Genomic DNA, 88978 nt, shown 5'->3' with positions numbered 1-88978 from the left:
GATCAGGCCAGCGCGGCCACCAACGTGCTCGCCGAGATGTTGCCGCCACACGACACGATCGCCACCCGCCGGCCTTCCAGCTCGGTACGCCGGGCGCGCGCGGCCGCGAACGCCATCGCGGCCGATCCCTCGATCAGCTGGTGCTCGGTGTCGATCACCATCCGCAGTGCGGCGCTGATCGCGTCCTCGCTGACCAGGATCCAGTCGTCGACCAGCTCCCGGCACAGCTCGAAGGTGATGCTGCCGGGCTCGACGCTGCCGGCCGTCCCGTCGGACAGGGTCTCCTGCGCGTCGACCTGGACGATCTTGCCGGCCTCGATCGACGCCACCATCGGGGCGTCGCGCACCGGCGAGGCGCCGTACACGCGGATTCCCGGACGGTGCTGCTTGAGCACCGAGGCGACCCCGCTGACCAGGCCGCCACCACCCACGGCCACGAAGACCGCGTCCAGGTCCTGCCCGGCCAGCTGTTCGAGGATCTCCACCCCGACCGTGCCCTGACCCGCGACGATGTCCGGGTCGTTGTACGGCGGTACGTAGGTGAGGTCGTTCTCGGCGGCGTACTCGCGGGCGACCAGCTCGAGCGCACCGGAATCGGTGCCCTGGGCCCGTACCTCCACCCCGAGGCGCTTGATCGCCGCGACCTTGGTGACGGAGGCGTTCTCCGGGACGTAGACGATGCCGCGCCCGCCGAGCGTGGCCAGCGCGTTGCTGACCCCGAGCCCGTGGTTGCCGGTCGAGGCCGTCACCACCCCGCGCCGGCGCTGCTCGTCGGTCAGGGTCAGGATCTTCGACATCGAGCCGCGCGCCTTGAAGGAACCGGTGCGCTGCAGGTGCTCGGACTTGACCAGCACCTCCGCATTGAGCTCCTCGCTGAACGCGCCGTACGGCACCAGCGGCGTGACCGGCAGGTGTTCGCGCAGCCGCGGCGCGACCCGCTTCGATCGAGCCGCGATCGCCGCGGGTGTGAACTGTTCCGTCATGCCTTACCGCCCCTTCGCCGGGTTCATCCGGTCGCCACTGCCAGATTGGCACGGTCCCGCAGTCCGGCCCGGATCGGGATGCACATCGGCTTGCCGCTGACCGGATGCGGAACCACCTTCGACTCCACTCCGAAGACGTCGCGGATGATGTCGCAGGTGAACACCTCCTCCGGCGGCCCCTCCGTGACCAGGGCGCCGGACTTCATCACGAACACGTGGTCGGCGTACTCCGCCGCCATGTTGAAGTCGTGCAGCACCATCGCGACCGTCTTACCCTGCTCCTGGTTGAGCTGGTGCAGCAGGTCCAGCACCTCCAACTGGTACGCGACGTCGAGGTACGTCGTGGGCTCGTCCAGCAGGATCAGGTCGGTCCCCTGCGCCAGGCAGAGCGCGATCCATACCCGCTGCCGCTGACCACCGGAGAGTTGGTCGACGTGCTGGTGCCGCAACTCCGCGGTACTGGTCACCTTCAAGGCCCACTCGACGGCTTCCTTGTCGGCCTCGCTCGGCACCTTCAGAGAGGTCCGGTGCGGGTGGCGGCCGAACCAGACCAGGTCCTCGACCGAGATGGACTCCGGCGCGACCAGAACCTGCGGCAGGATCGCCAGCAGCCGGGCCACCTCCTTCGTCGGGGTGTCGTGGATCGACTTGCCGTCCAGGACCACGCTGCCCTTGGCCGGTGGCAGCAGCCGGGCCAGAGCCCGCAGCGCGGTGCTCTTGCCGCAGCCGTTGGGACCGATCAGCACGCTGACCTTGCCGTCCGGGATGGTCAGCGTCAGGTCGTTGGCGATGACGGTCTTGTCATAGGCCAGTTGAACGCCTTGTGCCTGCAGACGCATGGCGGATCTCCTACTTTCCGGTCTTCACGAGCAGGTACAGGAAGTACGGGCCACCGACGACGGCTGTCACCAGGCCGGCGGGGATTTCGAGCGGCGGGGCCAGACCACGGCCGAGCATGTCGGCGATCAGCATCAGCAGGACACCGAACAGCGCGGCGGCCGGGATCGACGCCAGGTGCTTGCCGCCGAAGACCCGGCGGGCCATGTGCGGCGCGATCAGGCCGACGAAGCCGATCGTGCCGGACACCGCCACAGCGGCGCCCGCGAGCGCGACGGCGAAGAACAGCAGCATCCGGCGGGTCTTCTCGACCGGCTCGCCGAGGCCGGCGGCCAGGTCGTCGCCGAGCCCGAGGACGTCGAGCTTGCGGTTCCAGATCATGATCAACGGGACCAGGACCAGCACCCACGGCAGGATCTCGAGCACCGATCGCATCGACCGGCCGAACAGGCTGCCGGTCAGCCAGATCAGTGCCGCACTGACGTCCAGCGGGTTGCGGACCAGCAGGAACCGGATGCCCGCCTCGAACGCGGCACTGACCGCGATACCGACCAGCGCGATCCGGACCGGTGTGGCTCCCCGCTTGTAGGCGAAGAGGTACACCATGCCCGCGGCCAGCAGACCACCGATGAAGGCGGCCGGCACGACCGCGAACACCGGCAGGCCGGGAATCGCGAGCAGCAGCACCATGCCGGCGAAGCCCGAGCCCTTGGTGACACCGATGATGTCCGGTGCCGCCAGCGGGTTGCGGATCACGCCTTGCATGACCGCACCCGAGATCGCGAGCGCGGTACCGACCAGCCAGCAGAGCAGGACGCGCGGCAACTGGAAGTCGAGCACGATCTGCGAGGCCTGCGTCGACGTGTCGCCGACCAGCGCCCGGAACACGTCACCCATCGAGACCTCGGTGGCGCCGACGCTGAGACCGTAGAAGCTCAGCACCAGCGCGAGCACGCCGAGCGACGCCATCAGGATCCTGGGATACCGCTGCGCCACCGACGTACGGCGGACATGCTGCGCGACGATGGTTGTCGTGCTCATCGACGTCCTCGCTTCGCTCCGGGCGCCGACGAGACACGAGTCGGACGGTGTTTGATGATGAACTCGCTTCGCTCGTTCATGAGGTCACCTTCTGTCGACGCGCGAGGTAGACGAAGATCGGTGCGCCGATCAACGCCGTGACAACACCGGCCGGTACCTCGAACGGCGGCTTCACGTAGCGGGACACGACGTCCGCGTAGAGCACCAGCACACCGCCGCCGAGAGCGCACAACGGCAGCAGGACCGCGTAGTTGGAGCCCACCAGTTTGCGGATGATGTGCGGCACGATCAGCCCGATGAACGCGACCGGACCGGCCACGGACACGGCCGCGCCGCAGAGCACGATCACCAGCGTCGACCCGAGCAGCCGGGTCCGCTCGACGTTCTGGCCCAGCCCGCGGGCCATGTCGTCACCGAGCGCCAGCAGGTTCAGCGGCCGGGCCATCGCGAACGAGCCGATCAGCCCGAGTACGAGCCAGGGCAGCAGGTTGCGGATGTCGTGCCAGCCGGCGTAGTTCACGCCGCCGACCAGCCAGAACAGCACGCTGTCGGTGGAGTTCTCGTCGAAGATGATCAGCACCTGCGTCAGCGAGATCAGCAGACTGCTGGCCGTCACGCCGGCCAGCGCGAGGCGGACCGGACTGACCCGGCCCCGCCCCGATCCGGCGAGAAGCATCACCGAGACACCGGCCGCGGCCGCGCCTCCGAAGGCCAGCAGGATGGTCGGCGCACCGGACAGCGACGGGACGATCGTGACCGCCAGGACGACGACCAGGACCGCACCCGCGTTGACGCCCATGATCTCGGGCGCCGCCAGCGGGTTCGCCGCGACGGCCTGCATCAGCGCGCCGGCCACCGCCAGGGCGGCGCCGACGCAGAGCGCCAGCACCACCCGGGGCAGCCGGATCGACTGGATGATCATCTCGTCGGGTTCGTCGGCCTTGAAGATGGCGCCGGGCAACCGGGTCAGCGAGATCTGCTGACTGCCGATCGAGAGGGCCCAGACCAGACCGACGACGACGATCACCAGCAGCGCCAGCGTCACCCAGGTGACCCGCTGCTTGTTCGTGGTGACCTTCGGCCGCCGATGGGAGGTCTCCTCGGCGGGTCTGGGCGCAGTGTCTACAGGGACGGACATGTCACTTCCCGTAGAGCAGTTCGACGGCTTCCTTGGCGACCACTTCGGCGGAGATCAGACCACGCGACCGGGACCAGGTGTCCGGGTTGACCGTGTACGTCCGGTTCTCCTTCACCGCGTCCAACTGCTTCCACAGCGGGCTCTTCTCCCACTGGTCGGTCAGCGTCGGGCCGGTGTTCGGGGCGATGAACATCACCTCGGGGTTCGTGGTGGTCAGCGTCTCCAGCGTGAGCGAGACCGACGCGTCGCCGTTCTCGTCCGGCAACGCGGTGCCGATGCCGACGGCCGCCAGTACGCCCGGGGTGTAGGCCTTCGGCGGGAAGCCGGTGAAGCCCTTCTCCGAGGCCCGGACGAACAACGCCTTGCGCTGCTCACCGGCCGGCACCTTGGCCTTCAGCTCGGTCAGGACCTTGTCGTGCTCGGCCAGCCGGGCCTTCATCTCGTCGCACTTGTTCAGCCCGATCGCCGCCGACATCTCACTGTCCAGCACCTGCTGGTAGTTGCCGTTCAGGCTGGGGTAGGCGATCGTCGGCGCGATCTTGGCCAGTTGGGCGTAGATCGCCTTGTGCCGGCCGCTGTCGGCGATGATCAGGTCCGGCTTCAGCGAGGTGATCACCTGGATGTTCGGGGTGGCCCGCAGCCCGACCGAGGTGTACTTGCCGGTCTTGGCCCGGATCGGCTCGATGATCCGTTCCGGGTGGTCGTCGTCGGCGACGCCGATCGCGCCCATCCCGACCGCGGCCAGCGCGTCGACGAAGGAGTACTCCAGCGCGACCACCTTCTGCGGGTTGCCGGTGATGGTGGTGGTGCCGAGGTCGTGCTTGACCTCACGGGTCTGCTTTCCGCACTCACCCAGGTTGACGTCCGAGCTGATGCCCTTGGCGGCAGCGGCGCGGTCGGCGTTCGGTGCGGCACCGGTCGCGGGGGAGGAAGAGCCGCCGCAGCCGGACAGGGCGACCGCGGCGACAGTCAGGGCGAGCGCGGCGACGGGGCGCCGCATTCTCGTGATGGGGTGGGACATGGCATTCGCTCCTCGAGTCGAAGATGCCTGGCAAGGGATGTGGGGATCACCTGGTGGCGGCGAGGGACTGCGCCGGGCCAGGGACGTGCGGACGGTCCTCGGAACCGGGACCGTCGTAAAGGTTCCAGGGGGCCGCCTGGTAGCTGTTGCCGCAGGGCAGGCCCGGAGTGAGCCGATACGTACCAGTGGTCAGATCGACCAGGCTGGACACGATCGTGGAATAGCGGTCGAGCTCGTGCCGGCGCGGGTCGACGTGCTGGCAGACGGCGTTGGGGTGGCCGAAGTGGTCACTCATCGTGGTCTGCACGATGGTCTGGACCGCTTCCTCGGTGGTGCCGTCGACGCGGGCCCGGGACAGGCCCTCCTCGACACGCGGCGTCCGGTAGAGCGAATCCACCGAGAAGGGCTTGTAGGACTGGTCGATCTGCGGCGGGATGAAGGACTGGAAGTGGTTGCCGTGCACCAGCAGACCGTCAGTCGGATACATCCAGCCGTGCCGGCCGGGAGTGGTTTCGACGTCGATGGCGAAACCGTCGGCATGAGTGAGCAACAGGTTGCTGGACAGGCTCTGCCGGACGCCGAAGATGGCGTCCAGCGCGTCGTGCATGTCCCAGCTCTCGAGCACCTTGCGGCGCACGAAGGTTCCGGGGACCCCCAGTCCCGTTCCGAAGCCGGCGCCCAGCCCGTTGGCGTTCAGGGCCAGACCGGCGGAGTTCGCGCCGTGCCGGCCGACCTGGCCCGCCTCGACGTGGCAGATGATGGTCGGCTTGCCGGGCTGCGCGATCCGCAGTACGACGACCGTGTCGGCGATGCCGTCCCACAGGTCCCAGTTCTGGCCGGCCCAGACCCGGCCGAGCGCGTTGGCCTGCTGCAGCATCGCGAACGACGTACAGCCCTCGTCGTCGGTACTGCGGTCCGCGGCCTGCTCGGCGAACGGGTTGCCGCGGGTGAGCTCACCGCGGCTGTTCAGGACCAGGATCTCCTCGAAGCTGCGTCCGGATCCGTCCGCGATGCCACGCAGTTCGTCCAGGATCTCCGGCAGGTAGCCGTCGATCACCGGGATCCAGGCGGGAGCGCGATCGAGGATGTCCTGCCAGGGAAGGCCCGTCGCGCGGGCCACCGACTCGGCGTAGAAGGCCACCGAGCGGGCGATCGGCTCGCGCGCGGCCTCGCCGTACTGGCGGCCGCGGTCACGCGGGTCGGCGCCGGAGACGTCGATGGTGAGCAACTCGGTCACGGAATCTCCTGTGTGGATACGGAAGAAATCAACTATTCGTTGTGTTCACTACGAATATTCATCTGACGGTAGTGATTGCTACAGTGGCTGTCAACGGGCCGGCCGATCGTTTACCTGTCGGTGATCTGGGCCCGGCGGATGACATGATCGCTACGTACCGGTAGCGAAACTGCTAGGCGAAGGAGCCGTCGTGACTGTTGCGGAATCCAAGCCGCCCACCTTGCAGGAGCGGGTCGCAGCCCGGATCGGGACGCTCACCGTGACCGAACGCAGGGTGGCGGAGTATCTGTCCGCCCATCCCCAGGAGGCGGCGTTCTCTTCGGCCGAGGAGCTCGGCCGTGCTACCGGCACCAGCGACGCCAGCGTCGTCCGGACCGCCAAAGCCCTCGGTTTCGACGGACTGCCCGGCCTGAAGCGTTCGCTCCAGGGCCATCTGCAGAGCCTGCTGACGCCGGCCAACCGGCTGAGCGCCAGCCTGGAGTCCGTCGGTGAGGGCCCCGAAGGCGTCCTGAGCGCCACCTTGCGGGATCACATCGAGCGGCTGACCGAAGCCGAGCGGACGATCGACTCCGACGAGTTCCGCAAGGCGGTCGAGCTGATCGAGGCGGCCCGCGAGACGGTGATCTGCGGATTCGCCGGCCTGGGCGGCGTCTCGGAGTACATCGCCACCCACCTGACCCGGATCGGGCACCGGGCCCGGGCCGCGTCCGACACCGGCTACCGGCTGGCCGACCGGTTGCTGCTGGTCGAGCCCGAGGACGTGGTGATCGTGATCGGGCACAACCGGATCAACCGGGAGAGCCGGATCATCCTGGACTACTGCACCGCGACCGGCATCCCGGTGATCCTGCTGACCGACACCCTCGGCGAGGCACTGCGCGACGAGGTCGCCGTCGTGCTGTCCGCACCGATGAGCCGGCCCGGCACGTTCACCAGCCAGGCCACCGTGCTCATCCTGCTGGAGGCGCTGACGATCGCCGTGGCCGCGCACGACCGCGACCGGGCGCTCGGCTACACCGAACGGATGAACCAGCTCCGCGAGGAACTGAACGGCTACTCGCTGGCCGACGAGGGACTGCTGACCCTGCCGAAGGCGAAGCGCAAACCGCCCCGCCACAAGTAGCCCGCGCCGAGGTCAGCGCCTGCCGTCGGACCCTCGCCGTCAGACCTTGCCCTCGGTGCGTTCGTACACGTCCGCCTCGAACTCCTCCAGCAGCCGTTCGCAGTCGGCCACCTTCGCCCTGGCAAGTTCCTTGCCATCGGCATCCATCCAGTCCCGGTCCTCCACCTTGGCCAGCCAGCGCCGCAGCTTCTCCAGATCCTGGCGGATCTCCTCGGCCTCCTCGAACGTGTAGTTCTCCCGGAACCGCTCGAACTCGATCTCCTTGACGAACTTGGTCTCGCACTCCTCGACGATCTCGGCGTACTCCTTCGCGGACTGGGTCCGGAAGCCCTCCACGAACTGGTCCTGAGCGTCGTCGCCGACATCGGTCAGGGTGAGGAAGACGCTCGAGCCGCCAAGCTCGGTCACCTTCTCCCGCACCTTCTCCATGCCGGCCCGCAGCTCCTCCCGGTCCGGGAGAACGCACACCGCCTGCTGGACGTAGAACCCGCCAAGCCGCTTCAGCTCGCGCCACACCGCCACCCGGGCCCGTGAGGATTCACTGGGCACCTTGTAGATCAGCAGCAGCCAGCCGTCCTGAGCGGGACTCTTGGCCTTGGTACGTCGGGTCGCCATGCCGGACAGGTTATCCGGCCGTTGACCCGGCTCTTGGTCCGACGCCGACTCAGTCGGCCGTCGCACCGCGGTCCCGCAGTCCGTCGACGAGACTGAGTCCATCGACCAAGTACGGCATCACCTCCTGCCAGTCCGCGACCAGCCCGACGTCGCAGTGCGCGAAGATCTCGGCCGCGGGGTCGGTGTTGATCGCCAGCACGGTCCCGGCCCGGCTCGCGCCGACCAGGTGGTTCTGGTTGCCGGACAGGCCGACCGCGAAGTACATCCGCGGGGCGACGCTCCGGCCGGTGATACCGAGCTGGCGTCCGTGCGGCAGCCAGCCCTGGTCCGTCACCTTGCGGGTGGCGGCGAGCTCGGCGCCGAGGAGCACGCGCACTGGTTCGAGTTCGGCGTACTGCGTGGGGTCGACGCCGCGGCCGACGCCGATCACGACCTCGGCCCGATCGAGCGCGTCGCCTTCACCCCCGGTACGCCGGTCCGCCCGCTGGATCGCGTCGTCCGGCTTGACCTCCAGTACCGAGTGCGGCGGGCGTCCCGCGGAGCGCGGCCGGCGCAGGGGAAGCAGGCCGGTCCGCAGGGTGGCGATCTGCGGGGATCCGTAGCTGACGATCTCGGCGAGCGTGCCACCACCCGAAGGCTTCAGGCCGATCAGCCGATCGCCGTCCACGGTCAGGCTGACCAGGTCCGACATCAGGCCGGCACCGAACGCGACGGCCAGCCGAGCCAGTACTTCGCGGTCCCACGGCAGGGCGGCACCGAGTACGGCCCAGGGTGAGCGTGCGGCCAGCCACTCGCTGAGGGCCGCGGCCGCGGGGCGAGGCTCGTCGCCGGTCAGGGTGACAACAGCGTCGGCGCCCCAGCGGGACAACTCAGGCGCATCCGTGCCGCCGTCAGTCCGAACGGCGGTCACGGACCCACCAGCACCAGCCGCCAGTACTGCGGCCGCACCGACCAGCGCGCGCGTACCTTCCTCAGGTCCGGCGCCTACCAGCACCACGACCTCGGGTCGCTCGGCGTCGCCGACCCGCTGGAGCGGAACGAACTCTTCGGACTCGGCCTGCAGGTCCAGTTGGTCGAGGCAACCGCGGGCTAGCAGTTCGGCGATCGCCCGGGACGCCTGCACCTGCGGACTGCCACGGAAGATGACCGGTTCGCGAGTCAACGCGACCGGACGCACGCCGGCCACCTTGGTCGGACTACCAGCCAGCCCCCACCGCCCGGCCTCTCGGTCGGCAACCGGCGTAGAGGCGGACAGCGGCGACACCGAAGGAGCCGCGGCGGGCGCCAGGTCGGCGGTGGTCAGGCGACGGATCGCGTCGGCGGTCGGCCAGGTCTCGGCCGGGGCCTTGCAGGGCGGGCAGGAGCGCTCGGCGACGGCGACGACGGCCGGCAGGTCGACGAGGACGGACTCGGTCCAGTCATCGTGCTGCACGGTCGCCCGCAGCCGGACCGCCGGACCGTCCTGCTCGGGTTCGATCTCGAGGACGGGACCGACGTACGGCAGGCCGAGGAGCTCGGCGATCATCGCGCCGACCGCGCCGGTGCTGCCGTCGACCGAGCTCGCGCCGACCAGGATCAGGTCCGCCTGGCTGTCGACGGTGACGGTGGCCGCCAGCGCGCGAGCAGTGACCAGGCAGTCCGATCCAGCCAGCGCCGGATCACTCAGGTGCACGGCGTCGTCGATCCCCCAGGCCAGCGCCTCCAGCAGTACGTCGGTCGCGGTGGGCGGACCCATCGTCACCACAGTGCTGCGACCGCCGGACTCACCGGCCAGGCGGACGGCCTGGGCCACGGCACGGCGGCACCACGGATTCATCTCCGCGACCGCGCCGGCCCGTTCGAGCCGGCCGTCGGCGTCCAGGCGACCACTGTGGTCGCCCTTCGGTACCTGCTTCACCAGCGCGGTGAGGTTCAGCGGTCGCGTGGTCATGACAGCCCGGTTCCGACCAGCAGACCGATCGCGTACGTCACGGCCGCGGACAGGCCGCCCAGCAGCAACTGGCGCCCGCCGCCGTACCAGAACGGCCGGGCGGTGATCTTGGCGACGATGCCGCCGGTGACGACCAGGCCGACCACGCTCAGCAGCAACGCCGGCAGCACGCTCGCCGCACCGAACAGGAACGGCAGCAGCGGGATCACCGCACCGAACGCGAAGGCGGCGAACGAGGACCCGGCAGCCAGCCACGGCGACGGCAGGTCGTTGGGGTCGACGCCGAGCTCCTCGCGCACGTGCACGTCCAGCGCGACCTCGGGGTCGGCTGTCAGTTCCTTCGCCACCTGGGCGGCGAGCTCGGGGCGCAGGCCCTTCGCCTCGTACATCATCGTGAGCTCTTTCAGCTCTTCCTCGGGGTGCTTGGCCAGCTCGCGCCGCTCCACCTCGATCTCGGCCTTCATCAGTTCGGTCTGCGAGGACACCGAGGTGAACTCGCCCGAGGCCATCGAGCAGGCGCCGGCGACCAGTCCGGCCAGGCCGGTGACGATCACCACCTTGCCGCTCGCGCCGCCGCCGACCACACCGGCCACCAGGGCGAAGTTCGACACCAGTCCGTCCATCACGCCGAACGTGGCCGGCCGCAGCCAGCCGCCGGTCACGTCCCGGTGCGAGTGGTGCAGTTCCGCCGGGCTCTCCGCAACTTCCGCGGTCATGTCGCGTTCTTCCTTCCAGCAGGGATAGGTGAGCGTAACCTTAGTTAAATTGCATCACCTGTTACATAAGCTTACTAGTTACTTTCCAAGTCAGGCAACGCTTCGCTCGCCGTCAGCCTGCTGAGCACGTAGGGCAGCACGCCGCCGTGCCGGTAGTAGTCGTGCTCGCGCGGGGTGTCGAGCCGGATCCGCAGCCGGTAGGTCCGGCCCGCCGACGCGACCGTCGCGAAACCGTCGGCGCCGAGGGTGATGTCGATGGGCTCCTCGCCGGTGAGGTCGTCGCCCTCCCCCGGCCTGAACTCCAGCGGCAGGATGCCCATTCCGACCAGGTTCGACCGGTGGATCCGCTCGAACGACTGCGCCAGTACTGCCCTGACCCCCAGCAGGGCAGGACCTTTGGCGGCCCAGTCGCGGGACGAGCCGGTGCCGTAGTTCTTGCCCGCGACAACGACCACCGGTACGTCGTCCTGGCGGTACGACATCGCCGCCTCGAAGATCGACAACTGGACGCCGTCCTTGCGGGTCACGCCGCCTTCGACGCCCTCGGCCAGGGCGTTCCTGAGCCGGAGGTTGGCGAAGGCGCCTCGCATCATCACGAGGTGGTTGCCGCGGCGGGAGGCGTAGGTGTTCAGCTCGGTCCTGGAAACGCCCTGTTCCTGCAGGTACCGTCCGGCGACACTGTCGGGCGGGATGGCGCCGGCCGGTGAGAGGTGGTCCGTGGTGACCGAGTCGCCGAGTCTGACCAGGGCTCGTGCCCCGTGGAGATCGCCGGGCTCGGCGGGCAGTTCGAAGTACGGGGGGCGGCGGAGGTAGGTGGATTCCTCGGCCCAGGCGAAGGTGTCGCCGCTGGCCGGATCGGCGAGCCGCTGCCAGCGCTCATCGCCCGCGAAGATGTCCGCGTAGGCGTCGGCGAACATCTGCGGCCGCAGCGTGGCGTGGACCACCGCGTCGATCTCGCTCGGCTTGGGCCAGAGGTCGTGCAGGTAGACAGGTCGGCCGTCGTGGTCGAGGCCGAGTGGTTCGGTGACGAGGTCGACGTCCATCCGGCCGGTCAGCGCGTAGGCGATCACCAGCGGCGGCGAGGCGAGGTAGTTCGATCGCACGTCGGGCTGGATGCGGCCTTCGAAATTCCGGTTGCCGGACAGCACGGCAGCCACCGACAGGCCTTGCTCGCGGACTTGCTGCCCGACCTCGTCGATCAACGCCCCCGACGCACCGATACAGGTCATGCACCCGAAGCCGGCCAGATGAAACCCGAGCTTCTCCAGGTACGGCGTCAGCCCCGCTTCACCCAGGTAGTCCATCACCACCCGCGACCCTGGCGACAGGGTCGTCTTAACCCACGGCTTGCTCGACAGCCCCCGCTCAACCGCAGCCTTAGCCACCAACCCCGCAGCCACCATCACGGCTGGGTTGGAGGTGTTGGTGCAAGAGGTGATCGCCGCCACGACAACCGCCCCATCCGACAGCCCGTCTGTGTTGGACGCGCCCTCGGGGGAGACTGCTTTTTTCACATCACCAAGAGCAATGCGCTGGTCGGGGCGGCTGGGGCCGGCTATTGATGGTGCGACCTCGGCGAGGTCGAAGTGGACTTCTTCGTCGAAGACGAGTTCGACGGCCGGGTCGTGCCAAAGGCCTTGTTCTTTTGCGTAGTCCTCTACCAGGGTGAGCTGCGCGGCGGGGCGGCCGGTGAACTTCAAGTAGGTGAGGGTCTGCTCGTCGATCGGGAACCACGCGGCGGTGGAGCCGAACTCCGGGCTCATGTTGGCGATCGTCGCGCGGTCCGCCACCGGCAGATCAGCCAGGCCGGGACCGTGGAACTCGACCAGCTTGCCGACCACCCCGTGCGCCCGCAGGCGTTCGGTGATCGTCAGCACCAGATCGGTCGCCGTCGCACCGGCCGGGAGCGACCCGCTCAGCCGTACGCCGACCACCGGCGGCAGCACCATCGACACCGACTGGCCGAGCATCGCCGCCTCGGCCTCGATCCCGCCGATCCCCCAGCCCAGCACGCCGAGCCCGTTCACCATCGTGGTGTGCGAATCCGTGCCCAGGCAGAGATCCGGGAAGACCACGCCGTCGCGTTCCTCGACCACGCGGGCCAGATACTCCAGGTTGACCTGATGCATGATGCCCGCGCCGGGCGGGACCACCTTCAGCTGCTCGAAGGCCTGCTGACCCCAGTGCAGGAAGCGGTACCGCTCGGCGTTGCGGTGATACTCCAGTTCCACGTTCAGCTGCAGCGCGTCCGGTCGGCCGAACACGTCCGCGATCACCGAGTGGTCGATCACCAGCTCCGCCGGAACCAGCGGATCCACCGTCGACACGTTACCACCCGCCGCCGCCACGGCGTCCCGCATCGCCGCGAGATCCGCCAGTACCGGCACCCCGTTGGTGTCGTGCAGGAACACCCGCGACGCAAAGACCTCGATCTCCCCGGTCGCGCCCGGCTTCCAGTTGCTCAGCACCTCGTACTGCGTCCCGTGCCGAAGCGCGTTCTCCAGCAGAATCCGGAGCGTCCGAGGCAGATACGCGGGCGCGATGCCGCGCAGGCGGAACATGCTCATGCGGAACCGATCGTGGCGGCCACGGCGGCGGCGAAGTCCGTAGTACTGGCGGTGCCGCCGAGGTCCGTGGTTCGGGTGCCGGCGCGGACCGTTGTCACCAGACCGTTCTCGATCAGGGCGGCGGCCTTGCGGGCGCCGGCGTCGTCGTGGCGAGTGCCGAGCCAGTCGAGCAGCATCGCGCCGGAGTTGATCATCGCGATCGGGTTGGCCAGGTTCCGCCCGGCGATGTCGGGCGCCGAGCCGTGCGCGGCCTGCGCCATCGCCCGGTCGAGCGAGGCGTTGATCGACGGCGCGATGCCGAGCGACCCGGCCAGCTCGCCGGTCAGGTCGGACAGGATGTCGCCGAACATGTTCTCGGTCACCAGCACGTCGAAGTCGGCGGCCCGGCGGACCAGGTGCACCGTCATCGCGTCGATGTGGAAGTCGTCCAGCTCGACCTCGGGGTACTCCGCGCCGATCTCCCGGCAGATGTCCAGGAAGAACCCGGTCGTCAGGCGCAGCACGTTCGCCTTGTGCACGACGGTGACGTGCTTGCGCCGCCCCCGGGCCAGCTCGAACGCCTGCCGCGCGATCCGCTCGATCGCGGGCCGGGTGAAGATGCCCATCGCGATCGCGACGTCGGGGGTCGGCATGTACTCGCCGGTGCCCTTGTACGTACTGCGGTCCGCGTAGAAGCCCTCGGTGTTCTCCCGCACCACGACCAGGTCGATCCCCGGCAGCAGTGCGGGCGTGCCCTCGAAGGCCTTGGCGGGCCGGATGTTCGCGAACAGGTCGAAGTGCTTGCGGAGCATGCCGCTCGGGTTCAGCTGGGCGCGGTGCTCGGCCGGGTACGACGCGCTGTCGTGCGGGCCGAGCAGCCAGCCGTCGAGCTCGGGCAGCACCGCCATCGTCTCCGTCGGCAGCGCGCTGCCGTGCGTCTCGATCGCGGCGGCTCCGAGCGGCAGCGGCACCCAGTCGATCGGCTTCGCGCCGGCCGCGGCGACGGCCGCGTCCATCACCTCGACGGCCGCGGGCACGATCTCCGGCCCGATGCCGTCGCCGAGCAGGATGCCGAGGCGGTAGGTCTGCTGGTGGTCGGTCGGCACGGGGAGTCCCTTCGTCGGCGTCCGGATCAGAATGCTCGTTATAATCTGTGTCGTCAAGCGGTCAGTGGGCGACGTCTCAGGCCTTGAAACAGACGGATACAGCGTGAATCGGCGTTATAACCACCTCGAACCGGTCGATCCGCGGACCGGATCGAGCACTCCACGCCGGCCCCGGAGCTGCGGTAGGTTATAGCCTCGGCGCCGCTCGGGAGGAGGACCGATGGAGGACCACAACGGGCATCGCCCGACCAAGGCGGAGCTCGCCTACGAGCTCGTCCGGCAGCAGATCCTGCGCGGTGAGCTCGAGCCCGGCGCGGTCATCCAGCAGGGCTCGCTCGCCCGCGAGCTGGGCATCAGTACGACGCCCCTGCGGGAGGCGATGCGGCGGCTGATGAGCGACGGTTTGGTCGAACTCGACGCGCACCGCGACGCACGGGTCAGCGCCCTGAACGCGGAGGAGGCTCGCGACCTCGTCGAACTACGCCGCTCGCTGGATCCGCTCGCCGCCGGGCTCGCGGCCGAGCGCCGGACCAGGGCCGACCTCGAGGTGATCCGCTCGACCGCGGCCGAGTTGGCTCCGCTGCGCAGCGACCCGAAGGCCGAGGAGCTCGGCACGCACCGGCTCTTCCACCACGCGATCTACTCGGCCTCGCACAACGACCTGCTCGTGCAGACGCTCGACGGGCTCTGGGACAAGGCGGACCGGTACCGCCGGCTGGCGCTGAAGGTCGAGCGCAGCCAGGAGGACCTCGACCGCACCCACGCCGAGCACCTCGCGCTGGTCGAAGCAGTCGCGGCCGGGGATGCCCTCGGTGCGGCCGCCGTGATGCGCGACCACGTCGACGCCAGCCTCGGCGCCAAGGCAGCTACCCGCCTGCAGACCGCAGTACCGGAAGGAGTGGTGCGCAGTGGGAAGTGATCCGCTATGGACCGGGTATCGGCATCGGGCGGTCGACGCCGACGGATGGATGACGTTCTGGCGGCTCGACCCGCGGGAGCAGCCGTTCGAGCTGCACGACTGGATCGGACGTCCGGATCGCCCGGGGCACCGGTTGTGGTCGCGCGCCGCGACACCGGCCGGAGTACGGGCTTCGTGGCAGACGTCGGCGTCGTCGGTGAGCCTGGAGATCCGGGGCGCGCTGGACATCTACTCGCTGATCGCGCCGGTCGACTTCCTCGTGAACGGTGAGCTGCACGAGCGGCGCGGGGTCGAGGCGGGTGAGCAGCGGCTGACCGTGGAGCTACCGGGCGGTCCGGTCGACCTCGAGATCTGGCTTCCGCAGGCGGGCGCGATCGGAGTACGGGCGGTGTCGTTCGACGGTGAGGCGACGCCGTCGCCGCCGATCGGGCCGCGGTGGATCACCTACGGCAGCTCGATCACCCAGTGCACCGGCGCGTACGGGCCGTCCGAGACCTGGCCGGCGCTGGTCGCGCGGCAGCACGGCTGGGACCTGGTCGCGCTCGGCTTCGCCGGAGAGTGTCACCTCGATCCGATCGCGGCGCGGACGATCCGGGACACTCCGGCCCGGCTGATCTCGCTGTGCCTCGGCATCAACATCTACGGCGGCGAGACGTTCAGCGGACGGACGCTGCCCGGGCAGGTCGAGGAGTTCATCTCGACCGTGCGCGACGGGCATCCGCACACCCCGATGGTGGTGATCACACCGCTGCCGGCACCGAACGTCGAAGGCAAGCCGAACGCACACGGCCTCACCCTCGACGACGTCCGCGCCTGCGTCGAGCTCGGCGCCCGGACCCTGCGCGACCCCGATCTCCAGCTGATCGACGGACGCACCGTGCTGAGCATCGAAGAGGCCCAGGCGCTGTACGCCGACGACCTCCACCCCGGCCCCGAGGGCTACCGTCTGATCGCCGAACGCCTGGCTCCGCTGCTCACGTTGCCGCTCTGAAGATCGCGTCCAGCCTGGCGGCGAACTCCTGGTGCTCGGTTCCGAAGCCGCCGTGGTCTCCGGGGAACGCTGCCGCCTGCGTGCCCAGCCGCTCGGCCAGGGCCTGAGCTGCCCGCACCCACGGCTCGCCGTTCGAGCCCTCCCCCACAGCCGGTACTACGCTCACCGCGCCCAGCGCCGCCAGATCCGGCAGGTACTCCGCAAACGGCGGCACTTCGTACCCCACGAAGAACGCGAGATTCTGCTGCATCCGCGCCACCGTCTCCGCATCAGCCCCAGCATCCGGCCCCAGCCCATCGGCGGCTGGCGCCGCCTCCGCCTCCGCCTCCGCGTCCGCCTCCGCCGCGGAATGGCCCTCCGCCTCCGCGGGCCCCTCACCTCCCGCCGGCAAACCGGCGGCATCTGCTTCGTCGGCTCCTGCCTCGGCGGCGAAGCCGATGTTCAGGGTTTCCAGAGCGGCCCACGGGCCGGCGGTCTGGAAGGTTTCCTCGACCGACCGGATCAGCGTGCGCCAGCGGTCGCGGTCGTCCAGCAGTTCGAACAGCGGCGGCTCGTGGGCGACCACCGTGCGCACCGACTCGGGGTGCCGAGCGGCGAGATCGAGCGCGATGATCGCACCCGAGCTGTTCCCGAACACCTCAGCAGGCGCATCCGCCGTAACCCCGACAGCCGACAACAACCGAGCCGCGTCGTCGCTGTGCACCTCGATGCTCTGCCGCTCGGCCGGATCCGCCAGCGGACTGCGTGAGTTCCCCCGCCGGTCGTACGTCACCACCGTGTACCGATCGGCGAAATGCTCCGCAAGCTGCGCGTACCCGGCCGCGTCGTAGACCCCACCGCACACCAGCAGCAGAACAGGCCCGGCCCCGCGGACCTCGTAGTACAGATTCGCGCCGGGGACGGCGAGGTTGTCGACTCTCATGGCACCTCCACTCGATGGTGTCCGGCCACCTCGGCCGGACACCCCACAGTCGGAACCGCTACGAGCTTCTTGACGTCAGGACGTGAGGCTGGTCCCCAGCGCCTGCCAGTCGAGCACCGGCGCGGCCAGATCACGGATGGTGGCGAGCAGCCCGAGGCGTGCGGCCCGAACCTCCTCGTCCTCGGCCATCACCAGGATCTCCTCGAAGAAGTTGGTGATCGGCTCGACCAGCACCTCGGCAGCCGGAACGAACTCGGCCAGCGACGTCGGCGCCGTACCGACCTTCTGGACCGCCTCGTGCAGGACCAGCTCGGCCGGCTCGGTCAGCTTCGCCGGGTCGTACTGCGCGGTGACGTCGGCCGGCACGATCCGCCGGGCCCGCTGCAGTACTGCGACCAGCTCGGCGAAGCCGGGCGTCTCGACCTGCCGCTGGAGCTCGGCCAAGGTCTCGTCGGCCCGCGCCGGAGCCGTTGCCAGCGGCAGCACGGCGGCGACCTGGAGGTGGTCGTCACCGCGATCGATCAGCTGCTGCTCGTACCGCCGGACGGTGAACTCGGCGACCTCGTCCAGCGACGTCTCCGGCACCTCGATGCCCTGGGCACCGATCTGCTCGGCGGCGGCGGACAGGCCGACCGGCAGGGTGATCTCGCGCAGTTCCGGGTGCTCCCGCAGGATCGCGACGACCCCCGCGGCGGCCCGGCGCAGCGCGAACGGGTCCGAGCTTCCGGTCGGCTTCGCGCCGATCGCGAACAGGCCGGCGAGCAGGTCGAACCGGTCGGCCAGCGCCAGGATCGCTCCCGGCGTGGTGGCCGGAACCGGGTCGCCCGCGGAGCGCGGCAGCTCCATGTCGAACAGCGCCTGCGCGACGGCCTCGGTCTCGCCCGCGCGCCGGGCGTACTCGCGGGCCATCGTGCCGGCCAGGCTGGTCAGCTCGACGACCATCTGCGAGCCGAGGTCGAACTTGGCCAGCTCCGCGGCCCGCCGCAACGCGGTCAGGTCGTCGCCCTCGAGCTTGACGGTCCGCGCGAGCGACTCGGCGATCTTGCCGATCCGGCCGGCCCGCTCCGCCATCGACCCGAGCCGCTCCTCGAAAGCCAGCTTCTCCAGCCCGGACTTCATCGCCTCCGGCGTGGTCTGCAGGTCCGCGCGCCAGAAGAAGGCGGCGTCCTCGTAGCGGGCGCGCAGTACGCCCTCGTTGCCGTTGCGGACCGTCGCCTCGTCCACCGAGCCGTTGGCGACGGCGACGAAGTGCGGCAGCAGCTTGCCGTCAGCGTCGCGGACCGGCAGGTAGCGCTGGTGCTTGCGCATCACCGTGATGAGGATCTCGGCCGGCAGGTCCAGGTAGTCGGGCGAGAAGTTGCCGAGGATCGCCGTCGGCTCCTCGACCAGGTTGACGATCTGGTCGATCAGGGCGGACTCACCCTCGACGTCGACGGAGCCGTCGACCTCGGCCGTGAGCCGCTGGGCCGCCTCGACGATCGTCGCCCGCCGCTTGGCCGGGTCGGCCTCGATGCCGTGGATCCGGAGCAGGTCGAGGTAGCCCTCGGCCGCCGCGATCTCGACCGTCGGCTGCGCGGCGGTGCGGTGCACCCGGGTGGTCCGGCCGGCCGCGAGGCTCGACACCGAGACCGGCACGACCTGGTCACCGAGCAGCGCCACCAGCCAGCGGACCGGCCGGGTGAAGGACAGCTTCGCGTCGTTCCAGCGCATGTTCTTGTCCGAGCGCAGGCCGCTGACGATCTCGGCCAGGACGCCGCTGAGCACCTCGGCGGCACCGCGGCCCGGGTCGGGCTTGGTGACCGCGACGTACTCGACGCCGTCCACCTCGAGGTCGTGCAGCTCCCCGGCTTCGACCTTCTGGCCGCGAGCGAACCCCGCGGCCGCCTTCGTAAGGTTGCCGTCGGCATCGAATGCCGCGGACTTGCGGGGGCCGCGGACGACCCGCTCGGCGTCCGGCTCGCCGGACTGGACACCCGCCACGAACGCGATCACCCGGCGAGGCGTGGCGTAGGTGGTGACGTCGCCGTGCGCGAGCCTGGTCGCGGCCAGCTTCTCGGTGAGCGCGGCACGAACCGCCGCCGCGGTCTTGGTCACCTCCGAGGGCGGCATCTCCTCGGTGCCGATCTCGAACAGCAACTGCCGGGTGCTGCTCATGGTCGGGTACTCGGTCGGCTCCGGAGCGGCCGCCGGCAACTCGGCGATCCCGAGCGGGTGCTCGAGCTCAGTACGACGCTCGGCCCACAGTGTCGCGACCTCCCGGGCCAGCGTGCGCATCCGGCCGAACGCCTTGGCACGCTCGGTGGTGCTCACCGCACCGCGCGCGTCGAGCACGTTGAAGGTGTGGGAGCAGCGCAGTACGTAGACGTGGGCCGGGACCGGGAGACGTGCGTCGAGCATCCGCCGCGCCTCGGCGGCGTACTCCTCGAAGAGGCGCTTCTGACTCTCCACATCGGCGTCGTCGAGGTAGTACCGGCTCATCTCGTACTCCGCCTGGCCGAACGCCTCGCCGTACGAGATGCCCGGGGCGTAGGCGATGTCCTTGAAGTGCGAGACGCCCTGCAGCGCCATCATGATCCGCTCGATGCCGTAGGTGATCTCCACCGACACCGGGTCCAGCGTCATCCCGCCGGCCTGCTGGAAGTAGGTGAACTGGGTGATCTCCAGGCCGTCCAGACAGACCTCCCAGCCGAGTCCCCAGGAGCCGGTCGCCGGGTTGGCCCAGTTGTCCTCGACGAACCGCACGTCGTGCGCGTCGATGTCGATGCCGAGGGCTTCGAGGCTGGCCAGGAACAGCTCCTGCGGGTTGCCCGGGTCCGGCTTGAGCACCACCTGGAACTGGGTGTGCGTCTGCAGCCGGTTCGGGTTCTCGCCGTAGCGGGCGTCGTCGGGGCGCACGGACGGCTCGACGTACGCGACGCGCCACGGCTCGGGACCGAGCACCCGCAGGATCGTCGCCGGGTTCAGTGTTCCGGCGCCCACCTCGGTGTTGAACGGCTGCACCACCATGCAGCCGCGATCGGTCCAGTACTTCGTCAGCGCGAGCAGCGCGTCCTGCATGGTGAGCACGACAACAACCTCGGGTTCGGTCGGGTGATCGGGGATCGAGGGCCGCAGTCTATTAGCCCGCGGCCGGGGGCTCCGCACGGATTGCCTTGCGAGGACCGCGCGGGTCAGGCGATCTCGTGGAGGTGGGTTTCGACCCAGGTGCGGAGGGCGGCCAGTGGGCTGGAGACGCTGCGGCCGAGGTCGGTGAGGGAGTACTCGACTCTCAGCGGGACCTCGGCGTAGATCTCGCGGTCGATGAAGCCGCTGTCCTCCAGTCGGCGCAGGGTGGTGGTCAGGACCTTCGGACTGATGCCCTGCAGCCGGCGTTGCAGGTCTCCGAAGCGGACCGGACCGTCCTCCAGGGCGCCGATCGCGAGCGCGGCCCACTTGTTCGCGAGCAGGTCCAGTACGTCGCGGCACGGGCACTGCAGGGCGTACACATCGTGCTTGTCGTGCGCGCCGGTCGAGCACAGCTGAGACATCGAAGCCCTCTCTGAGCTGGTCACTTTCCGAAAGATAGTAGCAGCCCTTGCGGGAAAGTACCGCCCCACGGATAGCGTCCGCGGCAGAGTCAGCGCAGCCCGGAAGAGGAGAAAGATGAGCAAGATGCGAGCCATCAGCCAGGACGAGTTGGGCGGGCCCGAGGTTCTGCAGGTGGTCGAGGTCGAGCGGCCCGAGCCGCTGCCGACGGAGGTCCTGGTCCGCGTCCACGCGGCCGGGGTGAACCCGGTCGACTACAAGACCCGGGAGGGCGCCGGCATGTCCGGCACTCTCGGCAAGCCGCCGTTCATCCTGGGCTGGGACGTGTCCGGCGTGGTCGAGGAGGTCGGGTTCGGCGTACACACGCTGGCCGTCGGCGACGAGGTCTACGGGATGCCGTGGTTCCCGCGGGCCGCTTCGGCGTACGCCGAGTATGTGACCGCGCCGTCCAGGCAGTTCGCCCGGAAGCCCGCGAACATCAGCCACGCGGAGGCGGCGGCGATCCCCCTGGCCGGGCTGACGGCCTGGGAGATCCTGACGACGGCGGCGGATCTGCAGCCGGGTCAGCGGGTGCTCATCCACGCGGCCGCCGGTGGCGTCGGGCACCTCGCCGTGCAGTTCGCGAAGCACCTCGGCGGCCACGTCATCGGAACCGCCAGCAAGGCCAAGCACGACTGGTTGCTCAGCCTGGGCGCCGACGAGTTGATCGACTACCACTCGACCGCTGTCGAGGACGCGACCGGCGATCTCGATCTGGTGGTCGACCTGATCGGGAGTGCGACCACCCTGGATCAGTCGATCAAGGTGCTCAAGCCGGGCGGCCTGCTGGTCGCAGTACCGTCCGGGACCTCGCCGGAACTGCTCGCCGAGGCGGAGAAGGCCGGAGTACGGGTGGAGCCGTTCCTGGTGGAGCCGGACGGGCATGCGCTCGGGGAGATCGCGGCGCTGGTCGAGGCTGGCGAAGTACGGATCGAGGTCGAGCAGGTGCTGCCGCTCGCCGAGGCAGGCGAGGCACACCGCAGGATGGCCAGTGGCCGGACCCAGGGCAAGCTCGTCCTCGACGTCACCGCGTAGCTGACGCCTCGGGCACGAGATGCGGGGCGAGCTTTCGCCGGCAGCCGGACCTCGCCGCGCTCCGGGACGGTCCTGTCCACATCGTGGTCGGCATCGGCGAGGACTCGGCCGGCCACCTCAGCGACCGTACCGCGCGCTCCCACCGCCGTGCTGAGCGTGGATCCCGCGCTGTTTCGGGGGCCCACACGGGCTTCGCGGAGGACCCGGCGCCCTTCGAGACGCGACTGCGCGCGGTACTGAACGGCGGTTGAGAGCAATTCGTCGCGAGGCCGCCTTCGGACCGGTGGACGGAAGGGGCAGACTATGTGGTGTCGGGTGGGTTGGCGTGCAGGTGCGCGGGCCCGGTCGGCGGCGACTGGTCGGACCGGCCGGGGCGGACGCTGGCGCGTCCCCTTGACCTCAACACTGGTTGAAGTTCGAAGGTAGAGGCCGGCAGGTGGGTTGACCGGCGCCTGATCGGGCACCAGGTCGGCGTCACCGCGGCCTTGCAGCACAACGGCCTCTCGGGGCCCTGACGAAGGAGCAGAGTTGACCACGTCGTACACGCTTCCCGATCTCCCCTACGACTACAGCGCACTCGCGCCGCACATCGCCGGCGAGATCATGGAGCTGCACCACTCCAAGCACCACCAGACCTACGTGAACGGCCTGAACGACACCCTGGAGAAGCTGGCCGCGGCCCGCGAGAAGGGTGACTTCGGCGCCATCGTCGGGCTGGAGAAGTCGCTGGCGTTCAACCTGGGCGGCCACGTCAACCACTCGATCTTCTGGAAGAACCTGTCGCCGGACGGTGGCGACAAGCCGGACGGTGAGCTGGCGGCCGCGCTCGACGAGTCGTTCGGTTCGTTCGACGCGTTCCAGGCCCACTTCACCGCGAGCGCGACCACGATCCAGGGTTCCGGCTGGGCCATTCTCGGCTGGGACGCGCTGCAGGGTCAGCTGCTGATCCACCAGCTCTACGACCAGCAGGGCAACCTGCCGGCCGGGCAGATCCCGATCGTGATGCTGGACATGTGGGAGCACGCCTTCTACCTGCAGTACAAGAACGTGAAGCCGGACTACGTCAAGGCCTGGTGGAACGTCGTCAACTGGGCCGACGCCCAGGCCCGCTTCGACGCGGCCCGCGCGAACGCCGGCGGCCTCATCACCCTCGGCTGACGCACCTCCTCCGTCCGGAGAACCTCGGGTCACCACCCGGGTTCTTCGGACGAATCGGAGGTCATTCCCCCGCCGGCAACATCTCGTTGACGAAGGTCGGCGAGGCGTGGATGCAGACGATCCGCAACCGCCCGGTTCCCGCGTTGTGGAACTTGTGCGCGGTGTCAGGCCCGACCACGACGATGGTGCCCGGCCCGGCCAGGATCTCCTCGCCGTCCGCCGTGATCAGCGCCTCCCCCTCGAGCACCAGCCACGTCTCGGAGTACGGGTGCTTGTGCAGTTCGGGGCCCTGGCCCGGGTCGCTGTCCACCGAGAAGAAGGACACGCCGGATCCGTGCTCGCTGCCCTGGAAGACCGCCGTCCGGCTGCCTTCCCGCTTGAGGTCGTCCGCCTGTACGACCGTGTACATCAGCGTTGCCCCCGGCCACTCGCCAGCCGTTCGACCGCTTTGACGATCCGGTTCGCGCGGGTCTCCGGCTTTTTGGCTTCTTCGATGCCCAGGACGAACCAGCTGCGCTGGCTGTAGGAGAGGGTGTCGAAGAACGTCCGCGCCTTCGGTTCGGCAGCGAGGGCGGCGGCGAAGTCTTCCGGTACGTCGACCTCGCGGGGCGCGGTGTCCAGTTCCAGGTCGACCTCGACCTCCTGGCCCGCCGCGACGCCGGCGGCTTCGCGGTTCTTGGCGCTGAGCGAGATCAGGTACCTCCCGCCCATCACCGCGACCGTGTTCCGGTAGGTGTAACCGTTCACCGTCACGACCACCGGCGGCTTCTTCCCCCTGCCGAGGGCCTCGATAACCTCCGGCGGCACCTCGATCCCGGTGGTCGTAGTGCCGAGCAGGACCGTGGTGAACCTCATCGCGTACCTCCGAAGAACTCCGTCAGCACCGGCGCCATCGCCGTCGCCTTGATCATGTGGTTCTGCCCCGGGATCTCCCGGTGCACCGCGCCCGGCACCGCCGCCGCGACCGCCTTGACCGACGTACGCATCCAGCCGGGGCTCTTGCCGCCACCCGCGACCAGTACGGGCATCGTCAGCCCCGCCCACTGAGACGCGTCGAGCGGCTTCCCGAAGCAGTTCTCGCCGAGCAGTTCAGCGTCGTACGGGAGCGTGTGGGCGATTGCCTTCATCGGCTTCCAGGCCGGCATCAGCTTCATCAGCGTGACGACGATCGCGGGCAGCCCGATGCCCTTCGTCATGAAGTACTTGATCGCGTCGCCCGGCCGGTCCGACAGCGCCCGCAACTCCGCCACCCAGTCCCCCGGAATCGGCTTGCGGCTGTCGTCCACGACGAACGGTGCCTCGAACACGGCCAGCTTCGTGATCGGCAACCCCGCTGCCGCGGCCCGCAACGCGAGCGCCGCACCGGACGACGTGCCGTACACGTACGCCGACCCGCCCGCCTCCTCGATCAGCGCGGCCAGATCCTCGATCTCCCGCTCCGGCGCGTACTGCGCGGCGTCGCCGCTGTCGCCACGCCCGCGCCGGTCGTAGTTGTAGACCGTGAACCGTGACGCCAACTGCCCGGCCAAGTCCGGCATCGGCCCTTGCGCGCGACTGCAGAGCGCGCCGTCGACGAGGATCACCACTGGACCATCACCGGCCCGGTCGTAGGCGATCTTCGTCCCGTCCGCGGAGACAACAGCGTTCATGACCAGAACTCCTTCAGTGCCGGTGCCAGTACGGCAGGGTCGACGTTGTGCTGCTGATCCGCCAGCACGACGTGGCTGCCGTCCTCGAGCAGTTCCACCACCTTCTCGTTGCCCCGGGTCATCCACGGCCAGGCGGCGCCCCCGGTCAGGACCTGGGTCGGCTGGTGGATCGCCTTGATCGCCTCCTCGGGGACCGAGTAGTCGCCCATCACCGTGGCGTCGTAGGCGAGCGTGTGCGCGATGGCCTCCTGCGCCGGCCACCACGGCGACGCCTTCGCCGAGGCGACGAACTCGGCCGGCAGCCCGACCACCTCGGCCATGAAGTACTCTGCGGCCTTGTCCCGCCGTCCCGCCGCGATGAAGTCGCGGTAGATCGACGCGGTGTCGGCCGGCGGACGCTCCCGGGTGCCTTCGATGATGTACGGCGGCTCCCACAGCGCCAGGCGGTTCACCGGCCGGCCCGCGGCGGTCGCCAGCAGCGCCAGGGCGGCGCCGGACGAGGTCCCGTACAGGTGGGCCGAGCCGCCCGCGACGGCGAAGATCGCGTCCAGGTCCTCGAACTCGCGCTCGATCGCGTAGACCTCGGCGTCGCCGCTGTCGCCGCGTCCCCGCCGGTCGTAGTTGTAGACGGTGTAGTACTGCGCCAGCAGCGCCGCCAGCGGAGCGTTGGACAGCCGGTCCACCGAGCCTCCGCAGACCAGGACTACCGCGGGACCCTCGCCCAGGCGGTCGTAAGCGATCGGGGTGCCGTCGGTCGAGATGACCTTTTCCATGAGGTGCTCCTTCGTAGCTGGTGGTGCCATCGATTGGCCTTCACCGCTACGTCGAGTGACCCGGTGCGGAATCGACACCCCTGGAAAAGGAATTCCTAGCAGGCGGCCGCGCGATCAAGGAGCAGGGCGCGCTCGCGCTCGTTCCGGGTCAGCCCGGCCGCCTTCTCGAACTCGGCCCGCGCCTCGTCGAGCCGGCCCAGCTTGAACAACAGGTCACCCCGCACGCTCGGGAGCAGGTGGTAGTCCTTCAGCGACGGTTCGTCGTACAGGGCGTCCACCGCGACCAGGCCCCGCTCCGGCCCGAACGCCATCGAGATCGCGACCGCCCGGTTGAGCTCCACCACCGGCGACGGAACCACCTCAGCCAGTACTGCGTACAGACCCGCGATGCGCGCCCAGTCCGTGTCGTCAGCCTCTGCTGCTCGGGCGTGACAAGCGGCGATGGCTGCTTGGAGCAGGTAGGGGCCAGGGGTTCCCTCGAGGGACCACGCGCGGTCGATGCTCTCCAGGCCGCGGCGGATCAGCAGCCGGTCCCAGCGGCGGCGGTTCTGGTCGAGCAGCAGAACGGGCTCGCCGGTCGGACCGATCCGGGCGTTGGCGCGGGAGGCCTGCAGTTCCATCAGCGCAAGCAGGCCGTGCACCTCGGACTCGCCCGGCATCAACTCGGCGAGCAACCGGCCCAGGCGCAGCGCCTCGTTGCAGAGGGCCGGGCGCATCCAGTCGTCGCCCGCCGTCGCGGAGTACCCCTCGTTGTAGATCAGGTAGATGACCTCGAGCACCGACGACAGCCGCTCGATCAGGTCGTCGCCGGTCGGGACCTCGAACTCGACCTCGGCCTTGGCCAGGTTGCGCTTGGCCCGGACGATCCGCTGCGCGATCGTCGCCTCGGGCGCCAGGAACGCGCGGGCGATCTCGTCGGTCTTCAGGCCGCCGATCAGGCGCAGCGTGAGCGAGACCCGGGCGTCGGTGGTGAGGACCGGGTGGCAGGCGGTGAAGACGAGCCGGAGCAGGTCGTCCTCGATGGTGTCCTCGAGGATCGTCTCCACCTGCTCCTCGACGCTGTCCTCGGCGCCGCCGTCGATCTCCAGTTCGTGGCCCATCTCGGCGAGCTTGCGCTGGTAGGTCTCCTTGCGCCGGATCAGGTCGATCGCCCGTCGCTTGGCGATCGCCATCAGCCAGGCGCCCGGGTTGTTCGGCACCCCCGACTCGGGCCACTGCTCCAGCGCCGCGACCAGCGCGTCCTGGGCCAACTCCTCCGCCAGCCCGACGTCGCGCACGATCCGCGCGACCCCCGCGATGATCCTGGCCGACTCGATCCGCCAAACCGCGTCGACCGCCCCGTGCGTATCCGTAACCGTCACCCACCCGATAGAACCCCACCCCCGCCCCAACAGCAAGCAACCCAGCGCCTGCCCGCCCACCGTTCGCTCCAGGCAGACCCCTCACCCCAAACTGCGAGCTTGCTCGCGTTCCCAGCCAGGCAGGGCGTGACACCGGGGCGCCACCTCCGGGAAGGCGGCGCCCCGAAAACCTACTGCTGGTTGAGGTAGGTCTCCTCGGAGGCGAAGTCCGCCTCCTCGACGACCTTCCGCAGCTCGACCTCGTCGTTCAGCGCCTCCGCGAGCCGGGCGGCCCACTCCAGCGCCTCCTCCTTGGTCCGGACCTCGACGACCATCACCCCGCCGATCAGCTCCTTGGTCTCCGCGAACGGCCCGTCCGTGACGGTCCGCTTACCCCCGGACACCTTCACCCGAGCCCCGATCGAGCTGCGGTGCACACCCTCGGCGAACAGCAGCACGCCCGCCTTGGTCAGGTCGTCGATCAGCTTGCCGACGCCCTCGACCACCTCGGGACCGGGGAACTCCCCCGCCTCGCTGCTCTCGTCCGCCTTGTTGATGATCATGTATCGCATACCCGTGCACTCCTTCGTCGTGATTCCCGGCTCCTTACTCTCACGTCGACCGGGTCATCACCAGATCGACACTCAATCCGGACGAGGTTTCAGAGTCGCACGAGCATCTTCCCGGTGTTCTCGCCCCGCAGTACGCCGATCAGCGCCGCGGGAGCCTGGTCGAGCCCGTCGACGACGGTCTGCTCGGTGTGCAGCCGACCCGCCGCGATCCAGCCGAGCGCATGCCCGACGTACTCCGGGAAGAGCGGGAAGTAGTTCGCCACCTGCATCCCGCGGAGGCTGAGCGACTTGTAGACCGCCTGGACCAGGTTGTCCGCGGGCGGCATTGGCGTGTTGTACCCGCTCACCGCACCGATCAGCGCGACCCGGCCGCCCGGGTTCAGCCGATCCAGCGCGGCCTGCAGGTGGGATCCGCCGACGTTGTCCAGGTACACGTCGATGCCGTCCGGCGCTGCCGCCTCGAGCTGCCCGGCGAGATCGCCCGCCTTGTAGTCGAGCGCGGCGTCGTATCCGAAGTCCGCGAGCAGCTTCTTCGTCTTCAGCGGACCGCCCGCCGAGCCGATCACCTTCGCCGCGCCGAGCTGCCTGGCGATCTGCCCGGCCACGCTCCCGACGGCTCCGGCCGCGGCCGAGACGAACACGACATCCCCTTCCTTGACCCCGGTGACGTCGGTCAAGGCGGCGTACGCCGTGAGGCCGGTAGTCCCGAGGACGCCGAGATACGCCTCCGCCGGGGCCAGCGTGACGTCCTCGACGATCGCGGCGGCGGCGTCGACCACGGAGTACTCGCGCCAGCCGAGGAAGTGGTTGACGGTCGCGCCGACCGGGATCGCCGGGGCGCGGGACGCGATCACCTCGCCGATCGCGCTGCCGTCCATCACCTTGCCGAGCTCGAACGGCGGCAGCGCGCCCGGCTCGTCGTCCATCCGGCCGCGCATATACGGGTCGACCGAGATCCAGGTGTTCCGGACCAGCACCTGGCCGTCCTTCAGCTCGGGAACCGGCACGGTGGCGAGCTCGAAGTGTTCGGGGCCCGGTTCGCCGGCGGGCCGTGCGGCGAGCCTGATCTCCTGGCCGGTGAGCTGGTCGTTCATGGTCGTTCCTCTCGTCGTTGTCTGGCCCCACCTTCGGCACCCGCGCTGTCGGTCCGCTGTCGGTCCGGAGCTACCCGGCTGTCGGCCTGCGGTCCGGGGCGTCGGTAGCGTGGGCGGCATGCGCTTCGGGGTACTCGGTCCAGTCGCCGCCTGGACCGATGCCGGTGAGCCGGTGCGGATCCCCGAACTGAAGGTCCGGGCCGTCCTCGCCGACCTGCTCGTCCACCTCAACCAACCGGTCTCGGCCGACCGCCTCACCGACCACCTGTACTCCGACGCACCCCCCGCGCGCCCGGGTGGCGCCCTCCAACTGAAGGTGTCGCGCCTCCGCAAGGCACTCGACGAGGCGGAACCGGGCGCCCGCTCCCTCGTCGTCTCCAAGTCGCCCGGCTATCTCTTGTCCGCCGAGTCCGAGTCGGTGGACGCCGAGCTGTTCCAGTCCCTCGTACGCCGTGCGCAGGCGGCGGCTGACCCCCGCGATCGGGCCCGGCTCCTGGCGGACGCGCTCAGGCTGTGGCGCGGTCCGGCGTACGCGGACTTCGCGGACGAGCCGTTTACGCGCTCGGCGATCGTGCGGCTGGAAGAGGAACGTCTGGTCGCGCTGGAGGAACAGGCCGAGGCCCGACTCGACCTGGGCGAGCACCACCTGCTCGTCGGGGAACTGGGCGACCTCGTCACGCAGTACCCGCTGCGGCAGCGGTTGCGGGCGGCGTACCTGACTGCTCTCTACAGGTCCGGACGGCACGGCGATGCCCTCGACAGCTACGAGGAGCTGCGCCGGCAGTTGGCTGACGAACTCGGCCTGGATCCGGCGCCGGAACTGGTCGCCCTGCAAACCGCGATCCTCCGTCAGGACCCCGAACTGACAGCGGTCGAGCGAGAGCCAGTCGCCGCCTCGAACCTGCCGGTGCCGCTCACCGAACTGATCGGCCGCGAGAGCGCCGTGCGGGAAGTCCGCAAACTGCTGACTACCAACCGCCTCCTCACTTTGGTCGGCCACGGCGGCGTCGGCAAGACCCGCCTCGCCCTCGCCGCGGCCGAGGGACTTGCTGACGCCGCGGATGGTGGGCCGGCGGATGGGGTGTGGCTGGTTGAGCTGGCCGCGCTCGATCGCTCGGCCGACTCTGGAGCTGTTGCCGGCGCCGCGCTCGCCGTGCTCGGCATCCGCGAGCAGTCGCACGCCGCAAGCCGGTTCAACGCTCACCCGACCAAGCTGTTGGTAGATGCTCTCCGCAACAAGCAACTGCTGCTTGCCTTTGACAACTGCGAGCATGTTGTCGCCGCGGTCGCCGAGCTCGTCGACCGGTTGTTGCGGGAGGCACCGGAGCTGCAGGTGCTGGCGACGAGTCAGGAGGCGCTCGGCGTTCCTGGCGAGGTGGTCTGGGCGGTACCGCCGCTCGAGCTGCCGTCGGGTGACGCTCAGGCCGAGCTCGCTGGTTCGAGCGCGGTGCGGCTGTTCCTCGCCCGGGCTGGACTGGACCTCGAGCCCGGCAACGCCGCCGCGGTAGTGGCGATCTGCCGAGGACTGGACGGCATCCCCCTCGCCCTCGAACTGGCGGCCGCGCGAGTCCGTGCCCTTGGCGTTCACGAACTGGCCGCGCGACTGGACGATCGCCTTCAGCTGCTGAGCTCCGGTCGCCGTACCGGGCCGGCCCGCCAGCAGACCCTCCGCGCGATGATCGCCTGGAGCTGGGAATTGCTCGCCCCACAAGACCAGGCCGTACTGCGACGGCTGTCGGCGTACGCGGACAGCTTCACCCTGGAGTCGGCACAGGTGGTTGCCAACAGCAATGACCTGACCGTCCTCGCGCTGGTGGATCGCTCGCTGATCGCACCCGTCGAGGTGCGCGCCGGACGACGCTACCGGCTGCTGGAATCGGTTCGCGCGTACGCCGCCGAGCAACTCGCCGACGAGACGCAGGAGGTCCGGCACCGGCATCTCCAGTACTACGCCGACCTCGTGGAGCGTGCCGAGCCTCACCTGCACGGCGCCAACCAGCGCACTTGGCTGGATCGCCTGGACCAGGAGGCCGGCGAGCTACGCCACGCGCTTGAGTACGCAGTACAGGTTGGCGACGCGGAGTACGCGCTGCGTCTGGTCGACGGTTTGGTCTGGTATTGGTTCCTCCGGGGCCGCTTGACCGAGGCCCGCCGGGCGGTCGCCGCCGCGCTCTCCTTGACGACCGCCTCGCCGCTCCGGCAGTCCGCGCTCGCGTGGGCGACCAGCCTGACGCTGCTCCGCGGCGACTCCCCCGGTGACGACGTGCGCGACGTGGCGGCGGCGGTTCGGGACCGGATCGGTACTCCGGAGAAGCGGGCGCGAGTGATCTGGGCCCTGGCCTTCGCGAATCGTGGTTTCGGCGATCCGGCGACCACGGACGACCTGGTCGACCTGGCGCTGAGCGAACTGCGCGCGGTGGACGACCGCTGGGGTGTCGCCGCGGCCCTGAACCTGCGCGCCACACTGCATCGATCCCGCAGCGAACTCGCCGACGCCGAACGCGACGCCCGCGAGGCGGAGGACCTCTTCCGGGAGCTCGGCGATCGCTGGGGATTGCTCAAGGCAACCAGTACGCTCGCCGAGCTGGCGGAGATCGACGGCGACTACGACCGCGCCGGCCAGTTGCACCGCACCGGACTCCGGCTGGCGGAGGAACTAGAACTGTGGTCGGAGGTGTCGTTCAAGCTCTCCGGGCTGGGCCGGATCGCCTTGCTGACAGGCGATCTCAGCACCTCGGCCGAGCTGCACGCCCAAGCCCTGCAGTTGGCGGCAGACCAGTTGGACCAGGTGGCGCAGGAGTTCGCCGAGATCGGGCTGGCGTTGACCGCCCGCCGGCAAGGTCGCCTCGACGCCGCCGAGAACCATCTGAGCCGCTGGCTGTCCTGGCTGGACCGCGTCGACGGCGAACCAGGACTCGCGCTCGTCCTCGCCGAACTCGGCTTCATCGCCGAACTCCGCGGCGACCCCGAGACCGCCCTAGCCCGGCACCTGGAGAGCCAAGCCGCCGCCAAACGCATCGGCGACCCACGCGCCGTCGCTCTCGCTTTGGAAGGTCAGGCCGGCGCCCACTCATTAGCCGGCCGCCTCGACGAAGCTCGTCAACTCCTGGCCGCGGCCGCTGCCTTGCGTACGTCGGTCGGCGCGCCGCTGCCGCCCGCCGAGAGCGCCGACCTCATCCGGATCGGCAACCGCCTCGGCATCAACGAGTAAGAACTGCGGACGTCAGGCCGTACAGGCGAGCCGCGTCGCCGGCGTCGAACATCGGCAGCCCGGGGTCGACTGGTTCGTCGATGGCTCGGAGGATGAGGCGTTCGGCGGGCTGGTCGTCCATCACCTCGTACTACCGGCCGGGCCCGTCGAGGAACTCCCCGCGAAGCTGCTCCAGCAACTCGTCTTCGAGGACTGGGCGGAGTACGCGGGTGAGCATCCGTTGATCGCGATGCTTCGGTCGGCCGGGCATGAGGACATGCGCGACCGGGTCCGCCAGCAGGTCTGCGACGGCTATCTGGGAGTTCTCCAGGAACTTGCTGAGGGCAACGATGATGCCGATCTCCGGACCGAGCTCTTCGCCGCGTGGCTGCTGGGCATCGGCATCCTCCGCACCGCCGTGGGCACCCCGACGCTCGCGAAAGCGACCGCCGAAGACATCGCTCCCCATCTCGCAGCCGTAGGCGAAGCCCTCTTCGGCCGCCCCATCCCCATCCCCGTCCCCGAAACCGACTGACTGGCCTGGCCCGGTTGGCGGGCTGGTCCCTTCCCCCGTCCCCAGCGCCGACCGGCTGGGGTCAGTTCCCGGGCTGGTTGGCCTGGGGGTTGTAGGCGCAGGCGTCTTCGAGGTTCTCCACGGGCGACGGCGGAGTGGTGGCCTTGCCGGTGGTGGCGGGCTTGCCGGAGGGTGCGGGCTGCGCGGGCTTGGTGATGACCGGCGCGGTCGGCTCCACGGGCTCGGCCTCCAGAGCCTGTTCCACGGTTTCGCGCAGGGCCTCGTAGTCCGGGTGCAGATACTTCAGCTTCAACTTCGCAACGTCGAGAGACACGTTCGACACCGTCCCCGACTTCACTTTCAGAGCCAGCTGGACCAGCGCCGGCAGCAACTCCTGCGGGATGTCCGTCCGGAGCAACTGCCGCCCCGCCTTCGCGATCGCCCGGTACTTCGTCACGAGCGTCGCCGGGTCCGCCGCGTCCACCATTCCCTGGATCGCGCAGCGCTGGCGGATCTGCCGCTGGTCGTCGTCGGCGCCGTACCGGCCGCGGGCGAACCAGAGCGCGTGGCGTCCGTCGAGGTGCTGGTTCGGGCCGGGCTCGATCCACTCGTTCGGCGGGATGTGCGCGCTGCTGATCCCGCCCATCGCGACGCGCTCGTTCACGTTGACGGTGATGCCGCCGAGCGCGTCCACCAGTTCGGAGAAGCCCTCGAGGTTGACCTGCAGGTAGTAGTCGAGCCGCAGCCCGATCGCCTCGCCGACGGACTGCTTCAGCACGTCGGCGCCCTCGTTGTCGGACGGGCCGAGGATGCCGGGGTGTGCCGCGGGGATGTTCTGGTACATCGCGGTGAGCATCCACTCCAGCCGGCCCTCGAGGCTGAGCCCTTCCCTGCCGTAGCCGTTCGGGTAGAACTTGTGCAGCGGCGAGTCCTTCGGGAACGGCATGAAGGTGAGCTGCCGCGGCAGCGAGACGAGCTGGGTGTCGCCGGTCCTGGTGTCGATGCTCGCGACGATCACAGTGTCGGTGCGGACGCCGACCCGGGTCTTGGCGTCGTCGCCGCCGAGCAGCAGGAGGTTCAGCCGCGGCCGGTCCTCCCACGGGTCCTTCACGTTGACCGTCTTCGGCCGGGTCGCGCTCTGGCTGTCGCCCTGGGAGACGAACACGTCCTGCACCAGGTCACGATGTGCCAGCACGTCCTGTACGGCGACCGCGGCCGGCGCGGCGACCGCGAAGCTGAGCACGGCGACGAGGAGGGCCCGTGCGGCGCGCACGGAGGGTCTATTCGTTGCCGGGCGCAACAAACGATGGGTTCCGAGGATGACGGCGATCCAGAGCACCGCGATCGCCGCGATCGCGATGCTGGTCGCCAGCAACCGGTTCGGCACCACCGCAGCCGCCAGTACTTCGTCCCGGCGGGTCAGCCCGACGTACACCCCGAGGCCGACCAGGGCCAGCCACAACGTCAACACCAACGCGCCGAGGCGCCGGCGGCCCCCCAGCACCAGCCCCAGCCCAGGCAGCACCGCGCCCAGTACGGTGAAGCCCATCGACCGCACCACACTCCGCGGTCGTCTGGCTCTCGCGCCGCGCCCCTGACCGTCCCGCCCTCCGGGCGGAGTTGTGGCTTCGGGAGCCTCGTTCCGCCGTCTCGCGGGGTCGGCGTCGCCGTCCTGCCCGTCGGCGGAGGTGTTTTCGGGCGTGGTGGACGTCGGTTCGGCGCGGTTTGCGCGGGAACGGCGTCCCATGACTCCCCCTGTCAAAGCCCGAGGTACACGCGGCAAGTACCCAGGCCGCACACCTCTTCAGACGTCGGACGTGCCCAATCGGTTTACCTCACTTACCGGTTTACCTCACCACTGGTAACAACCGTGAGGAAATGTTCACCACTGGTTCACCCAGTGACCAATTGCTCACCGGAAGTCGACCTGGCCCTGCGGCACTCGGGACGGGTCCAGCGGGCGGAGCAGGCCGGCCGCGAACCACGCTTCGACGGACTTGGCTTCCTTGGGGTTCGGCACGTAGACCACCCGCGCCATCCAGTCGTCGGAGTTGGACCGCCGCCACTCCAGGATCAGCCCGGGCCACGGACCCCGCTCGTGCGCCGTACCGAGGACCCAGCAGTGCCGCCGCCGGTGATCCGGCGGCGGCTCCCGCGGGTACCGCCTGTTGCTCCCCATGCACCAAGCATCGCACACCAGTTCGATTACAACGCAAGCCGCAGACTGCTCAGCGGGACGTATTCCGGAACCGGATCGCGGACAGTGGCAGGAAGATCGCGATCAGTACCAGCGGCCACACGATCGCCCCGAGCAGCGCGTGCTCGCCGATCCACGACCCGGCCACCGCGCCCGGATTCCCGAACAGACTCCGGGCCGCCGTCGCCGTCGACGACAGCGGGTTCCACTGCGCGACCGCCCCCAGCCAGTCCGGCATCGTGGCGGTCGCCACGAAGGCGCTGGACAGGAAGCCGACCGGCCAGACCAGCACCTGCACGGCCACGATGCTCTGTGCGTTCTTCACCACCAGCCCGATGTAGATCCCGGCCCACAGCAGCGCGAACCGGAGCAGCAGCAGAAGCCCGAACGCCCCCAGCGCGGCCCCGAAACTGCCGTGCCAGCGCCAGCCGAGCGCGAGCCCGCTCGCCACCAGCACCGCCAGCGTCACCACCGAGTCGAGCATGTCCGCGATGCAGCGCCCGAGCACCACCGCGACCGAACTCATCGGCAGCGACCGGAAGCGGTCGGTGACTCCCTTGGCCGCGTCCGTCGTGACCGCGGTCATCGTGCCTTCGAGCCCGAACAGCATCGCCAGCGCGAAGATCCCCGGCACCAGCAGTTCGTAGTACGAGTCGCCGCCGGGGACGACCATCGCGCCGCCCAGCAACGCCCCGAACATCAGCAGCATCAGCACCGGGAAGAACCAGGCGAAGATCACCGGCCCGGGCTGCATCCGCCAGTGCACCAGATCGCGCCGGGCGATCGTCCAGCCGTCGGCCAGCGCCCAGCCGAGTCGCGCCGTCATGCCGGCACCCCCGTCCCGGTCAGGTGCAGGAAGACCTCGTCCAGGGTCGGTCTGCGCAAGGTGATGTCCTCCGGTTCGATCTTTGCCTCATGCAACGAGGTCGCCACCTCCACCAGCGCCCGGGTCCGGTCCTTGACCGGGATGCTGACCCGCAACTCGTCGACGCGGACCTCGCCGTCGGCGAGCCGCTCCACCAGCGAGAGCACCCGCGGCAGGTCCGCGGGATCGGTCAGCACCAGGTCGAGCCAGTCCGCTCCCAATTGCGCCTTCAACGAGTCCGGCGTGCCCTCCGCCACGACCTTGCCTTCCTTGAGCATCGAAATCCGGTCTGCCAACTGATCAGCCTCCTCCAGGTACTGCGTGGTCAGGAGCACGGTGGTGCCCCCGGCAACCAAGTCCCGTACCGCGCCCCACACCTCCAGCCGTCCCGCCGGATCCAGCCCGGTGGTCGGCTCGTCGACGAAGAGCACCGCGGGGGCGACCACCAGGCTCGCGGCCAGGTCGAGCCGCCGTCGCATCCCGCCGGAGTACTTCGCCGCCGGCTGGTCCGCCGCACTCGCCAGCGAGAACCGCTCGAGCAACTCGTCGGCCCGGCGTACGGCGGCCGGGTGGGACAGGTGGTTCAACCGGGCGAACATCACCAGGTTCTGCCGGCCGGTGAGGATCTCGTCGACGGCCGCGAGCTGCCCGACCAGGCCGATCCTGCTGCGCACCTCCCGCGCCTGCCGGCCGACGTCGTACCCGGCGATGGTCACCTGTCCCGAATCCATCCTGAGCAAGGTCGCCAGGATCCGCACCGCCGTCGTCTTGCCGGCGCCGTTCGGCCCGAGCAGGCCGACCACGGTGCCCGCCGTCACCTCCAGGTCGAAGCCGTTCAAGCCGGCACCCTCGACTCCTCCGGCGTAGTTCTTCCGCACGTCGTTCGCCACGATCACGCGTTCCGCTGTCACGTCCACCCCTTGCATCGGTCACTGCCTCGCCGTTTCCCGTAGAGTGTACCGTACACCGTACGGCTCAGGTACGATCGAGTCACCGACGACCGGCTGGAGTTTGTTCCCGTGACTGCGAAGAAGTCCGCCGCGCCCGATCCGGCGCGGAGTCTCGCGCTGCTGTGGGGCAGCCACACCAAGCCGGGACGGTCCGGGCTGACCGTGCGCGCGATCGTCGACACCGCGATCGAACTGGCCGACGCCAGCGGGCTGGAGGCCGTCTCGATGCGGCTGGTCGCCGAGCAACTCAAGGTCGGCACGATGTCGCTCTACACCCACGTGCCCGGCAAGGGCGAGCTGACTGACCTGATGTTCGACACCGCGTACTCCGCCCTGTACGCCGACGTCGACGAACCGTCCCGGCAATCCGGCGGCTGGCGCGGCGCGCTCGAGTTCATCGCCCGGCGCAACTGGGAGGTGCTGATGAAGCACCCGTGGCTCCATGAGGTGCCGGCCGCCCGGTCGGCGCTGGGCCCGAACATCACCCTCAAGTACGAGGCCGAATTGCGGCCGCTCGACGGGCTGGGCCTGACCGACGTGGAGATGGACTCGAGCCTCGGCTTGGTCGTCACGCATGTCGGGGCAACCGCCCGGGCGGCCGCCGAACACCTGCGCACCCAGCGCGAGTCAGGCCTGAGCGATCAGGAGTGGTGGCTGGAGACCGGCCCGCTGCTCGACCACTACATGGCCGGCCTCACCGAGCGCTTCCCGACCGCCGGACGAGTCGGCACGTCGACGGGTGAGCACTTCCAGGCTGCGATGGACGCCGACCACTCGCTCGCGTTCGGCCTGACCAGGATCCTGGACGGGATCGCCCTGCTGATCGACGAGCGGGAGAACTAGACCTCAGACCGGGATGCGGGCCCGGCTGATGCCGTCGTTCTCGACCAGGAAACGCACCACGGTCGCGATCCGGGACGGTGGCGTCCAGTTGCTGGTGTCGGCCTTCGGCATCGCCTGCCGGGTGGCCGGGGTGTCGATGGTGCCGGGCAGGATCGTGTTCACCCGGATGTGGTCCTTGGCGTACTCGACCGCCAGCGCGTCGGCGAAGGCGAGCACGCCGGCCTTCGCGCTGATGTAGCCGGCCGCGCCGGAGAACGGCTTCAGCGCCGAGCCGCTCGACGTACAGACGATCGATCCGCCGCCGGCGGCCAGCAGGTGCGGGAGGACCGCCTGGGTGATCAGGTACGTCGGGCGCAGGTTGAGCGTGAGCTGCTTCTCGAAGTCCTCGATGGGGGTCTCGTGCACCCGGGCGCCGGAGGCGAATCCACCGACCAGGTTGACCAGTGCTCGTACCGGCGCTGCCTCGTCCGCAGCCGCGAGCTCGGCGACCTGTTGCGCGCCGGCCGGATCGGTGAGGTCGGCCACCACTGTGTGCAGTGCCCGGTGGGATCCGAGTTCATCCAGCGATCGATCGCTGCGTCCGGGCACCACCACGCGCCACCCGGCGGCGAGAAAGTCGGCGGTCACCGCAGACCCGAGCCCACCCGTGCCACCAGCGACAACCACAGTCCCAGTCATCCCCGCAGCCTAATCGGCATCCATCAGCCAGCAGGCACCGTCCGCATCGACGGTCAGTCCGGAAGGGCCAGCGTGCGGCCGGCGTCGCGGGCGGATTCGATGCTGCGGGACAGAGTGTCGCGCAGGCTCGCGGCCTCGTCGGCGAAGCCCTGGACGACTGAGGTGTCGCCGGCCGGCTCGGTGCGGGCGAGGAGTTCGATGTAGCGGTCGCCGTCCTCCAATGCCGCCTCGGCGCGGAGAGCGGCGTCGGCCGAGCGAACCCTCTCGGCGTACCGCTCGAGCAGTTCGACCTTGCGCTCGATCGCGTCGACCGATCGGCTCAGTGCCCGCCGCTGCGGTCCCAGTACGGCGTCGAGCTCGGCGGTCGCCATGCCGCGAGCCACCTCGTGCTGGCGGGCGCGGAGTACGGATTGTTCGTGCAGGACCTGGCCGAGGTCCCAGAGCTGTTCGGGCAGGACCAGGTCGTTCTTGACGTCGTCGAGCAGGCCGCGCCAGGTGACTGTTGCCTCCAGCACCGTTTTCACCGCGCGCTGGGCCCGCGTCAGCATCCGGCCCGCTTCGGCGTCGAAGTCCTCGGCGAGCAGGTACTTGCCGTGGTACCGCCGAGCCGCCTTGTGCCCACGGTCCTCGACCGCGGACCGGACCGCGACCGCTCCGGTGGCGACGACGGCGACCGCCGCCAGCACCAGCGAGGCCCACGCGGCGACGGCCGTCGGCAGCGTCATCGCGAAGATGATCAGCGCCAGGATCCAGCCGCCGACGCAGACCGCCAGCCAGACGAGCAGGGAACCGAAAGTGCCGGCGGGTTCGACCGACCACGAGGTCTGCCGCTTGGGCTTCGGTTGGCCGGCGGGCACGAACAGGTCCGGTCTCCGCTCGAACAGCCGACGCACTTCTTTCGGCACGTCAGGCGCGAACACCGGTTCCGGGCCCATCGACACCTCCTCAACTGTCCGACACTCAGCGTAGCGGCGCGCGTTCCCGGCGTACCAGCGGGAGATGCGGGCGTACGTCGAGCAGCGGATGGAGTTGCCGCCGGGCGGGATCAACATGGCGATGACCTCCGCGGGGATCTGGGCACGGAAGCGTCGACCTGGGTGATGGACGTCCCGGCCGTTCCGCGGCGTACTGGCCAGGCCGCCGCGGTTCAGCCGGACGCGATCGAACTGAAGCCCTACTCGCAGATCACTCCGGCCACTCCGAGTCGAGGATGACGTCGACGAAGTTGGTCCGCTGGAAGCCCGGGACGAAGCGGTCCAGGACGTCGGCCTTGACGTTGCCGAAGGTGGTCGCGGGCCGGTGCTCGATGCCCTCGGTGAACGCGCGCAGGATGCGGTTCTTGAAGTCCGGCCGCGGGTGCGCGGCGACCACCTCGGCGCGGGTGCTCGCCGGGATGGCGTCGAGGCCGAGACCGAGCACGTCTGCCTCGACACCGGCCGTCACCAGCGCGATCTCGGGCGCCAGGTGCTGCGGGATCTCGGGCGTGGTGTGCAGCGCGATCGCCGTCCAGACCAGCCGCGCCTGGTCGTCGGCGATGCCGTGCGTCCGGAGGAAGTCGGCGGCCGCGTCGGCGCCGTCGATCTCGAACCGCTGCACCGAGTCGCGGTAACCGGCGGTCAGGCCGAGGTCGTGGAACAACGCGCCGACGTAGAGCAGTTCGGGCTCGTACTTCAGGTCCTGCCCGCGCAGCGAACCGAACAGGAACACCCGGCGGGAATGGTCGTAGATCAGGTCGTCGGTGACGTCACGGACCAGCTCGGTCGCCTCGGTGGCGAGCTTGCTGTCCGGGATCTCGATGCCTGCGATGCTGGACATTGCTTCCTCCTCTTGGTCGGCTTCCAGCCTCGCCCTCCGGCCCGTACTGCGGTCGGCGTGTTCCGGACGCGTCTCCCTCCGATCCGGACACCGCATACTCGTGGAGTGCCCGATGTGCTCGTGGTCGTCTACGACGGAGTTCGGCTGCTCGACGTGACCGGGCCGCTGGAGGTGTTCGCCGTCGCCAACGAGCAGGGCGGCGAATACCGGTCGCGGCTGGCCTCGCCGGACGGCCGCGACGTGGTGGCGAACACGGGGACCCGGCTCGGGGTGGACCTCAGCCTGTCGTCGGCGGACGCGCGCGGCGCGACCCTCGTCGTACCGGGTGGGCCGAACTGGCTGCACACGATCAGCGATGCCGGCCTGCTCGACGAGATCCGCCGCCTGTCCGGCCAGTCGTCCCGTACTGCGTCCGTCTGCGCGGGCGCCTTCGCGCTGGCCGCGGCCGGGTTGCTCGACGGGCGGCGGGCCACCACCCACTGGGAGCTGGCCGAGCAGCTGGCCCGGCGGTTCCCGCTGGTCGAGGTGGACAGCGACGCGATCTTCGTCCAGGACGGAACGGTGATCACGTCGGCCGGGGTGACGTCGGGGATCGACCTCGCGCTGGCCCTGGTCGAGAAGGACCTCGGCGCGGAGACGGCGCGGCTGGTCGCCAAGCAGATGGTGGTGTTCCTGCAGCGGCCGGGCGGGCAGTCGCAGTTCAGCGTCCGGCTGAGCGCGGGCCAGGCGCGGCACGAGCTGGTCCGGAAGGTGCTGGACGCGATCACGTCCGACCCGGCCGGCGACCACAGCCTGGACGTACTGGCGTCCCGAGCCGGCGTCAGCACTCGGCACCTGACCCGGCTGTTCCACGAGGAGGTCGGCACTACTCCGGCCCGCTTCGTCGAGAAGGTCCGGGTCGAGGCCGCTCAGCTCTTACTGGAGGCAACCGCCGATCCGCTGGACGTGATCGCCCGCCAGGTCGGCCTCGGCTCGCCCGAGACCCTCCGCCGCGCCTTCACCCGAGTCCTCAACACCACCCCCGGCACCTACCGGGCCCGCTTCCACACGACTGGGGTCACCAGCGATCCCAGTGCGGCACCTCGTCGCGGGGAACCCGTTTCGCCGGCTTGAAGCCCGTGCCCAGGGTGAAGGCCAGCGGGATGAAGGCGGCGAGCATGACATCGTCGTACGGACGTCACGATCACCCTGGCGTGGTCCCTAGTCGAGCGGGGAGATCCAGTCGGGGTTGCGGCCGAGCAGGGCGAGCAGGGTGGCGAGGTCGGAGGCGTCGCCGGGGATTTTCACGCTGCGCTCGAAGGCAGCACCGGGGCCGCGGGTCGAGTCGGTGTCGGGGATCCGCCGGGCCAGGCCGAGCGCCATCTCGACCATGTCGCTCGGCGGGTCGTACGGGACGTCGATCGCCCGGGCCACGTCCCAGGCGTGGACGACGCAGTCCAGTTGGCGGAAGGTGAGCGCGACCCGGCGCGGGAAGGTGCCGAACTCGCGGACCTCCATCGGCCGGTCCAGCGCGCCGCCGTCGGCGAAGGCCTCGGCGACCCGCACGTTGGAGCGTCGGTAGGCCCCTGCGGGGTTGTCGCCGAGCCGCCCGCCGGTCCACACCTGAACCGGGGCCGTGCCGTCGATCGCGGCCGCGGCGAACCCCTCGTTCTCGCTGACGATGTGCCGCAGCAGCCCGCGAACCGTCCAGTCCGGACAGGGTGTGGGGAACCACAGGTGCTCCGGCCGCACCTGCATGACCACTTCGCCGAGTAATGCGCCGGCCCGCCGATCCAGATCCCGGATGTCCATCCGCGCTCCTCCACGTCGCCCTGCCCTCGCCGAGCATAGGCCGGTAACTCCCGACCCGCCCGCCTTTCGGCGTAGATCACCTCGGCCGCACGGGATAACCCGCAACCGGACCGTTCAGCCGATATCGCGGTGGCCCAGGACGCCACCTGGTCCGGTGGTGGGAGACAATCGGCAGCATGGGCTTCCAGATCGCGAATGAACCGGCCGCCGACGAGGTTCTCGATCAGTATCCGTTCGCCGTCGTGGTCGGCATGATGCTCGACCAGCAGTACGGCATGGAGCATGCCTTCCGGGGCGGCTGGAAGGTGCTGAGCCGGTTCGGCAACCTCGACCCGGCGGCCATCGCCGCGGCCGACCCGGAGGAGTTCAGGGAACTCTGCAGCACGCCACCGGCGATCCACCGGTTCCCCGGCTCGATGTCGGCCCGGCTGCAGGAACTCGCCGCTCTCGTCGAGACCCGGTACGACGGCGACGTGACCCGGCTGTGGACCGAGCCGGCCACCGGCAAGGAACTGTTCAACCGAGTGCAGGAACTGCCCGGCTTCGGCAAGCAGAAGGCGCAGATCTTCGTCGCCCTGCTGGCCAAGCAACTCGGCGTCCGGCCACCCGGATGGGAGGCCGTGGCCGGGGACTACGCACTCGACGGCTACCGGTCGGTGGCGGACGTGGTGGACGCGGACTCCCTCCTCAAGGTCCGCGAGTTCAAGCAGGCGAAGAAGGCCGCGGCCAAGGCGGCGAAGTCCGCCACCTGACCGCTCTCACAACTTCGTGGTGCGCGTCCGCCAGAGCAGGTAGACGAAGTACGGTGCTCCGATCAGCGCGGTCAGCAGGCCGGCCGGGATCTGTGCGGGCGCCAGCACCGTGCGGCCGATGCTGTCCGCGATGCTGACCAGTACTGCGCCGAGCAGCGCCGCGACCGGCAGCAGGCGCGCGTGCCGACCGCCTACCAACGCGCGGGCGGCGTGCGGAGCGACCAGGCCGACGAAGCCGACCACGCCGATCGCCGACACGGCGGCTGCCGTCATCAGGGCCGCGCAGAGCAGCGCGACCAGCCGAGTGCGCTCCAGCCGTACGCCGAGGATTCGCGGTACGTCGTCGTCCAGCGACAGCAGGTCCATCTCCTGGCGGGCGAGCACGATCACCGGGGTGAGCACCAGCAGCGCGAGGGCCACCGGGACCACCTGCGGCAGGGTCCGTCCGTAGGTGCTGCCGGACAGCCACGTCATCGCCAGGCTGATGTTCCACGGATCGGTGTAGACGATGACGAACGTGATGATCGCGGTCGTCGCCGACGAGACGCCGACCCCGATCAGCACCAACCGGTCCGAACTGAGCCCACCCCTCCAGGAGACCAGATAGACCAGGGCGAAGGTGGCCAGCGCGGCCGCCGCGGCGACGCCCGACAGCAGCCAGATCCCGGCCGTCGGCACCGCCATCAAGACGATCACCGCGCCGACGCCGGCACCGCCGGTGATGCCGAGGATGCCCGGCTCCGCCAGCGGGTTGCGGCAGACCGCCTGCACCGTGGCACCCGCGATCGCGAGCGCCGCGCCGCAGAGCACGGCCGACAGGACGCGGGGGAAGCGCTGGTCGAGGACGAAGGTGATCGCCCGGCCGGAGCGGCCGTTGATCCAGTTCACGATGTCGCCGGTGCGCAGGAAGGCGTCACCCGCGAGCATCGCGAACACCAGTGCCCCGACGAGCAGAACCGCCAGGGAAACCACGACGATCCAGAAGGTGCGGAGGCTCCGCAAACCCGATCCGGTGCCACCTGAAGCCTGCCGGCTCGGTCCGGAGTCGCGGTACCGGCGGGCCAGCCAGACGAGCACGATCGCGCCGACGAGCATGGTCATGATGCCGGTCGGGATCTCCACCCCGGCCTGACCGCCCAGGATCGCCCGCAGTACGACGTCGGCGCAGAGCACGACCAGGATTCCGGACAGGCCCGAGAGCGGCAGGAGCACCCGGTGCCGCATCAGCCCGGGCACCAACGGAGCGATCAGCCGGACCAGTACCGGCGCGACCAGGCCGACGAATCCCACCGGGCCGGCAAGGGTGACCGCCGCGGCCGACAGCAGCACGGTCACCAGCGTGATCCACACTCGGGTCCGGCGAACCCGGACGCCGAGCACCGCCGCGGTGTCATCGCCCAGGGCGAGGATGTCCAGCTTGGCGGCCAGCGCCATCGCGCCGATGATGCCGATGGCAACGATCGGCGCCATCTGCTGGACGGCGTTCAGATCGGTCTGGACCAGCGTCCCGCTCCCCCACGCGAACGTGCCGATGGTCTCCTCGCGGAACAGCAGCAGCAACAACGTCGTCAGCCCGGCCAGCGCCATCGCGACCGCCGACCCGGCCAGGATCAACCGGGTCGGGCCGGACGTTCCACCCGACGACAGAGCCAGCACCAGTACTGCGGCCGCCAGCCCACCGAGGAACGCGACACCGCCCGCCGGGAGCACCGGCAGCGGAATCCCGAACGCCGCGACCACCACGACGGCCAGATAGGCGCCCGCGTTCACGCCGAGCGTGTCCGGCGAGGCCAACGGGTTCCGGGCCAGCGACTGAAGGCCCGCGCCGGCGACTCCCAGTGCCAGGCCGACGAGTACTCCGGCCAGCAGCCGGGGTAGCCGCGACGCGACGAGCACGTTCGCGGAGTTGTCGGTGCCCTGGCCGATCGCCAGCCGGAGCAGGTCCCCGGCGTTCACCGAGGACGTGCCCTGGGTCAGGTGTACCGCGGCCAGCACCACCACCGCGGCCAGCGCGATGACGAACACCCCCGCCACGCGCACCCGGCGTACGGGCTCCAGGGGCGCGGTGGCGACGTCGGGCCGCGGAGCGGTCAGCTGGGTCAAGAGGTGACTGCCTGCACCGTCGCGTCGATGAACTGCTCGGTCGACTTCGGGCCGCCGAACATCCAGATGCCGTCGGCCAGCCGGTGCACGTTGCCGTTCTTCACGAACGGCAGGTTTTTCCAGATCGCGTTCTTGGCCAGGTCGCCGCCGAACACGTCACCGCCGTCGGTGCTGGAGGCGATGTAGAGGAACTCGCCGTCCTTCAGCTTGGCCAGGCCCTCGATGTCGGTCTGGGCCAGGCCGTAGTCCGGGTCGCCGGCGGCGGTCCAGGCGTTCTTCAGGCCCAACTCGTCGGCGACCGCGCCGAGCAGCGAGCCGGAGGTGAACATCCGGATCGAGATCGTGCTGCCCTGCTTGTAGCCGTCGGCCATCGTGTACGACGCCCCGGCCTTGCCCGCGTCGGCGATCTTCTGCTTGCCCTCGGCAAGTTTCTTGTCGAAGTCGGCGAGCAGCGTCTTGGCCTGGTCGGTCTTGCCGACCGCCTGCGCGACGAGTTCCAGGTTCGTCCTCATCTGCGGGATCGCGTTCTTCGCGTCCGCGCCGCGGACGACCAGCACCGGCGCAGCCTTCTCCATCTGCGCGATGGTGCTGGCGGACTCGTCGGTGGTGGTGATGATCAGATCGGGGTTGAGCGCGACGATCGCGTCGACGCTCGACTCACCGCGGGTGCCGACGTCCTTGACCGACGGATCGAGCTTGGCGGCACTCACCCAGGTCGTGTAGCCCTTGGTGTCCGCGACGCCGACCGGCATCACGCCGAGGGTGATGAGGTTCTCGACCACACCCCACTCCAGCCCGACGACCTTGACGGCGGGCGCCTTCAGGTCGATCTGCTTCTTCCGCGCGTCGGTGACCGAGACCGGCTGCGCGGCGGCCGAACTGTCGGCCTCCGGGGTGATGTTCTCGCTGCTCCCGCAGGCGGTGAGCACTAGCGCCAGAGCAGCGGCGGCCAGAGCGGTGACTCGTCTCATCAGAACCTCGAGTTTTTCAGGTGTTTTGAAGGGTGGGTCGTTGCAGGTGCTTGCCGACCGGCTGGGTGCTCAGCAGGCCGGTCGCGGGATCGGTGCTGACCTCGATCCGGATCCCGTAGGTCTCGGACAACGCGTCCGCTTCCAGTACTTCGGCCGGGGTGCCCGCCGCGCGGACCCGGCCCCGGTCCAGCAGCGCGATCCGGTCCGCCACCGCGGCGGCCTGGTTCAGGTCGTGCAGCACCACCCCGACGGCCACGCCGTGGTCGTCGGCAAGGTCGCGCATCAGGTCGAGGATCTCGATCTGGTAGCGCAGGTCGAGGAAGGTGGTCGGCTCGTCGAGCAGCAGGACGCCGGTGTCCTGCGCCAGACAGGTGGCGAGCCAGACCCGCTGGAGCTCACCACCGGACAGTTCGTCGACGGCCCGCTCGGCCATCGCGCTGACGCCGGTGACGTCCATCGCGTGCGTGATCGCGCGGTTGCCGTCCGGGTCGTCGTGGCGCCAGCGCCCGCGGTACGGGTGCCGGCCGTAGCCGACGACATCGCGGACGCTGACACCGTTCGGCGTCGGCCGCGACTGTGAGAGCAGAGTCACCCGCCGGGCGAAGTCCTTCGACGACAGATCGAGCGCGGACTCCCCGTCCGGGAAGCTGATCTCCCCCGCCTCGGGCTTGTGCAACCGCGCGAGCGCACGCAGCAGCGTGGACTTCCCGCTACCGTTCGGCCCAACCAGCGCGGTGACACTGGCCGCCGCGATCTCGAGCGACGCCCCGTCCACCACCTGCTTGCCGTGATAGCCAAGATGAAGCCCCACACCCGCCAGCCCCACAGACTCCCGCATGGCGGAAGGATAGCCTCACCTAACCTGACATGTCAGCTTTCACTGGCAGTAGGTGAGTGGTTACCAAGGCCCAGCTGTGGGCTCAGCCGGCGGCGGCGCCGAACCACTTGGGCAAGTGGCTGAGGAGGTCCTGCTGATCTTCACCGACCCACGCCACATGGCCGTCCGGCCGCAGCAGCACCGCGGGCAGGTCCAGCTCCTCGCTGACGTCGACGACGTGGTCGACCCGGTCCGCCCAGCCCTCCACCGAGAGCCGGCCGGTCTGGTCCAGCAGCAGCCCGCGGCCGCCGTGCATCAGCGCGTACAGGCGCCCCTTCTTCAGCTCGACGTCCCGCATCCGCCGGCCGAGCAGGTCATCCCCCGCACCGAAGTCGTAGCGGATTCCGATCGCGGTGATCTTCTCGATCAGGTACTGGTGCACGTTCTGGAAGTCCATCAGCTCCGACACCAGGTGGCGCACTGCCTGGGGACCCGGCTCGGTGGACATCAACACCATCTGGGCGCGGGTGTTGAGCAGTACGTCGGCGGCCACCGGGTGCCGTTCGCTGTGATAGCTGTCCAGCAGCCCCTCCGGCGCCCAGCCGTTCACCTCGGCAGCCAGTTTCCAGCCGAGGTTGAAGGCGTCCTGGATGCCGAGGTTGAGCCCCTGCCCGCCCGTCGGCGGGTGGATGTGCGCCGCGTCGCCGGCCAGCAGCGCGCGTCCGGCCCGGTAGCGCTCGGCCTGCCGGGTGGCGTCGCCGAAGCGGGACAGCCAGCGCGGTGAGTGCACGCCGAAGTCGGTGCCGGCGGTCGCCTGGAGCTGCTGCTTGAACTCCTCGAAGCTCGGTGCGGTCGCGCGATCCTCGGCCACCCCCGCCGCGGGCACGCCGACGCGGTACCAGCCGTCTTCGAGGGGCATCAGGCCGAACCGCAACTGGGTCTTGCGGACCTCGGTCATCACGGCGGTCACCGTCTCCTGCGGTGCGGCCACCGCCATCTCGCCCAGCAGCGTGTCGACGCTGCTGGGCTCGCCGGGGAAGCCGATTCCGAGCAGCTTGCGCACCGTACTGCGGCCGCCGTCGCAGCCGACGAGATAGCGCGAGCGCAGTTCGGTGCCATCGGCCAGCTCGACGGTCACCCCGTCGTCGTCCTGGCTCAGCCCGACCAGTTCGCAGCCGCGCCGGATCTCAACACCGACCTCGATGGCGTGCTCGGCCAGCAGGCGGTCGGTGATGGTCTGCTGGAGGCCGAGCACGTACGCGTGGGCGCTGTCCAGCCGAACCGGCGTCGGTTTGGCGATGCCGGCGAAGAAGCCGCCCACCGGATATTCCTTGCCGAGTGCAAGGAATCGCTCGAGCAGGCCGCGCTGGTCCATCACCTCGATGCTGCGCACGTGCAGGCCGAGCGAGCGGACCACCTTGGTCGGCTCAGCCAGCTTCTCCAGCACGACCACCTGCACGCCGTGCAGCCGCAACTCGGCGGCCAGCATCAAGCCGGTCGGTCCGCCGCCTGCGACGATCACGTCGATCATGAATCCCCCAAGTCGATGAGCTTGCCTTCAGCCGGCCGGCACCCGCGTACGTCGTGAATCCCTTGTTTTCGCGGGTTTTCGGCTTCGATCGGAGATTCTGCGGCACGACCCGGGGCTTGCCGCAAGCCCCCCGGTGAGCTATAAATTAGGAGTGGCAAGGAGTGAGCATCCTCCTTGCCTTTGTTTTGCCCTCCACTCGAATCCCGTGCTTCAGCCCCGGAGACCGAGGTGGATCCCGCCGCTGGCGTCCAGGACCTGACCGGTGATCCAACGCCCGTCGTCAGAGGCGAGGAAGGCGACAGCGTCGGCGATGTCTTCGGCCGTACCGAGGCGGTTGAGGGCTGTCTGACTGGTGATGAACTCCTCGACCCCCGGCGCCTCGAAGATCGGCACGTTCACCTCGGTCCTGGTGGCGCCGGGAGCAACGGCGTTGACCGTGATCCCTCGGGTGCCCAGCGCGCTGGCCAGCGTCAGAGTCATCGTCTCAAGCGCGCCCTTGCCCATGGCGAAGGAAGTCTGGACGGGATTGGCCATCCGGGTGGCGACCGAGGTCAGAGTGATGATCCGGCCGCCGTCGCGCAGCAATGGGAGCGCCCGCTGGATCACGAAGTACGGCGCTTTGACGTTCACCGCGAAGTGGTGGTCGAACTGCTCCGGGGTATCCGTCTCGATCGGACCACCCGGAGCAGCCGCCGCGTTGTTGACCAGAATGTCGAGCAGCCGCCCCGCCAACCCGCGCTCCAGACCCGCGAACAGAGTGTCGACGTCGCCAACCGTCCCCAGTTCGGCTCGTACGGCGAAGGCACGCCCGCCGGCCTTCTCGATCCTGGCAACCGTCTCCTCTGCCCCGGCTTCGTTGCCGCCGTAGTGCACCGCGACCTCCGCGCCATCAGCCGCCAACCGCTCGGCGATAGCCCGCCCAATACCCCGCGAAGCCCCCGTGACCACCGCAGTCCTGCCAGCCAGTCTGCCCACTCCACCCACCTCAACCTGTTAGCGACTCTCAAACTGTTAGTGACTACCAGGACGGTACTCTATAACGCATGAGTGGTGAAGGCCCGAGCCTGCGCGAACGCCGGCGAGCGGAGACCCAACGCATGATCCAGTCGCACGCCATGCGCCTGTTCACCGATCACGGCTACGACGCCACCACCGTCAACCACGTAGCCAAGTCCGCCGGCGTCTCGACGATGACCGTCTACCGCCACTTCCCCACCAAGGAAGACCTGGTCCTCTACGACCGCTACGACCCCCTGATCGCCGCCCAGGTAGCAGCCCGCCCACCCGACGAGCCCCTGGTACGCCGAATCGGCCAAACCCTCGTAGAAGCAACCCGCCTGGCCCTCGGCCCCACCGACAGCGGGCCCTCTCCATCCCCCGAGAAGGACCTGCTACTAGCCCGCCTCCGCCTGATGATCAACACCCCGGCTTTACGCGCCCACCACCTGGACAGCCAATTCGCCACCCAAAAGGCCATAGTCGACGCCCTACTAGGCGACACCCCCGACCCCGACCTGGAATTCCAAACCTGGGTAGCCGCCAGCACCTGCCTGGCCGCAATGCACGTAGCGCTAATGAAATGGGCCCAAGAAGACGGCCACCCAGACCTCCCCACCTTAATAACCCAAGCCCTAACCGCCGCCTTCAACGAAGACTTCAACTAGTCCCCTGCGGCCGTCTTTGCGAGCCGGATCCGGGGAACATTTCGCCCCATGAACGGCCAGAAATCCTCCCCAATCTCACCGACCGGCAGCTTCGCGGTCCGCGCGAATTGCTCTTTGCTGTTAGAGCTTGGCGGCTAGGCGGGTGCCTTGGTTTATGGCTCGTTTGGCGTCTAGTTCTGTGGCTACGTCGGCGCCGCCGATCAGGTGGGCGGTCGGGAATGCTGTTGCCAGGTCGCGGACGGGTTCTTGGCCGGCGCAGATGACGATGGTGTCTACCGCCAGCACGCGGGAGTTCTCATGTTTTTCGCCGAAGGTGATGTGTAGGCCCTCGTCGTCGATGCGTTCGTAGTTGACGCCTCGGAGTTGTTCCACCTGCTTGGTTTTCAGGGCGGCGCGGTGGACCCAACCGGTGGTCTTGCCGAGGCCGGCGCCGATCTTGCCGGGCTTACGTTGGAGCAGGATGACCTTGCGCGGGGACGCTTCCGGGCGCGGCTCAGTCAGAGCACCCGGAGCCGACCGCGGATCAGCGACGCCCCACTCGGCCTTCCACGCACCCACGTTCAGCGTCGGCGAGTTCACCGTGGTGAGGAATTCGCTCACGTCCACGCCGATACCACCCGCGCCGATGACGGCGACCGTCTTGCCGACCGGGCGGCCGTGGCGGACCACGTCGACGTACGAGAGGACCTTCTCGTGGTCGATGCCGGGGATATCAGGGAGCCGCGGCGTGACGCCGGTCGCGAGGACGATCTCGTCGAAGTCGCGGAGGTCGTCAGCCGTCGCACGGTGCGCAAGATGCACCTTGACGCCGGTCAGTTCGAGGCGGCGTTCGTAGTACCGGATGGTTTCGGCGAACTCCTCCTTGCCGGGGATCCGGCGCGCGATGCCGAACTGTCCGCCGATCTCGTGGTCGGCCTCGAAGAGTTCGACCTCGTGTCCCCGCTCGGCTGCGGTGACTGCTGCCGACAAGCCGGCCGGGCCGGCGCCGACAACCGCGATCCTCCGCGTACGACGGGTCGGCAGCAACACCAACTCCGTCTCCCGAGCGGCGCGCGGATTCACCATGCAACTGGCCTTGCGTTTGGCGAACACATGATCCAAACAGGCCTGGTTGCACGCGATGCACACATTGATCTCGTCAGCCCGCTCGGTGGTTGCCTTGAGCACCCACTCCGGATCCGCCAGGAACGGCCTGGCCATGCTGATCAGATCGGCATCACCGCGAGTCAGCACCTCCTCGGCGACCTGCGGCAGGTTGATCCGGTTCGAGGTGACCACCGGGATGCCGACGTGCGGGCGGAACGACGCGGTGATCGAGGTGAACGCGGCCCGCGGCACCGACGTCACGATCGTCGGCACCCGCGCCTCGTGCCAGCCGATCCCCGTGTTGATGATCGACGCACCGGCCGCCTCGATCTCCTTGCCTAGCGCAACGACCTCGTCCCAGTCCTGACCGCCCTCGACCAGGTCGGCCATCGACAACCGGTAGATGATCAGGAAGTCCGGCCCCACACGCTCGCGAATACCCCGGACGATCTTGACCGCGAGCCGCCGCCGGTTCTCCGCGCTGCCGCCCCAGCGATCCGTCCGCTTGTTGGTGCGCTCGGCCAGGAACTGGTTGATGAAGTACCCCTCGGACCCCATGATCTCGACGCCGTCGTACCCACCCTCGCGGGCCAGGGCCGCGCACCGCACGTACGCGTCGATCTGCCGGCGGACGCCTCGATCCGACAGCGCCCGGGGCTTGAACGGGTTGATCGGCGCCTTTCGGGCGGACGCGGAGACGCTGAACGGGTGGTACGAGTAGCGCCCGGCGTGCAGGATCTGCAGGGCGATCAGGCCGCCCTCGGCATGGACGGCGTCCGTCACGATCCGATGCCCGCGTGCCTCCCGGCGGGAGGTGAGCTTGGAGCCGAAGGGAGTCAGCCAGCCGGTCCGGTTCGGGGCGTAGCCGCCCGTGACGATCAGGCCGACGCCGCCGCGGGCCCGCTCGGCGAAGTACGCGGCGAGCTTCGGCAGGTCCTTCGCCCGGTCCTCGAGCCCGGTGTGCATCGAGCCCATGATCACCCGGTTCTTGAGGGTGACGTGGCCGAGGTCCAGCGGGGCCAGGAGATTCGGGTACCCACTCATCGCGCGTCCTCCGATCGCAGTGCCTGAATGACTTCGTCGCACCAGGCCACGAAGGACTCCTCCGCGCGAACACCACCGCGCAGTACGAGGTATTGATGCAGTTCCCGGCCGCTGAGCTTGCCGGGCTTGGGGAAGTCGCGCTGCTGGATCCCGCGGTAGACCTCCAGCACGGCCGCGTGCTCGGCGCGGTGCCGCTCGACCTCACGCAGTACTGCGGACGTGTCGCCAAGGGAGGCGCCTCGGAGTTTCACCGCCAGCCCGTCCCGCAGTACGGCGGGGTCGATCGGCTCGGCCAGCCAGCGGGTCAACTCGGCGCGACCCAGGTCCGACACCTCGTAGACCTTCTTGTCCGGGCGGCCGTCCTGCGCGACGTCGGTGTGGGTCACCCAGCCGGCCTCGTCCATCCGGCGCAGCACCCGGTAGATCTGCTGGTGGGTGGCCGGCCAGAAGTAGCCGATCGACCGGTCGAACCGCCGGGTCAACTCGTAGCCGGACCCGGCGCGCTCGGTCAGGGAGACGAGGATCGCGTGCTCGAGGGCCATGGACCCGAGAGTAGCTATGCAACTCGTTGCACTGCACCTGATTGCAAGCAGCGTCACACTCACGGGTACTCACAGCGTTGTGCCGATAAGGGAGAATGGTTGCAGACGCCATCTATTGCGGAAGCGGAGAATCATGGACCACCAGGCCCACCCGACCAGGACGACGTTGCCGGGCATCGGCACCCGGTATGACCTCATCACCGAAGGCGGCAAGCATGTCTCGGTGGTGGTCCACACGGACGGGCGGCGGTTCCTCGGTTTCCACGATCCCGAAGACGACGACAGCTGCCTCGGTAGCGTCCCGTTGGCCCCAGGCGAGGCGAGCGCGCTCGGCCTGCTGCTGATCCCGGCACCGGTCGAGCCGCTGCACGGCGACATCGAGATCGACCTGGTCACCGAGCAGATCCCGATCCCGGCCCGCTCCCCGTACTCCGGCCGCACGCTCGGCGACACCCAGGCCCGCAGCCGGACCGGCGCGTCGATCGTGGCGGTACTGCGGCGTACCGGCGCGATCCCCTCCCCCACCCCGGACTTCCGGTTCGCGAACGGGGACACCCTGGTCGTCGTCGGTACTCGCGAGGGCGTCGACGCCGTCGCCGACCTGATCTCGGGGGGCTGAGAATGCATGACATGACCGCCCTGCTGATCGAGCTGGGCGCGGTTCTGCTTGCCCTCGGCATCCTCGGCCGGATCGCGGGGCGGGTCGGATTCTCGCCGATTCCCCTGTATCTGCTGGCCGGCCTGGCCTTCGGGCACGGCGGGCTGCTGCCGTTGGACGCGTCCGAGGAGTTCGTTGCCACCGGCGCCGAGATCGGGGTCATCCTGCTGCTGTTGCTGCTCGGACTCGAGTACACGGCGGCTGATCTGGTCGGGACGCTGAAGACGCAGTACCTGTCCGGCGTGGTCGACTTCGTGCTGAACGCGTTGCCCGGCGCGGCTTTCGCGCTGCTGCTGGGCTGGGGTCCGGTGGCGGCCGTGGCGCTGGCGGGTGTCACCTGGATCTCGTCGTCGGGCGTGATCGCGAAGGTGGTCGGCGATCTCGGCCGGCTGGGTAATCGGGAGACGCCGGTCGTGCTCGGCATCCTGGTGCTCGAGGATCTGTCGATGGCGGTCTACCTTCCGATCCTGACCGCCTTGCTGGCCGGGGTCGGCCTGGCCGGTGGCAGCATCACCTTGCTGATCTCGCTGGGCACGGTGAGCATCGTGCTGTTCGTTGCCCTGCGCTACGGCCGGGTGATCAGCCGCGCAGTCTCCTCGGACAACCCGGAGATGCTGCTGCTCGTGGTACTGGGTTTGACGCTGCTGGTGGCAGGGGTCGCGGCGAAGCTGCAGGTCTCGGCCGCGGTCGGGGCGTTCTTGGTCGGCATCGCGTTGTCAGGTGAGGTCGCCGAGGGCGCGCGGAGCCTGCTCAGCCCGCTGCGCGATCTGTTCGCGGCCGTGTTCTTCGTGTTCTTCGGGCTCAGCACCGACCCGGCGGAGATCCCACCCGTGCTCGGGGTCGCGCTGGCGCTCGCAGTACTGACGGCGCTGACGAAGATCGCGACAGGCTGGTACGCCGCCCGCCGGGCCGGGGTGAAGTCCGCGGGCCGCTGGCGTGCGGGTGGCACGTTGGTCGCACGCGGCGAGTTCTCCATCGTGATCGCCGGGCTGGCGGTCGGGGTCGAGCCCCGCCTCGGCCCGCTGGCGACGGCGTACGTGCTGATCCTGGTCATCCTCGGCCCGATCGCCGCCCGCTACACCGAGCCCGCCGTCCGCAAACTCACCAACCGCCAGAGGCCCACCCCGCAAGGCCCACCCGCCGCGGAACAACTCGACAACATCACCAACTCCGCCAGCTGACCGGAGCCAGCCGATCCGCCGGGGACCAGGGCGCGGTAAGTCCGCCGAACCCGCCACACCCTCGGAAGATCGGCTCAACTCCTGGCCAGCCTGGCAGCCACCGACGACACCGCCAAGCAACACACCAGCTGAAAGCGATCCGTCGGGTCAGCGCGAGTGGTTGGCGCGCTGGTTGACCGTGGCGAGGGTGACGGTCTGGTCGATCCGGCGGAGGCGGGTCTCGGGGCGCTTGGCCAGGGCGATCCACTCGAGGATCCGCCGCTTGGACGAGGGCGGGAAGGCGGCGAAGTGGGTCGCCGCGGCCTCGTTCTGGTCGAGCTCGAGCTGGAGGTCGGCCGGGATGATGCCGTTCTGCGCCTCGGCGAGGCAGTCCCAGGTGCCGATCCGCCGGGCCAGGTCGATCAGTTCCCGGCCCGGTGCCTCCATCAGTCCCTCGGCGAGCAGCTTCTCGACCCGGTCGCGGTTGACCTGGCTCCAGGTGCTGCGCGGGTTGCGCGGGGTGAAGGTCTGGTAGGTGCTCTGCCCGTCGCGCCGGAGCGTCTTGCTGTCGATCCAGCCGAAGCACAACGCGTGCTCGACCGCCGTCGCCAGGTCGATGCCGGTCGCGCTGCCCTTGCGGTGAACGATCAGCCAGACCGACCGCTGGGTTCGCCCGTTCGCCGCCAGCCACTCGCGCCATTCCTCGACCGTGGCCGGCTCGAAGGCCTCGTCGTCGGTGACTACCTGCGGGGTCTTGACCTGTGTGCTCATATCCACAGCATGCGCCCGATAAGTGTTCACCCAATGAGCACTTTGTTTGCCGACCTCAGAAAAGCGCGTCGGCCCGCTCGTGGTCGAGCAACTGCTGCTTGCGGTCGAGCCCGCCGCCGTACCCGGTCAGGCTGCCGGTCGACCCGACCACCCGGTGGCACGGCACGATGATGCTGACCGGGTTCTTCCCGTTCGCCAGGCCGACCGCCCGTGACGACTGCGGGGTTTTACCCAGATGCACGGCCAACTCCCCGTACGTCGTGGTCTCGCCGTACGGGATGTCCTGCAGGGCCTCCCAGACCTCCCGCTGGAACGGTGTCCCGACCAGCTTGAGCCGTACGTCGAATGTGGTGCGCGTGCCCTCGAAGTACTCGCGAAGCTGCTCGACCACGTCCGGGAGGATCGTGTCGTCGCGCTCCCCGAACGTCTCCACCGGCGGCTGGTGCCGATGCTGCTCCAGGTAGATCCCCATCAACTCACCATCGTCGGACCCCACCAGCGTGAGCGGTCCGACCGGGCTGTCCATCACTGCGTAAGTCATCGTCAGCCCTCCCACTGCGCCCGGGTGATCCGGTAGAGGACGTGCCGTTCGAGCCGGTGCCCCTTCTCCAGCCTCGGGTGGTCGAAGTCGTCGGCCTCGTCGTGCGTCATGCCGATCCGCTCCATCACCCGCTGGGACGGCGTGTTCGTCGTCGTGGTGAAGGACACCACCTCGTCCAGCCCGGCCGGCCCGAACGCGTAGGCGAGCGACGCCCGGGCTGCCTCGGTCGCAAACCCGTTGCCCCAGGCATCCTTCGCCAGCCGCCAGCCGACCTCGACCGCCGGCAGGAAATGCGCCTCGAAGTTCGGCACGGACAGTCCGGTGAAGCCGATGAACCGCCCGGTCTCGATCACCTCCAACGCCCAGAACCCGTAGCCCCGCTCGTCGATGGCGACCCGGACCCGGTCGATCATCGCGTCGCTGGCCTCGCGCGTCAGCGGCCCGGCGAAGTGTTCCGTCACGGCCGGGTCGGCGTTCAGCGCGGCGAACGGTTCGTAGTCGGAGTCCTTCCACTGGCGCAGCAGCATGCGGTCGGTCGTCAGCTCGGTCATCTCACTCCGCGGTCGCTGGGATCTTGTTGATGGCATGGTCTCCGGTGGCCCAGAGGTACTGCACGGCATACGCACGCCAAGGACGCCACGCCCGCGCGTGCGCGATCAGAGCCTTGGGGGCCTCCGGCAACCCCAGGTCGCGAGCCGCGTAGCGGATGCCCAGATCGCTGGCCACGAAGGCGTCCGGATCACCGAGCGCCCGCATCGCGATCGACTCCACCGTCCACGGACCGATGCCGGGCAGGGCCGCGAGTTGCGCGCGGGCCTTGTCCCAGTCGCTGCCCGCGCCGAGGTCGATCGCCCCGGCCGCGAGGGTCGCGATCAGCGTGGTCAGCGTCGTCCGCCGGGACTTCGGGAAGGCGAGCGTCTCGGGATCGAGCTCGGCCAGCGCCTCCATCCGCGGGAACAGGTGGGTCAACCCACCCGCCACATCCTCGATCGGCTCGCCGTACGCCTGCACGAGCCGGCTCGCGTGAGTCCGCGCAGCAGCCGTGGACACCTGCTGCCCGAGCACAGCCCGTACTGCGAACTCCTCGCCGTCCACCGTTCGCGGTACCCGGCGGCCCGGCGCCTTCTCGATCAGCGGAGCCAGCAGCGGGTCGAGCCGCAGTTGCTCGTCCACCGCGATCGGGTCGGCGTCCAAGTCGAGCATCCGCCGGCAGCGGCTGATCGCGATCGCCAGGTCGCGCTGGTCCGTGAGCGACAACTGGCAGGCGATGTGGTCCGGCATCGGCTTCAGCGCGACCACGCCGTGCCCGTGCGGCAGCCGCAGCGTCCGCCGGTAGGCGCCGCCGTACCACTCCTCGACGCCCGGCACCCCGGTCGCGAGGAGGTGGCCGAACAGGTTGTCCGGAGTCAGCGGCGCCCGGAACGGCAACCGCAGCGAGATCGTGCCCGGCGCGGTCGAGGTGGCGCCGCCCTTGGCCCGGCTGCGCAACTCGCTCGGCGATAGCGCGAACACTTCCTGAACCGTCTCGTTGAACGTCCGCACGCTGGAGAACCCGGCCGCGAAGGCGACATCGGCCATCTGCAGCGAACTCGTCTCGATCAGCAGCCGCGCCGTCTGCGCCCGCTGAGCCCGCGCCAACGCGAGCGGACCGGCACCGAGCTCAGCCTGCAGTTGCCGCTGCACCTGGCGAACGCTGTACCCGAGTTGGGTCGCGAGGCCCGGTACGCCGTCGCGGTCGACCACGCCGTCACCGATCAACCGCATCGCGCGAGCGACCAGGTCGGCCCGGTCGTTCCACTCCGGCGATCCGGGGCTGGCGTCCGGGCGGCACCGCTTGCAGGCGCGGAACCCGGCCTGCTGGGCGGCCGCGGCGCTCGGGTAGAACCGCATGTTCTTCACCTTCGGCGGCACCACCGGGCAGCTCGGCCGGCAGTAGATCCTGGTGGTCAGGACAGCGGTGAAGAACCACCCGTCGAACCGGGCGTCCTTCGACTGGACGGCCCGCACGCACCGCTCGACGCATTCATACACGTGCTCCAGCATCGCTGCCGCCGCCGACAGTTTCCAGCGGTTTTGCGCCATCGAGGTTCAGCGGAAAAACGACGTCAGGACCCGGCGTCGCGTTTCCGCCAGCCCGGTCGCCGGTCCGGTGCTGGACTGGAACAACGAAAACCCCTGCAGGACAACGAGAAAGTGGTTGCTCGAATCATGACCGAACTGACCGGAAAGCTGGCCCTCGTCACCGGTGGAAGCCGCGGCATCGGCGCCGCCGCCGCGATCGCCCTGGCCGACCGAGGGGCCGATGTCGCCGTCACCTACAACAGCTCCCCCGATGACGCGGCAGCCGTCGTGAAGGAGATCGAGGCAGCTGGGCGGCGGGGGTTCGCGATCCAGGCGGATGCCGCCAACGCGGCCGCCGTGAGCGCGGCGGTCGGCCGGGCGACCGACGTACTGGGTGGGCTGGACATCTTCGTCAACAACGCGGGGGTGGGCGCGATGGGCATGATTACCGATGTCGCCGTCGAGGACCTCGACCGGGTGCTCGCGATCAACGTGCGGGGCGTGTACGTCGCCGCGCAGGCCGCCGCCTCGCTGTTGGCTGACGGCGGCCGGATGATCCACGTCGGCAGTTGCATCGCGGACCGGAACACCGGGCCTGGGATGACGCTGTACGCGATGAGCAAGTCGGCGGTGGTCGGCCTGAGCAAGGGCCTGGCCCGCGAACTCGGCAGTCGCGGGATCACCTCGAACGTCGTCCAGCCCGGGCCGACCGACACCGCGATGAACCCGGCCGACGGGCCGTTCGCGGCGGGTCAGCGGAGCTTCCTCGCTCTCGACCGCTTCGGCACCGTCGACGACGTAGCGGCGGCGGTGCTCTACCTGGCTGGTCCGGGCGGCTCCTACGTCACCGGCACCGAACTGAGCGTCGACGGCGGCCACGCGGCCTGACGTCGGCCAGTCCGCATCACCGACACCCTTCGGCGTCGTCCGGCCCGTCGCCACCCAACGGGCTTCGGCGTTTCTGTCGGTGGCGCTGACTAGCTTGAAGTTCGTGCGTTTCTCGGTGACGTTCGGAGCGGTTGGGCCTGGTCGCGATCCCCGCGGCCTGGCCGAGCTCGCGCGCATGGCCGAGGACTGCGGCTGGGACGCCGTCTTCCTGGAGGACTACCTCGTCTACCAGGGCGACGCGTCCCAGCCGACGTACGATCCGTGGATCTGCCTGGCCGCGATGGCGACCGCGACGTCGGCGATCACCCTCGGTACAACGGTCACGCCGGTACCACGCCGCCACCCCTGGAAGCTCGCCGCCGAAGCCGTCGCCCTGGATCACCTGTCCGGTGGACGCCTCGTCCTCGGAGTTGGAATCGGCGACCCCAACGACCCATGGGGAGAGCCGGCGGCTCCTCGGGTGCTGGCCGAGAAGCTGGATGAGTCCTTGGAGATCATCTCCGCCTTGTGGACCGGTCAGCCGGTGTATTTCCACGGCAAGCACTACCGCCTCGACGGTGCTCAGCTCACCGCGCGACCGCTGCAGCAACCGCGCATCCCAATCTGGGTCGGAGGCAACCTTCTCTTCCCGGCTGTTCGCCGGAGAATCTCTCGGTGGGACGGTTCCTGTGCCTACAAAGGCACCCCGGCCGCGCCGCAGAAGCTCACGCCGGATGACGTCCGCCTGCTCCTTCGAGAACGCGGCGCCGAGCCGGGCGGTTTCGATGTCAAGGTGAGCGGCGGAGACGCCGCCGCCTTCGCCGCGGCCGGAGCCACTTGGTGGGGCCGCTGGATCGCCCCCGGACCTCGCTCCGAAGCCGAAGCCATCCTCAGAGCCGGCCCACCCCACCTCTCCTGACCACCACCAACCACTGAACCGTTGACACGGAAGGGGTTCGGCGGCGAGACTGCGGGGGCGTTTTAACGTTCAAACGGTCTTCTCCAGCGGAGGTGTCTGATGGCTACGCTGAAGCAGGTTGCCGCTCACGCGGAGGTGTCGGTCCAGACGGTTTCGAACGCCCTGAACGCGCCTCATCGGCTCCGCCCGGACACCCTGCAGCGGGTCACCAAATCGATCGAGCTGCTCAACTACCGCCCCAATCGTAACGCGCGCAGCCTGCGCACCAGCGCTGTCGAGTTGATCGGGTACTGCGTACCGAGCTGGCCCGACGGTCAGGCCCACCTGGTGATGGACCAGTTCCTGCATGCGCTCTGCACCGCCGCCGAGACCAGCGGCCGGCACATCCTGCTGTTCACCGCGCCCGTCGGGGTCGAGGGCATGCCGGTCTACGAGGACCTGCACGCCCGGCGGCTGGTGGACGGCTTCGTACTCTCGCAGACCGAGACCCACGACCCCCGGCACGGCTGGCTCAAGGAGCAGCAGATCCCGTTCGTCTCGTTCGGCCGGGTCTGGAAGGAGACCACCCAGCCCGGCCCGTACGTCGATGTCGACGGCGCGGGTGGTTGCGCCGCAGCCGTCCGGCATCTGCACGAGACCGGGCGCCGGCGGATCGCGTTCCTCAGCTGGCCGAAGACCTCGGGCCTGGCCGAGGACCGCCTGAGCGGCTGGCGCGCCGCCTGCCGCGAGCTCGGCCTGCCGACGGACGCCAGCCTGGCCGTCCGCTGCCTGGAGGACACCATTGACCAAGGTGCCCGCGCCACCGCCGAACTGCTCGACGCGGACCCCGGCGTCGACGCGATCGTTGCCATCAGCGACATTCTCGCGCTCGGCGCGCTCCGCGAGCTGACCCGGCGCGGACTGACCGCCGGGGTGGACGTCGCCGTCACCGGGTTCGACGACTCGCCGCTCGCCTCGGTGGTGTCGCCGGCGCTGACCAGCATCCGGCAGCCGATGGACCAGATCGCCACCGAGCTGATCGACATCCTCACCACCCCGGCCACCCCGGGCGTCTCCACCGAACGACTCCTGCAACCCGAACTAGTGATCCGGGGCAGCTCAGCCCCGGGCTGACGCAGGCGGCGCGCCCAACCGCACCGCCAGAAGGAGGTACACCGTCATGACACCCCGCCCTGTCGGACGAAGTCGACCAACCAGAAGACGTACCACGGTTCCTGCCGGGCTGATCGCCGGAGCAACAGCGCTCGCCCTCACCGGAATCCCCTCGACGGCGATCGCCGATCAAGTCGGGTCCGCGACGCCGCAACCCGCAGTACAGAACGCAAGTGAGTTGTCGGAATCGACTCGGCTGGCTGACCGGAGGTCTTTGGTCGTCGGCGATCGGGCCTACGCGATGGGCGACGAGGCCGGCCTCTACCCCGCGACCGGCTGGCACATCCGCGGTGAGATGGGTGGTATCTGGACCCAGCCGCTCAAGCTGCTCGACGGGATCTGGTTCGGCGTCGACGGTGCGTGGCTCGGCAAGGACGTCGCCGCCGCGAAGTACACCAGTGGCCATGGCTACCAGCGGATCAGCTACCCCAGTGACGTCAGCGTCGAGCGGACCGACTTCGTGCCCGACGGCGTCCGCGCCACCGTGGTCGGACTGACGCTGAAGTCGAGCACAGCCAGAACCGTCAAGCTCGACGTCGACGCGCACTCCGAACTGATGCCGTCCTACCCGTGGGGCTGGACGACACCGAACGCCGCGCAGGTGAACCTGCCCGACACCGGCTCGTACGCCGACGGCACGCTCCAGTTCCGCGATCAGGGCACCCCGCCCTTCCCCAACTTCGCGGCGCACGACTACAACGCTCTCGTCGGGTCGTCCCTGCGCCCGGCGAGTCACGCGCTCGGCGCGAACCACCGCGGCCCGCAGGACCCGGCGGTGATCTGCCCGGCCGAGGGTACGACGCCCGCCCGCTGCGACGACAGCCTGTTCGGCAAGGGCACCGGTGGCCGCCTCACCTACGACGTCGGCCTCAAGCCCGGCAAGAGCACGACCGTCTGGTTCGCGGTCGCCGGTTCGGACCTGAGCAAGGCCGAGGCGCAACGCGAGTACAGGAAGGCCATCAGCAACCCCGAGAAGTTGCTGCGGGCAAAGAAGCAGGACCGTGCGGCGATCGACGCGATGACCTCGGTGGACCTGCCTGGTGACCGGCTACTGCAGCAGAGCGTCGAGTGGAGCAAGCAGAACCTGGCCGACTCGGTCCAGGAGGCACGGGACCTGCAGATCCGCGACGTCAACGAAGGCAAGGACTACCCGGCGCCGGCCGGTACGGTCGACAGCGCCCGCTTCTTCGGCGCCGGCTTCCCCGACTACCCGTGGCTGTTCGCCACCGACGGCGAGTACACCTCGTACGCCGCGGTCGCGGCCGGCCAGTTCGACACGGTGAAGCAACACCTCCGGGCGCTGCGCGACGTGAGCGACCTGCTCAACAACCGCAGCGGCAAGGTCGTGCACGAGGTGGTCCACACCGGCGACGTGTACTTCGGCTCGAACCAGAGCGCCGGCAACACCGACGAGACGGTGAAGTTCCCGAGCATCGTCGCGCTGCTGTGGCGGTGGACGGGTGACGACCGGTTCCGCGACGAGATGTACGACTTCAGCGTGCGCAACCTGCAGTACGTCTACCGCGAACTCGACAAGGACAACGACGGCTGGCTCGAGGGCCTGGCGAACGTCGAGCGCAGCGGAATGGGCTCGGAGAAACTCGACAGCACGGTGTACCTCGCGCGCGGGCTGCGCGATCTCGCCGACCTGGCCGCGTCGCGGCGTGACCGGCAGACCCAGCAGTGGGCGACGGCCAAGGCGGAGGACCTGGAGAAGCGGTTCGAGACCCAGTGGTGGGTCGCCGAGGCGTTCGGGTACGCCGACTCGATCGACGACCCCGCCAACCCCGCGAACGACAACACGCCGATCTTCCAGCGGCACTGGACCGGCGTGACGCCGATGGAGGCCGAGCTGGTCCGCCCGGGCAAGCCGACCTCTCCGCTGGCTTCGCCGGAGCACGCCGAGATCGCTCTGGACCAGCGCGAGAAGCCTTGCTACACAGGCGAATTCGGCCTGTTCCACACCGGCACCGGACCGACCGCCGATCCGGCCGGCAACCCCGGTCCGTCCTGCGACACCGTCGTCTCCGCGGTGAAGAGCGAGCGCAGCATCTTCTCGCTGAACACCTCGATCATGGCGGTTGCGGAGGGCAACTTCGGGCGGCTGGGCGAGAACCAGCAGCAGGTCTACACCACCGGCAACGCCCGGATCCAGCTCGACCCGACGGTCTGGGAGACGCCGGGCGCGATGCCGGAGATCGCGCCGTCGCCGGACTCGCCGGCCAACATCGGCCGGCCGTTCTACGACCGCTCGATGAACCTGCAGGCCTGGGGCGCGTACGGCGTACTGTGGCCGGTCGTGCACCAGCAACTGGGCGTCGATCCGGATCTCGGCCACGGCCGGCTGGCGGTGATCCCGCAGCTTCCGGGTGGTCAGCAGAAGGTGGCTGGTAGCAACATCAAGCTCGGCCGCGGATCCGTGGATGTGTCGGCAAGCCTTGTAAACAAGGTGTTGCGGACCGATCTGCGGGTCAAGGGCATCAGGGCGACCGTGACGATCGGAGCTGTTCTGCCGACTGGCGCGACGGTGAAGGCGGTGTCGCTCGACGGCCGGAGTACGCAGTACAAGCTGGTCACGACGACGCGCGGCACCGAAGTACAGGTGGCTGCCCGCGGCGGGTCCTCGTCGCTGCGGATCACACTTCGCTGAACGTTCCACCATCGACTGGCCGGTGCCCGGATTCGGGCACCGGCCAGTTTCGTTGACCACGAAAAAGTGGGCCCCTCCGAGTATGAGTCGGAGGGGCCCACGTATAGCTGAAGGAAAGTGACGTCTCCAGCCTCCCGAACGGTCCGTCGGGTCCGGCAGACCCCGTCACCGGTCTACCTCGGTGGGGATCCCCACCGCTAGGGTCCTCGGTTTCCGTCCGACCCGCCGTTCCCTGAAGAACAGCGTGTCGACATTTCTACCCCTCGGGCCGTGCACGCACAAGCCTTTCTGACAAAGAGGTTCGGGCAATTCGCGACCTTGAGCGTGTCGTCCACAGTGAGTGCGCGACCATCCACAGAAACAGCCGAGGTTATGCACACCCCCTGTGCATAACACTGCTCATCTGGGCGCCGTCCTCACTCCCAGCGGAACAACTTCGCGGCCAGTCCCACGCAGGCGGCGGTCACGGTGAGCATGGCCACGACGTGGATCATCCCCGGCCAGTGACCTGCCCACGCCTCCTGCATGCCGGTCATGCCCGCACCCATCGGCGTGATGTCCCGGAGCCAGCGGATCGACTCCGGCATCAGGTCGCCCGGGGTCCAGACGCCGGCGAAGAACATGCTCGGGAAGAGCAGGATGTTGCCGACGACGCCGGCACCCTTCGCCGTCGACACCAGCCCCGCGATCAGGACGCCGATCGAGAGTTGCGCGACGCAGTACAGCACGGCGGCCAGAGTGAACCGCAGCGATGAGCCGGGTAGTTCGGCGTCGAAGGCGAGCGAGCCGAGACCGATGATCAGGCCGATCACCACCAGCCCCGCCGCCAGGTGCAGCAGCAGTTGCGCGACCAGGAGTTTGACCGGGCGGACCGGCGTGGTCGCCAGCCGGCGCAGGATGCCCTTTTCCCGGTAGCCGGCCAGGATCATCGGCAGCGTGGCCATTCCGAGGATGGCGATCCCGATGCCGATCGCCATCGTCGGCAGGAAGCTGACCGGAACGCCGTCCGACCCGTCGTCACCGGTGTTCATCAGCGAGAACACCGTCAGCAGGCCGATCGGCAGGACGAAGACGAAGAACAGTCCGGCCCATTCGCGCACGAACAGCTTGGTCTCGATCCGGGTCAGGGTCAGGGTCTGGCTCATCGCCGCGCTCCTTCGAAGTCGCGGCCCGCCAACGCGAGGAACGCGTCGTCGAGCGTGGTCCGTTCGGTCTGCAGGTCGACCGGCGCGAGACCGCGGCCGGCCAGTACGGTGACGACGGCGACCAGCAGGTCGTCGTTGCCTGTGACAACGACACGGTCGCCGTCGTGCTGGACGGAGTCGACCGCCGGCAGCGCCTTCAGGATCGCGTCGTCGAGCTCACCGCGGACCCGGAAGGTGATCCGCTGCCCGGACCGAGCCGCCTCGATCAGCCCGGCCGGGGTGTCCAGCGCGACCACCAGGCCGTTGTCGATGATGGCGATCCGGTCGCACAGGTACTCGGCCTCCTCCATGAAGTGGGTGACCAGGATGATCGTCACGCCGGAGTCGCGGATCTGCTTGACCAGTTCCCAGGTGTCCCGCCGCGCCTGCGGATCGAGGCCGGTGGTGAGCTCATCCAGGATGGCGATCCGCGGGTTGCCGATCAGCGCCAGCGCGATCGACAGCCGTTGCTTCTGACCGCCGGACAGCTTGGCGAACGCGGTGTTCCGCACCTTGGTCAGGCCGAGCCGCTCGAGCAGGTCGGCCGGATCCGCGGGGTTCGGGTAGAACGACGCGTACAGCTCGAGCGCCTCCCGCGCCTTGATCTTCTCCGGCAGCTCGCTCGCCTGGAGCTGCACGCCGATCAGCGAGGTGATCTCGGTACGCCGTTTGCGCGGGTCCAGGCCCACCACCCGGACGGTGCCGGCGTCCGGCGTACGGAGTCCGGCGATCGACTCGACGGTGGTGGTCTTGCCGGCGCCGTTCGGGCCGAGGATGCCGAAGATCTCGCCCGGGTGGACGGTCAGCGAGACATCGTCGACGGCGACGGTGGCGCCGTAGGTCTTGCGCAGGTTGGTGACGACGACCAGGTCGGTGTCGTTTTCGGGCATGGTGAAGCCTCCCTATGGACCGCAGGGTGTGGTTTTGAGGTCCGTCAGCCCTTGGCGGGCTTGAGTCCCATCGGACGGATCAGCAGGTAGCCGGCGTACAGGCTGAGCGCGCTGACGGCGAGCACTCCCGGTACGGCGACGGCCAGCGGTGGACGGTCGTAGCCGGTGCTCTCCAGGGCGTCGGCGAGCCACTGCGCGACCAGCAGGAGTTCCGCGGCGGCTGCCGGCACGAGGCCGAGTGGCAGCAGCGCGAGACCCTTCCAGAAACCGAACCGGTAGAAGCCGATGCCGATCAGCCAGCCGGCGGCCTGGTGGGCCAGGATCAGCAGGAAGAACTCGGTGAAGATCAGTCCGACCTGCGTGGTCCTGGTGAACAGGTGCGGGTTGTCCAGCGCCTGGGTCAGGCCGGCCACGTCGTAGATACCGCGCTCGACCTGGTAGGCGAGGACCCAGACCAGCGCTGTGGCGGCCGCCGCGCCGGTCAGGAAGATGCTGCAGGCAACGGCGAACATCCGCCGGGTGACGCCGTGCGCCACCATCAGCGCGAACAGCGCCGGGGTCAGCGTGATGCCGATCGCCGCGGAGAAGTACTTCGGCGACTGGGTGCCGTAGTCCCACATGCTGTGGTCGGTTCCACCGGAGACCAACTGCGCGATCATTCCGCCGCCCAGAAAGGCCAGCAGCATCACCAGCCAGTACCCACCGACCATCGGCCGCAGGCCGATCACCATGGCCCGCAGTACCCGTCGAAGGCGCAGCATCGCGGTGACCTGGCCGGGCAGGGTGGCGGCGCCGGGTCGGCTTATGATTGCGGTCATCGGTCGCTCTCCTTCGCAGCCGTCGAACCGGTCAGATGGACGAACAGTTCCTGCAGGCCGACCGGGCCGATCTCCAGTCCGGCCGAGCGCGCCTTCGCCTGCAACGGGTCGTCCAGGTCGCCGAACACGGTGGTGGACTTGGTGCCACCGAGCCGCTGCTCGGCGAGCACGGTGAGGCCGCTGGTCAACTCGTCGACGGCCGCAACCGGCCCGACGATCGAGGCGCCGCGACCACGCAGCGCGTCGACCGGCGACTGGGTGACCAGCTTGCCGTTGTCGAGGATGACCACCTCTTCGAGCAGCGCGCTGACCTCGCTGACCAGGTGGGTGGACAGCACGATCGTCCGCGGTACTTCGCTGTAGTCGGCGAGCAGCGCGTCGTAGAAGAGGTTCCGGGACGGCACGTCCATGCCCAGATAGCTCTCGTCGAAGATCGTCAGCGGCGCCCGGCTGGCCAGTCCCAGCACCACGCCGAGCGCGGACTTCTTGCCCCGCGACAGCTTCTGCACCTTCTTGCGGACCGGGATCTCGAACCTGTCCAGCAGCTCTCCGGCCAGGTCGGCGCTCCAGTACGGCCGGAGGCTGCTCGCCAGGTCGAGCACGTGCCTGACCGGCTCGGAGGCGACCAGGTCACCGGACTCGCGGATCAGGCAGATCCGGCTCGTCACGACCGCGTCCTCGTACGGCTCGCGCGGCTCGCCCAGGTCACCGCCGTCGAGCAGGACCCGGCCCGCGTCGGCTCGGCGGAACCCGGACAGGGTGGCGGCGAGCGTGCTCTTGCCGGACCCGTTGCGGCCGAGCAGGCCGTGGATCTTGTCCGGCGCCAGCCGCAGGTCCAGGCCGTCCAGGGCGGGCACGCCGCCGAACCTGACGCTCAGGTTCTCGGTAGTCACTCCCAGCCCGCTCACTGTTCACCGTCCTTGTTCTGGATGTGCTTGACGACGTCGGCCAGCGGAACCCCGATCGCGTCGGCCTCGCGGATCATCGGATCCACCACCTCGGCGAAGAACGAGTCCCGCCGGCCGGTCCGGAGCAACTCCCGGGCGTTCGGGCTGACGAACATGCCGATCCCGCGCTTCTTGTAGAGCACGCCCTCGTCGACCAGTTGGGCGAAGCCCTTGGCCGCGGTGGCGGGGTTGATCCGGTAGAACGCCGCGTACTGGTTCGTCGACATGACCTGCTCGTCCTCGGCGAGGGCACCCGTGACGATGTCGTTCTTGATCTGGTCCGCGATCTGGAGATAGATCGGGCTGCGATCGTCGAACACCGTGGGTCCCTCCTGGTTCGTCGGTTCGTAGGTTCATTACTTGACCAATGAACCGTAGCACCCAGAGCGGTCTCCCCGTCAAGCGGGATCTTCGGTGCGCGAGGCTTCAGCCGGCGGCAGCGGCCGCGGCCGCTGCCTGGATGGACTTGCGCAGGGCCGGGACAACCGGGCCGATGCGGACGGCCAACTGAGCCAGCCGGTCCTTGTGACGGTTGCGCTGCTCCTTGCTGATGACCGGGCGAAGATCCGCCGTCGCAGCCAGTACTACGAGCGCCGCGTCGCGCAGGTCGATCCGGGTGACCAGCCGAGCGGGTCGCAGGGTATCGGTCGCCGCCTGCAGCAACTGGCGTCGTACGAGGGGGTGCCTGAGCGTGATCCGGTCGGCCGGGATGATCCCGAGCAGGCGACGCCGCTCGACCTTGATCAGCCGCGCCCTCTCCAGGTCGTCGCGCACCTCCCGAACGATCCCCCGACGCCGCCGGTCCACCCAATGCCGCCACTTGCGGGGCGACGAGGACTCGATGTCTTCGAGAATGCTCGCCAGCAGCGGATCGGCCGGCGCCTTCGTCGTACCGACCTGCGCGCGGCCGCCCTCGTCGACCAGGTGACCGGTGAGCTGCAGGTCGACCAGAGCGGCGGCCCGCAGCAACTGACCGAGGTGCGACCTGCCGGCCAGGCGACCGGTGGTCGGGTCACACGCGAGCAGAAACAGCCTTGCCGGCAAGGAGTCCGGGGTAATTCCCTTGCCAGTGGCAACTTCCTTGGCCACCGGGGCGGGAGCCGCTGGACGGCGGATCAGGCGGGCGTTCACGACTCCTCCTCCTTGGCCGGGCGGCCCGGGCGGCGCATCTTGCCGACGTTGCCCGGCAGGCGGCCGGCGTCGGCCAGCGCCCGCCGGAGCAGGTACTCGATCTGGGCGTTGGTGCTGCGCAGGTCGTCGGCTGCCCAGCGGGCCAGCGCGTCGTGCACCACGGGATCCAGCCGGAGCAGGATCTTCTTGCGTTCAGCGGCCACGAGCCGGGCTCACTGGTAGAGCGAACCGGTGTTGACCACGGGCTGGGCATCCCGGTCACCACACAGCACCACGAGCAGGTTGCTCACCATCGTCGCCTTGCACTCCTCGTCGAGCTCGACCACGTTGTGCTCGGACAGCCGGTCCAGCGCGAGCTCGACCATGCCGACCGCGCCTTCGACGATCCGCTGCCGGGCCGCCACCACGGCACCGGCCTGCTGCCGGCGCAACATCGCCTGGGCGATCTCCGGCGCGTACGCCAGATGGGTGATCCGGGACTCGATCACGTGCACCCCGGCCGCCTGCACCCGGGCCCCGATCTCGGTCGACAGCTTCTCGGTGATCTCGTCGGTGCTGTCCCGCAGCGACATCCCGCCCGCCTCGTCGTGCACGTCGTACGGGTAGCTGTTGGCGATGTGCCGGACCGCGGTCTCGGTCTGGATCGCGACGAACTCGACGAAGTCGTCCACCTCGAAGGTCGCCTGCGCGGTGTCCTCGACCTGCCAGACCACCACCGCGGCGATCTCGATCGGGTTGCCGTCGGCATCGTTGACCTTGGCAACGGCGGTCTCGTGGTTGCGGATCCGGGTCGAGATCTCCCGGCGGGCGGAGATCGGGTTCACCCAGCGCAGCCCGTCGGTGCGGATCGTCCCGGCGTACCGGCCGAGGATCTGCAGCACCCGGGCCCGCCCCGGCGAGACCGGCGTCAGGCCGGCGGCCAGGATCGAGCCGACGACCAAGGCGGCGCCACCGAGCACGGTGAGCACCGCCTGACCCGCGTCGATTCCGACGATGAACACTGCGATCCCGCCCACCACCAGCACGAACGCCAGACCCGCCATCGGCCAGCCGTTCAGGTCCCGCGCCGGGCGCTCGACCACCTTCGGCTTGGGCATCTCCACCATCACATCGACCTCGGCGCTCATCGTCCGACCCCACTTCCGTCGCGTCTCACTGTCTATCGCAACGGTAGCATAGTGATATCACTTTTTGCCAAGCGCCGGTGCCGCGGTACTTCGAGCAGGTCAGCTTCGCCCGTTGCGGCGCTGGACGTACAGGCGGTTGCCCTGCGGCCCGGTCCATTCCAGCCGCACGACACCGGGTACGGCGGCGTCGGCGACGCGAGACGGGTCGGACCAGTAGCCGACGTTCGGGTTGCGGAAGAACGTCGCCCACAGATGGCCGCTGCGATCGGTGAAGAAGTTGTTGTGGCCGGCACCGACACCCGCGGTCCATCGCTCGGAGTACGGGCCCTCGAAGCTGTCCGAGACCGCGACGATCGCGTCGTACTGGTACTGCGTACGGCCGGGGCCGGGTGGATCGTACGCGTGCCGCGTGCTGCCGTCAGGGTTGGTCGATGACCGGTCCCACGCCGCCTGGACGAGGTAGTACTTGCCGCCGTGCTTGAACACGTAGGCGCCTTCGAGATACGGCTCAGGGGTGTAGCGCGTCTGCTGGAACTTGGGGAGGTTCGTCGTCACGACGATGTCCTCCATGTCGTCCCGGAATTTCGCGTACAGATCGTTGTGCAGCACGAGCCACGCATCGTCTCCCTCGCTGTACAGGCCGCCGTCGATGTGGTGGTAGGCGCCGGGCTGGATGAACCTCGGTCCGCCGATGAACGAGTCGCCGAAGGGCTTCTCGAGGTTGCCCTCGACGAGCCGGTACGGGCCCTCGACCCCGCCCTCGCTCACGAGCATGAACGAACCGACCTTGCGCGAGTGGTCGCCCATGCACGCGACGATGTACCACGTGCCGCGGACGTAGTGCAGTTCCGGGGCCCACGCCTGGCCCCGTTTGCCGAACTGATCGTCGTACCAGTACTCCTGCCAGGGAGCGACGACGGTGCGTCCGGGCTTGTTCTCGCCGACGAACTCGGGGGACCACACCTTGCCCTTCTCGGCGCCGGGCCGGAAGCCGGTCGTGTCGGCCAGCCTCCACGGCCCGCGCAGGGACGGGGACAGCCACACGAAGATGCCGTCGTTCCACGGACCGGCGGCCTCGAGCCCGGGCACGCGACTGGTGCCGGTGGCAACGTAGATCGGACGACCGTCGACGACGAAGCAGTTGACGTAGGTGTCCCGCATCCAGACCTGGCCGCGCTCCTCGTCACGGGGACGCAACTCGAGCGGGAGGATGAAGGAGTTGTCCGCACGGGGCCACAGGTCAAGCCGGGTGTCCGCCAGGCCGTACGGCTCGAGGTCGGGCCAGTTCGACGGGTAACCCCGCATCGATGCGACCTCCGCCGGCGCCGCCTGCGCGGCGGCGGCAGGCAGTGCCGCCACCCCCACGGAGCCGATGACTCCAGCCAGCAAGGACCGTCGGTGGAGGTTGAACCCGTGCTCGGAACCGGTCATCAGTCACGTACTCCTTCGTCTTGCAGGACGACTGTGCCCCGCCTGGGAGGAGACGCTAGCGACACTCATTTTGACAGTGAAGAGATGACAAAAAGGTTCTTGGACGCGCCTACGCAGCGGCCTGGGACCGGACCGACGCGTACTGCGCCCCGATGGCGGGCCGCCGGTCAGATGGGTTTGGCAAGGTCGAGAAGGGATCGTTGCCAGCTTGCCGCCACGGACAGCGGGAGCGGGTCGATGGGGTCCGAATGCCAGGCGTGGACCGGGCGGATTCCGTGCAGGGCGTTGACCAGCCAGACCTCGTCGGCGTCGGCCAGTTCGGCGGCGGTGCGGGGGCGTTCGGAGACTTCGGTACCTCGCTCGACCGCCAAGTTGCGGAGGAGATGAGCGGTCACCGACGGGAGGATCGGCAGCGTGGACGGCGGGACGCAGAGGGTGTCTCCCTCCCACCAGACCAGAGCCGAGTAGGCGCCTTCCAGGGCGATGCCGTCCTCGTCGACGAGCAGAACCTCGTCGGCGCGGTCGGTCGAGGCTGCCTCTGCTCGAAGCTCCGCCAGCACCTCCAGGTCGGGGCCCTTCACCCGCGGGTTGGTGCGGGGATCGCGGCGGACCGAGGCCCGGATCCGATCACCCTGCGGCGGGGCCGGCCGGAGCTGGACGGCCAGGTCGCCGGTCGAGGCGAGCTCGAACCGCGGGAACCACCGGCCGAAGCCGGGGAACCGCCCGACCTGGTCGTCGAAGAACGCCCCGGCCTCGACGCCGAGCGCGGTACAGGAGGTGGTGAAGCGTTCGCGGTGCAGCTCGAGGCCACGCACCTTGCCCCCCGCCACCAAGAAGGAATCTGCCACCTGCAAAGAAGTCATTCGGTCCGCCCCTGGATCGTTGCCGTTGCCTTCAGCACCATTTCGTCGTACTCCGCGGCCGGATCGGAGTCGAGCACGATCGCCCCGCCGGCCCCCACCACCGTCTCGTCCGGCGTCATCACCGCGGTCCGGATCACCACACTGAGGTCGGCCCGGCCGTCCACGGTCAGATAGCCGAGCGCCCCCGAGTACACCCCGCGCGCCGACCACTCCAACTCGTCGAGCAGTTCCATCGTGCGGATCTTCGGCGCGCCCGTCATCGACCCCGGCGGGAAACACGCCCGGACCGCGTCCAGCGCGTCCACGTCCGCGCGCAACCGCCCGCGGACGGTGGTGACCAGTTGATGAACGGTCTGGTAGCTCTCGACGGCCATCAACCGCGGCACCTGGACCGTGCCCGGTTCGCTGACCCGGCCGAGATCGTTGCGGATCAGGTCGACGATCATCAGGTTCTCGGCGCGCGTCTTCTCGTCCTCGGCCAGCGCCTTGGCGACCAGCTGGTCCTGGGCCGGATCGGCCGATCGGGGTGCCGTCCCCTTGATCGGGCGGCACTCGGCCCAGCCCTCCGCGTCCACCGTGAGGAACCGCTCGGGCGACGAGCTCGCCACCGCGAGGTCGCCGTACCGGAGGAAGGCGGAGTACGGCGCGGGGTTGCGCGACCGCTGCCACAGGTAGAACTCGAAGGGGTCCTCGACGGCGGGCAGGCGAACCCGGTTGGTGAGGCAGACCTCGTACGTCTCCCCCGCCTCCAACGCGGCCATGCACGCGTCGATCCCGGCGAGGTAGGTCTCGCGATCCTGCTCCAGGTGCGCCTCGAGGTCCAGCGCCGCGACGGCGGGCTCGGCCTGCCCGCTCATCCACCAGCTCGCCGCGCAGGACTCGGCCCGGTCCAGCCACCTGGCCGCGGTGGAATCCTCAGGCGGATGAACCGCGACGAGCAGCGAGCGGTCCTCGTCGTGATCGATGACCACGAAGCGGTCGGCCCACATCCACAACGCATCGGGAGTCGGCGCCTGGTAAACCGCCTCGCCACCAGTGAGGGCCTTCAGCTCATACCCGAAGTAGCCGACGTAGCCGCCGCTGAAGACCTCGTCCAGCTCAGCCGGTACTGCGCCCTGTCGCGCCGCCAGCAACTCCCGCAGCTCGGCGAAAACGTCACCGTCCGCCACATCCCGGACGATGACCTCTTCCGTCGTCGTCCCGAGCACGGAAACACGCCGGACGCCACGGTCGGTCAGGCTGCCGTCGAGCCAGAAAACGGCGGGCTCGTCCGCGAGCAGTTCGCGGTAGATCGTCTCGCCACTCAACGCACCGTCGACCGCACGGACGGACCAGGTGAGAGCAGGCACAGCATGAACGGTACAGAGTGCTCAGGCGAGAGCGACCTTGGTCCGCATGGCGGTGATCCGGCGGATCGGGATGGCGACTTCCAGGCCGTCGCGGGACTCGGCGCGCTCCGCGAGCCAGCCGGCGGCAGCCTCGCGGCGGGCGTCGGAGGTGCCCGGGAGGTAGAGGGCGCCGATCAGCCGCCGGGCGTCGTCGATCGAGCGGACGGTGTACGCGTAGCGCTCGCGCTGGCTCTCCATCACGTCGAACCCGGCCCCGCGGAGTTGGTCCTTCAAATCCTTGATCTCGCCGCCGGCCGGGAACTGCGGCGTCGACCGCAGCCGGGTGGTCAGGCTGGTCAGCGTGCGGAGGTCGCTGCGGCGCAACGGCCGGACGGCCGGCACGGTCGCCGCGAGCACGCCGCCGCGGCGCAGTACGCGGGCTGCCTCGGCGAGGACGTCGGGCAGCGGCTGCAGCACCGCCAGCCCCATCGAGCAGGTGACGACGTCGAAGGCCTCGTTCGCGAACGGCAGGTGGAGGGCGTCCGCCTGCACCTTCGGACCGGGGGCGCCCGCGACCTGCCTGGCGTTGTTGTCCAGGCTGACGACCCAGCGGCCGTAGAGCTCACGGGCCACCGGCCCGTTGCCGCAGGCGAGGTCCAGGACCCTTCGGGCTTCTCCGGATACGGCTCGGACAAGCCAGCGGTAGGGCGTGTGGTCCCCGGCCACAGCTCGTGACAGCAGGGCTTCAGTGCTGCCCGGGGTCGCGGTGTGGAACTCCCGCAGGTACTCCGGCCAGTCGATCTCGTTCTCAGGCATCGCGGACAGACGTTACTGCCTGACCACACTCAGTACAGCATCGAGCGCTCGCTGTGCCGGTTCTTAATGGAGTCTTAGACCAAGCTGACGAAGATGTGGCCCGCGGTCTCGTCGCTGATCACGCCGCCGGCCTCGCGGCTGCCGACCAGGACACCCTCGGCGTCCAGCGTCGAGTCGACCTCGCGGCCGGGCAGCGCGCCCGCGCGGCGCAGTACGGCCATCGCGTCGTCATCGGTCTGCACTGGCTCGGCGATCCGCCGGACCAGCACCCGGACGCTCTCGCCGGTCGCCTGGTCCAGCACCTTGTCCAGCGGCTCGACGCCGATCCGGAAGTCGCCGATCGCGGTCGCCTGGCCGTCCTTCTGCAACTCCTCCAGGCCCGGGATCGGGTTGCCGTACGGCGACTCGGTCGGGTTGTCGAGGATCTTCAGCAGCCGCAACTCGACCGCGTCGCTCATCACGTGCTCCCAGCGGCAGGCCTCCGCGTGCACGTCCTCCCACTCCAGGCCGATCACGTCGACCAGCAGCCGCTCGGCGAGCCGGTGCTTGCGCATCACCCGGGTCGCCTGCATCCGGCCGACCTCGGTGAGCTCGAGGTGCCGGTCGCCCTCGACCGTGACGAGCCCGTCGCGCTCCATCCGGGCCACCGTCTGACTGACCGTGGGGCCGGACTGGTGCAGCCGTTCGGCGATCCGCGCGCGCAGCGGCAGGATGCCTTCCTCTTCCAGTTCGTAGACGGTCCGCAGGTACATCTCGGTGGTATCGATCAGCTCGCTCACGACAACCATTCTCACCTATCAGGCAAGCCTTACCCAATCCTTTCAAGCGGCCGGCAAACTTGTGCATCCAGCAGGATGGGCGGATGGCCGGCGCGGTGATGTGGTTTCGGCGGGATCTGCGGCTCGCGGACAATCCGGCTCTGCTGGATGCTCTGGCGGCGGGCGACGGTCACGTGCTCGGTTTGTTCGTGCTGGATCCGGCACTGTGGGACCCGGCCGGATCACCTCGGCAGAACCACCTGGTCGCTTCCTTGCGGGCGTTGTCGGACTCGATGGGCGGCAAGCTCGTCATCCGTCGGGGCGATCCGGCGCAGGTGGTTCCCGAACTGGCCGAGGAGATCGGCGCGGTCAGCGTGCACATGGCCGCGGACTACGGCCCGTACGGGCAACGCCGCGACGCCGCGGTGGAGAAGGTGCTGGGCTGCCCGCTCGTCCGCACCGGATCCCCGTACGCCGTCGCGCCCGGGCGGATCCTGACGCAGCAGGGTTCGCCGTACCAGGTGTTCACGCCGTACTTCCGCGCGTGGCTCGAGCACGGCTGGCGGGGGGCGGTGGGTACGCCTGCCGACGTCGAGTGGATCGGCAAGAGGAGTGACGCCCTGCCGCAGACCGGGGTCGCCGCCGAAGGAGCCGGCGAGAAGGCGGCGCGCGAGCACTGGCAGGACTACCTCGACCAGATCGCGGCGTACGACGCCGAGCGGAACCGGCCGGATCTGGACTCGACCTCGCGGATGTCGGCGCCGTTGAAGTACGGGGAGATCCATCCGCGGACGATGCTCGCGGATCTCGCTCGGCTGCGAAGTGCGGGCGCCGAGGCGTACCGGCGGGAGTTGGCGTGGCGGGAGTTCTGCGCGGACCTGCTGCTGCGGAACCCGGAGGCGGCGTGGAAGCCGCTGCGTGCCGAGTTCGAGAAGATGGAGTACGACGAACCGGGCGAGGCGTTCGATGCCTGGTGCAAGGGAATGACCGGGTATCCCATCGTGGACGCGGGGATGCGGCAACTGGCGCGGAGCGGGTTCATGCACAACCGGGTCCGGATGGTGGTCGCGTCGTTCCTGGTGAAGGATCTGCACATCCATTGGAAGCACGGCGCCCGGTGGTTCCTGCGGAATCTGATCGACGGTGATCTCGCGTCGAACTCGCTGAACTGGCAGTGGGTGGCAGGGTGCGGCGCCGATGTGGCGCCGTACTTCCGGGTCTTCAATCCCACGACGCAGGGCCTGAAGTTCGACCCCACCGGCGCTTACGTCCGCCGCTGGATCCCCGAACTCGCGGATCTGTCCGGCAAGTCCGCCCACGAACCGTGGAACCACGACACGGACTACCCGGACCCGATCGTCGACCACGCCGAAGCCCGCCTCGAGTCCCTCCGCCGCTACAACGCCATCAAGTAGTCGCAGGCGCTCACCTCGATCAACGTCCGCGAGCTTGCTCGCGTTCTCAGCCATGGGCTGACGTTCAGTCATCCACCGACCCTTGACCCCGTGCTGTCGCATAGGGGTATTGTACTAGTTAACTAGATGAATGGGGTTGGAGATGATCGAGTTCCATCTGGACGGGCGGTCGGGGGTGTCGCCGTACCAGCAGATCGTTCAGCAGGTGAAGAACGCGTTGCGGCTGGGCCTGTTGCGCGAAGGGGATCAGTTGCCGACGGTGAAAGACGTGGTCGGCCAACTGGCGATCAACCCGAACACCGTGCTGAAGGCCTACCGCGAACTGGAGCACGAAGGGCTGGTCGCGGCGCGGCCCGGGCGCGGCACGTTCGTGACGCGGACGCTGACCGATCACAGCCTCGCCGCGCACGGGCCGCTGCGGCAGGACCTGCAGCGGTGGCTGGGCAAGGCCCGCAAGGCCGGGCTGGACGACGAGAGCATCGAGGCGTTGTTCATGACAACCTTTCGGACCGCCGCTCAGGAGGACATAGCATGACCACCGCCCTGAGAGCCCAGGGTCTGGGCAAGAAGTACGGCCGCCGCTGGGCGCTGACCGACTGCACTCTGGATGTCCCGTCCGGCCGCGTCGTCGGCCTGGTCGGCCCGAACGGCGCCGGCAAGAGCACCCTGCTGAACCTGTCGGTCGGCATGCTCACTCCGACGACCGGCGGCATCGAGGTGCTCGGCGCTCCGGCCGGCGGCGAGCAACTGTCCAAGATCGGCTTCGTCGCCCAGGACACCCCCACCTACGCCAGGCTGAGCGTCGCGGACCATCTCAAACTCGGCGCGCGGCTCAACCCACGCTGGGACGATTCCCTTGCAGAGGCGAGGATCCAGCGCCTCGGGCTCGACCCGAAGCAGCGGGCCGGCAAGCTGTCCGGCGGCCAGCGGGCCCAGCTCGCACTGACCCTCGGCGTCGCCAAGCGCCCCGAACTGCTCATCCTCGACGAACCCGTCGCCGCGCTCGATCCGCTCGCCCGTCGCGAGTTCTTGCAGGACCTGATGGAGGCGGTCACCGAGCACGAGTTGAGCGTCATCCTGTCCTCGCACCTGGTCTCCGACGTCGAGCGTTCCTGCGACTACCTGGTCGTGCTGGTCGACTCGCGCGTCCAGGTCAGCGGCGACATCGAGACCCTGCTGGCCACGCACTACCGGCTGACCGGCCCGCGGCGCGACGAGAAGTCGATGCCACCGAACCAGTACGTGATCTCGGCCAGCCACACCGATCGCCAGTCGACCCTCCTGATCCGCACCGACGAGCCGATCCTCGATCCGGCCTGGACGGTCTCGCAACTCACCCTCGAGGACGTGGTGCTGGCCTACATGGGCCGCTCCAGCTCCGCTCCGCAGAACAACCGGCCCGTGCTGGAGGTACAGCGATGATCTGGCTCACCTGGCGGCAGTTCCGCCTGCAGGCGCTGGTGGTCGTCGGTGCGGTGGCCGTGCTCGCCGTCCTGCTGGCGGTGACCGGCCCCGGCCTCGCCGACGACTACCAGCGGTACAGCACCGACTTCCTGAACCAGCTCCGGTTCGACCGGATCAACGAGTACCTGTACATCGCCGGCCAGATCGTGGTGTACGCCGCTCCCCCGGTGATCGGCGCGTTCTGGGGTGCGCCGCTGATCGCGCGCGAGCTCGAGGCGGGCACCCATCGGCTGGTCTGGAACCAGAGCATCAGCCGGACCCGCTGGCTGGTCACCAAGCTCGCGGTCACCGGGCTGGGCGCGATGGCTGTCACCGGGTTGCTCAGTCTCGCGGTGTCGTGGTGGGCCGACCCGATCGACGACGCGATCGGCGCCGGTCAGACGTCCGGGATCTACAACGTGCCGCGGCTGCTCCCGCCGGTCTTCGGCGCCCGCGGCGTCGTGCCGATCGGCTACGCGGCCTTCGCGTTCGCGCTCGGGGTCGCCGTCGGACTGGTGGTCCGCCGCAGCGTGGTCGCGATCGCCATCACCCTCGCGGCCGTGATCGCGGTGGAGATCATCTCGCCGATGTTCCTGCGACCGCACCTGATGACGCCGGTCCAGACCCACGTGGTGGTGACGACCGACAACATGCGCGGGCTGCAGTTGTCGGGCCCGGAGGAGAACCCGGAAGTGATGCGGGTCGAGGCGCAACTGCCGGGCGAAGGCAACTGGAAGCTGTCGGAGGTGACGGTGAACTCGGCCGGCCAGGCGCAGAAGACCTTGCCCAGCTGGGTCGCGGACTGCGGACCCGGCGGCCCGAACGCCACCGCGGAGGAGACCAGGGTCCGGCCGCCGTTCAGCACCTGCTTCCAGCGGCTGGCAGATGAGGGCTATCGGCAAAAGATCAGCTACCACCCGGCCGATCGGTTCTGGGCGCTGCAGTGGAGGGAGACCGGGCTCTTCCTCGCACTGGGCCTGCTGATCACCGGTTTCTGCTTCTGGCGGATCCGTCGCGACCTGTCCTGATCAACCGGGCCAGCATCGCCAGCGCCAGCAGTACCGCGCAGGTGACGGCCGAGGTCAGCGGCAGGCTGACCGCGAGCAGCAGACACCCGGCCAGGCCGAGCACGTTGACGAAACGGGGCCATCGACGATGCTCGGCCGGCTGGGTGAAGGCCGCGGCGTTCGCGATCGCGTAGTACAGCAGGACGCCGAAGGAGGAGAAGCCGATCACGCCGCGCAGGTCGGTGGTCAGCACCAGTACTCCGACGATCGCGGCCAGCGCGATCTCGGCGTGATGCGGCACCTGGAAGCGCGGATGGACCGCGGCGAGCCAGCGCGGCAGGTCGTTGTTGCGGGCCATCGCCAGGGAGGTCCGGCCGATGCCGGCGATCAGCGCCAGCAGGGCACCGAGGCTGGCGAGGGCCGCTCCCACTCGAACGATCGGCTGGGCCCAGGCCGCGCCAACCGCCTCGACGGCCGTGGCGAGTGGGGCCGAGGAGGCCGCGATCCGGTCCGGGCCGAGGGCGAGCAGAAGGCTCACGCCGACCACTAGGTAGATGCCAACAGCAATGAAGAGGGCGATCAGGATCGCTCGCGGGATGGCCCGGGCGGGATCGCGGACCTCCTCGCCCATGGTGGCGATCCGCGCGTAGCCCGCGAAGGCGAAGAAGAGCAGACCCGCAGCCTGCAGTACGCCGTACGGGCTGGTGGTTGCGGTCCACTTGGTGATGGGATCCGTGTCGGGTGAGACCAGGAGGAGAACCACCACAGTCGCCAGCACCAGGAGGGTGCAGGTGACGAGGATCTTCGTGAGGGTGGCGGTTCTGGTGACACCGCGGTAGTTGACCGCGGCCAGGGCGATCACCGCGGCGAGCGCGGCCAGACGCTGGCCGATCTTGTGGTCGGGGATCGCGTACGTGGCGAAGGTGAGCGCCATCGCGGCACACGAAGCGGTCTTCCCGAGCACGAAGGCGCAGCCGGCCGCGTACCCCCACCACGGGCCGAGCCGCTCCCGCCCGTAGGCGTAGGTGCCGCCCGAGACTGGGTAGACGGCCGCGAGCTGGGCCGAGGCGGCCGCGTTGCAGTAGGCAACCACCGCTGCGATGACGAGTGCCACCAACAACAAGGCGCCGGCCGCGCGAGCAGCCGGCCCCCACACCGCGAACACGCCGGCACCAACCATCGACCCCAGCCCGATGACCGCCGCATCCCCCACCCCCAACCGCCGAGCAAGCCCAGCATCCCCGGCGCCGGAGCCGGGCTCGGGGCTGTGCGGCTGTTGTGGATCAGTCACCGGCGGCCATCGCCTCGGCGATCTTTTGTTCGGCATCAGCGACCACATCCTTTGGGTGCTTCCGGCAGCAGGTCGGCCCACAGTCCGCGGAGCGTGGATCCGCGGGAACTGCTCTCTCTAGACGGCCTTGAGCAGGGTCAGCAGGCGAGCCACCTCGGCGGCGACCGCAGTACGGGCCGGGCCTAGGTACTTGCGGGTGTCGACCAGGTTCGGCTGGTCGGCGAGGATCTCGCGGACCTTGCCGGTGAAGACGTTGTTGAGGTGGGTGGCGATGTTGACCTTGGTCATGCCGGCCTCGACGGCGCGGGTCAGGTCCGCGTCGGCGACACCCGACGAGCCGTGCAGCACCAGCGGCACCGGTACCGCGCTCCGCAGCCGGCCGATCAACTCGAAGTCGAGCTCGGCGGTGCGCTCCGTCATCGCGTGCGACGAGCCGACCGCGACGGCGAGCGCGTCCACCCCGGTCGCCTCGGCGAAGGCGAGCGCCTCGTCCGGGCGGGTCCGGGCGCCGGGCGCGTGGACGCCGTCCTTGCCGCCGACCTCGCCGATCTCCGCCTCGACGAAGACGCCGTGGTCGTGGCAGAAGGCCGTCACCTCGGTGGTCGCGGCGACGTTGTCCGCGTAGTCCAGCTTCGACGCGTCGAACATCACCGAGGTGAAGCCGAGGCCGACCGCCTCGGTGACGAGGTCGCGGTCCATCGCGTGGTCGAGGTGCACCACGACCGGTACTTCGGCGGCGGCCGCCGCGGCCAGGGTGGCGACGGCGATCGGCTTCAGCGCGCCGTGGTACTTCACCGCGTTCTCACTGATCTGCAGGATCACCGGCGCGCCGACCTGCTCGGCTCCGGCGATCAGCGCGGTCGCGTGCTCCAACTGGATCACGTTGAACGCACCGACTCCCCGGCCGTCCTTGGCGGCGGCCAGTACGACCTCGGCTCCGGAAACCAGCGGCATGCGAAACTCCCTTGTCCTGGTGGTGACACACCACTAAAAGCTCTGAACGGCGACCTGCGGCTGCCACCGCCGGTACGCCTCGACGTCGATGTCCCCGGCAACAGGTGTCAGCACGGCCGCGGCGGATACGGCCACGGCGGACTTCAGTACTTCGGCCCAGTCGGGCTCGGGGGATTCGGCGACAGCGGCCGCGACGACCGCAGTACAGGCATCTCCTGCGCCGGTGGGATTTCCCGCGACCTGCTCGACCGGTGCGGCCCGCCAGACACCTTTATTGCTGGCAGCAACCATTCCGCGAGCGCCGTCGGTGATCACGGCAGCGGTCGCACCGGCGGTCACCAGCCGCCGGGCGCCTTCCTCCACGCTGAGCTCACCCACGGCCGCGCGCAGTTCGGCGGCGTTGGAACGGACGATCGCACCCGCCGTCGCAGCCGCCATCAGGGCATCACCGCCGACATCGATCACCGACAGTACGTCGTGATGCCGCGCCCGCACGGCGATCTCCGCATAGGCATCGGCGGGCAGGCCGGGCGGCAGACTGCCCGAGCAGGCGAGCACTCCCAGCCGTCCCCACGGCATCCGATCGTGGAACGCCCGCCACTCGTCAGCCGAGATCTCTGGTCCCGCCTCGTTGAAGACGGTGGCGTCGCCGTCAGCTCCGTTGACGATGGTGACAGTCCTGCGCGTCTCGCCCCTGATCGGAGTGAGCAGAGCGGTCAGGCCGGCGTCGAAGAGTTCCTCGGCGACGATCTCGCCGGTCTGTCCGCCGACGAACCCGAGCGCGAGCACCTGATGCCCGAGCGTCGACGCAACCCGAGCGACGTTGACGCCCTTGCCGCCGGCGCGCTGCCGAATGCCGGTGACCCGGTGGCTCCCGCCGACGACTAGGTCGTCGACGCGGTACGTGACGTCCAGCGCCAGGTTGAGGGTGACCGTGCCGATCATCGGATCAGTCCAGCCACGAGCCGGCCCGCATCACCTTCTGGACGGTGTAGTCCTCGTCCAGAAGCACCAGGTCGGCTCGCTTGCCGGTCTCGATGCCGCCGACGTGGTACCAGCCGAACGCCTCGGCGGGCGTCGTCGACGCCATCCGGGAGGCGTCCACCAGCGAGACGCCGGCCTTGACCGCGTTGCGGTAGGCGACGTCCATCGTCAGCGTGCTGCCGGCGATCGAATGGGAGCCGTGGGCCAGCGTCGCCAGCCCGTCCTTGACGTCCACCTCGAGGCTGCCGAGCTGGTACCGCCCGTTGGGCATCCCGGTGGCGACCATCGCGTCGGTGATCAGCGCGATCCGCGACACCCCCGCTGCGGCCAGGGCCACCCGGACGACCTGCGGATCGAGGTGCATCCCGTCGTTGATCACTTCGAGCAGCAGGCGCGGATCGTTCAGCGCGGCACCGACCGGCCCCGGGTCACGGTGGTGGAACGGCCGCATCCCGTTGAACAGGTGGGTCGCCACTGTCGCCCCGGCGTCGGCGCCCGCGATCATCTGCTCGTACGTCGCGTCGGTGTGCCCGAGCGCGGCGACCACGCCCGCGTCGACCACCTGGCGGATCGCGTCCAGCCCGCTGGGCAGCTCGGGGGCGATCGTCACCATCTTCACCGCGTCGCTGAGCACCTTCGCCACGTCACCCTCGATCGGGTCGCGCAGCAAGGTGGGCTCGTGCGCCCCGCAGCGCGCGGCGGACAGGAACGGACCCTCCAGGTGCACGCCGGCGATCACGCCGTCGGTGACCAGGTCCGCAAGACAGGCGGTCTGCGACACGAGTTCGTCGAGCGGTCCGGTGACCAGGCTCGCCAGCGTCGTGGTGGTGCCATGCTTGGCGTGGAACGCCGCGACCTTGCGGGCTTCCTCGGGATCGGTGGTCGAGTACGTCGAACCGCCGCCGCCGTGGGTGTGGATGTCGACGAAGCCGGGCACCACCGTCACGTCGCCGAGGTCCTCCGGCCGCAGCCCGTCCGCGGGCATCCCCTCGGACCGCCGGCCGTAGGAGAGGATGTCGCCGTCGGCCACCTGGAGCCAGGCGTTCTCGAGCACATCGTCCGGGGTGACCAGCCGCGCCACCCGATACGTCGTCATACCTGCTGCTCTCCAGTCTCGTCAGCGGTCACGCGGTCCCAGGCCATCAGCGCAGCGCCGAGGCACCCGGCTTCCTCACCCAGTACGGCGGCGACGATCTCCGGCTCGCGCTGGAACGTCAGCCGCGCGTGGACACCTTCGCGCAAGGGCGCCAGCAGGGTCTCACCGGCCCCGACCAGGCCACCGCCGATCGCGATCCGGGTGGGCGCCACCAGTGTCGTGTAGAGCACCAGGGCATCGATCAACGCCTCCAGCGCTTCCGACCACACGGCTGCGGCATCCGGATCACCCTGGGCGAGCAGTTCGAGCACCTCACGCGCTCCGTCGACCGCCTTGCCCGTGCGTACGCCGTACCGGCGGGCCAGCGCGGCGGCGGATGCCACGGTCTCGAGGCAACCCCATTGACCACAGGCGCACAGCTCGGCGGCGTCCCCGTGGACGAAGCGCGTGTGGCCCAACTCCCCTGCGTATCCGTCGCCGCTGACGAGCGATCCGTCGACGACCATGGCCGCGGCGATACCCGTGCCGAGCGGCAGGAACAGGGAGTTCGTCGTACCGGTGAGTGCGCCCTGGCGGAGCTCGGCGTAGCCGCCGGCTCGGACGTCATGGGCGAGCACGACCTTCTGGTCCGGCCCGACCGCGGCCTGCAACTCGGCGCGGACCGGCGTACCGGCCCAGGCGAGGTTCTCGGCGCCGACCGTGCCGTTCTCGGCGTCGATGATGCCCGGTACGACGACGCCGACCGCGCGCACGCGGTGACCGTCGGCGGCGGCCTTCTGCTCCAGTTCGACGACGGTTTCGAGCAGCGCATCGAGCACGGCGCGGCCCCCGCCGCGTCGAGGAGGAACAGTCCGGGGAGTGGGCCTGGTCTCGCGGTGCAGCACGGCACCGTCGGCGGCGACCAGGCCGCATTTCATCCGGGTTCCACCGAGATCGACGGCAACCACGACATCACAGGGGTCCACGGAGCGCCATTATGCAGCGTTACCTGCCAGTTCGAACATCCGTGAGCATTTACTGGACAGTCCGAGGAGACCACCGGGGCCTCTGGTCAGCTCCGAACAGCCCAGTGTTCACACCGTGCGCGCGCCGGCCTCAGCTGCGCAGCCCCCGGTCGAAAGCGGCGACCAGGAAGGCGATCAGGTTCTCCGCCAGCTTGCCCGCGTCCTCCCCCGCATCGAGGTCCGCGGTCTCTGCCCCCGGAGCCCGGCTCAGGGCTTGGGACTGGTGCAGCGCGAGCAGCCCGAGCATGTTCACGTAGCCGAAGGCGACCGACTCGGGCGCCGCTCTCGGCAACGCGGCCTGCAGCGCCGCCAGGTACCGCGCTTCGACCGGATCGGACTCGGCCGCGTACAACTCGCGGATCCGCCGGCTCGGGTCGAACGCGACCCGCCCGATGAACCGCGCGACCACCGGGCCGCGCTCGCCGCGGCGCAGGACCAGATCGAGGCCCGGCTCGACGAAGGCGCGGATCAGTTGCTCGGCGGTCGGCTGGCCCTTGGCCTCCAACTGGTCCAGCCGGCGCCGGCGTTCGGTGTTGACCGGCGCCATCGCCCGTGCCACCGCCGCGCGCAGCAGGGCTTCCTTCGAGCCGAAGTGGTAGTTCACCGCCGCGATGTTCGCGGCCGCCGCGACCGTGATGGCTCGCAGCGAGGTTCCTTCGTAGCCGCCCTCGCCGAACCGTTGCTCGGCGATGTTGAGCAGCCGTTCCCGGGTCGATTCCACGGGTGTCTCCACAGAGTTCTCCTTCCCCCCGGCCACCGCTCGCTCAGGCACCCCACCTGCTCACGCGCCGTAGCCTGCAGTCAGCATAGTTCAAACGGACGTTTGAATGAGAGTGGTCAGGGCAGTAAATCTGCAAACAAGCTCGGAAATCACGGGAATCCCCCCGGATCGACACACCAGTTAGGGTCTTCAGCCATGACCACGCGAGAGGTACTGCGGATCGCACCGCGCTTCAGGGGGCCCGCCCAGTCGGGCAACGGTGGCTACGTAGCGGGCCTGGTCGGTAACGCAGTATCATTGGCCGAGAATGAATCTCCCCGGGTCCGGCTGCTGCTGCCGCCTCCGATGGAGGTCGATCTGAACCTGCTGGCCGACGGGCAGACCGTACGGCTGACGGGACCCGACGCGGCGGTCGCGGAGGGGAGCACGGTCTCCACGGACACGCTGGCCGACGCCACGATCGACCCGGTCGGGCCGGACCAGGCACGCGCGGCGGAAGCGCAGTACCGGGGGTTGGTCCATCATCCGTTCCCCGGGTGCTTCGTCTGTGGGCCTGAGAACGCCGAGGGACTGCAGTTGCGGCCCGGACCGGTCGGGGACGGCCGGACGGCGTGCACCTGGCATCCGGCGGCCGACCTGGCAGAGCCGGTGTTCCTGTGGGCCGCGCTGGACTGCCCGGGTGGCTGGTCGATCGATCTGGAGGGACGCCCGTCGGTGCTCGGGCAGATGAGCGCCTGCGTCGACGCCCGGCCGCCGGCCGGCGAGCCCTGCGTGGTGATGGGCCGCGTCCTGGCCGAGGACGGCCGCAAGACCCACACCGCCAGCACCCTGTACGACGCCGACGGCCGTGTCCTGGCCCGCGCCCGCCACACCTGGATCCTGGTCGACCCGGCGCTGTTCAACCAACTGGCCTGATCGACCGGCGGCCTAGCCTCCCTCGGCGGTCTTGCCGGTGGATCTGGCGGTGGCGAGGGCCTGGACCATCAGGTCGTTGCGGGCAGCCTGGCCCAGCGGGACCGAGGTGTGCAGGCCGTCGCGCAGGTAGAGGCCGAGGCGGTTCGGTTTCGCGGCCAGGTACTCCGCCCACCGGACGATCCGCAGGTTCGAGTGCCGGCGCTGCGCGTCGGCGAGTTGGACGTTGACCCAGGCGCTGTTGCGCTGGTCGGCCAGTTGCACGCTGACGGTCTTCGCGGCGCGGACCACCTGGACGTTCACCCAGATCATCGTCCGGGTCGAGCCGATCAGGTCCATCGCCCGATCCACCTGCCCGGCGACCGCGGGCGGGCTGAAGATGTCGTTGGAGCCCATCGCCATCAGGATCCGGCGCGGCAAGCCGTAACTCTGCTTCCACCGCGCGAGCGCGTCGACCGCCGCCGAACTCGGCTGACCCGACCAGTTGTGTACGGCCAGCGCGTCCCCGGTCCGCGCCGCCAGTCGCTGCGCCAGCGTCTTCCCGTCCTGTACCGCGAGGCTGTCGCCGAACATGAACACGCCGTCGGTGTCCAGCACCCGCTGGATCTGCGCCTCGGTCGAGATCGCCCGGACCAGGTGCTGCCACGGCCCGAGATCGCCGGACCCGAACGGCCCGGCGGCGGCCGTCTCGGTGGTCGCCACGGCCGACGCGGCCACCACGGCGCCACCCAGCAGGAACTGCCGCCGATTCGGGCCCCGCCAGCGATCCGCCACACCCGAAACTCTGCGTTTTCAGTCGATCGTTTGACAAGCACCCGATCACAAATCGTGACCATTGTGGGGCCGGAGGGAGGTCGGTGTCCGCTCAGCCGGTCCAGGCTTGTCACCCGCCGCTCCACCGGCGATGGTGGACCCACGGGAAGGAGTTGAGTCCGCCGTGAAGTACGAGATCGTCGTCACGCCCGGGGATTCGGTGGAGCTCGTCCTGGCCGACGACCTGCCGTTGCTGAAGGCCGCCCTGAAGGACTGCATCGGCACTCATCCCTGCCGGAGCGAGGCACCCCCGACCTACTGGATCGACCGGGCCATCAGGTATCTGGAACTGCGGCTCGAGGACAGCGGCAAGGAACCGCTTGCCTCCGGCAACGCGACCTACCTGCAGGTGCGGGACGGCATCGTCGAGGCGCGGTACGAGTTCGCGCCCGACGACGATCGCTTCGACGCGGTCCCGGCGGAGGAACTGCTGGGCCTACTGCGCGACTGGCGCCGGCGGGTGGCCAATCGCCCGCATCGGGTGATCCGGCCGAGAAGCCGGCAGATCCCGCTGCTCTGACCGAGCGTCACCTGGTCCGGGCCGCGTGCGCACGCACCTTGGCGCGGTTGCCGCAGGTGGCCATCGAGCACCACCGCCGGCGGCCGCGCGGGTCCAGGAAGAGCCAGGTGCAGCCGGGGCAGCGGCGGATGTGGTCGCGGGACGAGCCGGTGAGCAACTCGGAGGCCAGCAGGGCGAGCTGATCCAGAGGAAGGCCCAGATCCTCCGGCAGGTCCCACGAAGCCCGGAGCCCCAGCCCAGAAGCCGGTACTGCGACCAGCCGCCGGCGCCCGGTGGCTCGTTCGATCGCGCGTGCCACCGCGTCGAACGAGCCGGTCGCGCCCGGGTTCGTCAGTACGTCGTACAGGTCGGCGCGGAACTCCCGGGCCGCGTCCAGTCGCCGGGTGGCGTCCGTGGGTTTGACCGCGGCCTGCTCGATCAGCCGGAACACGCTGGCCGCCGGCAGCAGCCCGACGTACCCGTTCCAGATCACGAAGGCCTCGTACGACGTGAGCCACTCGCTCCGCGCGGGGCCGGATCCGTCGAAGTCCGAGCGGGTGTTGAGGAAGTCCAGGACGGGGTCCGCGCCGATCGGTTTGGGCAGCACGACGCCCTGGACCAACTCGAGGTGGGACGGCAGCGCGGACACCGGTCAGCGCGGCGTCTGCGCCGGGGTCGGGACCGGGATGCTGACGTTGCCGTTCTGCGGGATGACCATGAACTGGATCTTGCCCGACTCGATCGCGGATTTCAGCAGATAGCCCTGGGCGCCGAGCATCGCGACCTGCTGCTTGACCGACTGGAGCTCGACGTTGACCTGCTGGTTCTTCTGTTCCTGCGCCTGCCTGGCCAGCTCGGCGCGCTGCTTGGCCTCGAGGCCGTCGATGATGCCCTTGTCCAGCGGCGTCGGCTTCTGGATGGTGAAGGACAGCTCGCCGCAGGCGTTGTTGCCGGTGTAGGCCGGGCCACAGAAGTAGTCGCCGCCGACCGCGGCGGGCAGCAGCCGGGTGAACTCCTTGGCGGCCGCGGTCTGGAACTGCGCCTTCTTCGACTCGTTGTTGTAGAGCTCGGCCCAGGCGTACTGCGTGCCGACGGCGGCCAGGGCCCGGTCGATCTGCGGCCGGAAGTAGGACTGCAGCATGAGCGCCCAGCCGTCCTCCTCGTAGGCCTCGGTCTTGAGGCCGATCCGCTCGTGGAACGGCTTGATCACCTCTTCGCTGCGGTTCAGGGTGAAGTAGACCTGGACCCGGACGCCGAGCCGGACGTTGTCCTTGCTGACCACGGTGACCTCGTCGGCGTTGTCGGTGTCCGCGCCGGCGCCGCCGATGATGTAGGACCGCTGGTCGATCGGGTAGGCGTAGATCTTGTCGCCCGGGCCGATCAGCTTGTTGGTGGAGCCGGGCGGGATGATCGACTTGAACTTCTTGTCCTCGATCACGCCGCCGCCGTAGTGCAGACCGATCTTGTTCGCGTCGGTACTGGCGAAGTTGAAGAGGCTGAACAAGATGATCAGCGCGATCACGCCGACGATCACCCCGCCGACGATCTTCCCCTTCGTACTGCCGCCCTTCGCGACCGCGGTCGCCCCCAGCTTTGCCATCAGTGGTCCAGCTCCTTGCCCTCGGTGAGCCGCCGGATGTCGGCGAGCGTCAGGTCGGCGGTCAGCGCGACGTCGCGCGGGACCGACGGATGGGAGCTGAGCGTACGCAGGCCCTGCTCCGCAGCCGCGACCGCCTTCTCGAGCGCCCGGACCTCCTGCATCAGCGCCTTGGTCTCGCTGTTCAGCCGGGTCACGATCCGCTCCGCCTCGACGGCCCGGCGGTACGACGACCACGCGAACCAGGCGGTTCCGATCAGCAGCACGATGACGGGTAATCCGAGCCTGAGGACCATCTGCCCATGGGATCACGGATCGCCGTTCATCTGTCGGCGAAAACTGGTTGAACGCGAGAACCGGGCGACGTAGGTTTTGGGTACACGCGAAGGGAGGTGGTCCAACGCATGACTTGCTATCGGACTCGTGAGGTGGCGGCGGGCTAACCGCCAACCACTGTTGTTAGTGGGCAAGTGGCTAGTCAGTACGACGCCGGCCACCGGATCCGCGGGTAGTCAGGAAAGTCCGCCTGACCCTGAGTTCGACCACCCGGTCGTGTCTCCGGAAGCGCCCGCGGGTCTCTTTTTTTGCCCTCTTCGGGCAGCTTGGCCTACTCCGGCAGCGGGCAGTCCAGGCCGAGTGCCTCGCCGATCTCGAAGATCTGCGCCTGGAAGTAGGCGCCGGCGTCCTCCAGCGCCCAGTGCAACTGGCCGAACACCTCCATGCAGATCAGCCCGTAGAGCCTGGTCCAGTAGTTCAGCGCGAGGTAGACCGCGCCGGCCGGCATCCCGTCGAAGTACTCCGACTTCTGCCGCAACTGCTCGACCAGTTCCGGACCGAGCTGCTCGTCGGCCGGAGCCGGGAACGGCTGCTGGTGCCAGACCTGAGCGACCAGGTCCTTGAAGACGGCCCCGAACCTCATCGCTGCCTGGTGGCTCGGGGTCAGGTCGTGCCCCTCGGCCAGCGGGTTCGGCACCGGCGCCCCGAACAGCAGCCCGAACTCGGCGGGGTGGGCCCGGGCCCAGTCGCGGAGTCCGCCGGCGACCAGGAACAGCTTCTCGCCGAGATCCGCGTCGGGGTCGCCGTCGCGCAGGGCCACCAGGGTCGCGGTCAGTTCGTCGTACAGGTCGGCGATGACGGCGGAGATCAGGTCCTCGTGGCTGGCGAAGTACCGGTAGAGCGCGGGGGCGCTGAGGCCGAGCTCGCGGGCGACCGCCCGCAGGCCGAGTGCGGACGCGCCACCCTCGACGAGCAGCTTGCGCGCCGCCGCCTTGATCTCGACGACCGTCGCGGCCCGCTGCCGGTCCCGCCGGGTCGTCCCCGTCGCACTGAGTTCCACGAACACCTTCCCTGATCTGCCTTGACAAGCAGACCCTAGAGCCGTTTAGAGTTTACACCGTTAACTGTTAACGGTGTTCACCAAAGCGACCACTGTTCAGCGCCTTGTCAACGTACGCCCTGGGAGGGCTTTCGTGTTCGAGACACTCGGCCGGTTCACCTACCGGCGCCG

Annotated in this window: 88 protein-coding genes; 23 read left to right on the top strand and 65 right to left on the bottom strand. The window is 69.4% G+C overall.

Annotated elements, in window-relative coordinates:
* Positions 1-2: 2 nt before the first annotated feature.
* The 6 genes from ABD255_RS26440 to ABD255_RS26415 all read right to left on the bottom strand — a co-directional run bounded on the left by ABD255_RS26440 (position 3) and on the right by ABD255_RS26415 (position 6257).
* Entirely contained in the window at positions 3-983 is a 981-nt protein-coding gene (locus ABD255_RS26440; RefSeq protein ID WP_344218566.1) for a threonine/serine dehydratase, read from the bottom strand.
* A 23-nt stretch (positions 984-1006) separates the two neighbouring features.
* Positions 1007-1822 carry an ABC transporter ATP-binding protein gene (locus ABD255_RS26435; protein WP_344218564.1) on the bottom strand — a complete coding sequence of 272 codons (816 nt, stop codon included), beginning with the start codon at positions 1820-1822 and terminating at the stop codon, positions 1007-1009.
* A 10-nt stretch (positions 1823-1832) separates the two neighbouring features.
* Positions 1833-2861 carry a FecCD family ABC transporter permease gene (locus ABD255_RS26430; RefSeq protein WP_344218562.1) on the bottom strand — a complete coding sequence of 343 codons (1029 nt, stop codon included), beginning with the start codon at positions 2859-2861 and terminating at the stop codon, positions 1833-1835.
* 76 nt (positions 2862-2937) lie between these two features.
* Positions 2938-3999 (bottom strand): FecCD family ABC transporter permease, encoded by a 1062-nt coding sequence (locus tag ABD255_RS26425; protein WP_344218560.1) that lies wholly within the window; start codon positions 3997-3999, stop codon positions 2938-2940.
* 1 nt (position 4000) lies between these two features.
* A complete protein-coding gene (locus ABD255_RS26420; RefSeq protein WP_344218558.1) occupies positions 4001-5020 on the bottom strand; it encodes an ABC transporter substrate-binding protein in 1020 nt (339 codons plus the stop codon).
* Between the two features lie 46 nt (positions 5021-5066).
* Complete coding sequence (locus tag ABD255_RS26415) at positions 5067-6257, bottom strand: C45 family autoproteolytic acyltransferase/hydrolase (RefSeq protein WP_344218556.1); 1191 nt, start codon at positions 6255-6257, stop codon at positions 5067-5069.
* 190 nt (positions 6258-6447) lie between these two features.
* Between ABD255_RS26415 and ABD255_RS26410 the strand changes: the two genes are divergently transcribed.
* Positions 6448-7380 (top strand): MurR/RpiR family transcriptional regulator, encoded by a 933-nt coding sequence (locus ABD255_RS26410; protein ID WP_344218554.1) that lies wholly within the window; start codon positions 6448-6450, stop codon positions 7378-7380.
* Between the two features lie 39 nt (positions 7381-7419).
* Here ABD255_RS26410 and ABD255_RS26405 read toward each other — a convergent pair whose 3' ends face one another.
* The 5 genes from ABD255_RS26405 to ABD255_RS26385 form a co-directional block, all read right to left on the bottom strand.
* Positions 7420-7995 carry a Chromate resistance protein ChrB gene (locus ABD255_RS26405; RefSeq protein WP_344218552.1) on the bottom strand — a complete coding sequence of 192 codons (576 nt, stop codon included), beginning with the start codon at positions 7993-7995 and terminating at the stop codon, positions 7420-7422.
* 49 nt (positions 7996-8044) lie between these two features.
* On the bottom strand, positions 8045-9925 hold the full coding sequence (locus ABD255_RS26400; RefSeq protein ID WP_344218550.1) for an FAD-binding protein: 1881 nt from the start codon (positions 9923-9925) through the stop codon (positions 8045-8047).
* Entirely contained in the window at positions 9922-10641 is a 720-nt protein-coding gene (locus ABD255_RS26395) for a VIT1/CCC1 transporter family protein (protein WP_344218548.1), read from the bottom strand. Before ABD255_RS26395 ends, ABD255_RS26400 begins: the two co-directional genes overlap by 4 nt.
* Positions 10642-10715: 74 nt before the next feature.
* A complete protein-coding gene (gene acnA / locus ABD255_RS26390; RefSeq protein ID WP_344218546.1) occupies positions 10716-13208 on the bottom strand; it encodes an aconitate hydratase AcnA in 2493 nt (830 codons plus the stop codon).
* Complete coding sequence (locus ABD255_RS26385; protein WP_344218544.1) at positions 13205-14293, bottom strand: isocitrate/isopropylmalate dehydrogenase family protein; 1089 nt, start codon at positions 14291-14293, stop codon at positions 13205-13207. Before ABD255_RS26385 ends, acnA begins: the two co-directional genes overlap by 4 nt.
* Before the next feature lie 220 nt (positions 14294-14513).
* On the opposite strand from ABD255_RS26385, the gene ABD255_RS26380 reads away from it, so the two are divergent.
* Both ABD255_RS26380 and ABD255_RS26375 read left to right on the top strand, forming a co-directional pair.
* A complete protein-coding gene (locus ABD255_RS26380; RefSeq protein ID WP_344218542.1) occupies positions 14514-15212 on the top strand; it encodes a GntR family transcriptional regulator in 699 nt (232 codons plus the stop codon).
* On the top strand, positions 15202-16203 hold the full coding sequence (locus ABD255_RS26375) for a GDSL-type esterase/lipase family protein (RefSeq protein WP_344218540.1): 1002 nt from the start codon (positions 15202-15204) through the stop codon (positions 16201-16203). The genes ABD255_RS26380 and ABD255_RS26375 overlap by 11 nt, the downstream gene beginning before the upstream one ends.
* On the opposite strand, the gene ABD255_RS26370 is transcribed toward ABD255_RS26375, so the two are convergent.
* The 3 genes from ABD255_RS26370 to ABD255_RS26360 all read right to left on the bottom strand — a co-directional run bounded on the left by ABD255_RS26370 (position 16187) and on the right by ABD255_RS26360 (position 20652).
* Entirely contained in the window at positions 16187-17125 is a 939-nt protein-coding gene (locus ABD255_RS26370; protein ID WP_344218538.1) for an alpha/beta fold hydrolase, read from the bottom strand. The two genes, ABD255_RS26375 and ABD255_RS26370, sit on opposite strands and share 17 nt — an antisense overlap.
* Before the next feature lie 75 nt (positions 17126-17200).
* Positions 17201-20182 (bottom strand): glycine--tRNA ligase, encoded by a 2982-nt coding sequence (locus ABD255_RS26365; protein ID WP_344218708.1) that lies wholly within the window; start codon positions 20180-20182, stop codon positions 17201-17203.
* A 113-nt stretch (positions 20183-20295) separates the two neighbouring features.
* Positions 20296-20652, bottom strand: coding sequence for a winged helix-turn-helix transcriptional regulator (locus tag ABD255_RS26360; protein WP_344218536.1), 357 nt, complete (start codon positions 20650-20652; stop codon positions 20296-20298).
* 115 nt (positions 20653-20767) lie between these two features.
* On the opposite strand from ABD255_RS26360, the gene ABD255_RS26355 reads away from it, so the two are divergent.
* Together ABD255_RS26355 and ABD255_RS26350 are read left to right on the top strand one after the other, a co-directional pair.
* On the top strand, positions 20768-21724 hold the full coding sequence (locus tag ABD255_RS26355; protein ID WP_344218534.1) for an NADP-dependent oxidoreductase: 957 nt from the start codon (positions 20768-20770) through the stop codon (positions 21722-21724).
* Positions 21725-22252: 528 nt separating this feature from the next.
* Positions 22253-22882 (top strand): superoxide dismutase, encoded by a 630-nt coding sequence (locus tag ABD255_RS26350; RefSeq protein ID WP_344218532.1) that lies wholly within the window; start codon positions 22253-22255, stop codon positions 22880-22882.
* A gap of 61 nt (positions 22883-22943) precedes the next feature.
* Here the strand turns inward: ABD255_RS26350 and ABD255_RS26345 are convergent, their stop codons facing one another.
* The 7 genes from ABD255_RS26345 to ABD255_RS26315 all read right to left on the bottom strand — a co-directional run bounded on the left by ABD255_RS26345 (position 22944) and on the right by ABD255_RS26315 (position 28310).
* Positions 22944-23291: a cupin domain-containing protein gene (locus ABD255_RS26345; protein WP_344218530.1), complete on the bottom strand. Its 348-nt coding sequence runs from the start codon at positions 23289-23291 to the stop codon at positions 22944-22946.
* On the bottom strand, positions 23291-23737 hold the full coding sequence (locus ABD255_RS26340; protein WP_344218528.1) for a YdeI/OmpD-associated family protein: 447 nt from the start codon (positions 23735-23737) through the stop codon (positions 23291-23293). Before ABD255_RS26340 ends, ABD255_RS26345 begins: the two co-directional genes overlap by 1 nt.
* Positions 23734-24531: an alpha/beta fold hydrolase gene (locus tag ABD255_RS26335; RefSeq protein WP_344218526.1), complete on the bottom strand. Its 798-nt coding sequence runs from the start codon at positions 24529-24531 to the stop codon at positions 23734-23736. Before ABD255_RS26335 ends, ABD255_RS26340 begins: the two co-directional genes overlap by 4 nt.
* The gene (locus ABD255_RS26330; RefSeq protein ID WP_344218524.1) at positions 24528-25304 is read right to left on the bottom strand and encodes an alpha/beta fold hydrolase; all 777 of its coding nucleotides are present in this window, start codon (positions 25302-25304) and stop codon (positions 24528-24530) included. The genes ABD255_RS26335 and ABD255_RS26330 overlap by 4 nt, the downstream gene beginning before the upstream one ends.
* 95 nt (positions 25305-25399) lie before the next feature.
* Positions 25400-26665, bottom strand: coding sequence for an RNA polymerase sigma factor (locus ABD255_RS26325; RefSeq protein ID WP_344218522.1), 1266 nt, complete (start codon positions 26663-26665; stop codon positions 25400-25402).
* A 170-nt stretch (positions 26666-26835) separates the two neighbouring features.
* A complete protein-coding gene (locus tag ABD255_RS26320; protein WP_344218520.1) occupies positions 26836-27216 on the bottom strand; it encodes a YciI family protein in 381 nt (126 codons plus the stop codon).
* Between the two features lie 89 nt (positions 27217-27305).
* Positions 27306-28310 carry an NADP-dependent oxidoreductase gene (locus ABD255_RS26315; protein WP_344218518.1) on the bottom strand — a complete coding sequence of 335 codons (1005 nt, stop codon included), beginning with the start codon at positions 28308-28310 and terminating at the stop codon, positions 27306-27308.
* A 118-nt stretch (positions 28311-28428) separates the two neighbouring features.
* Between ABD255_RS26315 and ABD255_RS26310 the strand changes: the two genes are divergently transcribed.
* A complete protein-coding gene (locus ABD255_RS26310; RefSeq protein ID WP_344218516.1) occupies positions 28429-31521 on the top strand; it encodes an ATP-binding protein in 3093 nt (1030 codons plus the stop codon).
* On the opposite strand, the gene ABD255_RS26305 is transcribed toward ABD255_RS26310, so the two are convergent.
* Positions 31511-31642, bottom strand: coding sequence for a hypothetical protein (locus tag ABD255_RS26305; protein WP_344218515.1), 132 nt, complete (start codon positions 31640-31642; stop codon positions 31511-31513). The two genes, ABD255_RS26310 and ABD255_RS26305, sit on opposite strands and share 11 nt — an antisense overlap.
* On the opposite strand from ABD255_RS26305, the gene ABD255_RS43865 reads away from it, so the two are divergent.
* The gene (locus ABD255_RS43865; RefSeq protein WP_425554534.1) at positions 31631-32035 is read left to right on the top strand and encodes a TetR/AcrR family transcriptional regulator; all 405 of its coding nucleotides are present in this window, start codon (positions 31631-31633) and stop codon (positions 32033-32035) included. The genes ABD255_RS26305 and ABD255_RS43865 overlap by 12 nt on opposite strands.
* A 61-nt stretch (positions 32036-32096) precedes the next feature.
* On the opposite strand, the gene ABD255_RS26295 is transcribed toward ABD255_RS43865, so the two are convergent.
* From ABD255_RS26295 to ABD255_RS26280, 4 genes are all read right to left on the bottom strand, one after another.
* On the bottom strand, positions 32097-33563 hold the full coding sequence (locus tag ABD255_RS26295; RefSeq protein WP_344218511.1) for an LCP family protein: 1467 nt from the start codon (positions 33561-33563) through the stop codon (positions 32097-32099).
* A gap of 363 nt (positions 33564-33926) precedes the next feature.
* Positions 33927-34193 carry a hypothetical protein gene (locus ABD255_RS26290; RefSeq protein ID WP_344218509.1) on the bottom strand — a complete coding sequence of 89 codons (267 nt, stop codon included), beginning with the start codon at positions 34191-34193 and terminating at the stop codon, positions 33927-33929.
* 49 nt (positions 34194-34242) lie between these two features.
* Positions 34243-35037: an ABC transporter permease gene (locus ABD255_RS26285; protein WP_344218507.1), complete on the bottom strand. Its 795-nt coding sequence runs from the start codon at positions 35035-35037 to the stop codon at positions 34243-34245.
* A complete protein-coding gene (locus ABD255_RS26280) occupies positions 35034-35987 on the bottom strand; it encodes an ATP-binding cassette domain-containing protein (protein ID WP_344218505.1) in 954 nt (317 codons plus the stop codon). Before ABD255_RS26280 ends, ABD255_RS26285 begins: the two co-directional genes overlap by 4 nt.
* A 108-nt stretch (positions 35988-36095) precedes the next feature.
* Between ABD255_RS26280 and ABD255_RS26275 the strand changes: the two genes are divergently transcribed.
* Positions 36096-36869: a TetR/AcrR family transcriptional regulator gene (locus tag ABD255_RS26275; RefSeq protein ID WP_344218503.1), complete on the top strand. Its 774-nt coding sequence runs from the start codon at positions 36096-36098 to the stop codon at positions 36867-36869.
* A gap of 3 nt (positions 36870-36872) precedes the next feature.
* Here the strand turns inward: ABD255_RS26275 and ABD255_RS26270 are convergent, their stop codons facing one another.
* The 3 genes from ABD255_RS26270 to ABD255_RS26260 all read right to left on the bottom strand — a co-directional run bounded on the left by ABD255_RS26270 (position 36873) and on the right by ABD255_RS26260 (position 39362).
* Positions 36873-37547 carry an SDR family NAD(P)-dependent oxidoreductase gene (locus ABD255_RS26270; RefSeq protein ID WP_344218501.1) on the bottom strand — a complete coding sequence of 225 codons (675 nt, stop codon included), beginning with the start codon at positions 37545-37547 and terminating at the stop codon, positions 36873-36875.
* 53 nt (positions 37548-37600) lie between these two features.
* Entirely contained in the window at positions 37601-38482 is an 882-nt protein-coding gene (locus ABD255_RS26265; protein WP_344218499.1) for a magnesium transporter CorA family protein, read from the bottom strand.
* A 250-nt stretch (positions 38483-38732) separates the two neighbouring features.
* Complete coding sequence (locus ABD255_RS26260) at positions 38733-39362, bottom strand: HD domain-containing protein (RefSeq protein ID WP_344218497.1); 630 nt, start codon at positions 39360-39362, stop codon at positions 38733-38735.
* Between the two features lie 105 nt (positions 39363-39467).
* On the opposite strand from ABD255_RS26260, the gene ABD255_RS26255 reads away from it, so the two are divergent.
* Entirely contained in the window at positions 39468-40475 is a 1008-nt protein-coding gene (locus tag ABD255_RS26255; RefSeq protein ID WP_344218495.1) for a GlxA family transcriptional regulator, read from the top strand.
* Between the two features lie 87 nt (positions 40476-40562).
* On the opposite strand, the gene ABD255_RS26250 is transcribed toward ABD255_RS26255, so the two are convergent.
* Positions 40563-41153 (bottom strand): TIGR03086 family metal-binding protein, encoded by a 591-nt coding sequence (locus ABD255_RS26250; RefSeq protein WP_344218493.1) that lies wholly within the window; start codon positions 41151-41153, stop codon positions 40563-40565.
* Positions 41154-41329: 176 nt separating this feature from the next.
* Between ABD255_RS26250 and ABD255_RS26245 the strand changes: the two genes are divergently transcribed.
* Positions 41330-41905 (top strand): HhH-GPD-type base excision DNA repair protein, encoded by a 576-nt coding sequence (locus ABD255_RS26245; RefSeq protein ID WP_344218491.1) that lies wholly within the window; start codon positions 41330-41332, stop codon positions 41903-41905.
* 6 nt (positions 41906-41911) lie between these two features.
* Here ABD255_RS26245 and ABD255_RS26240 read toward each other — a convergent pair whose 3' ends face one another.
* The 5 genes from ABD255_RS26240 to ABD255_RS26220 form a co-directional block, all read right to left on the bottom strand.
* Positions 41912-44008 carry an iron ABC transporter permease gene (locus ABD255_RS26240; RefSeq protein ID WP_344218489.1) on the bottom strand — a complete coding sequence of 699 codons (2097 nt, stop codon included), beginning with the start codon at positions 44006-44008 and terminating at the stop codon, positions 41912-41914.
* On the bottom strand, positions 44005-44979 hold the full coding sequence (locus tag ABD255_RS26235; RefSeq protein ID WP_344218487.1) for an ABC transporter substrate-binding protein: 975 nt from the start codon (positions 44977-44979) through the stop codon (positions 44005-44007). The genes ABD255_RS26240 and ABD255_RS26235 overlap by 4 nt, the downstream gene beginning before the upstream one ends.
* 16 nt (positions 44980-44995) lie before the next feature.
* On the bottom strand, positions 44996-45817 hold the full coding sequence (locus ABD255_RS26230; RefSeq protein WP_344218485.1) for an ABC transporter ATP-binding protein: 822 nt from the start codon (positions 45815-45817) through the stop codon (positions 44996-44998).
* Between the two features lie 82 nt (positions 45818-45899).
* On the bottom strand, positions 45900-47327 hold the full coding sequence (gene rox / locus ABD255_RS26225) for a rifampin monooxygenase (protein ID WP_344218483.1): 1428 nt from the start codon (positions 47325-47327) through the stop codon (positions 45900-45902).
* Positions 47328-47537: 210 nt separating this feature from the next.
* A complete protein-coding gene (locus ABD255_RS26220) occupies positions 47538-48302 on the bottom strand; it encodes an SDR family oxidoreductase (RefSeq protein ID WP_344218481.1) in 765 nt (254 codons plus the stop codon).
* Positions 48303-48370: 68 nt separating this feature from the next.
* Between ABD255_RS26220 and ABD255_RS26215 the strand changes: the two genes are divergently transcribed.
* Entirely contained in the window at positions 48371-48991 is a 621-nt protein-coding gene (locus tag ABD255_RS26215; protein ID WP_344218478.1) for a TetR/AcrR family transcriptional regulator, read from the top strand.
* Positions 48992-49111: 120 nt separating this feature from the next.
* Here the strand turns inward: ABD255_RS26215 and ABD255_RS26210 are convergent, their stop codons facing one another.
* Together ABD255_RS26210 and ABD255_RS26205 are read right to left on the bottom strand one after the other, a co-directional pair.
* A complete protein-coding gene (locus ABD255_RS26210) occupies positions 49112-51121 on the bottom strand; it encodes an oxidoreductase (protein ID WP_344218476.1) in 2010 nt (669 codons plus the stop codon).
* Entirely contained in the window at positions 51118-51663 is a 546-nt protein-coding gene (locus tag ABD255_RS26205; RefSeq protein WP_344218474.1) for a PadR family transcriptional regulator, read from the bottom strand. Before ABD255_RS26205 ends, ABD255_RS26210 begins: the two co-directional genes overlap by 4 nt.
* Before the next feature lie 133 nt (positions 51664-51796).
* On the opposite strand from ABD255_RS26205, the gene ABD255_RS26200 reads away from it, so the two are divergent.
* Positions 51797-52282, top strand: a complete 486-nt coding sequence (locus tag ABD255_RS26200) for a cation:proton antiporter regulatory subunit (RefSeq protein WP_344218472.1) — start codon at positions 51797-51799, stop codon at positions 52280-52282.
* An 11-nt stretch (positions 52283-52293) separates the two neighbouring features.
* Complete coding sequence (locus ABD255_RS26195; RefSeq protein WP_344218470.1) at positions 52294-53502, top strand: cation:proton antiporter; 1209 nt, start codon at positions 52294-52296, stop codon at positions 53500-53502.
* Positions 53503-53649: 147 nt separating this feature from the next.
* Here the strand turns inward: ABD255_RS26195 and ABD255_RS26190 are convergent, their stop codons facing one another.
* Genes ABD255_RS26190 through ABD255_RS26175 form a run of 4 tightly spaced genes read right to left on the bottom strand, consistent with a single transcriptional unit; the run spans position 53650 to position 56875 of the window.
* Positions 53650-54252 (bottom strand): YdeI/OmpD-associated family protein, encoded by a 603-nt coding sequence (locus ABD255_RS26190; protein WP_344218468.1) that lies wholly within the window; start codon positions 54250-54252, stop codon positions 53650-53652.
* A gap of 55 nt (positions 54253-54307) precedes the next feature.
* A complete protein-coding gene (locus ABD255_RS26185; protein ID WP_344218467.1) occupies positions 54308-54793 on the bottom strand; it encodes a methylated-DNA--[protein]-cysteine S-methyltransferase in 486 nt (161 codons plus the stop codon).
* A gap of 2 nt (positions 54794-54795) precedes the next feature.
* Entirely contained in the window at positions 54796-55344 is a 549-nt protein-coding gene (locus tag ABD255_RS26180) for a GNAT family N-acetyltransferase (protein WP_344218465.1), read from the bottom strand.
* Between the two features lies 1 nt (position 55345).
* On the bottom strand, positions 55346-56875 hold the full coding sequence (locus ABD255_RS26175) for an AlkA N-terminal domain-containing protein (protein ID WP_344218463.1): 1530 nt from the start codon (positions 56873-56875) through the stop codon (positions 55346-55348).
* 126 nt (positions 56876-57001) lie between these two features.
* Between ABD255_RS26175 and ABD255_RS26170 the strand changes: the two genes are divergently transcribed.
* From ABD255_RS26170 to ABD255_RS26155, 4 genes are all read left to right on the top strand, one after another.
* A complete protein-coding gene (locus tag ABD255_RS26170; protein ID WP_344218461.1) occupies positions 57002-57742 on the top strand; it encodes an SDR family oxidoreductase in 741 nt (246 codons plus the stop codon).
* A gap of 103 nt (positions 57743-57845) precedes the next feature.
* Positions 57846-58640 carry an LLM class flavin-dependent oxidoreductase gene (locus ABD255_RS26165; protein WP_344218459.1) on the top strand — a complete coding sequence of 265 codons (795 nt, stop codon included), beginning with the start codon at positions 57846-57848 and terminating at the stop codon, positions 58638-58640.
* A 99-nt stretch (positions 58641-58739) separates the two neighbouring features.
* Positions 58740-59753, top strand: a complete 1014-nt coding sequence (locus ABD255_RS26160) for a LacI family DNA-binding transcriptional regulator (RefSeq protein WP_344218457.1) — start codon at positions 58740-58742, stop codon at positions 59751-59753.
* Between the two features lie 46 nt (positions 59754-59799).
* Positions 59800-62442 carry a glucosidase family protein gene (locus ABD255_RS26155; protein ID WP_344218455.1) on the top strand — a complete coding sequence of 881 codons (2643 nt, stop codon included), beginning with the start codon at positions 59800-59802 and terminating at the stop codon, positions 62440-62442.
* A 416-nt stretch (positions 62443-62858) separates the two neighbouring features.
* On the opposite strand, the gene ABD255_RS26150 is transcribed toward ABD255_RS26155, so the two are convergent.
* The 13 genes from ABD255_RS26150 to ABD255_RS26090 all read right to left on the bottom strand — a co-directional run bounded on the left by ABD255_RS26150 (position 62859) and on the right by ABD255_RS26090 (position 73765).
* Positions 62859-63587 (bottom strand): ABC transporter permease, encoded by a 729-nt coding sequence (locus tag ABD255_RS26150; protein ID WP_344218453.1) that lies wholly within the window; start codon positions 63585-63587, stop codon positions 62859-62861.
* The gene (locus ABD255_RS26145; RefSeq protein WP_344218451.1) at positions 63584-64516 is read right to left on the bottom strand and encodes an ABC transporter ATP-binding protein; all 933 of its coding nucleotides are present in this window, start codon (positions 64514-64516) and stop codon (positions 63584-63586) included. Before ABD255_RS26145 ends, ABD255_RS26150 begins: the two co-directional genes overlap by 4 nt.
* Before the next feature lie 44 nt (positions 64517-64560).
* The gene (locus tag ABD255_RS26140) at positions 64561-65334 is read right to left on the bottom strand and encodes a hypothetical protein (RefSeq protein WP_344218449.1); all 774 of its coding nucleotides are present in this window, start codon (positions 65332-65334) and stop codon (positions 64561-64563) included.
* Positions 65331-66242 (bottom strand): ATP-binding cassette domain-containing protein, encoded by a 912-nt coding sequence (locus ABD255_RS26135; protein WP_344218447.1) that lies wholly within the window; start codon positions 66240-66242, stop codon positions 65331-65333. Before ABD255_RS26135 ends, ABD255_RS26140 begins: the two co-directional genes overlap by 4 nt.
* A complete protein-coding gene (locus ABD255_RS26130; RefSeq protein WP_344218445.1) occupies positions 66239-66601 on the bottom strand; it encodes a GntR family transcriptional regulator in 363 nt (120 codons plus the stop codon). Before ABD255_RS26130 ends, ABD255_RS26135 begins: the two co-directional genes overlap by 4 nt.
* A 106-nt stretch (positions 66602-66707) precedes the next feature.
* Positions 66708-67412: a GOLPH3/VPS74 family protein gene (locus tag ABD255_RS26125; RefSeq protein ID WP_344218443.1), complete on the bottom strand. Its 705-nt coding sequence runs from the start codon at positions 67410-67412 to the stop codon at positions 66708-66710.
* The gene (locus ABD255_RS26120; RefSeq protein ID WP_344218441.1) at positions 67409-67615 is read right to left on the bottom strand and encodes a type II toxin-antitoxin system antitoxin; all 207 of its coding nucleotides are present in this window, start codon (positions 67613-67615) and stop codon (positions 67409-67411) included. The genes ABD255_RS26125 and ABD255_RS26120 overlap by 4 nt, the downstream gene beginning before the upstream one ends.
* A gap of 9 nt (positions 67616-67624) precedes the next feature.
* Entirely contained in the window at positions 67625-68539 is a 915-nt protein-coding gene (locus ABD255_RS26115) for an SPFH domain-containing protein (protein WP_344218439.1), read from the bottom strand.
* A gap of 99 nt (positions 68540-68638) precedes the next feature.
* Entirely contained in the window at positions 68639-69970 is a 1332-nt protein-coding gene (locus tag ABD255_RS26110) for a family 43 glycosylhydrolase (RefSeq protein WP_344218437.1), read from the bottom strand.
* Positions 69971-70137: 167 nt separating this feature from the next.
* Positions 70138-70833 (bottom strand): aminotransferase class IV, encoded by a 696-nt coding sequence (locus tag ABD255_RS26105; RefSeq protein ID WP_344218435.1) that lies wholly within the window; start codon positions 70831-70833, stop codon positions 70138-70140.
* The gene (gene pabB / locus ABD255_RS26100; protein ID WP_344218433.1) at positions 70830-72182 is read right to left on the bottom strand and encodes an aminodeoxychorismate synthase component I; all 1353 of its coding nucleotides are present in this window, start codon (positions 72180-72182) and stop codon (positions 70830-70832) included. Before pabB ends, ABD255_RS26105 begins: the two co-directional genes overlap by 4 nt.
* A gap of 21 nt (positions 72183-72203) precedes the next feature.
* Positions 72204-72977 carry a class I SAM-dependent methyltransferase gene (locus ABD255_RS26095; RefSeq protein WP_344218431.1) on the bottom strand — a complete coding sequence of 258 codons (774 nt, stop codon included), beginning with the start codon at positions 72975-72977 and terminating at the stop codon, positions 72204-72206.
* 74 nt (positions 72978-73051) lie between these two features.
* A complete protein-coding gene (locus ABD255_RS26090; RefSeq protein ID WP_425554527.1) occupies positions 73052-73765 on the bottom strand; it encodes an iron-dependent transcriptional repressor DtxR in 714 nt (237 codons plus the stop codon).
* Positions 73766-73839: 74 nt separating this feature from the next.
* Here ABD255_RS26090 and ABD255_RS26085 point away from each other — a divergent pair, with 74 nt between their 5' ends.
* The 4 genes from ABD255_RS26085 (at position 73840) to ABD255_RS26070 (ending at position 77621) form a co-directional block, all read left to right on the top strand.
* Entirely contained in the window at positions 73840-75150 is a 1311-nt protein-coding gene (locus tag ABD255_RS26085) for a cryptochrome/photolyase family protein (RefSeq protein ID WP_344218427.1), read from the top strand.
* A 130-nt stretch (positions 75151-75280) separates the two neighbouring features.
* A complete protein-coding gene (locus ABD255_RS26080) occupies positions 75281-75685 on the top strand; it encodes a GntR family transcriptional regulator (RefSeq protein WP_344218425.1) in 405 nt (134 codons plus the stop codon).
* A complete protein-coding gene (locus tag ABD255_RS26075) occupies positions 75682-76572 on the top strand; it encodes an ABC transporter ATP-binding protein (protein ID WP_344218423.1) in 891 nt (296 codons plus the stop codon). Before ABD255_RS26080 ends, ABD255_RS26075 begins: the two co-directional genes overlap by 4 nt.
* Positions 76569-77621 (top strand): ABC transporter permease, encoded by a 1053-nt coding sequence (locus ABD255_RS26070; RefSeq protein ID WP_344218421.1) that lies wholly within the window; start codon positions 76569-76571, stop codon positions 77619-77621. Before ABD255_RS26075 ends, ABD255_RS26070 begins: the two co-directional genes overlap by 4 nt.
* Here ABD255_RS26070 and ABD255_RS26065 read toward each other — a convergent pair.
* The 6 genes from ABD255_RS26065 to ABD255_RS26040 all read right to left on the bottom strand — a co-directional run bounded on the left by ABD255_RS26065 (position 77578) and on the right by ABD255_RS26040 (position 83662).
* On the bottom strand, positions 77578-78891 hold the full coding sequence (locus tag ABD255_RS26065) for an APC family permease (protein WP_344218419.1): 1314 nt from the start codon (positions 78889-78891) through the stop codon (positions 77578-77580). The two genes, ABD255_RS26070 and ABD255_RS26065, sit on opposite strands and share 44 nt — an antisense overlap.
* Before the next feature lie 117 nt (positions 78892-79008).
* Positions 79009-79845, bottom strand: a complete 837-nt coding sequence (locus ABD255_RS26060; RefSeq protein ID WP_344218417.1) for a class II fructose-bisphosphate aldolase — start codon at positions 79843-79845, stop codon at positions 79009-79011.
* 33 nt (positions 79846-79878) lie between these two features.
* Complete coding sequence (locus tag ABD255_RS26055) at positions 79879-80790, bottom strand: 1-phosphofructokinase family hexose kinase (RefSeq protein WP_344218416.1); 912 nt, start codon at positions 80788-80790, stop codon at positions 79879-79881.
* Positions 80791-80794: 4 nt separating this feature from the next.
* Positions 80795-81925: an N-acetylglucosamine-6-phosphate deacetylase gene (gene nagA / locus ABD255_RS26050; RefSeq protein ID WP_344218414.1), complete on the bottom strand. Its 1131-nt coding sequence runs from the start codon at positions 81923-81925 to the stop codon at positions 80795-80797.
* Positions 81922-82872 carry an ROK family protein gene (locus ABD255_RS26045; protein WP_344218706.1) on the bottom strand — a complete coding sequence of 317 codons (951 nt, stop codon included), beginning with the start codon at positions 82870-82872 and terminating at the stop codon, positions 81922-81924. The genes nagA and ABD255_RS26045 overlap by 4 nt, the downstream gene beginning before the upstream one ends.
* 148 nt (positions 82873-83020) lie before the next feature.
* Positions 83021-83662 (bottom strand): TetR family transcriptional regulator, encoded by a 642-nt coding sequence (locus ABD255_RS26040; protein WP_344218412.1) that lies wholly within the window; start codon positions 83660-83662, stop codon positions 83021-83023.
* Positions 83663-83845: 183 nt separating this feature from the next.
* Between ABD255_RS26040 and ABD255_RS26035 the strand changes: the two genes are divergently transcribed.
* Positions 83846-84565, top strand: a complete 720-nt coding sequence (locus tag ABD255_RS26035; RefSeq protein WP_344218410.1) for a hypothetical protein — start codon at positions 83846-83848, stop codon at positions 84563-84565.
* A 12-nt stretch (positions 84566-84577) separates the two neighbouring features.
* Here the strand turns inward: ABD255_RS26035 and ABD255_RS26030 are convergent, their stop codons facing one another.
* Positions 84578-85336 carry an SGNH/GDSL hydrolase family protein gene (locus ABD255_RS26030; protein WP_344218408.1) on the bottom strand — a complete coding sequence of 253 codons (759 nt, stop codon included), beginning with the start codon at positions 85334-85336 and terminating at the stop codon, positions 84578-84580.
* Between the two features lie 163 nt (positions 85337-85499).
* On the opposite strand from ABD255_RS26030, the gene ABD255_RS26025 reads away from it, so the two are divergent.
* Positions 85500-85895 (top strand): hypothetical protein, encoded by a 396-nt coding sequence (locus tag ABD255_RS26025; protein ID WP_344218406.1) that lies wholly within the window; start codon positions 85500-85502, stop codon positions 85893-85895.
* 7 nt (positions 85896-85902) lie between these two features.
* On the opposite strand, the gene ABD255_RS26020 is transcribed toward ABD255_RS26025, so the two are convergent.
* The 4 genes from ABD255_RS26020 to ABD255_RS26005 all read right to left on the bottom strand — a co-directional run bounded on the left by ABD255_RS26020 (position 85903) and on the right by ABD255_RS26005 (position 88807).
* The gene (locus ABD255_RS26020; RefSeq protein WP_344218404.1) at positions 85903-86523 is read right to left on the bottom strand and encodes a CGNR zinc finger domain-containing protein; all 621 of its coding nucleotides are present in this window, start codon (positions 86521-86523) and stop codon (positions 85903-85905) included.
* 3 nt (positions 86524-86526) lie between these two features.
* Complete coding sequence (locus tag ABD255_RS26015; protein ID WP_344218402.1) at positions 86527-87474, bottom strand: SPFH domain-containing protein; 948 nt, start codon at positions 87472-87474, stop codon at positions 86527-86529.
* Positions 87474-87767, bottom strand: a complete 294-nt coding sequence (locus ABD255_RS26010) for a hypothetical protein (RefSeq protein ID WP_344218400.1) — start codon at positions 87765-87767, stop codon at positions 87474-87476. The genes ABD255_RS26015 and ABD255_RS26010 overlap by 1 nt, the downstream gene beginning before the upstream one ends.
* 311 nt (positions 87768-88078) lie before the next feature.
* On the bottom strand, positions 88079-88807 hold the full coding sequence (locus ABD255_RS26005) for a TetR/AcrR family transcriptional regulator (protein ID WP_344218398.1): 729 nt from the start codon (positions 88805-88807) through the stop codon (positions 88079-88081).
* Positions 88808-88978 lie beyond the last annotated feature (171 nt).

It is taken from the genome of Kribbella sancticallisti, from assembly GCF_039530625.1.
Taxonomy (GTDB): Bacteria; Actinomycetota; Actinomycetes; order Propionibacteriales; family Kribbellaceae; genus Kribbella; species Kribbella sancticallisti.
The sequence above is the reverse complement of the archived record's forward strand: the minus strand, read 5'-3'. Positions and strand labels throughout refer to the sequence as shown.

Bases quoted from the DNA above. Each gene is read 5' to 3' on its own strand.
- ABD255_RS26360 (WP_344218536.1), bottom strand. From the start codon at position 20,652: ATGTCTCAGCTGTGCTCGACCGGCGCGCACGACAAGCACGATGTGTAC.
- ABD255_RS26340 (WP_344218528.1), bottom strand. From the start codon at position 23,737: ATGAGGTTCACCACGGTCCTGCTCGGCACTACGACCACCGGGATCGAG.
- ABD255_RS26070 (WP_344218421.1), top strand. From the start codon at position 76,569: ATGATCTGGCTCACCTGGCGGCAGTTCCGCCTGCAGGCGCTGGTGGTC.
- ABD255_RS26440 (WP_344218566.1), bottom strand. From the start codon at position 983: ATGACGGAACAGTTCACACCCGCGGCGATCGCGGCTCGATCGAAGCGG.
- ABD255_RS26285 (WP_344218507.1), bottom strand. From the start codon at position 35,037: ATGACGGCGCGACTCGGCTGGGCGCTGGCCGACGGCTGGACGATCGCC.
- ABD255_RS26110 (WP_344218437.1), bottom strand. From the start codon at position 69,970: ATGACCGGTTCCGAGCACGGGTTCAACCTCCACCGACGGTCCTTGCTG.
- ABD255_RS26075 (WP_344218423.1), top strand. From the start codon at position 75,682: ATGACCACCGCCCTGAGAGCCCAGGGTCTGGGCAAGAAGTACGGCCGC.
- ABD255_RS26330 (WP_344218524.1), bottom strand. From the start codon at position 25,304: ATGGAAAAGGTCATCTCGACCGACGGCACCCCGATCGCTTACGACCGC.
- ABD255_RS26395 (WP_344218548.1), bottom strand. From the start codon at position 10,641: ATGACCGCGGAAGTTGCGGAGAGCCCGGCGGAACTGCACCACTCGCAC.
- ABD255_RS26105 (WP_344218435.1), bottom strand. From the start codon at position 70,833: ATGACTTCTTTGCAGGTGGCAGATTCCTTCTTGGTGGCGGGGGGCAAG.
- ABD255_RS26170 (WP_344218461.1), top strand. From the start codon at position 57,002: ATGACCGAACTGACCGGAAAGCTGGCCCTCGTCACCGGTGGAAGCCGC.
- ABD255_RS26015 (WP_344218402.1), bottom strand. From the start codon at position 87,474: ATGGCAAAGCTGGGGGCGACCGCGGTCGCGAAGGGCGGCAGTACGAAG.
- ABD255_RS26215 (WP_344218478.1), top strand. From the start codon at position 48,371: ATGAGTGGTGAAGGCCCGAGCCTGCGCGAACGCCGGCGAGCGGAGACC.
- ABD255_RS26185 (WP_344218467.1), bottom strand. From the start codon at position 54,793: ATGACTTACGCAGTGATGGACAGCCCGGTCGGACCGCTCACGCTGGTG.
- ABD255_RS26235 (WP_344218487.1), bottom strand. From the start codon at position 44,979: ATGAGACGAGTCACCGCTCTGGCCGCCGCTGCTCTGGCGCTAGTGCTC.
- ABD255_RS26420 (WP_344218558.1), bottom strand. From the start codon at position 5,020: ATGTCCCACCCCATCACGAGAATGCGGCGCCCCGTCGCCGCGCTCGCC.
- ABD255_RS26205 (WP_344218474.1), bottom strand. From the start codon at position 51,663: ATGGCCCTCGAGCACGCGATCCTCGTCTCCCTGACCGAGCGCGCCGGG.
- ABD255_RS26095 (WP_344218431.1), bottom strand. From the start codon at position 72,977: ATGCCTGAGAACGAGATCGACTGGCCGGAGTACCTGCGGGAGTTCCAC.
- ABD255_RS26085 (WP_344218427.1), top strand. From the start codon at position 73,840: ATGGCCGGCGCGGTGATGTGGTTTCGGCGGGATCTGCGGCTCGCGGAC.
- ABD255_RS26140 (WP_344218449.1), bottom strand. From the start codon at position 65,334: ATGACCGCAATCATAAGCCGACCCGGCGCCGCCACCCTGCCCGGCCAG.
- ABD255_RS26060 (WP_344218417.1), bottom strand. From the start codon at position 79,845: ATGCCGCTGGTTTCCGGAGCCGAGGTCGTACTGGCCGCCGCCAAGGAC.
- ABD255_RS26265 (WP_344218499.1), bottom strand. From the start codon at position 38,482: ATGGGCCCGGAACCGGTGTTCGCGCCTGACGTGCCGAAAGAAGTGCGT.
- nagA (WP_344218414.1), bottom strand. From the start codon at position 81,925: ATGACGACGTATCGGGTGGCGCGGCTGGTCACCCCGGACGATGTGCTC.
- ABD255_RS26425 (WP_344218560.1), bottom strand. From the start codon at position 3,999: ATGTCCGTCCCTGTAGACACTGCGCCCAGACCCGCCGAGGAGACCTCC.
- ABD255_RS26430 (WP_344218562.1), bottom strand. From the start codon at position 2,861: ATGAGCACGACAACCATCGTCGCGCAGCATGTCCGCCGTACGTCGGTG.
- ABD255_RS26305 (WP_344218515.1), bottom strand. From the start codon at position 31,642: ATGGACGACCAGCCCGCCGAACGCCTCATCCTCCGAGCCATCGACGAA.
- ABD255_RS26370 (WP_344218538.1), bottom strand. From the start codon at position 17,125: ATGAGAGTCGACAACCTCGCCGTCCCCGGCGCGAATCTGTACTACGAG.
- ABD255_RS26295 (WP_344218511.1), bottom strand. From the start codon at position 33,563: ATGGGCTTCACCGTACTGGGCGCGGTGCTGCCTGGGCTGGGGCTGGTG.
- ABD255_RS26160 (WP_344218457.1), top strand. From the start codon at position 58,740: ATGGCTACGCTGAAGCAGGTTGCCGCTCACGCGGAGGTGTCGGTCCAG.
- ABD255_RS26150 (WP_344218453.1), bottom strand. From the start codon at position 63,587: ATGAGCCAGACCCTGACCCTGACCCGGATCGAGACCAAGCTGTTCGTG.
- ABD255_RS26195 (WP_344218470.1), top strand. From the start codon at position 52,294: ATGACCGCCCTGCTGATCGAGCTGGGCGCGGTTCTGCTTGCCCTCGGC.
- ABD255_RS26310 (WP_344218516.1), top strand. From the start codon at position 28,429: ATGCGCTTCGGGGTACTCGGTCCAGTCGCCGCCTGGACCGATGCCGGT.
- ABD255_RS26155 (WP_344218455.1), top strand. From the start codon at position 59,800: ATGACACCCCGCCCTGTCGGACGAAGTCGACCAACCAGAAGACGTACC.
- ABD255_RS26435 (WP_344218564.1), bottom strand. From the start codon at position 1,822: ATGCGTCTGCAGGCACAAGGCGTTCAACTGGCCTATGACAAGACCGTC.
- ABD255_RS26210 (WP_344218476.1), bottom strand. From the start codon at position 51,121: ATGAGTGGGTACCCGAATCTCCTGGCCCCGCTGGACCTCGGCCACGTC.
- ABD255_RS26245 (WP_344218491.1), top strand. From the start codon at position 41,330: ATGGGCTTCCAGATCGCGAATGAACCGGCCGCCGACGAGGTTCTCGAT.
- ABD255_RS26260 (WP_344218497.1), bottom strand. From the start codon at position 39,362: ATGTCCAGCATCGCAGGCATCGAGATCCCGGACAGCAAGCTCGCCACC.
- ABD255_RS26145 (WP_344218451.1), bottom strand. From the start codon at position 64,516: ATGCCCGAAAACGACACCGACCTGGTCGTCGTCACCAACCTGCGCAAG.
- ABD255_RS26400 (WP_344218550.1), bottom strand. From the start codon at position 9,925: ATGACCACGCGACCGCTGAACCTCACCGCGCTGGTGAAGCAGGTACCG.
- ABD255_RS26345 (WP_344218530.1), bottom strand. From the start codon at position 23,291: ATGTACACGGTCGTACAGGCGGACGACCTCAAGCGGGAAGGCAGCCGG.
- ABD255_RS26290 (WP_344218509.1), bottom strand. From the start codon at position 34,193: ATGGGGAGCAACAGGCGGTACCCGCGGGAGCCGCCGCCGGATCACCGG.
- ABD255_RS26270 (WP_344218501.1), bottom strand. From the start codon at position 37,547: ATGACTGGGACTGTGGTTGTCGCTGGTGGCACGGGTGGGCTCGGGTCT.
- ABD255_RS26035 (WP_344218410.1), top strand. From the start codon at position 83,846: ATGACCACGCGAGAGGTACTGCGGATCGCACCGCGCTTCAGGGGGCCC.
- ABD255_RS26200 (WP_344218472.1), top strand. From the start codon at position 51,797: ATGGACCACCAGGCCCACCCGACCAGGACGACGTTGCCGGGCATCGGC.
- ABD255_RS26010 (WP_344218400.1), bottom strand. From the start codon at position 87,767: ATGGTCCTCAGGCTCGGATTACCCGTCATCGTGCTGCTGATCGGAACC.
- ABD255_RS26365 (WP_344218708.1), bottom strand. From the start codon at position 20,182: ATGCAGGACGCGCTGCTCGCGCTGACGAAGTACTGGACCGATCGCGGC.
- ABD255_RS26175 (WP_344218463.1), bottom strand. From the start codon at position 56,875: ATGGCGCAAAACCGCTGGAAACTGTCGGCGGCGGCAGCGATGCTGGAG.
- rox (WP_344218483.1), bottom strand. From the start codon at position 47,327: ATGATCGACGTGATCGTCGCAGGCGGCGGACCGACCGGCTTGATGCTG.
- ABD255_RS26335 (WP_344218526.1), bottom strand. From the start codon at position 24,531: ATGAACGCTGTTGTCTCCGCGGACGGGACGAAGATCGCCTACGACCGG.
- ABD255_RS26315 (WP_344218518.1), bottom strand. From the start codon at position 28,310: ATGAACGACCAGCTCACCGGCCAGGAGATCAGGCTCGCCGCACGGCCC.
- ABD255_RS26090 (WP_425554527.1), bottom strand. From the start codon at position 73,765: ATGGTTGTCGTGAGCGAGCTGATCGATACCACCGAGATGTACCTGCGG.
- acnA (WP_344218546.1), bottom strand. From the start codon at position 13,208: ATGAGCATGTTCCGCCTGCGCGGCATCGCGCCCGCGTATCTGCCTCGG.
- ABD255_RS26180 (WP_344218465.1), bottom strand. From the start codon at position 55,344: ATGACCGAGCTGACGACCGACCGCATGCTGCTGCGCCAGTGGAAGGAC.
- ABD255_RS26355 (WP_344218534.1), top strand. From the start codon at position 20,768: ATGAGCAAGATGCGAGCCATCAGCCAGGACGAGTTGGGCGGGCCCGAG.
- ABD255_RS26320 (WP_344218520.1), bottom strand. From the start codon at position 27,216: ATGCGATACATGATCATCAACAAGGCGGACGAGAGCAGCGAGGCGGGG.
- ABD255_RS26405 (WP_344218552.1), bottom strand. From the start codon at position 7,995: ATGGCGACCCGACGTACCAAGGCCAAGAGTCCCGCTCAGGACGGCTGG.
- ABD255_RS26055 (WP_344218416.1), bottom strand. From the start codon at position 80,790: ATGATCGGCACGGTCACCCTCAACCTGGCGCTGGACGTCACGTACCGC.
- ABD255_RS26230 (WP_344218485.1), bottom strand. From the start codon at position 45,817: ATGCGGGAGTCTGTGGGGCTGGCGGGTGTGGGGCTTCATCTTGGCTAT.
- ABD255_RS26380 (WP_344218542.1), top strand. From the start codon at position 14,514: ATGGAGGACCACAACGGGCATCGCCCGACCAAGGCGGAGCTCGCCTAC.
- ABD255_RS26190 (WP_344218468.1), bottom strand. From the start codon at position 54,252: ATGAGCACACAGGTCAAGACCCCGCAGGTAGTCACCGACGACGAGGCC.
- ABD255_RS26250 (WP_344218493.1), bottom strand. From the start codon at position 41,153: ATGGACATCCGGGATCTGGATCGGCGGGCCGGCGCATTACTCGGCGAA.
- ABD255_RS26080 (WP_344218425.1), top strand. From the start codon at position 75,281: ATGGGGTTGGAGATGATCGAGTTCCATCTGGACGGGCGGTCGGGGGTG.
- ABD255_RS26115 (WP_344218439.1), bottom strand. From the start codon at position 68,539: ATGAGCGCCGAGGTCGATGTGATGGTGGAGATGCCCAAGCCGAAGGTG.